72 protein-coding genes, 14 pseudogenes and 2 riboswitches are annotated in these 86,723 nt (G+C 60.4%); of the genes and pseudogenes, 54 read left to right on the top strand and 32 right to left on the bottom strand.

What is annotated here, in order from left to right; all coding sequences use genetic code 11:
- A pseudogene (locus NKI63_RS23640) lies at positions 1–83 on the top strand (IS5/IS1182 family transposase); the annotation flags it as partial.
- A 132-nt stretch (positions 84–215) separates the two neighbouring features.
- On the opposite strand, the gene NKI63_RS23635 reads toward NKI63_RS23640, so the two are convergent.
- The 6 genes from NKI63_RS23635 to panB form a co-directional block, all read right to left on the bottom strand.
- Positions 216–527 (bottom strand): DUF2285 domain-containing protein, encoded by a 312-nt coding sequence (locus NKI63_RS23635; RefSeq protein ID WP_352549694.1) that lies wholly within the window; start codon positions 525–527, stop codon positions 216–218.
- A 157-nt stretch (positions 528–684) separates the two neighbouring features.
- Positions 685–1,059: a transcriptional regulator domain-containing protein gene (locus NKI63_RS23630; RefSeq protein ID WP_352508062.1), complete on the bottom strand. Its 375-nt coding sequence runs from the start codon at positions 1,057–1,059 to the stop codon at positions 685–687.
- On the bottom strand, positions 1,056–1,706 hold the full coding sequence (locus tag NKI63_RS23625; protein WP_352458529.1) for an acyl-homoserine-lactone synthase: 651 nt from the start codon (positions 1,704–1,706) through the stop codon (positions 1,056–1,058). Before NKI63_RS23625 ends, NKI63_RS23630 begins: the two co-directional genes overlap by 4 nt.
- Positions 1,707–1,800: 94 nt before the next feature.
- A complete protein-coding gene (locus tag NKI63_RS23620) occupies positions 1,801–2,526 on the bottom strand; it encodes a LuxR family transcriptional regulator (RefSeq protein WP_352453544.1) in 726 nt (241 codons plus the stop codon).
- 94 nt (positions 2,527–2,620) lie between these two features.
- Positions 2,621–3,481, bottom strand: a complete 861-nt coding sequence (panC, locus tag NKI63_RS23615; RefSeq protein WP_352823545.1) for a pantoate--beta-alanine ligase — start codon at positions 3,479–3,481, stop codon at positions 2,621–2,623.
- Positions 3,478–4,338 (bottom strand): 3-methyl-2-oxobutanoate hydroxymethyltransferase, encoded by an 861-nt coding sequence (panB, locus tag NKI63_RS23610; RefSeq protein WP_352823542.1) that lies wholly within the window; start codon positions 4,336–4,338, stop codon positions 3,478–3,480. The genes panC and panB overlap by 4 nt, the downstream gene beginning before the upstream one ends.
- A 173-nt stretch (positions 4,339–4,511) precedes the next feature.
- Between panB and NKI63_RS23605 the strand changes: the two genes are divergently transcribed.
- From NKI63_RS23605 to NKI63_RS23555, 11 genes and pseudogenes are all read left to right on the top strand, one after another.
- Complete coding sequence (locus tag NKI63_RS23605) at positions 4,512–5,480, top strand: NUDIX hydrolase (RefSeq protein ID WP_023722073.1); 969 nt, start codon at positions 4,512–4,514, stop codon at positions 5,478–5,480.
- A gap of 66 nt (positions 5,481–5,546) precedes the next feature.
- A complete protein-coding gene (nadA, locus tag NKI63_RS23600; RefSeq protein ID WP_352823541.1) occupies positions 5,547–6,521 on the top strand; it encodes a quinolinate synthase NadA in 975 nt (324 codons plus the stop codon).
- Entirely contained in the window at positions 6,518–8,059 is a 1,542-nt protein-coding gene (locus tag NKI63_RS23595; RefSeq protein WP_352823539.1) for an L-aspartate oxidase, read from the top strand. Before nadA ends, NKI63_RS23595 begins: the two co-directional genes overlap by 4 nt.
- Positions 8,059–8,913 (top strand): carboxylating nicotinate-nucleotide diphosphorylase, encoded by an 855-nt coding sequence (nadC, locus tag NKI63_RS23590; protein ID WP_352484146.1) that lies wholly within the window; start codon positions 8,059–8,061, stop codon positions 8,911–8,913. Before NKI63_RS23595 ends, nadC begins: the two co-directional genes overlap by 1 nt.
- Before the next feature lie 94 nt (positions 8,914–9,007).
- Positions 9,008–10,006, top strand: coding sequence for a biotin synthase BioB (bioB, locus tag NKI63_RS23585; RefSeq protein WP_352823559.1), 999 nt, complete (start codon positions 9,008–9,010; stop codon positions 10,004–10,006).
- Positions 10,003–11,142 carry an 8-amino-7-oxononanoate synthase gene (locus NKI63_RS23580; protein ID WP_352823536.1) on the top strand — a complete coding sequence of 380 codons (1,140 nt, stop codon included), beginning with the start codon at positions 10,003–10,005 and terminating at the stop codon, positions 11,140–11,142. The genes bioB and NKI63_RS23580 overlap by 4 nt, the downstream gene beginning before the upstream one ends.
- 11 nt (positions 11,143–11,153) lie before the next feature.
- Positions 11,154–11,789, top strand: a complete 636-nt coding sequence (gene bioD, locus NKI63_RS23575; protein WP_352823533.1) for a dethiobiotin synthase — start codon at positions 11,154–11,156, stop codon at positions 11,787–11,789.
- Positions 11,789–13,054: an adenosylmethionine--8-amino-7-oxononanoate transaminase gene (locus NKI63_RS23570; RefSeq protein ID WP_352823531.1), complete on the top strand. Its 1,266-nt coding sequence runs from the start codon at positions 11,789–11,791 to the stop codon at positions 13,052–13,054. The genes bioD and NKI63_RS23570 overlap by 1 nt, the downstream gene beginning before the upstream one ends.
- The gene (bioZ, locus tag NKI63_RS23565; RefSeq protein WP_352823530.1) at positions 13,051–14,034 is read left to right on the top strand and encodes a 3-oxopimeloyl-[acyl-carrier-protein] synthase BioZ; all 984 of its coding nucleotides are present in this window, start codon (positions 13,051–13,053) and stop codon (positions 14,032–14,034) included. The genes NKI63_RS23570 and bioZ overlap by 4 nt, the downstream gene beginning before the upstream one ends.
- Before the next feature lie 59 nt (positions 14,035–14,093).
- Positions 14,094–14,401: pseudogene (locus tag NKI63_RS23560) on the top strand (aspartate 1-decarboxylase); the annotation flags it as partial.
- A 45-nt stretch (positions 14,402–14,446) separates the two neighbouring features.
- Complete coding sequence (locus NKI63_RS23555; protein ID WP_352750776.1) at positions 14,447–14,638, top strand: NrtR DNA-binding winged helix domain-containing protein; 192 nt, start codon at positions 14,447–14,449, stop codon at positions 14,636–14,638.
- Between the two features lie 803 nt (positions 14,639–15,441).
- Here the strand turns inward: NKI63_RS23555 and NKI63_RS23550 are convergent.
- Together NKI63_RS23550 and NKI63_RS23545 are read right to left on the bottom strand one after the other, a co-directional pair.
- Positions 15,442–16,045, bottom strand: a pseudogene (locus NKI63_RS23550) (S46 family peptidase).
- A 4-nt stretch (positions 16,046–16,049) separates the two neighbouring features.
- Positions 16,050–16,412, bottom strand: a complete 363-nt coding sequence (locus NKI63_RS23545) for a S46 family peptidase (RefSeq protein WP_352823529.1) — start codon at positions 16,410–16,412, stop codon at positions 16,050–16,052.
- Positions 16,413–16,838: 426 nt separating this feature from the next.
- Between NKI63_RS23545 and groES the strand changes: the two genes are divergently transcribed.
- From groES to NKI63_RS23525, 4 genes and pseudogenes are all read left to right on the top strand, one after another.
- The gene (gene groES / locus NKI63_RS23540) at positions 16,839–17,135 is read left to right on the top strand and encodes a co-chaperone GroES (protein WP_352823527.1); all 297 of its coding nucleotides are present in this window, start codon (positions 16,839–16,841) and stop codon (positions 17,133–17,135) included.
- Between the two features lie 65 nt (positions 17,136–17,200).
- Complete coding sequence (gene groL, locus NKI63_RS23535) at positions 17,201–18,856, top strand: chaperonin GroEL (protein WP_352823524.1); 1,656 nt, start codon at positions 17,201–17,203, stop codon at positions 18,854–18,856.
- A 185-nt stretch (positions 18,857–19,041) separates the two neighbouring features.
- Positions 19,042–19,197 carry a hypothetical protein gene (locus NKI63_RS23530; RefSeq protein ID WP_352469028.1) on the top strand — a complete coding sequence of 52 codons (156 nt, stop codon included), beginning with the start codon at positions 19,042–19,044 and terminating at the stop codon, positions 19,195–19,197.
- Between the two features lie 1,093 nt (positions 19,198–20,290).
- Positions 20,291–21,371, top strand: a pseudogene (locus tag NKI63_RS23525) (HPP family protein).
- A 116-nt stretch (positions 21,372–21,487) separates the two neighbouring features.
- Here the strand turns inward: NKI63_RS23525 and NKI63_RS23520 are convergent.
- Positions 21,488–22,087: a cold-shock protein gene (locus NKI63_RS23520; RefSeq protein ID WP_352750365.1), complete on the bottom strand. Its 600-nt coding sequence runs from the start codon at positions 22,085–22,087 to the stop codon at positions 21,488–21,490.
- 279 nt (positions 22,088–22,366) lie between these two features.
- A pseudogene (locus tag NKI63_RS23515) lies at positions 22,367–22,583 on the bottom strand (3-methyl-2-oxobutanoate hydroxymethyltransferase); the annotation flags it as partial.
- 147 nt (positions 22,584–22,730) lie between these two features.
- On the opposite strand from NKI63_RS23515, the gene NKI63_RS23510 reads away from it, so the two are divergent.
- Positions 22,731–23,693 (top strand): NUDIX hydrolase, encoded by a 963-nt coding sequence (locus NKI63_RS23510; RefSeq protein ID WP_352750366.1) that lies wholly within the window; start codon positions 22,731–22,733, stop codon positions 23,691–23,693.
- Between the two features lie 72 nt (positions 23,694–23,765).
- Here NKI63_RS23510 and NKI63_RS23505 read toward each other — a convergent pair.
- Positions 23,766–24,065, bottom strand: a pseudogene (locus NKI63_RS23505) (transposase); the annotation flags it as partial.
- A 119-nt stretch (positions 24,066–24,184) separates the two neighbouring features.
- Here NKI63_RS23505 and NKI63_RS23500 point away from each other — a divergent pair.
- Positions 24,185–24,469, top strand: coding sequence for a hypothetical protein (locus tag NKI63_RS23500; protein ID WP_352452632.1), 285 nt, complete (start codon positions 24,185–24,187; stop codon positions 24,467–24,469).
- A gap of 166 nt (positions 24,470–24,635) precedes the next feature.
- On the opposite strand, the gene NKI63_RS23495 is transcribed toward NKI63_RS23500, so the two are convergent.
- Positions 24,636–25,322: an isopentenyl transferase family protein gene (locus NKI63_RS23495; RefSeq protein ID WP_352823519.1), complete on the bottom strand. Its 687-nt coding sequence runs from the start codon at positions 25,320–25,322 to the stop codon at positions 24,636–24,638.
- A gap of 733 nt (positions 25,323–26,055) precedes the next feature.
- Between NKI63_RS23495 and NKI63_RS23490 the strand changes: the two are divergent.
- Positions 26,056–26,396 (top strand): annotated as a pseudogene (locus NKI63_RS23490) (PIN domain-containing protein); the annotation flags it as partial.
- 227 nt (positions 26,397–26,623) lie between these two features.
- Here the strand turns inward: NKI63_RS23490 and hemN are convergent.
- Positions 26,624–27,964: an oxygen-independent coproporphyrinogen III oxidase gene (gene hemN, locus NKI63_RS23485; protein ID WP_352750368.1), complete on the bottom strand. Its 1,341-nt coding sequence runs from the start codon at positions 27,962–27,964 to the stop codon at positions 26,624–26,626.
- Between the two features lie 1,046 nt (positions 27,965–29,010).
- On the opposite strand from hemN, the gene NKI63_RS23480 reads away from it, so the two are divergent.
- From NKI63_RS23480 to NKI63_RS23440, 9 genes are all read left to right on the top strand, one after another.
- Positions 29,011–30,168: a porin gene (locus NKI63_RS23480; protein ID WP_352750369.1), complete on the top strand. Its 1,158-nt coding sequence runs from the start codon at positions 29,011–29,013 to the stop codon at positions 30,166–30,168.
- 547 nt (positions 30,169–30,715) lie between these two features.
- A riboswitch (TPP riboswitch) is annotated at positions 30,716–30,832 on the top strand.
- A 104-nt stretch (positions 30,833–30,936) separates the two neighbouring features.
- Complete coding sequence (gene thiC, locus NKI63_RS23475; protein ID WP_352823514.1) at positions 30,937–32,769, top strand: phosphomethylpyrimidine synthase ThiC; 1,833 nt, start codon at positions 30,937–30,939, stop codon at positions 32,767–32,769.
- Positions 32,766–33,767: a glycine oxidase ThiO gene (gene thiO, locus NKI63_RS23470; RefSeq protein WP_352823511.1), complete on the top strand. Its 1,002-nt coding sequence runs from the start codon at positions 32,766–32,768 to the stop codon at positions 33,765–33,767. Before thiC ends, thiO begins: the two co-directional genes overlap by 4 nt.
- Positions 33,736–33,933 (top strand): sulfur carrier protein ThiS, encoded by a 198-nt coding sequence (gene thiS / locus NKI63_RS23465; protein WP_031253541.1) that lies wholly within the window; start codon positions 33,736–33,738, stop codon positions 33,931–33,933. The genes thiO and thiS overlap by 32 nt, the downstream gene beginning before the upstream one ends.
- Positions 33,934–33,936: 3 nt before the next feature.
- Positions 33,937–34,710: a thiazole synthase gene (locus NKI63_RS23460; RefSeq protein WP_352823507.1), complete on the top strand. Its 774-nt coding sequence runs from the start codon at positions 33,937–33,939 to the stop codon at positions 34,708–34,710.
- A complete protein-coding gene (locus NKI63_RS23455; RefSeq protein WP_352515936.1) occupies positions 34,707–35,312 on the top strand; it encodes a thiamine phosphate synthase in 606 nt (201 codons plus the stop codon). Before NKI63_RS23460 ends, NKI63_RS23455 begins: the two co-directional genes overlap by 4 nt.
- The gene (locus NKI63_RS23450) at positions 35,303–36,061 is read left to right on the top strand and encodes a hydroxymethylpyrimidine/phosphomethylpyrimidine kinase (RefSeq protein ID WP_352823504.1); all 759 of its coding nucleotides are present in this window, start codon (positions 35,303–35,305) and stop codon (positions 36,059–36,061) included. Before NKI63_RS23455 ends, NKI63_RS23450 begins: the two co-directional genes overlap by 10 nt.
- Before the next feature lie 626 nt (positions 36,062–36,687).
- Positions 36,688–36,951 (top strand): hypothetical protein, encoded by a 264-nt coding sequence (locus NKI63_RS23445; RefSeq protein WP_352750382.1) that lies wholly within the window; start codon positions 36,688–36,690, stop codon positions 36,949–36,951.
- A 79-nt stretch (positions 36,952–37,030) separates the two neighbouring features.
- Complete coding sequence (locus tag NKI63_RS23440) at positions 37,031–37,156, top strand: sterol desaturase family protein (RefSeq protein ID WP_352515991.1); 126 nt, start codon at positions 37,031–37,033, stop codon at positions 37,154–37,156.
- Positions 37,157–37,224: 68 nt separating this feature from the next.
- On the opposite strand, the gene NKI63_RS23435 is transcribed toward NKI63_RS23440, so the two are convergent.
- A complete protein-coding gene (locus NKI63_RS23435) occupies positions 37,225–37,527 on the bottom strand; it encodes a hypothetical protein (protein ID WP_352750373.1) in 303 nt (100 codons plus the stop codon).
- Positions 37,528–37,577: 50 nt separating this feature from the next.
- On the opposite strand from NKI63_RS23435, the gene NKI63_RS23430 reads away from it, so the two are divergent.
- The 7 genes and pseudogenes from NKI63_RS23430 (at position 37,578) to NKI63_RS23400 (ending at position 46,338) form a co-directional block, all read left to right on the top strand.
- Positions 37,578–37,997 (top strand): hypothetical protein, encoded by a 420-nt coding sequence (locus NKI63_RS23430; protein ID WP_352823501.1) that lies wholly within the window; start codon positions 37,578–37,580, stop codon positions 37,995–37,997.
- A 251-nt stretch (positions 37,998–38,248) separates the two neighbouring features.
- Entirely contained in the window at positions 38,249–39,781 is a 1,533-nt protein-coding gene (locus tag NKI63_RS23425; RefSeq protein WP_352823498.1) for a Fic family protein, read from the top strand.
- A gap of 15 nt (positions 39,782–39,796) precedes the next feature.
- Positions 39,797–40,696, top strand: a complete 900-nt coding sequence (locus tag NKI63_RS23420) for a hypothetical protein (RefSeq protein WP_352823495.1) — start codon at positions 39,797–39,799, stop codon at positions 40,694–40,696.
- A gap of 233 nt (positions 40,697–40,929) precedes the next feature.
- Positions 40,930–41,754: a hypothetical protein gene (locus NKI63_RS23415; RefSeq protein ID WP_352750376.1), complete on the top strand. Its 825-nt coding sequence runs from the start codon at positions 40,930–40,932 to the stop codon at positions 41,752–41,754.
- Between the two features lie 916 nt (positions 41,755–42,670).
- Positions 42,671–44,009, top strand: a pseudogene (gene glyA / locus NKI63_RS23410) (serine hydroxymethyltransferase).
- A 54-nt stretch (positions 44,010–44,063) separates the two neighbouring features.
- Positions 44,064–45,239: a methionine adenosyltransferase gene (metK, locus tag NKI63_RS23405; protein ID WP_352750377.1), complete on the top strand. Its 1,176-nt coding sequence runs from the start codon at positions 44,064–44,066 to the stop codon at positions 45,237–45,239.
- 106 nt (positions 45,240–45,345) lie between these two features.
- Positions 45,346–46,338, top strand: coding sequence for an adenosine kinase (locus NKI63_RS23400; RefSeq protein WP_352823491.1), 993 nt, complete (start codon positions 45,346–45,348; stop codon positions 46,336–46,338).
- A gap of 32 nt (positions 46,339–46,370) precedes the next feature.
- Here NKI63_RS23400 and NKI63_RS23395 read toward each other — a convergent pair whose 3' ends face one another.
- A complete protein-coding gene (locus NKI63_RS23395; protein ID WP_352750379.1) occupies positions 46,371–47,048 on the bottom strand; it encodes a transposase in 678 nt (225 codons plus the stop codon).
- Positions 47,049–47,338: 290 nt separating this feature from the next.
- Here NKI63_RS23395 and NKI63_RS23390 point away from each other — a divergent pair, with 290 nt between their 5' ends.
- Positions 47,339–48,967 carry an MFS transporter gene (locus tag NKI63_RS23390; RefSeq protein WP_352750380.1) on the top strand — a complete coding sequence of 543 codons (1,629 nt, stop codon included), beginning with the start codon at positions 47,339–47,341 and terminating at the stop codon, positions 48,965–48,967.
- Between the two features lie 496 nt (positions 48,968–49,463).
- Positions 49,464–49,664, top strand: a riboswitch (cobalamin riboswitch).
- Positions 49,665–49,759: 95 nt separating this feature from the next.
- Positions 49,760–52,105 carry a 5-methyltetrahydropteroyltriglutamate--homocysteine S-methyltransferase gene (metE, locus tag NKI63_RS23385; RefSeq protein ID WP_352823488.1) on the top strand — a complete coding sequence of 782 codons (2,346 nt, stop codon included), beginning with the start codon at positions 49,760–49,762 and terminating at the stop codon, positions 52,103–52,105.
- A gap of 350 nt (positions 52,106–52,455) precedes the next feature.
- Here metE and NKI63_RS23380 read toward each other — a convergent pair whose 3' ends face one another.
- Together NKI63_RS23380 and NKI63_RS23375 are read right to left on the bottom strand one after the other, a co-directional pair.
- Positions 52,456–53,358, bottom strand: a complete 903-nt coding sequence (locus NKI63_RS23380) for a dihydrodipicolinate synthase family protein (RefSeq protein ID WP_352823485.1) — start codon at positions 53,356–53,358, stop codon at positions 52,456–52,458.
- Between the two features lie 52 nt (positions 53,359–53,410).
- Entirely contained in the window at positions 53,411–54,643 is a 1,233-nt protein-coding gene (locus NKI63_RS23375; protein WP_352823482.1) for a trans-sulfuration enzyme family protein, read from the bottom strand.
- A gap of 74 nt (positions 54,644–54,717) precedes the next feature.
- On the opposite strand from NKI63_RS23375, the gene pdxR reads away from it, so the two are divergent.
- The 3 genes from pdxR (at position 54,718) to NKI63_RS23360 (ending at position 58,152) form a co-directional block, all read left to right on the top strand.
- The gene (pdxR, locus tag NKI63_RS23370; RefSeq protein WP_352823556.1) at positions 54,718–56,223 is read left to right on the top strand and encodes a MocR-like pyridoxine biosynthesis transcription factor PdxR; all 1,506 of its coding nucleotides are present in this window, start codon (positions 54,718–54,720) and stop codon (positions 56,221–56,223) included.
- A 458-nt stretch (positions 56,224–56,681) separates the two neighbouring features.
- A complete protein-coding gene (locus NKI63_RS23365; RefSeq protein WP_352823479.1) occupies positions 56,682–57,389 on the top strand; it encodes a B3/B4 domain-containing protein in 708 nt (235 codons plus the stop codon).
- A 241-nt stretch (positions 57,390–57,630) separates the two neighbouring features.
- Complete coding sequence (locus tag NKI63_RS23360) at positions 57,631–58,152, top strand: helix-turn-helix domain-containing protein (protein ID WP_352468280.1); 522 nt, start codon at positions 57,631–57,633, stop codon at positions 58,150–58,152.
- A 277-nt stretch (positions 58,153–58,429) separates the two neighbouring features.
- Here the strand turns inward: NKI63_RS23360 and NKI63_RS23355 are convergent, their stop codons facing one another.
- Together NKI63_RS23355 and NKI63_RS23350 are read right to left on the bottom strand one after the other, a co-directional pair.
- A complete protein-coding gene (locus NKI63_RS23355; protein WP_352823554.1) occupies positions 58,430–59,485 on the bottom strand; it encodes a cytochrome-c peroxidase in 1,056 nt (351 codons plus the stop codon).
- Positions 59,486–60,293: 808 nt separating this feature from the next.
- A complete protein-coding gene (locus NKI63_RS23350; RefSeq protein ID WP_352823477.1) occupies positions 60,294–60,596 on the bottom strand; it encodes a DUF982 domain-containing protein in 303 nt (100 codons plus the stop codon).
- Positions 60,597–61,155: 559 nt separating this feature from the next.
- Between NKI63_RS23350 and NKI63_RS23345 the strand changes: the two genes are divergently transcribed.
- Entirely contained in the window at positions 61,156–61,626 is a 471-nt protein-coding gene (locus NKI63_RS23345; protein WP_352823474.1) for a Ros/MucR family transcriptional regulator, read from the top strand.
- Between the two features lie 227 nt (positions 61,627–61,853).
- Here NKI63_RS23345 and NKI63_RS23340 read toward each other — a convergent pair whose 3' ends face one another.
- A complete protein-coding gene (locus NKI63_RS23340; protein ID WP_023679670.1) occupies positions 61,854–62,066 on the bottom strand; it encodes a cold-shock protein in 213 nt (70 codons plus the stop codon).
- Positions 62,067–62,297: 231 nt separating this feature from the next.
- Between NKI63_RS23340 and NKI63_RS23335 the strand changes: the two genes are divergently transcribed.
- From NKI63_RS23335 to NKI63_RS23325, 3 genes and pseudogenes are all read left to right on the top strand, one after another.
- On the top strand, positions 62,298–62,693 hold the full coding sequence (locus NKI63_RS23335) for a hypothetical protein (RefSeq protein WP_352823471.1): 396 nt from the start codon (positions 62,298–62,300) through the stop codon (positions 62,691–62,693).
- A 1,406-nt stretch (positions 62,694–64,099) separates the two neighbouring features.
- Positions 64,100–65,446: a M16 family metallopeptidase gene (locus NKI63_RS23330; RefSeq protein ID WP_352823551.1), complete on the top strand. Its 1,347-nt coding sequence runs from the start codon at positions 64,100–64,102 to the stop codon at positions 65,444–65,446.
- Between the two features lie 550 nt (positions 65,447–65,996).
- Positions 65,997–67,455, top strand: a pseudogene (locus NKI63_RS23325) (NAD-dependent succinate-semialdehyde dehydrogenase).
- Between the two features lie 369 nt (positions 67,456–67,824).
- Here NKI63_RS23325 and NKI63_RS23320 read toward each other — a convergent pair.
- From NKI63_RS23320 to NKI63_RS23300, 5 genes are all read right to left on the bottom strand, one after another.
- Positions 67,825–67,995, bottom strand: a complete 171-nt coding sequence (locus tag NKI63_RS23320; RefSeq protein WP_352823468.1) for a hypothetical protein — start codon at positions 67,993–67,995, stop codon at positions 67,825–67,827.
- 16 nt (positions 67,996–68,011) lie between these two features.
- On the bottom strand, positions 68,012–70,015 hold the full coding sequence (locus NKI63_RS23315) for a class I tRNA ligase family protein (protein WP_352823465.1): 2,004 nt from the start codon (positions 70,013–70,015) through the stop codon (positions 68,012–68,014).
- Between the two features lie 337 nt (positions 70,016–70,352).
- Entirely contained in the window at positions 70,353–71,132 is a 780-nt protein-coding gene (locus NKI63_RS23310) for a phytanoyl-CoA dioxygenase family protein (RefSeq protein ID WP_352823462.1), read from the bottom strand.
- A gap of 497 nt (positions 71,133–71,629) precedes the next feature.
- Entirely contained in the window at positions 71,630–72,892 is a 1,263-nt protein-coding gene (locus NKI63_RS23305; protein ID WP_352823459.1) for a lysine N(6)-hydroxylase/L-ornithine N(5)-oxygenase family protein, read from the bottom strand.
- A 1,332-nt stretch (positions 72,893–74,224) separates the two neighbouring features.
- Entirely contained in the window at positions 74,225–74,494 is a 270-nt protein-coding gene (locus NKI63_RS23300) for a hypothetical protein (protein WP_352823456.1), read from the bottom strand.
- Positions 74,495–74,505: 11 nt separating this feature from the next.
- On the opposite strand from NKI63_RS23300, the pseudogene NKI63_RS23295 reads away from it, so the two are divergent.
- Both NKI63_RS23295 and NKI63_RS23290 read left to right on the top strand, forming a co-directional pair.
- Positions 74,506–75,764: pseudogene (locus tag NKI63_RS23295) on the top strand (prolyl oligopeptidase family serine peptidase).
- 149 nt (positions 75,765–75,913) lie between these two features.
- A complete protein-coding gene (locus NKI63_RS23290; protein WP_352823548.1) occupies positions 75,914–76,594 on the top strand; it encodes an OmpW/AlkL family protein in 681 nt (226 codons plus the stop codon).
- 359 nt (positions 76,595–76,953) lie between these two features.
- Here the strand turns inward: NKI63_RS23290 and NKI63_RS30770 are convergent, their stop codons facing one another.
- On the bottom strand, positions 76,954–77,016 hold the full coding sequence (locus NKI63_RS30770) for a hypothetical protein (protein ID WP_502900499.1): 63 nt from the start codon (positions 77,014–77,016) through the stop codon (positions 76,954–76,956).
- Between the two features lie 217 nt (positions 77,017–77,233).
- Here NKI63_RS30770 and NKI63_RS23280 point away from each other — a divergent pair.
- The 5 genes and pseudogenes from NKI63_RS23280 to NKI63_RS23260 all read left to right on the top strand — a co-directional run bounded on the left by NKI63_RS23280 (position 77,234) and on the right by NKI63_RS23260 (position 81,198).
- A pseudogene (locus NKI63_RS23280) lies at positions 77,234–77,497 on the top strand (hypothetical protein).
- A gap of 187 nt (positions 77,498–77,684) precedes the next feature.
- Positions 77,685–78,635, top strand: coding sequence for an IS481 family transposase (locus NKI63_RS23275; RefSeq protein WP_352823453.1), 951 nt, complete (start codon positions 77,685–77,687; stop codon positions 78,633–78,635).
- Positions 78,636–79,224: 589 nt separating this feature from the next.
- The gene (locus NKI63_RS23270; protein WP_352823562.1) at positions 79,225–79,455 is read left to right on the top strand and encodes a hypothetical protein; all 231 of its coding nucleotides are present in this window, start codon (positions 79,225–79,227) and stop codon (positions 79,453–79,455) included.
- Between the two features lie 135 nt (positions 79,456–79,590).
- Positions 79,591–80,577 (top strand): phosphoribosyltransferase-like anti-phage protein, encoded by a 987-nt coding sequence (locus NKI63_RS23265; RefSeq protein WP_352823450.1) that lies wholly within the window; start codon positions 79,591–79,593, stop codon positions 80,575–80,577.
- Between the two features lie 3 nt (positions 80,578–80,580).
- The gene (locus tag NKI63_RS23260) at positions 80,581–81,198 is read left to right on the top strand and encodes an NADAR family anti-phage protein (protein ID WP_352823449.1); all 618 of its coding nucleotides are present in this window, start codon (positions 80,581–80,583) and stop codon (positions 81,196–81,198) included.
- Between the two features lie 634 nt (positions 81,199–81,832).
- Here NKI63_RS23260 and NKI63_RS23255 read toward each other — a convergent pair.
- Positions 81,833–82,034 (bottom strand): annotated as a pseudogene (locus NKI63_RS23255) (helix-turn-helix domain-containing protein); the annotation flags it as partial.
- 148 nt (positions 82,035–82,182) lie between these two features.
- Between NKI63_RS23255 and NKI63_RS23250 the strand changes: the two are divergent.
- Complete coding sequence (locus NKI63_RS23250; protein WP_352823446.1) at positions 82,183–82,434, top strand: hypothetical protein; 252 nt, start codon at positions 82,183–82,185, stop codon at positions 82,432–82,434.
- A gap of 25 nt (positions 82,435–82,459) precedes the next feature.
- Here NKI63_RS23250 and NKI63_RS23245 read toward each other — a convergent pair whose 3' ends face one another.
- Positions 82,460–82,669 carry a DNA -binding domain-containing protein gene (locus tag NKI63_RS23245; RefSeq protein WP_352823438.1) on the bottom strand — a complete coding sequence of 70 codons (210 nt, stop codon included), beginning with the start codon at positions 82,667–82,669 and terminating at the stop codon, positions 82,460–82,462.
- Positions 82,670–82,770: 101 nt separating this feature from the next.
- The gene (locus NKI63_RS23240) at positions 82,771–83,022 is read right to left on the bottom strand and encodes a helix-turn-helix domain-containing protein (RefSeq protein ID WP_352823444.1); all 252 of its coding nucleotides are present in this window, start codon (positions 83,020–83,022) and stop codon (positions 82,771–82,773) included.
- A 117-nt stretch (positions 83,023–83,139) separates the two neighbouring features.
- Between NKI63_RS23240 and NKI63_RS23235 the strand changes: the two genes are divergently transcribed.
- Entirely contained in the window at positions 83,140–83,421 is a 282-nt protein-coding gene (locus NKI63_RS23235) for a hypothetical protein (RefSeq protein ID WP_352823441.1), read from the top strand.
- A 25-nt stretch (positions 83,422–83,446) separates the two neighbouring features.
- Here NKI63_RS23235 and NKI63_RS23230 read toward each other — a convergent pair whose 3' ends face one another.
- Both NKI63_RS23230 and NKI63_RS23225 read right to left on the bottom strand, forming a co-directional pair.
- Complete coding sequence (locus NKI63_RS23230) at positions 83,447–83,656, bottom strand: DNA -binding domain-containing protein (RefSeq protein ID WP_352823438.1); 210 nt, start codon at positions 83,654–83,656, stop codon at positions 83,447–83,449.
- 568 nt (positions 83,657–84,224) lie between these two features.
- Positions 84,225–84,428: pseudogene (locus NKI63_RS23225) on the bottom strand (transposase); the annotation flags it as partial.
- 265 nt (positions 84,429–84,693) lie between these two features.
- Here NKI63_RS23225 and NKI63_RS23220 point away from each other — a divergent pair.
- Positions 84,694–85,911, top strand: a complete 1,218-nt coding sequence (locus tag NKI63_RS23220) for an IS110 family RNA-guided transposase (protein ID WP_352503708.1) — start codon at positions 84,694–84,696, stop codon at positions 85,909–85,911.
- Positions 85,912–86,409: 498 nt separating this feature from the next.
- On the opposite strand, the pseudogene NKI63_RS23215 reads toward NKI63_RS23220, so the two are convergent.
- Positions 86,410–86,723 (bottom strand): annotated as a pseudogene (locus NKI63_RS23215) (transposase); the annotation flags it as partial.

The raw sequence follows: 86,723 nt of genomic DNA, 5'->3' as shown, positions 1-86,723 counted from the left end.
ACGACAAACTGGCAGCCAACTTCCTCGCCATGATCCAACTCGCCTCAATGCGACTGTGGCTTCGCGCTTATGAGTCTACGGCCTACTCAAACCCGATTCCCGCAGCGGAAGAACTAGGCGCGTGTCACGTTTTGTACAAGGCACAATAGCAGTGAGAAATGGAGATTGATGCCTGCCCGTTTTCGGATAAGACAATCACCGAGCTGTCACCCGAATTACATCAGGAACTGTCTATAGCCACCGCCCATCAGGTAGCGGCCACGTTGGATGGCGCGACGCACCTGATCGCGAAGATGGCTACCTGGATGAGACCAATCTTCTTCGACACGGCGTCTCCCGAACAGGGCAATGGCGATCTCCTGATGAGATGCTCCCGCAAGCGAGCCATCCAAAGCCTGGAGCACGATACGCAGACGCGCTCCGCGGGGTTCCGGCGGAAAGCAAGCAGCTGCCAGGCGGCCGCAACCACTGATGTCGTTCAGGAACTGAAGGGCAGCGACATGGAACTTCAGGTGCTGCGGCTGCACGATCGCGTCGACATATAGCCGCAACGGGCGGAGAACGGATGCACCGGAAAGGGCGATCTGCAGACTCCGGCAGTCCTCCCTCAGCAGCACGTGCTGCACGCCGGCAGGTGTCAGCAGGATGTCCTTGCAGCATGAGAGCGACGAAAGATCAAGCGGTTCAAAATCGTGGTCGAGCCCAACCAGCTCCGCGGCCGCTCGTAGAATACGGGCGCAGTCGCGCGGATCCCAAAAGACCCTTGCCGACGTAGCGTCCGACTGTGGCGCGTCCGCGAAAAAGGAGGCTCCATTGTCTTAGGAAAGATGATCCTGTCGTCAACTCGATTATGTTCATGTCGGCCTGGGCTCCGACAATGCAGGCGGACGGTGCCATTTTGGCGTGGTCGCGCTGGAATTGTGGATTGCGCCGAAGAAACTCCCAGGCCCAGGCAGTGCGTGGCAATCGTCTGGCGTAGTGGTAAGCTTCGTGACGACGCCAGTCCGGCCAGCATACAAGACCGACCGTCGCTTCCTTGGGCAGACCAGCATCCTTCACGGCTCAGGTGTCCACAATGCCGACGGGCCTAGAACCGGTTGCCACAGTACCGGTCCGCTCAGACGTCCCCTGCTGCGGATGCGCAAAAGGCTCGCGCGGGAAATCTCGAGAAACCCGGCCACCGCCTCCGTTTTGCCGACGGACTTGGGTTGTCCGATGCGCGACAATGGCCACGTCGCGAGGCGAAGGATCCGTTCCATGCGCGTGTCCGTCACCGTTACTATCCGGGTCAGATCCTTGGCCAAGCCGAACTCGATCATGCCCGCGAAGAGCTCGTAGGTTGCCTGGGCCAGTCCGCCCGCTGCCTTGGGCGCCGACGGAGGAAGATCGAGCGCGAAACGACTGCTCTCCCATATGTCGGAGGTCGAGGGCACGACGTCAGCACCCAGCAGCACCGGGAACGTGTCGCGCAACATTGTGGGTCCGGTGCTGGGCAAAAGACGCACGCAACCGCGAATTCGCCAGTCGGATCCCTTGAGGAGCAGATAGACAGGCTTCAGACCATCAAACGGGTCTGTTTCCATCTGGTCTTCGGTATCAACTTCCCAATCGAGCCTTTCCTTGAACACCCGAAACCTCAGCCCGTGCATCTCTTTGAGCTCGCTTGCGAACTCGTCGTAAAGGTCTGGTGTTATCAGCTGCATCATGGTCGCCTCCGTGCGGGAATGTGTTCCCGCCATCGAAGGGCAAAGCCGGCAGCGATGCAGCCTGTAGAGGTTTACAGCTATCGTGGCCGACGAATCAGGATCTCGCCTGGCCGGAGGCAGCCAGTCGTGCAACGGCCTGGTTGATCGTTCGAACGCCAAGCTTTGCCTTGGCGTTTTCCAGATGAAAGGTCACGGTGCGCTTTGAGACGCCGAGAAGCTGGCTGATAACCCAAGCCGACTTGCCGCGCGCCGCCCATTTCAGGCACTCGAACTCCCGCGGGGTGAGCGTTACACCATCCACCACGCGATCGTCGGCGAGCCTGCGCCGGACATGGATATGAAAGTTGATGGCCACCAGCTGCAATGCTTTTTCGTAACGTGTCAGTGACCGCAACAGAGGCGGGCGGGACTCGTCGGAAGCAAAGGTCAGGGCAGCAAACCGGCCGCAATGATCATGCATGGACATCGTCAGGCCGCCGCGGATGCCAAACTCAGCCGCACTCTCCAGAATTTGTTGCTGCGAATTCGGCAGACAGTGCCGAGCGCGATCCACACCCCAATCAAAAGTATCCCAGCCTTGCAGCCCGCGCAGGATGACCGGATCAAGACTGTGGTACCGCTGTTGCAGATAACGTGATGTCCAGGATGAAGGATAGTTTGAGATCAATTGCGGGGCGTCGCCGGGGGCCGACGGGTAAGTGAAATAGGCGAATAGCGGAAAATCGAAGCCGGCTGCGGCGGATGCCATTGCCTCACGGAGATCGGCAGCATCAACACTTGCAGACAGTTGCTCAACGAAGTTCTCAAACACGCGATGCATTTGCGCTTTGCGTAACCTCCGTGATCGCTCGATGCCAGGCAGAGACCTTGTTTTAAACGATCCCGGACGGATACAGCGCGTGCCGAGAACCCCGTTAATCTGTTGAAACCCGTGATATTCTGACGTTGTCTATGAGCCGTGTGCCGCCGAGCCAGGCCGCGACAAGCAAGCGTGCAGGTCGGTCAAGGCTTGTCATGGGTCGCAGATCTGCCTCGTCGCGAAGTTCCAGGTATTCGACCTCGCGATAGCCCGCAGCCAGAATTGCTGCGCGCGCTTCGGCAAGCGTTGGCAGGACGGGCGAGCCGCGGGCAAGCCGCTCAGCCGTCTCGAGCAAGACCGATGATAGCTCGGGGGCAACAGCACGCTCTGCTGGCGAGAGCCGGACATTGCGCGATGATAGTGCAAGACCGTCGGCTTCGCGGACTGTCGGACAAGGAACAATGGTGATTGGAATATCCAGGTCCCGGGCCATACGCCTGACTAGCTGAAGCTGCTGAAAGTCCTTTTCGCCAAAGAAGCCGAAGTCAGCGCTGGTCTGCAGGAAGAGCTTGGCGACGACGGTCGCCACGCCATCAAAATGTCCCGGCCGGAAGGCACCGCACAGGCCCTCGCTGACACCGGACACCGAAACGGTCGTGGCGAAGGCCGCCGGATACATTTCCTCTGCATCCGGCGCATAAAGCAGGTGCGCGCCAAGCGGTGCCAGCTTGGCGGCATCCTCGTCCTCGGTGCTCGGATACGCGGCGAGATCGGCCTGGCTGTTGAATTGCTTCGGGTTGACGAAGAGCGTCACGATCACCCGGTCGGCCTTCTCGAGTGCCGCGCGCACCAGGCTGAGATGGCCCTCATGCAGGACGCCCATCGTTGGCACCACGGCAATCCTCACGCTCTCGCGGCGCCATGCGGCGACAATTTCGCGAAGCTGGGCAACGCTCCTGACAATCGGCACGCTCACGCTGCTTCTCCGCTCTTGGTGGCGTCCGCGTCGGCGGGCTTGCGCGCATCGGCAAACACGTGCTCGGCGGCCGGAAACTGGCGCTCCTTCACTTCCCGCGCATAGGCCGCGATCGCAGCCGCAGCGGCCTCCCCCATTTCAGCATAGCGCTTGACGAATTTGGGCCGGAAGTCGCCGAAGAGGCCCAGCATGTCGTCGACGACGAGAATCTGGCCGTCACAGGCTGCCGAGGCACCGATGCCAATGGTCGGGGTCGCCACCTCCCCGGTGATCCGGCGGGCGAGCGCCTCGGGAACCTTCTCCAGCACGACCGCAAAGGCGCCCGCTTCGCTCACCGCAAGCGCGTCGCGCCTGATGCGCTCGGCATCCCCGCCTCTGCCCTGCACGCGGTAGCCACCGATGGTGTTGATCGCCTGCGGCGTCAAGCCGACATGGGCCATGACCGGCACGCCGCGCGCGGCGAGGAAGCCGATCGTCTCTGCCATCGTTTCGCCGCCTTCGAGCTTGACGGCCGCGCAGCCGGTCTCGGCCATGACGCGCGCGGCATTGCGGAAAGCCTGCTCGGGGCTTTCCTCGAAGGAACCGAACGGCAGGTCGACGACCATCAGCGCCTGCTCGAGGCCACGGCGCACGGCCTGGCCGTGAATGATCATCATCTCCAGCGTCACACCGAGCGTCGAGGGCAGGCCGTGGAGAACCATGCCGACGCTGTCGCCGACCAGCACCACATCGCAATGGGGATCGACAAGCCGGGCGACTGGGGTCGTGTAGGCGGTAAGACAGACGAGCGGCGTCCCACCTTTGCGCGAACGAATATCCGGCGGTGTGACCGCCTTGGTGTCACCAAACGCACTCAATGGACCCTCCTTCCCCAACGTTACCAACCGCGGGTGTCGCGTTTGCCACATTTTTGTGCAAGTGCGAAGAGCTAAAAATGGCCGTGCAGCTGTGCGGTGTTGACGTGCGGACAGGCGCGCTTACACTTAAATCGATTCAGGCGCCCCCGAGCTGGCCAACCACTTTCGCGAACATGGACGATCAGGCAAAAGGACCCAGGAAAGACAGAGCCGCCGTCAAGGCCGACGAAGTCAAAGTGGACCTGATCGCCTTTGTCGTCGCCGTAAACGACAGTGAACCCTGTGTCCTCACCATCGGCCAGGCGGACACCCTGCCCTCCGGACCATTTGCGCTTGAGCACCGATCGCTGCAATCCGGTTTGAGGGGGTGGGTCGAGCAGCAGACCGGCCATCCGCTGGGGTATATTGAGCAACTCTACACCTTTGCGGATCGGGATCGCATCGGCGCCGAGCGCCAGCAGCGCGTCATCTCCATCAGCTATCTCGCATTGACCCGCAAGGAACAGGCAGCTGGCTCGCCCAAGTGCGGCTGGCAGAGCTGGTATGAATATTTTCCATGGGAGGACCACCGCTCCGGCACGCCTCCGGTCGTGCTGGACGTTCTGCGACCGCGCCTGATTGAATGGGCAGACGGCGTCAGCGACGCGGCCACGCGACGTGAACGCTGGCAGCGGGCGACGATAGCCTTCGGCTTCGACGACCGCCTTTGGAACGAGGAACTCACGCTTCAACGCTATGAGTTAGTCTACGAAGCAGGCCTGGTCCAAGAGGCCGGAAGCGGACGGGACGCGACGCTGCCTCCGCTGGTGCCCAGCAAGTCTATGGTCGCCGATCATCGCCGCATCGTGGCGACCGGCATTGCGCGGCTGCGCTCCAAGATCAAATACCGGCCGGTCGTCTTTGAGCTGATGCCGCCGGTCTTCACGCTTTTGCAGCTGCAGCGAACCGTGGAGGCGCTTGCCGGCAGGCTCGTGCGTAAGCCGAACTTTCGCCGGCTGATCGAGCAGCAGGAGCTGGTCGAAGAGACCGGAGAGGCAACCGCGGAGACCGGCGGCCGGCCAGCGAAGCTTTACCGGTTCCGCCACGCCGTTCTCGACGAGAGGGTCATCGCCGGGACAAAATTGCCGCTGGCGCGGGGTTGACATCGCTTATACTCACAGCAAGTATATGCTGGTTATTTTCAACTAGAGTATAAGCTGGAGGGGTCGATGAGCGCCATGCTGCCTGCGACCGCGTTTCTCTACGAGCGCGTCCGACGAGTGATCCCGCCGATCGAATGGCCGGCTTTCGTCGAGGATATCGAGGCGATCCTTGCACTGAAGCGCGAGCGCAACGCCATCATCCTGGCGCACAACTATCAGACCCCCGAGATCTTCCATTGCGTGGCCGACATCGTCGGCGACAGCTTGGCACTGGCCCGCACGGCTGCGACGATCGAGGCGCAAGTCATCGTGCTGGCCGGCGTACATTTCATGGCCGAAACGGCCAAGCTGCTCAATCCGCAAAAGACGGTGCTCATTCCGGACCTGCGGGCAGGCTGTTCGTTGGCGGAATCGATCACGGCAGAAGACGTGCGCTTGATGCGCCAGCGTTATCCCGGCGTGCCGATCATCACTTATGTCAACACGTCGGCCGAAGTGAAAGCCGAGTCGGATATCTGCTGTACATCCGGCAACGCCAAGGCGGTCGTCCAATCCCTTGGCGTTCCCCAGGTGATCATGTTGCCGGACGAATATCTGGCCCAGAATATCGCCGCCCAGACCGATGTGCAGATCATCGCCTGGAAAGGGCATTGCGAGGTGCATGAGCGCTTTACACCGGCCGACATCCGCGAGTTGCGCGAAAGCCATCCCGGCGTGATCGTGCTCGCGCATCCCGAATGCCCGCCCGACGTCGTGGCTGAAGCAGATTTTTCCGGCTCGACCGCTGCCATGTCCGACTATGTCGAAAGGCAAAGGCCGGCACGTGTCATGCTGATGACCGAGTGCTCGATGAGCGACAACGTCGCGTTAGCGCACCCAGAGGTCGAGTTCATCCGGCCCTGCAATTTGTGCCCTCACATGAAGCGGATCACGCTTGCCAACATCCGCATGGCGCTCGAGCAGAACCACCATATCGTAACCATCGAACCCGGGATCGCCGGGCGCGCGCGGCTTGCGGTCGAACGGATGCTGGCAATTTGAGCGCCGATGTCCGCAGCTTCTTCGGGCGGCCCATCATCATCGGCGGCGGCATCGCCGGACTGATGACCGCGCTTCAACTGGCGCCGGAGCCGGTGCTGCTTCTGTCCAGGACGCTGCTGGGAGCTGACAATTCGAGCACGTGGGCACAGGGTGGTCTGGCTGCAAGTTTCGGCGAAGACGACGATCCGGCACTGCACCTGGCCGATACGCTTGCCGCCGGGGATGGTCTCTGCGACAGAGACGTGGCGAGCCGCATCCTCCAAGCCGCGCCCAAGGCGATAGAGGGGCTTGCGGGCTTTGGGGTTCCCTTCGACCGTACGCCGAAAGGATCACTGTGCCTCGGATTGGAGGCCGCACACAGCCGACGTCGCATCGTTCATGCGCATGGTGACGGCACCGGGCGTGAGATCATGCGTGCCCTGATCGCGGCTGTGCGTTCCACTCCCTCGATTGTTGTCGTGGAGGGCGTGGAAGCGCGCCGGCTGGCGGTGCGAGAGAATGCGATCCGAGGCGTCTGGGCGAGCGGTTCGATAGGACCTGTCTTCTTCGGCTCACGGCGGGTCGTCCTCGCCACCGGTGGGATCGGGGGACTGTTTCTCGACACCACGAATCCTTCGGGCAGTTGTGGACAGGGCCTGGCGCTTGCGGCCCGCGCTGGAGCTGTCCTTGCCGACCTCGAGTTCATCCAGTTCCACCCGACCGCGCTTGACGGCCCGGAACGCCCTATGGTGCTGCTCAGCGAGGCCGTCCGCGGCGAAGGTGCTGCCCTGATCGACGAAACCGGCCAAGCTTTTCTCCAGAGCGTGCCAGGGGCGGAACTCGCGCCTCGTGATGTCTTGGCGCGCGCCGTCTGGAACCATCTTGCCAACGGCCACCGTGTTTTTCTCGACGCGCGGCAACGGCCTGGCCCGGAATTTGCTCGACAGTTCCCGACAATCGCATCAGCCTGTCGTGGAGCGGGCATCAATCCCGCGCGCGATCTCATCCCCATTCGTCCGGCCCAACACTATCACATGGGTGGCGTTGCCGTGGACGGCTCCGGTAGGACGTCCGTCAAGGGGCTGTGGGCCTGCGGCGAAGTCGCTTCGACAGGACTGCATGGCGCCAACAGGCTCGCCAGCAATTCCTTGACCGAGGCCGTCGTGTGCGCGCGCTGGGTCGCTGAAAGTGTCGCCGGAACGCCTGCTCGCAGAACAAGGCCTGCGGTTGCCGACGTTTACCCATCGCCCGCTCCGATACCCGTGCGTGTTTTCCTGTCGCGTGCACTGGGCATCGTCCGGGATGGTGAAGGTCTGAAAGCAGCCGCACGTGCCTTATTGCCGCTCGCCGAAAGCCTGGACGCGGCCTCGGATGCGGCGGCTGTCGGGCTAATGATCGCGGTTGCCGCCTTGTTGCGCCAAGAAAGCCGCGGCGCTCATTACCGGACAGATTTTCCTCATCATGCGACTGTCGCCCGACGGTCCGAAATCACCCTCGAAGCCGCCTTGGCCGCTGCGCGGGAACTCGGAAACTCGCCAAGCCTCGAAGGGGCAAAGTGATGACGCTCTCACCGCTTCCCACGGTCATGCTTGAGCCGCTTGTAAGGGCAGCTCTTCTTGAAGACCTTGGCAGAGCCGGCGACTTGACCACGGAGGCCATCGTGCCGAAGGCACACCAAGCGGGAACCGTGCTGGCGGCGCGCCAGTCCGGAGTTGTCGCCGGCCTCGATCTGGCGATGCTCGCTTTCCGCTTGATTGATCCTGATGTCGAAATCTCGGTGGAGCGGGCAGACGGCTGCAATGTCATGGATGGAGAGGTCATTGCAACGGTGAGTGGTCCGGCCCGGGCCATTCTCACAGCCGAACGGACGGCGCTCAATTTTCTCTGTCATCTGAGCGGCATCGCTACAGCAACGGCATCGATCGTCGCTGCGGTTCGTGGATATGGCGCGAAGATCGTCTGCACGCGCAAGACGACGCCCGGATTGCGGGCAGTCGAAAAATATGCCGTGCGCGCGGGTGGCGGATCCAATCACCGCTTCGGCCTCGACGACGCAATTCTGATCAAGGACAACCACATCGCCATCGCAGGCGGCGTTCGCCCGGCGCTCGAGCGAGCACGAAGACGGGCCGGTCATCTCGTCAAGATCGAAGTCGAGGTCGATACGCTGGCCCAGTTGGAGGAGGTACTTGGCTTCGCTCCCGATGCGGTTCTGCTCGACAACATGTCCCTCGCCGATCTTCGCCGCGCCGTCGCAATCGTTGGCGGCCGTGCTATCACCGAGGCTTCTGGCGGGATCGCATCCGATACAGCGCGAGCGATTGCCGCGACCGGCGTTGATCTGATTTCAGTCGGCCGACTGACCCACAGCGCGCCGATCCTGGATATCGGCCTCGACTATTGGGGCCCATGATTGCCTGAGGGACGAACAGGATCGAGTCAACTGTCCTTCCGATCGTCATCAATCAGACAGCAAAGCAAGGCAGAACCGGAGGAACAGCATGGACATGCAAACAGCCAGTCCAACGCAGACATCGCCACAGGCTCAATCCCCTGACCCTGGAGCGTGGACCCTGGAGAAGGCTCGGGCACTTCACGATGCCCCCTTCAACAATCTCCTCTTCCTCGCGCAAACCGTGCACCGCCAGAATTTCGATCCAAACAAGGTCCAGCTCAGCCGGCTGCTCAGCATCAAGACGGGCGGATGCCCGGAGGATTGCGGCTATTGCAGCCAGTCGGCGCATCACGAGACCGGCCTGAAGGCGTCGAAGCTGATGGAGGTCCGGCACGTCGTCGCCGAAGCGAAGAAAGCGCGTGACGCCGGCGCCACCCGCTATTGCATGGGCGCGGCCTGGCGAAACCCCAAGGCGCGCGACATGGATGCGGTGGTGGCGATGGTCGAAGGCGTCAAGGCGCTGGGCATGGAGACCTGCATGACGCTCGGCATGCTCGATCTTGAGCAAGCCGCTCGACTGAAGCAGGCTGGTCTCGACTTTTACAACCACAACATCGATACGTCGGAACGCTACTATAGCGAGATCATCAGCACGCGCAGCTTTGCCGAGCGGCTCGAGACGCTCGAGCACGTTCGCCAATCCGGCATCAAGGTCTGCTGCGGCGGCATTGTCGGCATGGGCGAGGAGCCGGTGGACCGGATCGGCATGCTGGTGACGCTGGCCAACCTGCCGGAACATCCGCAAAGCGTTCCGATCAACATGCTGATCCCGATCCCCGGCACCCCGCTTGCCGACGCCAAGCCCATCGAGCCGATCGAATTCGTGCGCGTGATCGCGCTGGCGCGCATCATGATGCCCAAATCGCATATCCGTCTCTCCGCCGGCCGTACGGCCATGACCGACGAGATGCAGGCGCTGTGCTTTTTTGCCGGCGCCAACTCGATCTTCGTCGGCGACACGCTGCTGACGGCGGACAATCCCGGTGAGGACAAGGATACCCTGCTGTTCCGGCGCCTTGGCATCGAGCCGATGGAACTCGAGGCGCAATGAACGGGGCACCGCTTGCCCCCTATGAGGCGACCTTGCAGGGACTGGCGCGCAAGGACCGGCTGCGGACGCTGAAGCCGCGCGCCGGGCTCGACTTCTCGTCGAACGACTATCTCGGGCTTGCCGCCTCCAAAAGACTTGGCGAAGCGGTTGCGGCGGCGATTGCGCGTGGCACGCCGGTTGGCGCCACCGGGTCGCGGCTGTTGCGCGGCAATGCGCCGGAACACGAGCAGCTCGAGGCAGACGCGGCGGCATTCTTTGGAGCCGACCGCGCGCTGTTCTTCGGCAGCGGCTACATCGCCAACTTCGCTCTGCTGACGGCGCTGCCGCAGAAGGGCGACCTTTTGATCCTCGATGAGCTCGCCCATGCCAGCATGCATGAGGGGGCACAGGCCGGACGTGCCGAGTTCAAGCTGGCCGCGCACAACGACGTCGATGCTGTCGAGGACGCGATCAAGCGTTGGCGCGCCGAAGGCGGCATGGGATGCGTCTGGATCGCGGTGGAAAGCCTTTACAGCATGGATGGCGATTGCGCGCCTTTGGAGAGCCTGGCCGCGCTTGCCGATCGGCACGACGCATTCATCGTCATTGACGAGGCGCATGCGACCGGCGTCTGGGGACCGGACGGCCGGGGGCTGGCCGCCGCTTTCGAGGGCCGCGACAACATCGTCGCGCTCCACACCTGCGGCAAGGCGCTCGGCGCATCTGGTGGGCTCGTGACCGGGCCGAGGACACTGTGCCAGTATCTGATCAACCGTTGCCGGCCATTCATCTACGCCACCGCGCCATCGCCGCTGATGGCGGTCGCGGCGCGCGAAGCGCTCGCAATGCTCGCCGACGAGCCTATGCGGCGTTTTCAGCTGCATGAACGCGTCGCCCTCGCAGGCCGCCAATTGGTCGATCGCTGCGGCGTGATACCAAGTGGCTCTCAGATCCAGCCCTTGGTGATCGGCGATCTCAGGCGCACCATGGCAGTGGCGGCGCGCCTGCAGGCCTGCGGCTTCGACATACGCGGCATTCGTCCGCCGACCGTGCCCGAGGGCACGTCGCGGCTGCGCATCTCACTGACGCTCAATATCGGCGAAGCCGACATTTCCGCCATGGTCGAGGCGCTCGTCGAGGTGTTGGCTCAGACATGATCGGAGGCGACATGACCAAGCGCATCGTCATCACCGGAACAGACACCGGAATTGGCAAGACGGTGTTTTCGGCCGGGCTTGCCGGCCTGCTTGACGGTTTCTACTGGAAGCCGGTGCAATCGGGCATCGACGGCGAGACCGACAGCGAGGCGGTTGCACGGCTTGCCGGGCTGCCGTCGGGGCGCGTGCTGCCGGAAGCCTACCGCTTGAAGAGCCCGCTTTCGCCGCATCGTTCGGCCGAAATCGACGACGTTTCGATCGAGGCTGCCGATCTTTCGTTTCCGGTCCTGCCGACACCGCTCGTCATCGAAGGCGCCGGCGGGCTGATGGTGCCGCTGAACCGCCGGACAAGGTTCATCGACATATTCGAGCAATGGCAGTTGCCGGTCATTCTGTGCGCCCGCACCGCGCTCGGAACAATCAATCACACCCTGCTGTCGATCGAGGCCCTGCGGGCGCGCGCTATCCCGCTGGCTGGCATCGCCTTCATCGGCGACGAGATGACCGATACGCAACGGACGATCGTGGAATTCGGCGACGTGCCGCAACTCGGCAGGCTGCCGCACCTCGATCCGCTGACGGACAAAACGCTGAGACAAGCGATGATTGCCGGCTTCGACCTCGCTTTGATTGCCGGAGGCGGATGATGCCGCAATCCCGTGTGTGGCATCCCTTCACCCAGCACGCGCTCGAGCCGGCGATCCCTGAAATCGTCCTGACTGAAGGCGCGTATCTCCACAAAGCCAATGGCGCGCGCGTTCTGGACGCCATTTCCTCCTGGTGGGTCGTCACGCATGGCCACCGCCATCCCCGCATTATAAAGGCAATCGAGACGACCGCCTCGAGCCTCGACCAGATCATCTTCGCAGGTTTCACGCACGAGCCTGCCGAATGCTTGGCCGAGGCGCTCATCGGCCTCGCTCCTCCCGGCCTCGACCGGGTGTTCTATTCCGACAGCGGCTCCACCTCCGTCGAAGTCGCGCTGAAGATGGCGCTCGGCTATTTCCGCAACATCGGCGCGCCGCGCTCGCGCATCGTCGTCATGGAGCACAGCTATCATGGCGACACGATCGGCACGATGAGCGTCGGTGCCCGTGGCGTGTTCAACGCCGCCTACGAGCCTTTGCTGTTCGAGGTCGACACTATCCCCTTCCCGGCCGCCGGGCGCGAGCAGGAAACGCTGGATCGGTTCGAGGCTGTCTCCCGCGACCGGCGCGCGGCCGCGCTGATCGTCGAGCCGCTCGTGCTTGGCGCCGGCGGCATGCTGATGTATCCGGCCTGGGTTCTTGCCGAATTGAAGAAGATCGCCGAGGCCTCCGGCACGCTGCTGATCGCCGACGAGGTGATGACCGGCTGGGGACGCACCGGAACGATGTTCGCCTGCGAGCAGGCATCCATCTCACCGGACATATTGTGCACGTCGAAGGGCTTGACCGGCGGAGCCATCCCGCTGGCCGCCACGCTTGCCACTGACGCCATCTTCCAGGCTCACTATTCGGCGGATCGCAAGAAGACGTTTTTCCATTCGAGTTCCTACACAGCCAATCCGATTGCCTGCGCGGCAGCACTCGCCAATGTCGAGATCTGGCGTGACGAGCCGGTGGTCGAGCGGATCGCGGCCTTGAGCAAGAGACAGGCCGCCGGGTTTCGACGCTTTCGCGACAATGCCAACTTCACCGACAGCCGCGCGATCGGCACGATCCTGGCTCTCGACCTGCGCGCCGGCTCTGCCGGCTATCTGGCCGAGATCGGACCTAAGCTGCGGGCCTTTTTCCTCGAGCGCGGCCTGCTCGTGCGCCCGCTCGGCAATGTCCTCTACCTTCTGCCGCCCTATTGCATCACCGGCGAGGAACTGGACGGGCTCTATGACGCCATCGAGGAGGCCGGCGAACGCTTCGGTTCGAAGCCATGACCAGGTCGTCGCGCATTCTCGGGTTTGGCCATCATGCGCCTGGGCGCAAAGTGGAGAATGCCGAGATCGAGAACAATCTCGGGCTCGAACCTGGCTGGATCGAGCGGCGTACTGGAATCCGGTCGCGCTTCTGGGCAACGGACGAAGACACGCTGTCTGGCCTTGCTGCGCAGGCCGGCGCCATGGCGCTGGCCAGCGCCGGCATTGCGCGCCACGACATCGGTCTGCTGCTGCTTGCCACCTCGACGCCCGATCACCTCCTGCCGCCCAGCGCGCCCCTGGTCGCACATCGGCTGGGGCTCGGCCGCGCCGGCGCTGTCGATCTGACCGGCGCCTGCGCCGGCTTCATCTATGCGCTGATGTTTGCGGACGGATTTACCCGGCTGCACGGCAAAGCGAGCCTTGTTATCGCCGCCAATATCCTCAGCCGCCGCATCAATCCCTCTGAGCGCGCCAGCGCCGTGCTGTTTGCCGATGCCGCCGGCGCCGTCGTGATCGGTCCGTGCGAGGATACTGGTCGGGGGATTCTCGGTGCCTCCGTTGATTCGGACGGCTCGCGATACGGCCTGATCCAGATTCCCGCAGGAGGAAGCAACATCCCGTTCCACGGTGACCTCGACCTCGCGCAAACCCGAATGACGATGACCGACGGCCGCGAAGTGTTCGCAAAGGCCGTCGAGATGATGACCGATTGCTCGATAAGCGCGCTAGCCGCTGCCGGAGTGCGACCACAGGATGTCGACCGGTTCGTGCCGCATCAGGCCAATGCTCGCATTTTCGATGCTGTCGGGAGTAACCTCGGCATAGCGGATCAAGCAATTGTCAAGACGATTGCCGAATACGGCAACTCTTCGGCCGCGACGATCCCGCTCTCACTGTCGCTCGCCAATCAAGCGGAGCCGTTTCGGCCGGGCAAGAAAATACTCCTGGCGGCGGCAGGTGCGGGACTCAGCGGCGGGGCGCTCGTCGTCGGGATTTAGCCCAGCGAAGCTGCTCAACATCAGGACTGACTTTGTGAGATGAATAGGACAAGGGCACCATGCGAAAAATAGTCGCCGGCAAGCTGCACGGCATCCACGTCACCGAAGCAAACCTCAACTACCACGGTTCGATAACGCTCGACCCTGACCACTGCGAAGAAGCCGGGATCCTGCCAATGGATTCATGGGAGACATGGAGCAAGACTTCCGGCGGGAATCTCGATCTATGTCATCCTCGGCGAGCGCGGCTCTCGATGCTGCATCCTCAACGGCGCGGCCGCCCGGACCTGCCAGCCCACTCCATCCATCTGGACGAAGCGCGCATTCCTCTCTGAAGCCGCGGATCGTTACATTCGTCATCAACAATGTCGTCGGCTTTCTGACCGATGGCAATGCGCTGACGCGGACGCCGTTGACGATTAGATCGGCAGGGGCGCTTCAGCAGAACTTTCGCCGGTTGATGGAGCAGCAGGAACTGGTGGCGGAGACCGGCGAAAGTGCATTTGATACCGGCGGTCGGCCGGCGAAGCTTTATCGCTTCCGCCACCATGTCCTCGACGAAACGGAGGTCGCCCGGACAAAATTGCCGCTGGCGCGGGCTTGACATCCTTTATACTCAACGTAGAAATATCCCTTATAATCAATTCGATTATAACGAGAAATTCATTCGCACCGTCCGAACCCGCGGTCTCGCTCGGGAAGCCCGTATGAGTGGATCGAAGTGATCTTGGAAATGAAACGCCCGAGGACGGGCTTTCAACCTTTGTCGTGAAGGAGGTGCCGCGCGCCTGGGCCAATGCCTTGCGGCAACGGTGAAGGATGTGTACCGCCAGTAAACGCGTGCGTCAAAGTCGATATCGAATGTACAGTTCGTCTAAACGTGCGATACGTTCGATTTGTGCAAGTAACACTTGGAAAAGTGTTTGCATAAAAGAAACGTCTAATTAAATAAAGCAGGCAAGCTAAACTTAAACTTGCACGAATGAGCGTGGGGCGCCCTGTTCCAGGGCGCCTTTTTTAAGGATTATCATTAGACTCTCTCCCGGGGGAATTGTGGGTGAAGAAACAACGCATCGTCCTGGTGGCAGCTGTTTTGGCGTCTGCCTTTGGCTTTTTTTTGCTGATCCTGATCCTGCAGATGGTCAGTTTTTTGGTTGACTAGGCACGCGCAAGCGGGATGGATCGCGCAGAGACACGCGGAAGTTTTTTTCGCCAGTGAAACCCCGACGACCTGATGGGGAGTCGCGCCAGCAGGGTGGGAGCCACGTCCAGTGCCAACGACCATGCGAGATGCCGATTGTTGGCGCGTCTGTCAGTTCGCGCGGCCATATTCATTCTGGTGCCGATCTGTTGCCTTTTCTGCTTTTCCCATGCGTTTTAGGCCGAGCCAATTTGTGAAGCGGGCGGTCAATGGATCTGCGCCTCGCGATTGCCTGCCGTTGCCTGATTGATCTGGGCAGGATAATCCGAGAGCGAACGCTGCAACCGCGGTTCGAATTGCGCGAAGTTGAACCGGACTTCATCCACGGTCAGGAACTGGTGGGTTGCGCCGGGAAAGCCGGCGACCATCACAAGGTGGCCTTCCTTGACGCCTTCACAGGCTATGGGTAGCCAACTCTTCGGCCGGTAAGGCACATTGTCGCGCGCATATGGCCGGGAGGAACCATCAGGAGCGACATAGGCGCGATAATAGCCGAATTGGCCCGTGTGGCGCAGCCACATCCAGTTGTCCGTTTGGCCGCCGAAGTTGCCGATGCCGAGCGCGGGCGCATAGACGAGGCGCACGTCCTCAATTTCGAGCTTCTGGAGGAGATAGTAGGAGACGCCGCCATACGTCGCAACGGCGATTGGGCTGTCCTTCACATGCGGCGATCAGGGCCTTTTTGTTCGTGGCGAGCCGCTCATAGCGGGCAAACCCGTTCAGCTTGTCCGAGACGCTCTTGAGCATTTCGGCGGTCACATCCCGCATGTCCTCGATCACATAGATGCGGCTGCCTGGCGCCGCGGGCAATTCTTCACCCAGGGCTCTTCGCCAGAAAGCCGTCTGTGAGATAGTCCTGGCCCTCCTTGCTGTGGTATTGGATGGATTCTAACACGCAATGATGATTGGTTGCGACCAGCCCTTGTGGACTGACGAACGAGGCGGAGCATCCGCCCAGTGATACGATCGCGTTGAGCGGGTCAGCGTCTAGACGGCCCAGCTGGGCGGGATCGATCTGGAGCCCATCCGCGCGCATGGCCGCGCACACTTCCGCAGTCTGGCCCGGCATCCACATACCTTCGTGCGCCGATGTAGCCGTGACCGTCCAGAGCAAGGCGATGGCAGTTGCTTTGGCCAAACATTTCAAATTCGAGTTCGTGCTGACTGTCGCTCTCATCTTGCCTCCTGTTCTCCGCAGATTGGATTGGTGACTATCGGGATGGCCGGAGTCCTGGCGCCCGCGCGGCGGCCACACCGTAAAGACCGAGTGGACGGTTAACGCAGGAATCCTGATGGCGCTCACCTCTCATTATATCGGTCGCGCGCAACGTTTGCGGATCATTCGCTGCACCAATCGTGCCAAATGAATAAAGCCTTCAGTTGCAAATGGTGAGCCGCCCCATCCATGTCCGATCTCCGACGTCGTTCACGTAAAAGGCTCGGTGCTTCCACGCTCGTTTGCTCTTCGCCCGTCCCTCTTCCGTCTTGACTAGCAGGAGCCTACGGCCTATCTCACTGCCGCGTTAGCACTCGCTTCTGGTGAGTGCTAAACACGCTCCGGCAACGGAGAACCGTTCAACATCCGCACCAGGGAAATCCAAAAATGGCAAAGTCGAATTTCCGGCCGCTGCATGACCGCGTGGTCGTTCGTCGGGTCGAATCCGAATCCAAGACCGCGGGCGGGATCATCATCCCCGATACGGCTAAGGAAAAGCCGCAGGAAGGCGAGATCATCGCCGTCGGTTCCGGCGCCCGTGACGAGGTCGGCAAGCTCGTCCCGCTGGACGTCAAGGCCGGCGACCGCATCCTGTTCGGCAAGTGGTCGGGCACCGAAGTCAAGCTCAACGGCGAAGACCTTCTGATCATGAAGGAAGCGGACATCATGGGCGTCATCGGCTGACACGCCGCCGCCTTTCATCCGCACCATCCAATCTGAATTTCGGGCGAAATGCCCAGGAGTAAAAAATGGCTGCCAAAGACGTAAAATTCTCCCGCGACGCTCGTGAGCGCATGCTGCGCGGCGTCAACATCCTCGCCGACGCGGTGAAGGTCACGCTCGGCCCCAAGGGCCGCAACGTCGTCATCGACAAGTCGTTCGGCGCACCGCGCATCACCAAGGACGGCGTCACCGTCGCCAAGGAAATCGAGCTTGAGGACAAGTTCGAAAACATGGGCGCGCAGATGGTCCGCGAAGTTGCTTCGAAGACCAACGACATCGCCGGCGACGGCACCACCACCGCGACCGTTCTGGCACAGTCGATCGTCCAGGAAGGCCACAAGTCGGTTGCCGCCGGCATGAACCCGATGGACCTCAAGCGCGGCATCGACCTCGCCGTCGCCGACGTCGTCGCGACGCTGATCAAGAACGCCAAGAAGATCAAGACCTCGGAAGAGGTTGCCCAGGTCGGCACCATCGCCGGCAATGGCGACGTGTCGGTCGGCTCGATGATCGCGGAAGCGATGCAGAAGGTCGGCAATGAGGGCGTCATCACCGTCGAGGAAGCAAAGACCGCCGAGACCGAGCTTGAAGTCGTTGAAGGCATGCAGTTCGACCGCGGCTATCTCTCGCCCTACTTCGTCACCAACGCCGAGAAGATGGTTGCGGATCTGGAAGACGCCTACATTCTTCTCCACGAGAAGAAGCTCTCCAACCTGCAGGCCATGCTGCCGATCCTCGAGGCCGTCGTGCAGACCTCGAAGCCGCTGGTCATCATCTCGGAAGATGTCGAAGGCGAGGCCCTGGCCACGCTGGTCGTCAACAAGCTGCGCGGTGGCCTGAAAATCGCCGCCGTCAAGGCGCCGGGCTTCGGTGATCGCCGCAAGGCCATGCTGGAAGACATCGCCATCCTCACCGGTGGCCAGGTCATTTCCGAAGACCTCGGCATCAAGCTCGAGAATGTCGGCCTGAACATGCTCGGCCGCGCCAAGAAGGTGTCGATCTCCAAGGAGAACACCACCATCGTCGACGGCGCCGGCAAGAAGGAAGAAATCCAGGGCCGCGTCGCCCAGATCAAGCAGCAGATCGAGGAGACCACCTCGGACTACGACAAGGAGAAGCTGCAGGAACGTCTCGCCAAGCTGGCGGGCGGCGTTGCCGTCATCCGCGTCGGCGGTGCGACCGAAGTGGAAGTCAAGGAAAAGAAGGACCGCGTCGATGACGCCCTCAACGCGACCCGCGCGGCCGTCGAAGAAGGCATCGTTCCCGGCGGCGGCGTCGCCCTGCTGCGCGCTTCGCTGGCCATCACCGTCACCGGCGCTAACTCCGACCAGACCGCGGGCATCGCAATCGTGCGTCGCGCGCTGCAGGCTCCGGCCCGCCAGATCGCGGCCAACGCCGGTGCGGAAGCATCGATCGTTGCCGGCAAGATCCTTGAGAACAAGGGCGCGACGTTCGGCTACAACGCCCAGACCGGCGAATATGGCGACATGATCGCCATGGGTATCGTCGATCCGGTCAAGGTTGTGCGCACGGCTCTGCAGGACGCGGCCTCGGTCGCCGGCCTGCTGGTCACCACCGAAGCTATGATCGCCGAGGCTCCGAAGAAGGAGTCGGCTGGCGGCGGCATGCCTGGCGGCATGGGCGGCGGTGGCATGGGCGGCATGGGCGGTATGGATTTCTAATCCAGCCCCCTATCAACCTACAGCGGAAAGGGCGGCAGCAATGCCGCCCTTTTTTGTGTGCCGAGCATGATCGACAGCTTGGAGGTGCAAGTCCTCTACCCAGCTGATGGCGGCGAAGCGCAACGGCGTCGTCGTGAGACGGGTCTGGCCGTGTCCTTTCGTTCAGCCGCTGGTCGAAACTCACGATGATCGTGCTGCCTTCCGCCGTGCCGTGGATCTTTACAGGGCTGCGAGAAGGCCTTGCCAACGGCTGGCAGACCCTGGTTGCGGTAGAACTCATCGCATCGTTCGAAGGGCTCCGATTACCTGATGGCCTATGGTCGTCAGCTCTTTCAATTTGAACTCGTTCTTTCGGCCATGATCGTGGTCGGCCTGACCGGATTGGTGATCCACGGCCTGCTCACGCTTGCCTAAAACCATCTGCAACGCTGGCGTCCGGAGACCCCACGATCAGCCTGATCACGATTGCAGGTCGGGATAGGCTGTCGCACGGCGCTTCCATCGCACCGCCGGACTTCCGCTTCATCGGCCGACATCTGCGGCCGCTTGCGGTGTCGATGGCGCTGCTCGCGATTTGGGAGTTGCTCGCCCATGCCGGCGCTGCTGACCCACGTTTTCTACCGCGGCTGTGAGAGGTGGCGGCCCGCGGCATGGCAGAGTTCAGCCGAGGTGGCCTCGGCTCCAATCTTCTGGCGAGCCTGGAACGTGACCTGATCGGTTTCGTGTGTGGCAGTGTGGCGGAATCGCGCTTGGTCCGGCGATCGGATTTTCCCGCCTTATCGAACGCCTGAGAGGCTCGTGGTCGCGGTTGTGTTACCGCTATTACGTGACCTGATCACGTTGACGATGCCAGCACCTTCATTGGCCACTTTCTGGACCATGTACGTCACATCAGGCTCCCCCGCCCGATCGACACGAGCCGGCTCTGTAACCACGCCGCCGTCATATAGCGGTTCCACGACGGCACTGGCGGCAGTCGTCTTCTCAGCGGCTACTGGTGGACGTTTCAGCAGCCAACGAATCCGATGGTGGCGAGGACAGGCAGACCAAGCACCGCGTAGAAGCCGTACTCCGCTGGAGTTCGCCTCGGAAGTGGAGCGACAAGGGCCTGATTTGTCTTGCCATGCCGACATTGTCAGCACGCTTTTCGAAGCCTCTGAATTCCTTAGTGTCCATCCCAGCTCGACCTCCGACCATCCCCATTTCCGGCTGCCCGCGGCACGGCAGCCCTTGGCCTCTAGCTGCGCTCGAGCGGATCAGCGTGCCGTCCGCCTCCTCTGGCTGATCAAAATGTCTGCACCCATTTGGCAATGGCCGCTTCGCGCAAAAGTTTTCCCCCGTGAGCCGACTTTCCGAATTGGCTTAACTTCCAAATCTGTGGCTTTGCCTGCATTGCGGAGCGCGGAGTTCCGACCACTCGCCCAAGGGTATGCCATGGCGTTTCGTCTCTTTGTTCCGATCCTTGCCGGTGCAACGCTGCGCGAGCGGCTGCTCGCCTGCATCGGGGCCATGATCGGCATCGCATTGACTGGCGTGATCAGTGCGCTGGCGAACGGGTCTGGCCCACATGTCGCACTGCTGGTTGCTCCAATGGGAGCATCGGCCGTGCTGCTCTTTGCCGTGCCTTCAAGCCCGCTGGCGCAACCTTGGTCGATTATCGGTGGCAATACGATTTCGGCGCTGGTCGGGGTGATCGTGGCGCATTTCGTGCATGAACCCGTCCTTGCTACCGGCATTGCGGTGGCGCTGGCGATCGCCGCCATGTCGTTCACGCGCTGCCTGCATCCGCCGGGTGGCGCCGCCGCCTTAACTGCGGTGTTCGGCGGACCGGCCGTCTTCAGCTCGGGCTTGCTGTTTCCCTTCGTTCCGGTAGCGCTGAACTCGATCGTGCTGGTCGCACTCGGCTACGGCATCCATAAACTGTCGCGGCGCAACTATCCGCATGTGGCGGCTCCCGCCCTTAAAAGCGCGCATGGAACCATCGATCCGCCGGCGGGAGCGGGTCGGCTTCCAGCCCGAGGATATCGATGCCGCGCTCGGCGCGCTGGAGGAAACCTTCGATATCGACCGCAACGATCTTGAGCGTCTGCTACGGCAGGTCGAGTTGCAGGCGATGGTGCGCTCCCACCGGACCCTGCTGTGCGAGGACATCATGTCGCGCGATGTGATTTCGGTCGATGAACATGCGCCTGCCGACCAGGCGCGTCACTTGCTGCTCGATCACAACATCCGGACGCTGCCGGTGACCGACGCCGAGGGCGGGCTGGTCGGTGTAGTTGGCCTGCGCGAGCTGACGAAGGCGACCGACGCGGTGAGGGCTGTGATGTCGAAGGCTGGCACCGCCTCTCCCGATACGCCGGCCATGAGCCTGCTGCCGGTGCTCACCGACGGCCGCAGCCATGCCGTGGTCATCGTCGATGCCGAGCGACGCATTATTGGGCTGATCACCCAGACCGACCTGTTGGCAGCGGCAGCGCGCGTGCACATGGCGGACACAACGCTGGCAGCGGCATAAAATAGGGATCCGGACTTGCTCAATCCGGGAACCCGATGGGGCGCCAATAGGATACCAGTATGGCGGCCGCCCGACGCTCTCCGGCATCTCCTTCGAGGCGAGCAATGCATCGCCGTCTAGGCAAGGCGAATGCTCCGGACTTCCCAGCCTTTCTTGCCTTGCCCGCCTTCGACAAACACCTTCTGTCCCGCCACCAGCACGCTGAGCCCTGAGCGCGTCAGGGCGCTGGCATGAACGAAGACGTCCTTCTCACCGTTGTCAGGAGCAATGAAGCCGAAGCCCTTTTCGGGTTTGTACCACTTGACCGTGCCCCCGCTCTCCAGCTGCGCACCGGTTTCAACGAAGGTCCCTCCAGCGACGCGCGTATGTGACGGAGTTTTCGCGCGGTGATCGCCGATCTCCAGCACCTGCGCGACTTGATGACCTTTTGGACTTTTTTCGACCGTGATCTTGAGAGGCGTTCCCGCGGCAACATCCCGGCTTCCGGCCGCCTCTAACACTCGCACGTGCAGATAGGCCTCCGTGCCGTCCGACAGTTTGACGAAGCCAAAACCCTTGCTGACTGTGAACCACAATACCTCCGCATCGACAGGATCTGCCGTCACGGGCGGCGGGCGCTGAAAATAGCTTGGCTCGGAAGTCCGTTCCGAAAAGGAAACGGGGTCATCGTCATAGCGATGCCGGCGTGGCTCGCGATGGTCTCGATATTTGCCCATGATCATCTCGACTGGCATGGATGGCGCACTGCGCTACCGTCAAGATAATCTCAATCGGGCGACGCGTTTATGTCAAAAAGGCCGTGAAGGCCGCAGCTGTGCCCGGCCTATCGGCCGAACCCTTTGAAACTAGATTCATTTCCCCTGAAACAATAGTGCCGGCGAGTCGATTTACTGACTCGCATAGGTTGTGTTGGAGTGCGAGTGCGATGATGCTGGCGCGGGCGCACTGGAAGGGCTTTATCAGGCATTGCGGAAAGCCTGCTCCGGGTTTCTTCAAAAGGAACCGAACGGCGGGTCGACGACCATTTGCGCCGGCTCCAGGCCACGGCGCAGGTCTGACCGTGCATGATCATCATCTCCAGCGTCACGCCCAGCGTCGACGCCAAGCCGTGGAGAACTATGCCGCGCTGTCGCCGACGAGAACAACGTCGCAATGTCGATCGACGAGCTTTGAATCGGCGCACTCAATGGGCCTCCTTCCCCAAGCACGGATGTCGCGTTGGCACTTTTTATGCAGCTGCGAAGAGCTAAAATCGCCACGACGGGTGGTGTTGACGCGCCGACAATTATCAGACAAAAACGGAATTCAATCGGTTCAGCCGCCTACGCGGCAGGGCTCTGCTCAACGACGTCGGGGACCATGGACGATCGCGCAAAAGGGATTAGGAAAGGCGGAGCTGGAGGCAAGGCCAACGAGGTCAATGCGGACTTGATCGCCGTTGTGGTCGCCATGGACAGCAGCGCCCCCTGCGTTCTGACCATCCCGCAGGCAAACGCCCTGCCCTCCGGCCCGTTCGAGCTTGCTCACCGTTCGCTGCAGTCGGGCCTCAGGGGATGGGTGGAACAACAGACCGGCCAGCCGCTCGGCTATATCGAACAGCTCTACACCTTCGCCGATCGCGACAGGGTTGGCGCTGACGACCGCGTGGTCTCTATCAGCTATCTGGCGCTCACCCACCAAGACGAAGCTGGCGACCCGGCCGGGCGACACTGGGGAAGCTGGTACGACTATTTCCCGTGGGAGGATCACCGCTCCGGCACACCGGCGGTCGTGTTGGACGAATTGCGGCCGCGCCTGATGGAATGGGCGGATGGCACTGACGACGGTACGACACGCCTCGACCGACGACGGCGGGCGGCGATCGCCTTCGGCTTTGACGACCGCCATTGGAACGAGGAACTTGCGCTTCAACGTTATGAGCTGCTCTACGAAGCCGCCCTGGTGGAGGAAGCAATACGCGCCGGACATTCCGCTGCGCCCACCTCGGTGTCGGGCAGATCGATGATCGCCGATCATCGTCGCATCCTGGCGACCGGCATTGCGCGGCTGCGCTCCAAGATCAAATACCGGCCGGTCGTATTCGAACTGATGCCGCCGGTCTTCACGCTTTTGCAGCTGCAGCGCACCGTGGAGGCGCTTGCCGGCAGGCTCGTACGTAAGCCGAACTTTCGCCGGCTAATCGAGCAGCAGGAGCTGGTCGAGGAAACCGGTGAGACAACCGCGGAAACCGGCGGCCGGCCGGCGCAACTTTATCGCTTCCGTCACGCCGTTCTCGACGAGAGGGTGATAGCCGGAACAAAATTGCCGCTGTCGCGGGCTTGACCCGCCTTGCGCCAGCAGCCCTGACGATGTCGCGGACGGCTTGGCCCTTGTGAGAACCGGATTGTCGAGAATGACGATGTCGCCCGGCTTCAGTGTTTTGTTGAGTTCGGTTTCGACATAGACGCGAAAGGCCTGCGTAGTGATGGGTCCGTCAATGACCCAAGGCGCCTCCACCCGATCCTGCCGCAGCGCGGTGATGAAGGTCATCGTCTTCCAATGGCCATATGGTGCGTGGGCCATCAGCCGCTTGCCGCGCACACCCCAGCCGCGCAACGGCGCCATGTTGGTCTTGACCCATGTTTCATCCAGGGAGACCAGGCGCGTAGGGTCAATGCGGGTCTGATAGCGTATCCATTGCGCACGCCCGCGCATCAGCTTTGGCTTGAGCTGCTCGGCCGGCAGAACGGTTTTCTTGAAGCTCTTGCCCTCGCGGTGCAGGAAGCGACCGACGCTCGCAGGAGACCACGTTCAGCCAGTGCCGCCGTCAATTGATGAAGCGTCATGTTGGCATCTCGCTCAACCTCGCCCAGGACGAAAGCACGGTGCTCCCCGTCGATCAGATAGGGCCGATGACCACCCATCTTGCCGGGTGCCGCACTGCCACGGCGACGCTTGCGGCCTCGGGCGTTTCCTGGGCGAAGGCGGTGGCGATGAAAGCCGAGACGACGCCACAGACTGGGCTGGCGGATAGTAGTTCGCGAGTCAGCCACGGTAGCGGTCGCTACGAAGCGCGCAGCACTTTGTCATCGGTACATTCCGTCCCATGCCTGAAATGAGCAGTGCAGCCATGTCGCCTCCTCCGCAGTCACCGTGGCGAAAGCAATCCTTCCGCTGCCACACGGACCTAATGTCGCCTGGCACTAGCTTGCTTCAGCAAACCACTTAGCGCAATTCTCAGGAGCTACCGTGCCCGCATCGCAGGCGAGGTCCGGGGAGGCTTGCTCACTCAGTTTGCCATTCTGGAAAGTCGCGTTCTTGCCAACGCGCATATCCGAGATATTCTCTCGCAATCGCCTCTACAAGATCTTGTTGGAGCTCTTTGCGAAGGCACGGCATTTCGCTGATTGCCAAGCTGTGCTCTCTCGCAAAATGAATGGCGCAACGATATCCGTCAACGTCTTCCAAAGTGGGACGGACTGCATCTTCCTTCCACTGATCCGCAAGTTCCTGCAGCAATGAAGGTTGTCCTTCTCTTGTGACAAACATGTCTGTGACCCGACGCTTGGCTCTCTCCAGAAAGGCGTCCGAGTTGCCGAGCCGCAACCGCCTTACATGCCACCGAAAAGCGCCATCCCAATGCTGACTTCGCGCCATTAAATTGAGAAGGGAGATCGAACCGCCTTCGAGGATGAGCCCCGGCTGGGAACTACGCTCATCCACTTGCATTATCAGCTTACGATGGGCGGTCTCGGCGTCGATGATGCCCGCGGTTAGCGGGCGCGAATCCAAGTAGATCCGCTGGGTAGATTGCAGTTCGGAATCCGAGGGACGCCCGCTGCCGGTGGCGATTTGAGGACAGCATTGTACACGATCCAGCGCAATGACCGGCCATCCGGTCTCTCGTGCAATTTGGATTGCCGCGTCTGTTTTGCCGCTGCAGGTCGGCCCGTAAATCAAATAGATTAGCATGTGTATGCCGCTTAGTTTATCGGAACTAACCGCCCCCCAAGCACAAGATACTCGGTAGGCTTTCACCGGACTTGTCGCAAACATTTTGACAAGCGGCGATTATGCCCTGAAACGACGCCATTTTCGAACTTTGTGAAGTCCGAAAGGGCGCAAGCAGCCCGTTCTGGTCGTTCAGTCCAGTCACCAACGCCTCTGTTTGACGTTTGACGACGGTCCACTTTGCACATCTCATGCCGACTGTGACGCAACGCGGCACCGCAGGATGGTGACCTCGTTGTCTCCGGCAAAAGATCCTTGCGTGTCTTGGGTTAATCGAGGCGGCGGCGCACGGGCGCCTTATTGTCTCGGAACATGGCCAGGAAGGCGGCTGATCAACAAAAGTGGAAGACGGTGTCCCGACGACCTCACCGATTTGTGAGGCGACCGAGGATCTGCCCGACATCGTCGATCTCGTCCTCGAGGTGGGCCGTGTGCCGGCCGCGCCGCCAAAGCCTCCTCCCCTGCCGGTCCGGCTGGAAGCCTCGTCGAAACGGCACAGGAGTACACCAAAGCCGCCAGCGCGCAAACACACAGACCGCCGGCGCCAAGGATTGGCGCTTTTTGCGTGGCGTCCGCTCCGATCTTCCGGAAGGGGAGCTGGCTGCTGTTTTCTGGGCACTCGCTGCGCATCGCCGCTGCGCAACGCCGAACTGTACATCGAGCGGCTACGCGATGAACCGCATGGTCTGCCATTATGAGGCTCTTGCTCGACACTAATGGCCTCTCCGAGGTGACGAGGCCGAGCCCTGACGCGCGCGTGCTGGAATGGATGACGGGCTCGATGAAGACCGCTCATTTATCAGCGTTGTGTCGATCGCCGAGATCCGGCGCGGCGCTGCCCTCATGGACAAAGGTCGGAAACGTGACGCACTGGCCGGATGGCTCGCCCGGGACCTGCCGCAGCGCTTCGAGCCGAGAGTCCTGCCCGTGGACGAACTGGTTGCCCTGGCCTGGGGCGACCTGACGGGCCTCGCGAAGCGGCGTGGCCGCGGTCTGTCATCGATGGACGGGCTGATTGCAGCCACCGCGATTTCCTGACCCATCACATGGCGGGGATATTCATGCGCTGACGGCGAAACACCCAGATGCCCCGCACCTACCACGATCAATATGGAGACGCCTCGGTGGCAGCCACGAGGTCGATGTCATTGAAGATGAGATGAAATAGGCGGATCAGCTCTGCTTTTCGCATCCTTGACGCGCGCTTCATGACAGGCCTCGGCCAAGGGCGTCGAGTTTAGCTTCCGGTTGGATGCTTGCCCTCACCTGTGGCTATGCTTACGGCCATCCCGATCGAGAAAAGCATCGAACGCGGCAGCGACAGCGCGAATTACAAAGCGATGCTCCCGCCGTACGCGGACAAAACCGTTTTCGAAGTCCACTATCCCGTCCTCGGCCAGCATCACCAAGCGCTCAGCTGAATCGAGAAGACGGATCGGATCAGATCCGTGGGCGGCACAGATTGCCTGCACATCGGCCTCGAGATCGCACATTAGTCGCTCGATAATTGCGGCTCGCACGCGGTCGTCGTCGGTGAGGCGATAGCCCTTTGACGTCGCCAGACGGCCAGCTGCGATGTGCTGGATGTAGGAATCCCGTGTAACTTCGTTTTGGACGTACCCCTCGCCGACGCGGCCGATAGCCGACGCGCCGAAACCGATCAGGGTTCTGCAGGTGGTGGCCGAGTAGCCCAGCGAGTTACGCCGCAGGCGACCCGTTTTCTGTGCCAGCGCGAGCTCGTCGTCCGGCAAGGCGAAATGGTCGAGCCCGATCTCGCGGTAGCCGGCGGCAATCAGCGTCGCGGCCACGGCCGCATACTGTTCGGCGCGGGCAGCGCTGCCCGGAAGAACTGCCTCCTCGATGAGGCGCTGATTCTTTATAAGCGACGGGATGTGCGCATAGCCGAACACCGCAAGCCGGTCGGGGCGCATTGCGACCGCCGCCCTCGCGGTCTCGACGCAGGACTGCACCGTTTGATGCGGGAGACCGAAGATGAGGTCGAAGTTGATGCGGCTTACTCCATGCCGGCGCAGCATTTCCACGGCAGCCGACGTCTGCGCCTCACTCTGAACCCGGTTGATTGCTTTTTGAACAATGGGATCGAAGCTCTGCACGCCGAGACTCACACGGTTCACGCCGGCTGCTCCTAAGGCCTCGGCCATCTCGGCCGTGAACGTGCGCGGATCAATCTCGACGGCAACCGTAGCTGTTTTCGTGAGAGCGAAGCGGCGTCGCAGGAACTCCATCAGAGCCAGGAACTCGGCTGGTCCTATGAGAGACGGCGTTCCGCCGCCGAAATGCATGTCGCTCACGGGCAGCGTCTGCGGCGCTCGCTCCGAGACCAAACGGATCTCGTCACGCAGGGCCGCCAGATAGTTGAGGATCGGCGCATCATGGCGGGTGATGGTGGTGGGGAAGCCACAATACCAGCAAGCTGATCGGCAGAACGGAACGTGGAAATAGAGCGACACCGGATCGTCCGCCGGCAGGTTCCTGAGCCATTCCTCATAAGCCTCGGCGCCGACCGCCCCAGAGAACTCCGACACAGTCGGATAGATAGTGTACCAAGGCAGGCCGGCCTCGCGATATTTTGTGGTCTGCAACAGTTACCGTCCCATGCTGATAACCACCAACCTTACCGCTGCGCTCGCCTGTGTCTTTGCGCTATGTCAGTCCGTTCCGCTTTGGGCTCGAAAGTTGTATTTCTCAGCCATAGCGGCCGTTCAGTCTTGGCTGGACGGTCAGCGACTGGCCATGGCTGTTCCCGCCGCGACCCTCACGCGCACCGTTTGGTTCCACCATCCCTTCCCTTCAGCCTGCGCCTGGTCGAGTAGATTCTGCTGAGCGCGGCTGCCGCATCCAACGAGATAACACGGCGTTCGGATCAGACTTTGCTCGCCAGCTAGCGCAGCCCCATAGTGATCTCTGGCATCTCGATGAGCTCGTTGTGTGAATTGCTGGCAAGAAGCATTAGCTGTGGCGCGCCGTCTATCAGGACGAGAGGCTGCTCGACGCGACCGTCAGGTCGGCCGCAATGCCAGGCCGGCGCGCCTACTGACTCCGTGGTGGAGGCAAGGCTGGGCGTTCAGCGCGTGATTACCGATCATCGCGCTCGCCAAAATGACGGAGTCGTACCGAGCGGTGCCGCCGCATGACGTCTCAACGTCGGGGCTCACAGCAAACAAAGCTGTCGCCATTGAACGAAACTGTCGCGAAGCGAACACACGAACCGTAGCCGAAACGTTTGCCGTTCGTGCTTGGGTTGATCCGCAAGGCAAAAAGGAAGGAAGAGCGAACCAAGGTCCGCCGGCACACTTGAGCTTCAAGCCGCAGCTGCGTCGTCAGGATGGCACGTCATTTGCAGTAGAAGCCTTTGTGACGGCCCGCCCACAACTAGCGGAGATGACGGGGATGATTTGTACAGAAATGTTGGATGGAGTCGTTTCGGCGATTATTATATTTGTAATAACAATCGCATATTTGTAACAATAACACCCAAATCATATGCTCAATTTCTGATGAATATCTGGCGTGACTAGCGCATCAAAACTGCTCAAATTCAACTCAATGCGCATCGTTATCGACTGTTTCCTTAGCAAGACTTCATCACTGACGTCCATTCCTTTTACTCTTTGAACGGAGATCAACAATGAACATTAGGAGCCTCCTCCTCGGCTCAACTGCGGCACTGATTGCCGTTTCCGACGCTCGCGCCGTGACCGCCGTTGCCGAGCCTGACCCGACTGAGTACGTTAAAATCTGCGACGTCTACGGCTCGGGCTACGTCTACATTTCAGGCACTGAGACCTGCGTGCGCATCGGCGGCTATGTCCGTTACGACGTCGGCTTGGGCCATGTCGGATTGGTTGATCACGCAAGAACCTCGGATGTGAGGACTGGTGAGGATCAGGGCACATGGCAAAACAACACGCGCTTCACATTGAAAACTTGGACCGGCCAGGAGACCGAACTCGGCACGTTGAAGACCTACACCGAAACCCGCATGAACTTCGGCAACCGCGGCGCTTCGGTTTCGGACAGTTCTCGGCCCTATGCCTTCAACGGAGACAGCACTTTGACTTTCGCCTGGATTCAGCTTGGTGGCCTCCGAGTTGGTAAGGACTGGTCGGCCTTCGACATGTTTATTGGCGGCGCCGGTGACGTACTCAACCAGACGCCGGTTCCGTACGGCCCTTTCGATACCAATGTGGTTCAGTACTACTTCGACGTCGGGAACGGCTTTTCGGCCGTGGTTTCGCTCGAAGAAGGCTCGGGCGTGGTCGGCACAATCGACAGCTACGCTCCGCACGTAGTCGGCGGCTTGAAATACACACATGGCTGGGGCGCGATCACCGGCGTTGCCGCTTACGATAGCAACTACGAATCGGTGGCCGCCAAGGTCCGTGTCGACATCAATGTCACCAACAAACTGTTGCTGTTCGGAATGTTCGGCTACGGTTCCAGGGGCAAGCTCAACGACGACTCCACGAACGCGATCGACGCTCATGGTCGCGGCTTCTATAAGATTTGGGGCGGGAACTGGGCTTTCTGGGCTGGCGCCGCTTACGAGCTCAACGAGACAACTTCGTTCAAGCTTCAGCTCTCCGGTGATCAGCTCAAGAACCATGGTGTCGCTGCAAACGTCGCCTATGCGTTTCTTCCAGATTTCACAGTTACGGCGGAACTCGACTATGGCCGATACGGTAACTTCGCCGTCGGCAAGCTGGACGCTTCCAACGTGAATTGGACCAACGCCAACAAGAAGAGCAGTGTCGGCGGAATCCTGCGTTTCGAACGCTCATTCTAACGGATGAAAGGGTTGAGCTCCGAGATCCGGTTGAGCGGACCAATCCCGCAACACTCCAAGAGAACGTCGCATGGAAGCTATACGAGATTGGAGCCTCGATCTCGGGGCCGGACGATGTTTCATATCAGATCTGGTCCGGATGATCGCGCAGGCGATATTCATCGCTCGATTATGTGTTTTGATCTGCAGCTCTTTCATTTCCTCATCCCTTCCGCCCGCTTGACGGACCCTGCCATCCAGCAGTACCCGGCCAGGTTTTCCAAACTCGAAGGCCCAGTCGGGTCAGGACGTGTTCAACTTGTTGAGCGATTGTGGGGTGCGGCCCGACGCACTTGAAAATCGCAAATGGATCGCCTCCGTTCAGCCATCCCCGCGGAAATTCGGGCGCGAGAGAACAAGCTCCAGAGCATAAGCGAGGCTGATCGAGGAACAGACGATTCTCAGGCGACGCTCCATCCGATCTTGCGCCTGGCCGAGACGATCGCCCGACGATCCTCGCCGCGGCCAGAACGCGCTTGACAAACCGGAGCCGTCCCGTCCAACCTCACGCATTCACCAGGGGAGTCCCGGCAAGGGGCTGAGATACTGCTGGCATTCGCGGCGCAGTGACCCGTTGAACCTGATCCAGTTCATACTGGCGTAGGGACGGTGCAAGCGCTTTGCGGGAGTTTACGCCCGAGGTCCTGTTTCGGCAGGTCGACAGAAGCGTCTTTTCATCCTCCCGGCATAGAACTGGGTCTCCAATGCAACGAGCAAAGGAGCCTCAAGATGAATGCCCTCACCCCCGCCGTCTCGACGGGACCGCTGCCCGCCTCACGCAAAATCCACAAGCCCGGTGCCATCCACCCGCAGCTCAGGGTGCCGATGCGCGAAATCTCCGTCCATCCGACGGCCAGCGAACCGCCCGTCACCGTCTACGATCCGTCCGGCCCCTATACAGACCCGTCTGTCGAAACCAGCATCGAAAATGGCCTTGCACGGCTTCGCCACGAATGGATTACGGCGCGCGGCGATGTCGAGGCCTATGACGGCCGCCATGTCCGGCCGGAGGACAACGGATTCGCGACGGGCGAACGCCTGACGCCGGAATTTCCCATTCGCCACCGACCGCTCAGAGCCAAAGCAGGCAAGGCGGTGACGCAGCTTGCCTATGCGCGCGCCGGCATCATCACACCCGAAATGGAGTTCGCCGCCATCCGCGAGAACCTTGGTCGCGAGATCCTGCACGGCAAGCTTGAGCGGGACGGCGAGGCTTTCGGCGCGACACTGCCCGATTTCGTCACGCCGGATTTCGTGCGTGATGAGGTGGCGCGCGGACGCGCAATCATTCCCGCCAACATTAACCACCCAGAGAGCGAGCCGATGATCATCGGCCGCAATTTCCTGGTCAAGATCAATGCCAATATCGGCAACTCCGCTGTCACCTCCTCGATGGCCGAAGAGGTCGAAAAAATGGTCTGGGCGATCCGCTGGGGCGCCGATACGGTGATGGACCTATCGACCGGCCGCAACATCCACAACATCCGCGAATGGATCGTGCGCAATGCGCCGGTGCCGATCGGCACGGTGCCGCTCTATCAGGCGCTTGAGAAGGTCGGCGGCATCGCCGAGGATCTTACCTGGGAGGTCTACCGCGACACGCTGGTCGAGCAGGCCGAACAGGGTGTCGACTATTTCACCATCCATGCCGGCGTGCGGCTGCACTACATCCCGCTGACCGTCGACCGGGTCACTGGCATCGTCTCGCGCGGCGGCTCGATCATGGCCAAATGGTGCCTGCACCATCACCGGGAAAGCTTCCTTTACGAGCATTTCGCCGAAATCTGCGACATCTGCCGTGCCTATGATGTGTCCTTCTCGCTCGGTGACGGCCTTCGTCCCGGCTCGATTGCCGATGCCAACGACGCCGCGCAATTCGCCGAGCTGGAAACGCTCGGCGAGCTGACCAAGATCGCCTGGGCGAAAGATTGCCAGGTGATGATCGAGGGGCCTGGCCACGTGCCGATGCACAAGATCAAGCAGAACATGGACAAGCAGCTCGCGGTCTGCGGCGAAGCGCCGTTCTATACGCTTGGACCGCTCACCACCGACATCGCGCCGGGCTACGATCACATCACCTCCGGCATCGGTGCTGCCATGATCGGCTGGTTCGGCACCGCCATGCTCTGCTACGTCACGCCGAAGGAACATCTCGGGCTTCCCGATCGCAACGACGTCAAGACCGGCGTGATCACCTACAAGATCGCGGCGCATGCCGCCGACCTGGCGAAGGGTCACCCGGCGGCGAAGATCCGCGACGACGCGCTGTCGCGGGCCAGATTCGAGTTCCGCTGGGAGGACCAGTTCAACCTGTCGCTCGACCCCGAAACAGCGCGGTCCTTCCACGATCAGACCTTGCCCAAGGAGGCGCACAAGCTGGCGCATTTCTGCTCGATGTGCGGACCGAAATTCTGTTCCATGCGCATTTCCCACGACATTCGTGCCGAGGCGCAGAAGGAGGGCATGGCGGCGATGGCGGCGAAATACCGCGAGCGCGATCTCTACGTGCCGGCGGACGAGACCGGCGCACCGCTCATACCTCAGCCACGTGAGCGATCATGAGGGTCTTGGTCAAAGGGGCCGGCGTCGCCGGCCTCACCGCCGCCTTCGAGTTCGCCGCACGCGGCGCGGCGGTTACCGTTGCCGAGATAAGGCCTGCCCTTGGGGGCAATGCGTCGTGGTTCGCCGGCGGCATGCTGGCGCCATGGTGCGAGCGTGAAAGCGCCGGGCAACCGGTGCTGGATCTCGGGCGCGGTGCCGCCGACTGGTGGGATGCCGCAACGCCCGGCCAGGTGACGCGGGCCGGAACGCTGGTCGTGGCCGCGCCGCGCGATGCGGGCGAGCTCGACCGGTTCGCCAGCCGCACGACGGGCTATCGGCGCGTCGAGGAAGATGAAATTGCCTTGCTGGAGCCCGACTTAGCCGGCCGCTTCCGCCGCGGATTGCTCTTCCCCGCTGAGGGCCATCTTGATCCGCGCCAGGCGATGGCAGCACTTCATGATAAGCTCGCGGCCACGGGGGTCGAGTTCCGCTTCGGCGCCGACGCCCAGCATGTTTTTGGTTTCGATCGTCAGATCGACTGTACAGGAATGGCGGCGCAAAATGACTGGCTGCGCGGCGTTCGCGGCGAAATGCTCACCCTGCGTATCCCTGATTTCTCGCTGTCGCGCCCCGTCAGGCTGCTGCATCCGCGCTTTCCACTCTATGCAGTGCCGCGCACCGACCACCGTTTCATGATTGGTGCGACGATGATTGAAAGCCAGTCCGTCGGACCGGTTACGGCGCGTTCGATGATGGAACTGCTGGGTACCGCCTATGCCCTCCACCCGGCCTTTGGCGAGGCCGGGATCGTTGAAACCGGTGTCGGCGTCCGCCCAGCCTTTCCCGACAATTTGCCGCGCGTCGAAATCAAGGGTGAAATCATCGCGATCAACGGGCTCTATCGTCACGGTTTTCTCCTGGCTCCCGCCATGGCGCGCCAGGCTGCCGATCTGGTTTTCACTCAAGACAGAACCAAGGAGCTTGCTCATGAAACTGATGGTCAACGGCGAAGCGCATGAGGTTGCCGCCACAACGCTGGAGGCGCTGCTTGCCGCGCTTGACTATGAGGGCGATTGGCTGGCGACGGCCGTCAACAATGACCTCGTGCACAAAGCCAACCGGGCGGAATTCCAGTTGAACGACGGCGACCGGATTGAAATCCTCTCGCCCATGCAGGGCGGCTAGGCCATGATCGAGCTTTATGGAGCCGAGCTTCCGTCGCGCCTGCTTCTTGGCACGGCTCAATATCCTTCGCCGGCCATCCTTGCCTATGCAGTCAGGGCTTCGGGCACGGCGGTGGTGACCGTCTCGTTGCGCCGTGAAATGGCAGGCGGCAGGGCTGGCGAAAAATTCTGGTCGTTGATCCGCTCGCTTGGTGTCAGAATCCTGCCCAACACTGCTGGCTGCCACTCCGTCAAGGAAGCGGTCACGACCGCACAAATGGCGCGCGAAGTCTTCGGCACGCCCTGGATCAAGCTCGAAGTGATCGGCAATCACGACACGCTGCAGCCGGACGTGTTCGGTCTGCTCGAAGCCGCCCGCATCCTGTGCGAGGACGGTTTTGCGGTGTTCCCGTATACAACCGACGACCTTGTCGTCGCCGAGCGGCTGCTTGCGGCGGGCTGCAAGGTCTTGATGCCCTGGTGCGCACCGATCGGTTCCGCCCTCGGGCCGGTCAACATCATGGCGCTGCGCTCGATGCGCGGACATTTCCCTGATGTCCCGCTGATCGTGGATGCTGGTCTCGGACGGCCATCGCACGCGGCAACCGTCATGGAGCTCGGCTTTGACGCCGTACTCCTGAACACCGCAGTTGCCAAGGCGGCCGATCCGGTCGGCATGGCGCGCGCTTTCAGCAAGGCGGTCGACGCCGGTCGCGAAGCCTATGGTTCGGGACTGCTCGAGCCGCGCGGCGTCGCCGTGCCATCGACGCCGACAATCGGCAGGGCGGTTTTTTCATGAAGCTCGATCCCTTCTACCTGATCGTCGACAGTGCCGCCTGGATCGAACGGCTGGTGCCGCTCGGCGTTAGGCTGGTCCAGCTCCGCATCAAGAACATGGACGAGAACGAGTTGCGCGCGGAAATCCGCCGCGCGAACGGCGTCTGCGCGGTCCATGGTTGCCAACTGATCGTCAACGACTATTGGCGCACGGCAATCGAGGAAGGCTGCGACTTCGTTCATCTCGGCCAGGAGGATTTGGCTGCGGCCGACCTGCTGGCCATTAAGTACGGCGGATTGAAGCTCGGACTTTCGACCCACGATCACACCGAACTGGAAACGGCGCTGGCGGCCGAGCCGGACTATGTGGCGCTGGGTCCTATTTATCCGACGAGCCTCAAGAAGATGAAATGGCCGCCGCAAGGGCTTGAACGGCTCAGCGAGTGGAAACGACGGGTCGCGCCGATCCCGCTGGTCGCCATCGGTGGCCTCAACCCCGACCGGCTCGACGGCGTATTCGAGGCTGGGGCAGACAGTGCCGCGGTGGTCACCGACGTCACGCTGCATCCTGACCCTGAAGCGCGCACCAGAGAGTGGATAAAAGAGACCGCCCGATGGCGCTGAGGCAGGAATCGCATGTACTTGTCGTCGGCGGATCGGACTCCAGTGGGGGTGCCGGAATCGCGCGCGATATCGAGACGCTCTCCTCCATGGGCGTGCGCAGCTGCCTTGCCGTCACTGCGGTGACGGTGCAAACACACGACATCGTCACGGACATCCTTCATCTGCAACCCGGTCTGGTGGCCGATCAGATGCGTGCAGCGCTGCAGGCCAACAAGCTGGCGGCCGTCAAAATCGGCATGCTCGCAACGGCTGAGATCGTCGCTGCGGTTGCCGCTGTGCTGCGCGAAAATCCGCGCATACCGGCAGTCCTCGATCCGGTGCTGGCTTCCACGTCGGGCCGAGCGCTTCTTGAAGCAAGCGCCATCCCCATCATGAAGCAGCATCTGATGCCACTTTGCCGTATCGTCACACCCAATCTCATCGAACTGGCGCTTCTTGCCGGCTCAGAGCTAGCGGTGGATGAGGTCGGCGCGCTTCAACAAGGACAACAACTGCTCGCCGCCGGGGTTCAGGCCCTGCTGATCAAAGGCGGCCACGGCTCAGGACCTCGCTCAACGGATGTTCTCGTTCGACCTAACCAAGAACCCGTGCGCCTTGACACTCGTCGGCTGGCAAGAACGATGCGCGGCACCGGCTGTGCCCTGGCCAGCGCGATAGCCGCGTATCTGGCGATCGGGGCCTCGATTGAGGAAGCGGTGCGCCAGGCCAAGCTTCTGGTGTTCGAAAAGATTTGGAAACACCCCATATGAGAATCAGGCTCGCGATAGGCGGCCCCATTTTATCGCCGACGATTTCAGCCAACGGAGGGTCATGTTCGCTGGCCGGTGCTTATGACAAAAGCATCTGATCCTGACCGCTTTTGTGGCTCTGGTTTCGTCGATGGGTGAATGATCTTCGGTTCAGCAGACGATTAGCAGCGGGAGCCAGGCACCGCCAATCGCGTGGAATCTAGGATCATATTGCGCGAGCAAGAATCCCGTTGGCGGCGATTATCACCAAGGGGATCTTGGCGTCGGCGACTGTGCACACCTGACTAAATCTAGTTTGCGGCGATCATAGCCGCAAAACAGTCAAAAAATAAGAGCGAGTAAATTTTAGTAGACAGCTCATAACTCGAAGCAACGTTATCGTAGCCGCCGGCGCGCACACTGGTGCATAGTTGGTCGCCTCGCGCAACCCACCTCGTCTGCTGGACTCCTCCACCATTTGGGACCCGGATGGGTCATCCAAACAACTAATTTTATCAATCTACCAGGATGCCCGCATAGCGGTGCCGGCAGAATGCTCACCGTTTGGATCGTACTTCGGTTAGCCTTGTCAACGCGAGCCCATTTGCTGGGCGAGACAAGGGCCGCGCGAAGGAAGGAGCAAACAAATGCAGATTCTCGACGTTAATCAGATGGTCCAGTACTACCTAACATCGCTTGAGCTGGTTGTGATCTTCGCTACCGTTTGCGCGGCGCTGGAGCTAACCTTTCCGGCTTCTCGATACAGTTTTGCCTCAAATGTTCGCGGCGTGCGGAATTGGATATTGGCTCGGATGGGGTACATTTATCTGGCATCTCTACGCTGCGAGCTTGGGCTGGTTAGGAATAAAGCCGCTCGTAACGATCAATTTCGGTGCGTTTCTTCACTCTGACAACGCAGTCATTAACACTGGATTCGCCGTCATTTCAGGGGTCTTAGTCGCGATTGCCGGCGACTTCTTTTACTACTGGATGCACCGCGCTCAGCATGCTGTTCCATTCCTCTGGCGCATGCACGCTACTCACCACTCGATCCGCGAATTGACGGCATGGACAGCGCTTGTATCACCCACTCAAGCTGATCCATTTCGAATCTAGCGTAGTGCCCGCTGTTGCCATGACACTGATTACCTTTCAGGGACATCTTTCACACTCTAGCACCCGCATCAATCTTGGGCCGCTTCGATACGCTGGCGGCGTTCCTCGGGCGCGTCACCGGCATCACACTGATCCGGGATAAGCTGCACCGTTACCGGGACCGGCAACGGCTGGAGGCGTTTGTTGCGCGCAAGACAGAGCTCGTGCAGGCGAAGCGCGGGGCGGCGCATATCCAGCGGGAGCGGCACCGGCTGCAGGCCGTAGACGGCGAGCGCACGCTGAAGGCGCTGGCGGCGGTCGAGAAACGCGAGCTGCAATCGCTGGAAGTGAAGCGCGGGCGCGAGCAGCGGATCAAAGACCGGGCGGGGCATGTGCATATGCCGGCGCTGACGCTGGAGCTGAAGCCGAGGGGCGCGGCGCGTTGGTGCGCAAGGCGCAGAATCGCTACAAGGATACGCTGCGTGTGCCGGAAGAGCGGCAGGCGCGGGTTGACCAGGCGGCCAGCCCTTCCATCGACCTGCAACAGGCGATGCAGGATGCGCTGGCGGCGCAGTCGCCGTTGTCGAAAGCGGTGGACGTGCGTGACGGTTCGCGCGCGCAGCCGATGACGGGAAGAGCGGGGACAGACAGGGCAGTGGTGATGAGGGCGCGATTGCCGAGAAGCCGATCTCGCGGGCGTCGCGGCGTAGTGAGCGCGGGCGCGGCCGTGATGATCGTGGCGGGAGGGAGAGGTAAGGAGCGTCTTTTCTTTGAGAATTCGCGTTTACGGGTACCCACGATGCACAACGGGCGAGTTTTGGGCGCGTCCTCCTTCGAAGCGCTTCGGAGATCCAGGCTCTAGGCTCGCCCCGAGCCCCTGCGTAGCCTGCGGGGGAGCTGGGTCTCGGCCCATCCGGGTAACAATCCTTCGCGCAGACGAGCTATGGACACGATCAAAGGGGTGATTTCACTGGGTTATTCCCGATTATCGCATAAAAAACTTGTTATCGCACAACATAAAAAACTTGCAACTCCACAGCATCATTGACTTGTCGCCTATCAGCACTATATACTTGTAATCGCACAGCTCTAAAAACTTGCAAAGGCACGGCCATGGCCAAGCCCCATGAAAAACTCGCTGAATCACTGGCCGTCCTCAAAGAGCTGCAGGAGGGTGGGCGGCGCATATTCAAGTCCGATGAGCTGACCCGCGTCCACCGGGAGCGGCTGCTGCAGAACGGGTTCCTGCGCGATGTTATCAAAGGCTGGCTCATGTCGACCGGCCCGCAGGCACAGCAGCAAGACACCACCTCCTGGTACGCGAGCTTCTGGGAGTTCTGCTCCCTTTACTGCAATGACCGGTTCGGCAAGGACTGGTTCCTGTCACCGGAGCAGTCGCTGCTTCTGCACGCGGAAGCGCCCACTATTCCGCCTCAGGTGGTGGTGAATACCCCCAAAGGCACGAATAACAAAATCGACCTGCTGTTCGGCACTTCGATCTATGACCTCAAGGTCAAGGAGATGCCGGCCGAACTGACAGAGAAAAACGGCCAGCGCGTGTTCACTGTCGAGGCCGCCCTTACCCGGGTGCCGGAAGCGTTCTTCCAGCGCGCCCCTATCGAGATGCAGATCGCCATGGCGTCGGTGCGCGACGTATCAACCGTTCTGGCCCTGTTGCTTGATGGCGGCCATTCCGCCGTGGCGGGACGGCTTGCGGGGGCCTTCCGTCGCGTAGGACGCGACTCCTTTGCCGATGAAATCGTGGCCGCCTTCAAAGCCGCCGGCTATGACGTGCGCGAATCCGATCCGTTCGCGGGACAAATTGGAGTGACAACCATTGCGGCGGGCGTACCGCCGTTGGTCGCCCGCCTGCGCGCGATCTGGCAATCGCAGCGCGAAGCCATCATCGAGATATTCCCGAAGGCACCCGGACTGCCGTCCGACAAAGACGCCTATATGAAGTTCGTCGAGGATATCTACGAAAGCGACGCCTACCATTCGCTGTCGATAGAAGGGTACAGCGTCACCCCGGAACTCATCGACCGGGTGCGCGAGGGGAGCTGGAATCCGGAGATTGATGAAGAGGACCGCAAGAACCGGGATGCGCTTGCCGCGCGTGGCTACTACCTCGCATTCCAGAAGGTCAAAGACTCTGTTGCCGCGATCATCAACGGCAAGCCAGCCGGCGCGTTGACGCGGGACACTCACCGGGAGTGGTACCGGGAGCTGTTCGCGCCGTCAGTGACCGCCGGCATCCTCAAAGCCAGCGCGCTTGCGGGATATCGCAATCACCCTGTGTACCTGCGCGGCTCGCAGCACGTGCCGCCGCGTACCGAAGCGGTGGCCGATGGTATGAATGAGCTGTTCGACCTGCTGGAGGCGGAGAAGGAGGCCTCCGTGCGTGCCGTGCTGGGGCATTGGCTTGTGGGCTATGTGCACCCCTATCCGGACGGCAACGGACGAATGGCGCGGTTCCTCATGAACGCGATGCTGGCTTCAGGCGGTTACCCCTGGACAGTCGTCAGAGTCGATGACCGGAAGGCCTACCTCGCAGGGCTGGAGGAGGCGAGCGGCAATATGAATGTGAAAACGTTCGCCGCCTTTCTCGCCGAACGGGTGAAGTGGTCTATGGAGAAGGCGGCGTGAGGTCGGTGGTGTGCCATGTTTAACTTGCTTGTCTCGGGCCACGGCGAGTGGTGGGAAACGCCGCCGTTCACGTCAACCATTGACCGGTTCAAGGAATATAGCGGCGCCGAGGCCGAGGCTATCGACCTCGCGCGCCCTGAAACATTGCGCCGGCTGGAGGAAATCCCGGCGCTGTTGATGTACGAAGTCGGGGCGGGAGGCCCGCACGCGCGCGTGGTCCGGCACGGCCGCATACGCAATATCGTTCGGCGCGGACACGAACTGGCCTTCACCTTCGAGCCCGATCCGGAACATGCCTTTCTCGACCGGTCAGCGGTGTTGAGAATTGCGGACCGGCTGGGCATTCAACAGTTCGAACAGCACCGTACGCACTGGGCTATCAAGGATGGTGACATTCCGGCCGAGCTGATTGCCACCGGCACCGCTGAACGGGCGCAGCGCACCGTTGCCGTGGTTGCGGCAGAATATGTAGAAGCGCGCCGCGAGGGACGAAGGAGAGAAGCTGCCGAACTGGCCGAAGAACTGGAGGATTTTCCTCCCTCGCTGGAGAAAGCACTGTCGCTCGTGCCGGCGCGTATCCTTCAGCAGCCGACACCCGAATTATACCCGATCCTTGGGATAGAGCCCCGCACGCCCGAAGGCCGCAACGCCGTCGTGGCCGTCGTCGCAAGGGATCACAATGGGCAGGACTTGCCTGCCGACTGGTCTTACTCGCTGGCGTGGTTCCTGGACCTTTACGGCAGCGCGACGGAAGCGGGGCGCCTTGACGGCGCGCTGGCCCAATGCGCAATGCATATGATCGCGCTCGGCACTGGCGAGGGAGAAGCCGCCGCCCGGTTGAAGATATCGGCTACGCACTCTGGCGCTGTTCGCGAAGCCCGAAACTTATCGGCGATCTGCGCCGGGAATCGCTGAGATAGCGCAGGAGGTTTTGTCGCTTACCAAAATCAACTGGAACTCGACCCAAATCAACCAGAAGCTTCCCATTCCCATTCTAGCAGCCAGGGAGTGGGTGAGCTTTTGAAATATCTATCCGAGGAATCGATAAGCTCAGACTATCGCAAGTATACATAGTTTTTTCTGTTATATGGTCTGCTCGGCTGCAGGCAAAGAGTCCCGGATAAACTTCAGCACGAAAGCAGAATTGAATGAAGGTGGGCTACACGGAGTTCTCATTTGGGTATGCCTTCACCGAAAACCTTATCCGGTCATCGTCAGCCGCACCTGTAGGCGCGCCGGTCTTTCCAAACCTCATACAGGAGGGGCATTCTGGCTTTGACATCCGCATCAATTTCCCAGGGGTTCCGCTGTTTTTCCAGTACAAGCTTCCGGAGCTGATGAAGCGAGGAACTGCCTTTGAGATTGCGAGCGGACATTGTCCCGGTTTGTCGATACCATTTTTTCGGATTGCCATGATGCGCAGGGATGTGTCGCGTCAGCATGAACTGCTTCTTCGGCTTGAGGCGCGCTATCCGTCAAACGTCTTCTATGCGGCTCCTTGTATTGCAAACATCAGCGATTTCGACCGCTCTTATAATGGAGCAACCGTAGCACGGCAGTCCATTTTCGTCTCACCAGGGGATATTGGGCCCTTGCCAGACGACAAAGCGCACAGCCTTGCCTATAAACCTGGACTGGCAACTGGATATTTTTGCTCGAAACCCAAGCCCACCAAAGTTCAAACATTTGATGATCTCGCTGCGCTCTTTAAGGAGCAGTTCGCCGAGAAGCGTTTTGCGGAAGTCGGCGAGGCGGCGCGTGAGATGCGCGAAAACGTACTTGAGCTTGCTTCGCCGTCAATGCGGCAAGCCGAACAGCTCATTGCTGAACGGGTCGGCGCGAGACGCATTCAGATTCTAGACGGCGCAGCCAGACCGCCCGAGGAAGAGCGCGCAGTCACTGACATTCTCGTAGCGCGGGAAATTGCGCGTGTCGATCTTGGCGTCGACCTGCTGGTGGCCCAACCACGCTAACGACATCATACCTCGCTGATTAGCCCTCCTTTTGTCTAGGCCACAGTTATGAGACTACGAACTACTTGGCCAGGAAGAAGATCGGATTGAAAGCGAACCTTCCTTGTCATCTTTGCATCACGGTCAGTCTGCACGAGATTGACCGCTGCAAGCCGGGAGCAAGACCGGGCTGCGCAAACGTTGCAACAGATCCTTCAAGGAAATTCATAGACTCTTAGCAACTCCGGTTCGCTGTGAATGGTAGGCTTATTGCAACGTTTGAGTCAGTGGGGTCCGAACCGTGGCTTATTCTCCGACCCGCCGAACTGCGTGCAATTTCGGCTAAAGGCAATGGCAAGAAGAGCGCCCATCTTGTTTGTTCGACACAGCCATATCGGCTCAAAACAGTATCTTCACGGCCACCGAGATTGTCCGGTCGGTGGACAAGCAACCATATTATTTGGTTCGAAAGCTGCAACATCTGTGGAGAACGCGAAATGACAAATTCAGTAGGACGAGTGCCCAGGCTTTCCAAGTGGCTTGGTCGTGACCAATGCTGACACTGGTCAGTCGCCTACGGACGGCAGCGCATTTAGATCGCCTTCGAATTCTAGGCCTTTGCGCGCACGCGGACCTAACTGTCTGCCAGCTAGCGGAGATTCTGGGTCTGCGTCGTGAGCACGTTGTGCGACACGTTCGGCTGCTGGCCAGAGCCGACTTTCTTTACTGCAACGAACAACGTCCGTGGTGCTCGTACAATCTCAAAACAGGAGGTAAGGACGGCGGGCTGGTTCAATTGTTGGTTGATCTCCTGCCCCACGGCGATGGCTATCACAAACGAGACCTTCAACGGCTCGAAGCGGTACGAGACACGCGGCCGAAGGGGACCGCATGCTTGACCGTGAAATAGGTCATCCAATTGGAGCGCGAAGCTACCATGGACAACTCCGCCGACGGCGCGATCGCACAGCCCGACACCTACGGGCAGTCTTCCTTGGCGGCGGTTGATTGCCGCGTTCACGAACTGCTTCTAAGACAGGAGCGGCAGGAGCGGACGACCCTTAAGCTCATCGCCTCAGAGAACTTTGCGTCCTCGGCCGTGCTGGAAGCGAACGGCTCGATTTTCACGAACAAGTACGCCGAGGGGTACCCCGGTGCGCGATACTACGCTGGAAATGAGGTCGTTGATGAGCTTGAGAATCTAGCCATTGAGCGCTTGAAAACACTATTTGGCAGCGAGCATGCCAACGTCCAGCCTTATTCCGGCTCGCCGGCCAACCAGGCTGTCTATCGTGCGCTTTTGAGCCCCGGTGACAAAGTCATGGGCTTGCCCCTTCCGGAAGGGGGCCATCTGACTCATGGTTGGGCCATCAACTTTTCCGGAACTGACTATCAACGCGTCCCCTATGGACTAGATGAAAAGACACAGCAGATTGACTATGACCGCTTGCGCGAGACAGCCAAGCGGGAACGGCCGCGGCTCATTTGGGTCGGCGGAACTGCTTACCCGCGTGTCTTTGACTACGCGGCAATGGCAGAAATCGCCCTGGAAGCGAGCTCCTATCTCGTAGCCGACATTGCGCACATCAGCGGCCTGATTGCCGCGGGAGCGCACCCGAATCCCGTGCGCCATTGCGACGTGGTCAGCAGCACCTCCCACAAATCGATCCGCGGTCCCCGCGGTGGCTTCATTTTGTCAAGGAATGAAGATCGCTATCAAGCGCTGTATCATTCGAAGGGCAAATACAATCTCGCCAGACGAATAGATCGCGCTGTCTTCCCTCAACTGCAAGGCGGCCCCCATATGAATGTTATCGCTGCGCTAGCAGTTGCCTTGCACGAAGCCGCGAACCCGTCCTTCCGAAGCTACGGCCAACAGACCGTCAAGAATGCCAAGGCTCTTGCACAGGCACTGATCGAGCGAGGTTATGACCTGGTTACCGGGGGGACGGACAATCACATGCTGATCCTTGATCTGCGCGATCGACCACTATCGGGCAAGGCCTATGCCGAGCGGCTAGCAAAGGCAGGCATCATCACAAACTTTAACATGGTGCCTGGCGACCCGCGGGATCCGGCGGTCACAAGCGGAATTCGCCTGGGGGCGCCAGCAGTGACGTCAATGGGCATGCGCGATGTGGAAACCGTGCAAATTGCTCGCTTCATTGACTCCGTCCTCTGGCGAGCCAGACGACGAAGATCTCCATGCCTCCCTGCGAAGAGACGTTGCCGACTCGTGCGCTGCGTTCGAGGTCCCGGGCATCCCCGACAGGTAAGGTGGGCTAAGCAAAATGCCCCATACAACTCCAACACCCGAAGTGAGGCATTTCATGGCTAGGCAGTTCGTGTTCTCTTCCGAATCGGTTGGCGCGGGACACCCGGATAAGTTGGCCGACAACATCTCGGATGCCATCCTCGATGCCATCCTCCGCACCGATCCCAAGGCGCGCGTCGCCTGTGAAGCGTTGGTAAAATCAGGGATAGTCGTTCTGGCTGGCGAGATTACCAGCGATGCGCGGGTGGATTATAGCCAAGTTGCGCGCGATACAATTCTCGATATTGGATACGACGATGAGGCCGTCGGCTTTGACGGCCGGCGTTGCTCCGTCGTTCATGCACTCACCGAGCAATCGCCCGACATTAGCCAGGGCGTTGACGAGGGACGAGGGCAGGACCTCCAGCAGGGAGCGGGAGATCAGGGCCTCATGTTCGGCTACGCATGCCGCGAAACCGATACTCTAATGCCTTTGCCGATCCAGCTCGCTCATCGCTTGACGAAACGACAGGCAGATGTCCGGAAAGCACGACAGCTTGGCTGGTTGCGTCCTGACATGAAATCCCAAGTCTCAGTGCGCTATGACGGGTTGCGCCCGGTCGCCCTTGATACCATCGTCGTATCGACCCAACATGACGAGCAGGTCTCGCAAGAGACGGTCCGCGAGGGCGTCATTGAGGAAATCATAAAGCCTGTCCTGCCGACCCACCTGGAGACGGAAGGCATAAGAATTCTGGTCAACCCGACGGGGAGGTTCGTAGTCGGCGGGCCGCGCGGCGACTGCGGTCTCACTGGACGCAAGATCATCGTCGATTCCTATGGTGGGATGGGTCGTCACGGCGGCGGCGCCTTTTCGGGCAAGGACCCGTCCAAGGTTGACCGCTCAGCTGCCTATGCGGCCCGGTATGTCGCAAAGAATATCGTCGCTAGCGGACTTGCGGACGTCTGCGAGGTGCAGCTTGCTTACGCAATCGGCGTGGCCAGTCCGGTTTCTGTCATGGTCAACACGTTCGGGACAGCGAGGGTTGAGGAAAGAAGGATCGAGCGCCTCATTCTTGAGTTGTTCGATCTCAGACCGAAGGGCATTATCAAGATGCTTGATCTCTTACGCCCTATATACCGCAAGACCGCGACCTATGGCCATTTCGGCCGTGAAGAGCCTGACTTCACCTGGGAGAAGACAGACAGGGCCGACGAATTGCGTCGCGAGGCAGGACTTGCCGCCCCGTGAGGGCTGGCGCCGAACGGATTGGCAAGCGAGAAAGCCCATTCCCACTGGCCAGACCCGCGCCCGGCCGGGGTGGCAAGAAGCCGGCAGAGTTTTGGCGGAGACATTGATGCCGGATTATGACGTGCTTTGCATCGGAAATGCCATCGTCGACATCATCGCCCAGTGCGACGAGGCGTTCCTGGAGACCAACGGCATCATCAAGGGCGCGATGAATTTGATCGACACCAGGCGCGCCGAACTGCTCTACAGCCGCATGGGCCCGGCCATTGAAGCCTCGGGCGGCAGCGCCGGCAACACGGCGGCGGGCGTTGCCAGCTTCGGCGGCCGCGCCGCCTTCTTCGGCAAGGTCTCGAACGACGCGCTCGGCGAAATCTACGCGCATGACATCCATGCCCAGGGCGTCGCCTTCGACACCAGGCCGCTCAGCGGCGAGCCACCGACGGCGCGCTCGATGATCTTCGTCACGCCGGACGGCGAGCGCTCGATGAACACCTATCTCGGCGCCTGCGTCGAGCTCGGCCCGGAGGACGTCGAGGCCGACAAGGCGTCGGGCGCCGCGGTCACCTATTTCGAGGGCTATCTATGGGACCCGCCGCGCGCCAAGGAAGCGATCAGGCAGACGGCGAAGCTCGCCCATGCCGCCGGGCGCGAAGTGTCGATGACATTGTCGGACTCGTTCTGCGTCGACCGCTACCGCGACGAGTTCCTCGATCTCATGCGCTCCGGCACCGTCGACATCGTCTTTGCCAACAGCCCCGAGATCAAGTCGCTCTACCAGACCGCGTCCTTCGACGAGGCGCTGGCGCAGATCCGCAAGGATTGCAAGATCGCCGCCGTCACCCGCTCGGAAAAGGGCTCGGTGATCGTGCGCGGCGACGAGACCGTGACCATCAATGCGACCAGGATCCGCGAGCTGGTCGACACCACCGGCGCCGGCGACCTCTACGCCGCCGGCTTCCTCTACGGCTACACGCAAGGCCGCAGCCTCAAGGATTGCGGCGATCTCGGCTCGCTGGCGGCCGGACTGGTCATCCAGCAGATCGGCCCAAGGCCACGGCAGAATCTGCGCCGAGAGGCGGACCAGGCGGGATTACTGTAGATGGCGAGCCAAGAACCAGCTGCCCACCCTCCTTAATCCAGCCCGAGCCTTTTCTTCAGTTCCGCATTCTCCTTGCGGAGACGATCGGCAAGCAGGCTCTTTAGCCGCTTGTTTTCTTCCTCGAGCGCGACGAGATCCTTCAGCCCGTCACTGTCCGCCGCCGGCGCCGAGGCCTTCTTCCAAAGATAATATGTCTGTTCCGAGATGCCGGCTTGCTTCACCGCGCTCTTGAGAGTAGCGCCGCCGCCGATCGAGGTCTCGATCTGCGCCAGCTTCTGGGCACGATCCTTCGCGGAGTAGCTCTTTCGGCCTGTTCGCGCTGACGGCGGTGCTTCAGTGGTCGCGGATATCGGCTTGGCGCCCTCCTTGCGGGCAGGCGCGCTCGCCTCAGCTTCTGGCTTCCTCGACCGCCGCGCTCTCGTCTTCGGTTTTGGCGTTTCCGCTTTGTCTGCCGGTGCGCTAGGAACTACTGCTGACTCGGTTTCCAGGGGATTGGCCATGAAATGCTCCACTCGCGGTTTTTGCAAAGGTTCAGCATCAAGGGCCACTACAGTAGAGTCAACAAGCTGACGATTTAACGGCTCGACTTCCTTTGTTGTCTCGGCCATCGCCGCGGCGATGTCGAAATTGCCCCAGATGGAACGTGCGGATTTTTGATAATTGCGCTTTTGTTTGACTTCCACGGTGAATGGTCGCGTCTGCCGCCTCATAGTTCCTTCCTGAATAGGAGAATGAAGTCGCCGCTCGAATTTTTGGCGCTTCCTGCTTAGCGCGGAGCATTATCGTATAGCCGCTCAACGGGCAAGTGATGCCGGTCTTCGATGGCTGACCCATCTGGGGAGATTTGAGCGGCTTCGCGCGTCCTGCGCATGCCTGTAAGGCCGCCAAGTTTTCTGGGTTAGCAGGCGCGCCACTGTGGCAGCTTGGCTTGTACGGCGAGGCCATGGTTGAGTGAGGCGAACCAAATCCAGCCCCGCGCTCGATCCCGAAGCTTCCCACAATGGCGAAGAGAACATCTTCACTCGTTCCTTTTCAGCACAAGACCTTCCGTTCGCTATGGTCGGCTGCACTCGTTTCGAACCTTGGCACCCTGGTGGAAGGTGTGGCGGCGGCTTGGCTGATGACCAGCATCGCCACCTCCCATGGAATGGTGGCGCTCGTCCAGTCATCGACCACCCTCCCCTACATGATCTTCTCCCTCGCGGCGGGAGCGCTCGCGGACAACTTTGACCGTCGCCGGATCATGTTGACTGCGCAACTGCTGATGGTCTGCGTATCCGCCTTCCTGGCGTTCCTGACCTATGCGGGGGAAATGACACCCTGGATCCTTCTGGGTCTCACCTTCCTGATCGGCTGTGGTTGGGCATTGCACGATCCCTCTTGGCAAGCCTCGATGGGGGATATCCTGCCTCGCGAACACCTGCCTAGCGCGGTTGCGCTCAACGGCATGAGCTACAATCTCATGCGCAGCATCGGGCCGGCGATTGGCGGCATAATCGTGGCCACAGCCGGTGCGGCCTTCGCGTTCCTCTTTAACGTCTTTTGCTACTTCGCTCTGATCGCTGCGCTGTTGCGGTGGAAAGCCGTACGGGCACGACAAGCGCTGCCGCGGGAGGCTTTCGGCAGTGCGATGGCGGCGGGCTTCCGTTACGTGCTCTTGTCGCCGAACCTTCTCAAGGTGATGTGCCGGAGTTTCATTTTCGGCCTCACCGCCGTTGTCATTTTGGCTCTCCTGCCGTTGGTTGCTCGCGAACAGGTCAAAGGGACCGCGGTCACCTACGGCGTGATGCTTGGCTTCTTCGGCTTGGGAGCGATTTGCGGCGCGCTCCTCATCGGGCGGGTCCGAGAAGTTCTCTCCAACGAATGGGTCATTCGCGGTGCGTTCTTTATATTGGCGATCAGCTGCTTCTTTCTGGCATGGAGCGAGCACGTTTGGCTGAGCTGTCTGCTCCTCATGCCAGCCGGTGCGGCCTGGATTCAATCATTCTCGCTGTTTAACGTCACAGTGCAGCTTTCGGCGCCGCGGTGGGTGGTTGGACGCGCCCTGTCTCTCTATCAGACGGCCACATACGGCGGCATGGCGGCGGGAAGCTGGCTTTGGGGCGAACTGGCGGATGTCCAAGGTGTTTCGGGAGCCTTCCTCGTCGCCAGCGTGGTTCTTGTGATTGGTGGACTGATGGGGATCGTTCTGCGTCAGCCGGATTTCGAAACGCTCAATCTGGATCCGACCAACAAGTTCAGCGAACCGACGCTGCAACTTGACCTGCGGCCACGAAGCGGTCCGATCATGGTGATGGTCGATTATCGTATCGATCAGAGAGATGTCCCAGAATTTCTCAGTGTGATGACATCGTGGCGAAAAGCCCGGCTGCGAGATGGCGCCAGACAATGGGCGTTGCTGCGTGACCTGGAAAAGCCAGAACTATGGACCGAGTGCTATCATGTGCCAACCTGGGTCGAGTATGTTCGCCACAACAACAGGCAGACCCAGGATGACGGCGAAATCGTTGCGCGCCTGGAAGCGCTGCACCGTGGCGATTGCCCGCCCAAGACGCATCACAAGATCGAACGCCAAACCGTGCGCGTGCACGACGATTTGCCGCTCAGGCCTCATTTGGACAGGACTTGAGCTGGCCCGGTGGTTTGAGCCGGGTTACCTTGAGCCGGTGGCTGCGAACGAGCAGAACGTTGGCCTCGACCCTTCGCAACACGCCGCTATACCGGGCCTCCGGTGCTCCCCTCGAAATCGTTGTGTCGTGCCACCGAGGGCATCACGGCCAACACCTTCCACATGGGCAACAGCCTCGCCATGGAGTCGAATGTGGTCGCGAGCAGATCACCAAAGAAGCGGTCGGAACCTCGGAGCCGAAGTTCGATGCCGAGGTGGCGTTCGCATGATGCGGGAAGCAGCACCACGGCGCTTGCCGGTATGTTTGCCGCCGGCAGCCGACGAACTCCTATCCTCCTGGCGAAGAGCGATGTGCGTCATTGCTTTGATTTACCGGCCGCTCAAGGCTCCCACAGTTTTCGCTTTCGAGGCGACCTATGGGAACATGCCAACGGAAATTTAACATAACGACATAAACATTTCTTTATGCGGCGTTGACAAAGAAGCGAACTGTTGTAATTGTCTCCCGAGTCGTGGTTCTCCGTACGGCGCTGCCGCAGCGGAGCTAAGAGGGAAGCCGGTGCGATGCCGGCGCTGCCCCCGCAACTGTTAGCGGCGAGCCAACCCCACTCATGTCACTGAGGCGAATAGCCTTGGGAAGACGGGTAGAGGCTATGACCCCGCGAGCCAGGAGACCTGCCACGGCGAATTACGTCCACGGGCGGGGTGTCTCGGTGGCCGCTGCAGCCTGGCGTTCGTGCCGGCCCGCTAGCGCCTTCCTTGTCACCGACGCCCCAACCATCGGGGTATGGCATGACTGTCTCTCAGCAAATTCCTGTAGCAACGCTCGGCGTGCCGCGCTTCGGTCGTCGGCGAGAACTGAAATTCGCGCTTGAAAGTTACTGGTCCGGAAAATCTTCCGCCGCCGACCTTCTCACGACGGCGAAGGCGCTCCGTGCCGCTAGCTGGGAGGAGCAGCACGATCGCGGCGTGTCGAAAATCCCGTCGAACGACTTCTCGCTCTACGACCATGTGCTCGACACCGCAGCCATGGTCGGCGCCGTTCCATCCCGTTACGGCTGGAATAGCGGCGAGGTCCCACTTGACATCTACTTCGCAATGGCGCGCGGCAACCAGGGTCAGACGGAGGATTGTGGACACGCTGGTCACCAGCACGCGGCTCATGGGCCTGATGTAACCGCGATGGAAATGACCAAGTGGTTTGACACCAATTATCACTACATTGTGCCGGAACTCGACGATGATCAGACGTTCGCCCTCTCGTCGACGAAACCGGTCGACTTCTTCCTCGAGGCTAAAGCTCTCGGCATTCACACACGCCCAGTCATCCTTGGACCGATCACCTTCCTCAAGCTGGCGAAATCGCCTGCCGAAGGATTCGATCCCATCGCGCTCCTGCCGCGGCTGCTGCCCGTCTACGAGCAACTCGTGCAGAGGCTGAAGCTGTCGGGAGCCGACTGGGTGCAGATCGATGAGCCAGCGCTTGTCCTCGATCTGAACCCGAACGAACGAGCTGCGTTCGAATTCGCCTATAGCCAGCTGTCGAAAGCCGCGCCCGAGTTGAAAATCATGCTGGCTACGTATTTCGGGCCGCTGGGAGACAATCTCGAAACCGCGGTTTCTCTGCCCCTGGCCGGGCTGCATATTGATCTCGTGCGCGCTCCCGAGCAACTGGAAACCGTGGGTCGGCTCGCACCGAAGGATCTGGTGCTCTCGCTTGGCTTGATCGATGGCCGCAACGTCTGGCGTGCGAACCTGCCCGCCATTCTCGACCGCATCAAACCGATCGTCGCCGGCTGGCCCTTGGACCGCGTCGAGATCGCGCCTTCTTGCTCGATGCTGCACGTGCCGATCGACCTGCGCATGGAGACCGAACTCGACGCGGACATCAGGTCGTGGCTCGCCTTCGCGGCCCAGAAGACCGACGAGTTGGTGTTGCTGGCCCGGGCCCTGACTCAAGGCAGGGATGCGGTGGCAGGCGCGTTGAAAGCGTCTGCCGAGGCTGCCGCCACTCGCGTGACATCCACGAAGATCCATGACCCGCTTGTTGAGGGACGGATCGCCAGCATTGACGACAGCATGAAGCGACGAGAGAGCGCTTTTGCCGAGCGCTCCAGAGTCCAGGCCGGCACGCTCGGGCTGCCGCCGTTCCCGACGACGACCATCGGGTCCTTCCCGCAGACGCCGCAGGTACGCAGGGCGCGGGCCGCTCATGCGAAGGGCCAGCTGAGCTATGTCGACTATGAGACCTTCCTGAAGAAGGAGATCGAGGCTGCAATTCGCTGGCAGGAAGAGATCGGGCTGGACGTGCTGGTGCACGGTGAGTTCGAACGAAACGACATGGTACAGCATTTCGGCGAGCAGCTGTCCGGCTTCGCCTTCACCCAGCATGCCTGGGTGCAGAGCTATGGGTCGCGTTACGTGCGCCCCCCCATCATCTTCGGCGACGTATCGAGGCCCAATCCGATGACGCTGCCCTGGTGGCAATTCGCCCAGTCGCTTACGGAATACCCTGTGAAGGGAATGCTCACAGGCCCAGTGACCATTCTCAACTGGTCTTTTGTTCGCGACGACGTACCCCGCTCCGAGGCATGCCGCCAGATCGCGCTTGCCATCCGCGACGAAGTGACGGATCTCGAATGGTCCGGCGCAAGGATGATCCAGATCGATGAGGCCGCGTTTCGCGAAGGATTGCCACTGCGCCAGTCTGACTGGAAAAACTATCTCGACTGGGCTGTCGAATGCTTCCGGATCGCTTCAACGGCTGTAAAGGACGCGACTCAAATCCATACCCACATGTGCTATTCGGAGTTCAACGAGATCATCGACGCGATCGCCGAAATGGATGCGGATGTAATTTCGATTGAGACGTCGCGCTCGAAAATGGAACTGCTGGACGCCTTCACGAGCTCCAAATATCCGAACGAAATCGGGCCCGGAGTCTACGACATTCACTCACCACGTGTCCCGGAAGTCGGGGAGATTTCGGATCTCGTCATGCTTGCCCGCGAGCGACTGTCGGATTCCCAACTGTGGGTAAACCCGGACTGTGGCCTCAAAACACGCAAATGGGAGGAGGTCCGCCCTGCCCTCATGAACATGGTCGATGCAGCACGTGCGCTCCGGGAGAAAGTGTAGGCCGGAGGGTTTCCTGGTTGCTCACCATGTGGTGAGTCACCGGCTGCCGCATGTCGGCCGTGAATGTGCCAAAACGCGATCACATCCTTTGAAATAAGTCACTCGAGCGAGAATGTGCACTTTCCTTCGGCACGTGTACTAGTCGCGCAGGAGTAAAGGGTACCGTTTTCTCCCTGTGACGTGTCGAGTTCGAAGGGGATGTGATCGGCGTCGAGACCGCTCCAGCCATGGTTATCAGAACGCCGAGTGCGTTGTTCTCGATCAGTTCGTAAAGGACTTCTCGGCTCGGTTCATCGAAATGAGCGGGTAAGTACATGACAGTTCCTTTCACTGTCCGCCGGGTTCGCTGTTCACCGGCTGGTATCCGATGGCAAGCGTTCCAACGCGACGGCGATCTGGCGCTTCGCTGCTGAGGGCAGAGGCAGGATGGGACGCGGGGGGTCGGCACGGCAAATGTCGAGCAATTCGGCAAGTGCATAGACGACGCGAAGGCTCGAGAACTCCTTGAAGAGGCTCCAGAGCGGCGCAAGCGTGGCATCGATCCGTCGCGCTTCGGCCGCATCGCCCTGTTGCGCCGCCGTGACGATCTTCACGCAGACCTCGGGCAGGATGCCGGCGAGGACGCTGTACCATGTGTCGGCGCCGGCGATCATGGCCTCTGCAGCGTTCCAGTCGCCGCTGTAGCCGATCGAGAACCCTTCCGGCACAGTGCGCCTCTGGTCGGCCAGATGGCTCTTGATCGCATCGCCCTTGTCTGTCGGATTCTTGATAGCGACAATGCCACCCACCTTTGCCAGGCGGCTGACGAGTGGTGGGGTGAAATGGAAATGCGTCGTTCCTGGATTGTCGTAGACGACGATCGGCAGGCCGCTCTCGCACGCCACCGTCGAGAAATGTTCGAACACCTCGTCCTCAGTGAGCGGGGTGTAGGAGGCGGCCGCAAGCAGCCCCGCGGCAGCTCCAAGGGCCTTGGCGTCCTGCGCGAACCTCACTGCTTCATCGGTGCGCAACGCGCCCACACCCACCACGACCGGCGTTCGCCCGGCGATTTCGTCCAAGGTCTCGGCGAGCGTCCGTCGCCGTTCCTCGCGCGACAGATACATGTAGGTGCCGGTGCTGCCGAGAAGACCGATGGAGTCGACCTGAGCGGCGCCAAGCCGAGCAATCAGCCTGCGCAGAGCAACGGTATCGACACGGCCGTCACGATCGGTCGGCGTAATGGGAAACGCGGAAAGACCGCTCAGGAATGCCATGGCAAGGCTCCAGGTTTGTGCGTGAGCGCAGGACTGGCCGGACGGCAGGTCATCACAAGGCGTCCAGAGCCCGCCGCAGGTCGGCGATTAGGTCATCGGTGTCTTCAAGACCCACCGAGAGACGCATGAGGTCCTCGCCGACTCCATCGGCCAGATGCGCATCCTTGCGGATCGGCTGACGAGCACGGGTCAGGCTTGCCGGATGATAGATGAGGCTGTCGGCATCGCCGAGGCTGACAGCCCGGGTGATCAGGTTGAGCCGGTCCATCATCCGCCGCGCGCCCTCGAACCCAGCGTGGAGGCCAAAGGCCAACATGCCCGACCCTTGGGACATCTGCTTTCGCGCCGTCACCTGATCAGGGTGCGAGTCGAGGAAGGGATAACTCACCCATGCCACCGCCGGGTGCGCCTCGAGCGCCTGAGCCACCGCAAGGGCCGTGGCGCTGTGCCGTTCCATGCGCAGCGTGAGCGTCTTCAGACCGCGCAGGATCAGGAAGGCTGACATGGGCGAGAGCGCTGCGCCGGTGATGTAGCGCAGGCCCGTTTCGTGCAGCGTGCGGAGCGTTTGCGCGTCGCCGAGAATCGCCCCGCCAAGGGCATCGCCGTGCCCATTGATGTATTTGGTCAGCGAGTGGAGCACGAGGTCTGCCCCATGTTCGAGCGGCCGCTGGAGCGCGGGGGAGGCGAAGGTGCTGTCGACTGCAACCTTTACACCGCGCGCGTGGGCGCGCTCGGCAATGGCAGCGAGATCAAGGATGCGGCTCAGCGGATTCACCGGCGTCTCGAAGAAAACAAGCCGGGTCCGCTCGGTAATCGCGGCATCGAGATTTTGAGGATCGGACAGGTCGACCGCGACGACCTTGATGCCGAAGCGGGGAACCGCCTGTTCGACCATGGCAAGCGTGTTCGCATAAAGCGTCCTGTGGACGATGAGTTCATCCCCTTGGGACAGGAGCGACAGGATCAGCGTCCCGAAAGCCGCCATCCCCGAGGCAACGACCAGACCTGCCTCGGCTCCTTCCAGATTGGCAAGCCGTTGTTCGAGGATCTCCGTCGTCGGATTGTATTCGCGCGCATAGAGCCTTCCGCCAAGCGCGGCGGCGGCCTCGTTCGCTGCCACGCTTTCGAATCCATAGGTCGAGGTCAAGAAGACTGGCGGCTGAACGGCATTGGAAAAGCCGGCCGGATCGTAGCCATGATGGATCGCCCGAGTGGCGAATCCGGGACCGGTGTCGTTGAGCGACCGCGTGAGAGCATCGGTTTCCGATTGATAGGAGCGGGTCATTCGGCCTCTGAGATCTTTCTTGGGTTTCCGAAAGATTGACGGCAAACTGGCCAATGTGAAATATCCAGTTGGCGATGAATGAAATGGTCCAGTCTTCAAGTGCCGGTTCTGCAGGTCGCACGCACGCGATGGGTGCACGCCAGATCTACGAGGCTCTTCGCGAGCAGATCCTCGGAAGTGTCTACGAAACCGGTAGTCAGCTGCCGTCCTCCCGCGGCCTGGCAAATGACCTTGGGGTTTCGCGAACGACGGTGACGGTCGCCTATGACCAACTGACCGCGGAAGGTTTTATCGAAGTCCGTCAAGGCGCACGACCTCGCGTTGCATCCTCGCTGATCGGTCCTGAGACGAGCCGCACTGTCGCGAAACGAGTCGGCCCGGTTCATCTGTCCGCCTATGGCGAACGACTGCGCGTCACGCCGCCCTGGCCGGATTATCTGCCGACTGGGCTGAAGGTCGATTTCCGCTATGGTGACCTGGCGCCGTCGGATTTCCCTGCATTGATCTGGAAACGCGCGATGAACGAGGCGATGGCGCAGCGCCCGTTGCGTCTTGCCTATGACGATCCTCGCGGCTCGCGCCGGCTGCGCCAGGCGCTCCAGGGCTATCTCTGGCGCGCCCGTACCCTGAGCTGCGACCTCGAGCAGATCATCATCGTCAACGGTTCGCAGCAGGGCCTAGATCTGTGCGCTCGCCTGCTTCTCGATCCCGCCGACCGCTTCGTCATCGAGGACCCGTGCTATAGGATGGCGCGTCAGGTCTTTGCCAGTACGGGTGCCTCGCCCGTCCCGGTCACCGTCGACGAGGACGGGATGAAGACGGAGTTGCTGGCGGGGATTGGTGCACGACTGGCCTATGTCACGCCATCGCATCAGTTTCCGCTGGGCGGCGTCATGCCGATCACGCGCCGCCACCAGCTTCTGGAATGGGCGCGGCACAACAATGCCTACGTGATCGAGGACGACTACGACAGCGAATATCGCTACGACATCAATCCGGTCCCTCCGCTGCACAGTCTCGAGGACCACGGGGCTGTCATCTACCTCGGCACGATCTCCAAAACGCTCTCGCCGATGCTGCGTATCGGCTACCTCGTCGTCCCGCCGGAATTGCAGGAGGTCTTCGCAACCGCCAAACAATTCGCGGACCGGCATTCGCCGGTGGCTGAACAGGAGGCTCTGGCCTCTTTGATCGAGAGTGGCGGCTACGAAAGCCATGTGCGGCGCGTGCGCAGGCTGAACGGCGAGCGTCGGGGGACGTTGCTGGGCGCCTTGCGGCGCAGCTTCGGAGATCGCATCGCTGTCCAGGGAGCAGAGGCCGGTCTGCACGTCGTCGTTTGGTTCGACGAACTGCCGCGATCGCGGGAAACGACCCTGGTCGAAGCCGCCCGAGGCGCGGGCCTGGGGCTACACCTGATCTCGCCCCTTTACGAGCGGCAGTCGGACGAAGGCCACATCGATCGCATGGGGCTTGTCATGGGCTATGCCGCCTTGAGCATTCGGCAGATCGAGAAGGGCGTTGAGATCCTGCGAGCGGTTGTCAAGCAGGTGCAAGACGCGTTGCCGGGACACGGTGGCTAAAACGGCGGGACGTGGCGTGCTGGCGAGGAAACCGACCCTTGGGCTGAACCGCATTTCGTTTGCAAGCCAACTGGACTGGGAAAACGCCATGCAACTGGTGCTGTTGATCAGGCCAGTTTGGCGGCAGATTTTCGTGCGAGACGAATTTCCGAGAGCGATGCATGACCCGGCAAGGAAAGCTGCTTCACATCCATATCGCGCCCGCTGCCTCCAAATGAAATGGAGGATCTGGCGGAGGCGTAGCTTGTTGCCGGCCGAGGCGGGCTCGAGCACCCGCAAGAGATAATCGACGATCTCTACCAGGCCTTGTCCACGGCCGAATGATGGAATTATCCAGCGCATGGTGCGGTATGCACCATGCCGATGCCAGAAGATCTGGACGCTCGACAAGCACCTTTCTTCAAACATTTCCCGAACGACCCCCAGCGCAAAGCCTCCCCATGAGAAAAGAGCATCCCATGTCTTTCACGCCATTGGTTGCCCCCGAGATCAAGGCCCGCTACCCGGATTTTCATCTGATCAGCATTGTGGTGCGGCACGCTGAAATCGACGTGCCGGATGCACAGGCGTTGAACGACACGATTGCGGCGGCGGAACAGGCCGCGCTTCGCGATGACGCCCAAAGGAACGCGCATCTTGCGGCGTGGGCCGTTGCCTACGAGGCTTTCGGCACAAAAGCCAATCGAACGCCGTGCTCGGCCGCTGCGCTTCTCAAGCGGATGCGGAAAGATGGCTCTCTCCCGCGGATATCCCCACTGGTTGATGCCTACAATGCCGTCAGCGTGTTGTACGGCGTTCCGATTGGCGGGGAGGATCTCGATCTTTACCAGGGGGTCCCGAGACTTCTAGTTGCGAAGGGAGCGGAGCCATTCGACACGATCCAGCAAGGTGAAATGGTAACCGAGCATCCTGAACCGGGCGAAGTCATCTGGTGTGATGATGCCGGTGTCACGTGCCGCCGCTGGAACTGGCGGCAGGGGCGGCGCACCATGGTCACGGCCGATACCCGCGCCATGTGGCTCGTGCTGGAAGCCCTCGGCCCAATGTCAGCTAAACAGATGACGGCCACCGGAGAGCATCTGATGGGACTTATCCAAGCGTTGTGCCCGGGTGCGCGAATCGAAACAGCGCGGATCGACGAATCCACTACATCTCGTGTCCCTTAGGGCATGGCCCCACCGAGAAACACCCCACTCAGCCCTGTCCGGATCTGGCGCTCCTTGCTCGCTCCGCTGGCCTACACAGTTGATTGCGAACGACCCAGAACGGCTCTCGAAAACGAGCGTCGAACGAAATCAGATCACTGCTTGTTCTCCCTTAGCGTTGTTTGGCGTACTTTTATCGCGATGCCTTCAGTGGGGATGGTCCAATTGCGCAAGCTCGGTCGAGTGATCGCGGAGAAGCTTCATGTCGACTAAATCGAAATTCATGGAGCGGTACGGACAACGGGTGCGAACCCGGGACGTCGTCCCGGTGTCGTCAGGCTCTCCCGTCCGACTGAGCCTCAGTTTTCTTCACGGCGCGAATACTCCTGAGGCCGCCCGGATTCTCGTTAAGAGACAGCTGCCGCTCAGGACGGCCCACGCGATACTCACGGAGATGGTCGATCACGGCAAGGCGTTCGTGACGGTTCCTTGCGTCGACGACCTATTGGCACTGAAGAATGAACTGTCGTCCGCAGGCGTGATCGCGAAGGTTCATGCGCCGCGGCCGATAAGTGTTCGCGAAGTCCGGGATCGCACGAAGCTCTCTCAGGAGGCATTCTCCGTGAGGTATGGCCTCGATCTGGCAACGCTTCGAAACTGGGAGCAAGGTCGCTCGAAACCGGATGCAGCGGCGAATACTCTCCTTTGGACCATCGCCCGGAATCCGGAAGCAGTCGAAGAATCGCTGGACATGGAGGACGGAGTGGCTGCCCCTTCGCCCTAAGGGGGCCGATCACTTCGGCGCGCGGCAATTCGGCCGCCAGCGCGATGGCCGGCCGCCGCGCGGTATCGACAGCGCGCGAGCCTCATGCGTCAGACGCCTTCCTTGGCATGTCGCACGCCAGATCCCAAACATAATTCCATCGCAACGAGCTGGTGACGGAAGCAGTGTCTGCACTTTGGAAACGAGCCATTTGCGTTCTCATGGACGTCGCGACTCGTCTCGTCCAGTAAAAGTCGCAATCATTGTCAATTGCGATGTTCCGCAGTCAGCTGGCCGTTTATTTTCCTAAGATCTGCGTTATAGGCCGGGGTGTTGTCGCCGTTTCGGCGGGTAAGATGGGATAGGCGACCTCGGGTGCCTTTCCGGTCAGCGAGTTGAGGAAGGCAACAAGCAGGTCGACTTCTTCGTCCGCCAGTACCACGCCAAGCTGGGTGGTTCCCATGATGGCAACGGCCTGTTTCAGATCCCAAACCTTGCCCGAATGAAAGTATGGCGCGGTGAGTGCAACGTTGCGCAGCGGCGCCACGCGGAAAACATAGGAATCGTCGGCTGCATTGGTGACCGCAAATCGGCCCTTGTCTTTTTCCGGCAGGACCTCGGCGCTGGGCTGTTCCACGAGGCCGAATGGGTAATAGGCTTCCCCACCAACGTTGATGCCGGCATGGCAGGACGAGCAGCCTTTGTCCATGAAAAGCGCCAAGCCCTGTTTCTGTTCGGAAGTCATGGCAAGCTCATCACCATTCAGGAAGCTGTCGAAGGGGGCCGGCGTGACCAGTGTCGCCTCGAAGGCTTCGATTGCCTTGGCGAAGTTGTCGAAGGTGACCCGATCGGCTTCAGCCGGAAAAGCTGCATCGAACCACTCGACATATTGCGGCATGGACTTGAGCGTGGTGATGACTTGGCCCGGTGTATTGGCCATTTCGATGCCGGCTTGGACCGGTCCCTTCGCCTGATCCTTCAGGTCTGCGGCACGACCATCCCAGAACTGGGCGATGTTGAAGACAGCGTTCAGTACAGTCGGCGCGTTGCGCTGTCCCTTCTGCCAACCATGGCCGATCGAGGTTTCATGATTGTCGTCGCCGCCGGTGGCCAAGTTGTGGCACGAGTTGCACGACAAGACGCCTGACGCCGAGACGCGTGGATCGAAGAACAGTGCCTTGCCGAGAGCGATCTTCTCCGGGGTGATCGGGTTATTGGCGACTGCCCGCGTGGTGGGTGGCAAAGCCTTGAAAGTGGCCAGTGCCGTTTCTCTGAGGTCTGCGGGGATCGAATCCGCAGCAAAAGCGGTGGCTGTCAGCAAGGGGACAGCCATCGTACTGAATAGGATTTTCATAAATGATCTCGCTGCGTCGTGCACGCAGCCACTCTGGGATATGCGGCTCATGCACGCCCTGCGCTAGATCAGTTGCGGGAGAGGACCGGGTGGTCTGACACCTGTTTTCGCGGCAGAGCTTGGACCGTCCCGGAATTGAACGCTCTTCTCGATTGGATTTCAGGGAGGCGGAGGATCGCTGCTCGGCAAGCGGCGGCGCCGGAGCCCGGAGCCGTGCTTCGGTTCTCTCTGCGCCTTCAACTATGAAGAAATCGGGGCCACCGTGTCCGATTCGGTTTGGGGCCGGTTATCTGTTCCGCAGCAGGTCCTGCTCGACTTCCGCCTGCCTTCGCCAGATCGACGTGGGCCCAAATCGATCCGCGATAGTGTCTTGTAGCACCTTTGCGGGACGATCTTATTTCGACTGTAGAGGGCCGTTTCGGGTGAGCAAAATTACACGAATTTCAAAGGGCGCCCGAGTAGCTGTTTTGATTGCTTGTGAGGCCTATAGCCTCCATCGAGCGAATATTGGCAGACGACGGAGCACAATTTTGGCTTCGTTTATCAGCTTCAATGGGCCAACTGCTTTGCTATAATTACAGGGCAATTTACCGTCATGAATTCGAGAGAACCAAGTCCCACGCAGTGATTTTCACACCGGAAGCGTTGCAGTCCTGTCGCGAGAAGCTGGTTTACAACAAGATGATTAACATCGCCATAGCGCGCAAAATATTGTTTGTTCGCTATAGTACGCTCCAGATGCCGGCGAAATCTCGATACAATAACCTCGTCGGCGTTCCCGCTCCGGCTTCAGATACGACTGCGACGCCTATACTTGCGCTTTTCCACTGCCCGACATGCAGGCAGCGAGCCATTGCATCGCGGAGGTTGCATCTTCCAATATGGCGACCTGTTCCCCAAAGCGGAAAAAAGTCTTGCGCGCTGCGCTCGCAGGTATTCGTCCGTTGTATGCATCAAAGCACGCCGTGAGAGCGGCTTCGTAGATCCGGTCTCTGCCATCTTCTGGCCATTCGTTGAGAAAATCGATAGCATCCGCAGGACTGGCAATCTCTTGCACGATGTGCGCTGCACGCCTTACGAAAAGTGGGCTGCTGAAAGTCTCTGAGCTCATTCGTTCCTCCCGACCTGCTGAATCGGTAGTTTGAGTGAACAGGCGCCTTCTCTACACTCGCCCACCATTGCGGAATGTGTTGTCACAGCGATAGCGGTTCAATAGCAAAGCAGCGGCCTGATGTCCTCGGTTTACCAGCGGGCCAATCCCTAACATCCTGCTGCGAGAGCGGCTCACCGGATGATGAATCTACATCGTTTCGACCATTGCGAATCAACGCTTGATAGTTCCTCCACGCGCCATCAGGAAGCGGCCACTGCTCTGCCACCGATTTCACAGCCAAAGAGAGGATGCGAAACAGAAATAGCCCGCTTCGTTTCGAGATTACTGGTCATTTCGGCGCAAAGCTTACGGCCGAGACGCGCCTGAAAATGCGCAAGCACCGCGGCAGCTCGCCAACAACGGACGGATCAACGGTCACGACGGCGGGATACCGCGCCGTAGATCTCGCTGGACGAACATCGCAACAATCCTGTCGAGACCTTTGTTGCTTTCAGCGGCGACCGCCACTATGAAGCGACGCTTCGCCGACTGTGTTTCACGCCGCCTGGAGAGTTTCATGACAGAAGAAGCCGAAAAAAACATCGACACCCTCATCGAGCTCACGGCCGATGTCGTCTCAGCCTATGTCTCCAACAATCCGATCCCGGTGGGGGATCTCCCTGCCCTCATCGGCCAAGTGCACGCGGCTCTGAAAGGGACGGCCGGAGGTGTCTCTGCACAAGAGCCGGTTGCCCTTACGCCTGCAGTCCCGATCAGGAAGTCGGTGACACCGGACTACATCATCTCCCTTGAGGACGGGAAGAAATTCAAATCGCTAAAGCGCCATCTGTCGACCCACTATGGGCTGACGCCGGATGGATATCGGGCCAAATGGGGCCTGCCGGCGGATTATCCCATGGTCGCGCCGAACTACGCCGCGGCGCGCTCGTCATTGGCCAAGACGATGGGGCTCGGCCGCAAACCGAAAGAGCCGGAAGCGCCGGAGCCGGCGCCGACGAAGCGAACCCGCAAGAAGGTCGCGGCTTGATTTCGGCAATCGCAGATTCGTTCTGGAGCGTTGCAGACATCGGCTTAATCTGCGCGTCATATAAAAAGGCGGGCCAACCCCGCCTTCCTTTCAAACAACTTTGTTTCATGAGGAATTCGCGACGCCTGCAGCAATCTGCTGCCCTCAGTTTTTGCTCGCTCCTATCGAGCGGCCGTGAGGACCTCCGGACCTACGCGCCCACTCTTGCCAGGACGCAGGAGAAAATTTCAACCAGCTTTGCTGAGGCTGCCAGCGGAGGATTTGCCAGTGCGGCGGTCCTGCTCGATCTCATAGTTGATCTTCTGGCCGTCAGCGAGGGTCGAGAGGCCCGCGCGTTCGACAGCGGAAATGTGGACGAAAACATCCGGACCGCCATTGTCGGGCTGGATAAATCCAAACCCCTTGGTGCTGTTGAACCACTTTACCGTTCCAGTCGGCATATACGTGTTCCTTTTTAACAATTGCAACGCGGGCAGGCCATTAGGGCCAGCCCGATTCATAGCCGAAACTTAGGCGCAGCAGAACGAAAAATTTCAAGGCCCGGCTTGATTGGTCGGCGGCAACTGGCGCACTCCATCGCGACCGCCTACAGCCAGCAGGCTCTGGCATGGCCCAAAGCACCCGATCTTCGAGCGCTCCCGCCACGTGCTACGGCTGGTCCTTGGAGACGGATGGCTGACGTCGACCCAACTACATCGCGCACTAAGCGCCCTCGCCGCGTGATGCCTTATTCGTCGGGCCACCAGGCCAACGGCTGGGTGGTTCACGGGCCCACCTTCGTGCATAACCCCTTGGCAAGCGCTTTGAGGAGTTTCGCATTGGATTGTTTCAAGACGATCGAGGGTCTAATCGATGCGGCCAGCGCGGATGCGATCGATAAGGCGCGCGTTTTGCTGGATCAGTTCAAGGGTAAGTCAGAAACAATCGCCCAAGCGATCGACGACTTCCTGCTTGATTTGATGACCTTTCTATTTGTGGTAGAAGCTACCCACGAGCGGTTCCACAATCCGGCGCGGCGGTTGGCGCGCATCAGAATGAGCAGGATCAGGCTATTGTTGACTGGATAGCCTTAAGCTCAGAGGCCGCCCCGATTAGAGAGGCCTTTGCAGCAGGCGCCAGGCCATCTTGCCGCATGAGGCCGGCGGAAGATGCGGACTGCTGAAAATAGACGGTAAGCTGCGATGCCTACCTGCCGCAAGGGCATCGCCGTTCAAACACGCGAACCCGCTATGCGGATCAGTCTGATCGGCCCTATGCCGCGCGCTACATAGGCCGATCCGCACAGCAAAGCGATGACGGCCGAAGACTATTTTGATGTCATCGGATTTCAAGATGGCCACAATCTCAAAAGCCCATTTGACGAACCTGCGATGTTGACGGACCTTACCTGTAATCAGCCTCCGACAACGGGTCTGTTTGAAATCAATGACGGTGGCTTGTAGGCGGCCGGCAAAACTTTTTCGTGACGTTGCTATATTTGCACGTCTCAGTTTGGGATCGCAGATGACTCTGACAAAGTCCCGTTCTCTTGGAGTCCTGACGCTCGAACGAGTGCTGGCCTCGAGCGACACGCCGTCGCTAGGACCGCCCGGTTCGCTGGTGAATCCGTCAACATTTGGCTTTCGGATCATCTGGGAAACTGTGTCCGGCGCTTGGGCGGAATCTGTTTTCTCCTCAAGTTCGACCAAGGCCCCACGCAAACGATCCCTGTTCCGCAGCAACTCATCACGCGCAACGACTTCGGGCAAGCTCATCCGCCAAAAGCGCTCAACGCATCCTTCTTTCTCGCCTGATGTCCTACGATCTTCGTTTCCAGCGCCTCGCGAATATTCCCTAACTGTTGCAGATCCTTGATGAGATCCGTCTTCGCGCGCGAAAAGGCTCCACGCGCTCGAACCCGCCACGCTCCTGTCTCCTCTGCCGTTCAGCCTCGACCCTGGCGTGCCTGTCGAGGACAGCCTTCCGCTGGGGCGACCAACAGCTAAATTCTCACTCACTCAGTGCAGCGGCTATTCGAAGCGCATCCTATGCCGCTCCCCCGGCAGCGGGCCCAATCGTCTTCCGAACGTGGAGATATCGTCCCAAGCCGCGCGCGCGTCGCGTTCGGCCCTGTCCGATGACCGACGATGTCGAATACGCAACATAGCAGCGCCCGATTTATCGCATGCCTCGAACGGTTTTCTGATCTGGCGCAGTTCATGCCTAGTCATCCGCAAACGCGTCACGCACCAAGGAGAAGTCGCCCCCCATGATCAAATCACCAAGAAATACCGCCGCAGGTCTCCTGGGTTCATCCAAAGACGAGGCTCGAGTAAGGCCTAGCACCATGAAGCCGGTTGCTCATCTGGCTCGGCGCTGCCCGCCGATCCTCCCACGGGGGGAGACGAGGACGCAGCGCCTTCATCAAAATGAGGAACAAATCACTTTGCCTCGAACCTTGCCTTTCGACCAGCCAGCACAACCGGAGCCATCGATCAAACTTCGGTCCCCCTGGCTGCGCAAGGCATTCATTGCCACCGCGCTGGCCCTGGTGACGACCGCTCCGGCTCCGGCCGCCACCGACGACTGCAAAGTGACGGATTTCCTGCTCGACAACGGCATGGAAGTGGTCGTCATCCCCGATCACCGCGCGCCGATCGTCACTCATATGGTCTGGTACAAGATCGGCAGCGCCGACGAGCCACCGGGCAAATCCGGCATTGCCCATTTCCTCGAGCGTCTGATGTTCAAGGCGACGACCAACCACGCCGCCGGCGAGTTCGACCGAGCCGTCTCAGCCATCGGCGGCTACAATAACGCCTTCACCGCCTATGACTACACCACCTTCCTCGAGACGGTGGCGCCCTCGGCGTTGGGTGAGATGATGGGCTTCGAGGCCGATCGCATGTTCAACCTCATCCTCAACGAGGATGATATCAAGACCGAGCGCGACGTGATCCTGGAGGAGCGCCGTTGGCGCAGAGAGACGAACCCGCAGGCTCTGCTGGACGAGGAGGTCAACGCGACGTTGCGGCAGAACCAGCCCTACCGCATTCCGGTCATCGGCTGGATGCAGGAGATGGAGAAGCTGAACGGCACCGACGCATTCACCATCTACAACAAATACTACCGACCGAACAATGCCGTGCTGGTGGTGGCCGGCGACGTAGAGCCTGAGACGGTGAAGGCGCTGGCCGAGAAGACCTATGGCAAGGTTGTGCGCGGGCCGGACCTGCCCCCGCGCAACCGCCCGGTCGAGCCGGAGCAGAACACCAGGCGCACAGTGACGCTGACCGATGCGCGCGTTTCGGTGCCGAGCTTTTCCACTCAATGGGTGGTGCCGTCCTATCATACGGCAGAGCCCGGCGAGGCCGAGGCGCTCGACCTGCTGGCCGAGATCCTCGGCGGCGGCAACCGCAGCCGGCTCTATCAGGAGCTTGTCGTCAAGCAAGGCATAGCCTCGGCGGCCGGCGCCTTCTTCCAGGGCACCATGCTAGACGACACCAATTTCACCATCTCCGGCTCGCCGCGCGGCGATGCAAAGCTCGTCGATCTCGAAGCGGCGGCCGTTGCCGAAGTCGCCCGGATCGCCAAGGATGGCGTCACCAGCGACGAGCTGGACAAGGCCAAAGACCGCTATATCCGCTCGGTGATTTGTGCGCACGACGAGCTGGACCAAATCGCCAACATTTATGGCAAAACGCTCACCACCGGTGGCAATGTGAAGGACGTGCTCGAGAGGCCGGACCGCGTCCGCAAGGTCACGACCGAAGAGGTCAAGGCGGTCGCCGCGCGTTATCTGGTGCTCGACCATTCGACCACAGGCTATCTCTTGCCGTAGCAACAGGCGGGGAATTGATCATGAGCTGCATCCCCATGCGCATGCGCCGCCCGGTCTTCCCTTCACCCCTTGTGGAGAAGGGAAGACCTGGCGCGCCTTCGCCACCCTGTTCCTCTCCATCCTCTTTTTCATCTTGCGGGCGCTCGCCCGGTAAACGGGATCTGTTTAAAGCCGCGAGGAGCGGTTTTCGCGGGCCTTGTCAGGCATTTGCCGGTTCAGGCGTCATTATTGGGGTGCGCTCCTCTCAGGCCAGCCTCTCTTCGAGTCGATAGAGTCGCCGATTCGTGGCCAGCAGATTGTAGGCGCAGGCCACCAGCATCCACTCCGCGCGGCTGGCGAAGCCGATGTCCGTTGTTCAATCGTTCGACTTAGAACCGCGAGGCATCTTCTAGCGTATTCAGGTATTCTCCCTTTCCAGTTGGGTACCGTGGTCTACCAGCTGTCTGGCCGAGGCCCTATAAGGAACCCGGACGTCGCGGAGTACACACCGCACCTGCCATATATACCTGCTGCGTTGAGGAGGAATCCGGTATTGCCCCTGTGCCTGCCGATGATCCGTCACCTGAGATCCCCTGACCTGTTTGGACCCATTGATCGCCTGCCGGCACTTGGCACGCGGACTAGCGAGCGGACATTCGAGGTCCTCAACCCGTCGACTGGCGAAGTGCTGGCAGAACTGCCCGACATGGGTGTCGAGGAGACATGCGCTGCGATCGACAAGGCCTATGTCGCGCAGCCTGGATGGGCAGGGCTGACCGCACGTGAGCGCAGCGACGTTCTATGGCGATGGCATCAGTTGATCATCGACCACGCCGACGATCTCGCCGCGATTCTCACCGCGGAGATGGGCAAGCCGCCTTGCCGAAGCCAAGTCGGAGATATGGCATGCTGCGGCCTATCTGCAATGGTACGCCGAGGAGGCCAATCGCGTCTATGGCGAGACGATCTCCGCACCATCGATGGACCGCCGAATGCTGGTAATCAAGCAGCCCATCGGAGTTGTTGGCACGATAACGCCATGGAATTTCCCGGCCTCGATGGTGGCGCGCAAAATCTCGCCAGCCTTGGCGGCGGGCTGCACGATCGTCCTCAAGCCCGCTGAACAGACGCCGCTCGTAGCGGGAGCAATGTTCGCCCTCGCCCATCAGGCTGGCTTTCCCGAAGGCGTCGTCAAGCTGATCTATCCGTCCGAAGGTGATGCGGTCGGCCGCGAACTTTGTACAAATCCCAAGGTCCGCAAGATCAGCTTCACCGGGTCGACTGAGATCGGGCGCCTTCTCATGCGCCAGTGCTCGGACCAGATCAAAAAAGTCAGCCTTGAGCTCGGCGGCAATGCACCTTTCATCGTCTTCGATGATGCCGATATCGATGCCGCGGTTGACGGTGCGATCCAGGCGAAGTTCCGCAATGCCGGCCAGACCTGCGTTTCGGCGAACCGCCTTTACGTCCAGTCGGGCGTTCACGACGAGTTCGTCGAGAAATTCGTGCAACGGGCTCGCCAACTTCAAGTTGATGACGGTTTCGCTCCCGGAGTGGACATCGGACCGCTCATCGACAAACAGGCTTTGGCCAAGATCGAATCCCATATTGCCGATGCAGTCGCCAAAGGCGGCGCAATTCGATGCGGGGGCAAACGCATCGGCACGAATGGCACGTTTTTCCAACCGACAGTCCTGACCGGTGTCTCCAGCGATATGACCGTCGCGCAAGAAGAGACATTCGGGCCGCTGGCACCGATTATTCGCTTCAAAGATGCGGATCAGGTCGTGCGTGAGGCCAACGACACGATCTACGGCCTCGCGGCCTACTTTTATGCCTCCAACCTGAAGCGTGTCTGGCATGTGGCCGAGGCCTTGGAATATGGAATGGTCGGGGTAAATACCGGCCGGATGTCTTCAGAAGCGGCGCCGTTCGGTGGGATAAAACAGTCCGGCATCGGGCGGGAGGGATCCCGCCATGGCCTCGAGGACTACCTAGAAATGAAGTATCTCTGCATGGGCGGAATCTGAATTTTCGGCTTGCAGGGTTCACAGACCGGGTAACCTAGCGAGCGATTTCCAAATATGTGAATTGTAGGATCGCTCCTCGATTGGGAACTGAGGGGCGGCTCCGTACCCGAGCAAACACGCAATCCTGAAGGAGCACCCTGGCTGGACTTATCTCTCGACGAGACAAGCGTCTGCATTGTCGGCGAAGACGGCGTGCATGTGACGGAGGATACGCTTGCCAGCGATTTGGCGGCCCTCGCCGACTTCAGGCGACGGGCTGTCGTTGCGCGGGTCTGGTTGGAAGCTTGTGCACCATCGCGATCGTGAACGCCGGTTTGTGCGCAATATCCGGTTTCTGGGCAGAATTTTGAACCTGCTACCTTTCGATTGTCAGTAGCTCAGTTGTTCTTCGGCCGACTGCCGCGCCGGTACAGGCTCGGACAGAATCGAAGATACCATCAGGCAGGCATTCGCATTCGACATTTCCGGTGATCGGCGCACGATCCAGGGCGCGCCAGGTTGACCAAGCGCCTCGATCTGGTCGAGATTGGGATAGCTCACTGGTGGACCTTTGGGCTCATAGTGCTTCCTCCTCATCGAGATGAGGATTGCCGGATTTGGCGTAGAACACCAACACGGGTCCGAGATCAAAGCGCGTCCCGGGCGCAAGGCGCTGGACGGACCGGGGCCATGTTTCGTCTGAGACGCCATCGATGCCTCGCGCCAGCGTTCTGGCGAATCGGGGCATCAGCGGAGCGAGTGTCGGTGCCAGGATCGCAGCGGCCGTCGTCTGAAGGGCTAGCGAAGTCCGATTGCGGGCGGGATAGAAACGTCGCGCCGCCGCATAGTCTTGCGCCCGACGGTAGATCACGCAATCGCGCACGAAATCGCAGACCTGAGCGGCCGCGCGCCTGACCGAGAAGCCTTCGTCCGAATAGGCGCGCTCCATCGCCGCGCGATAGATCTCTATCCGAGCAAAGAAGGCGCGGTCGACCGGGCTCCAGTCGCCTGCATCGGGTACACGGCCGGCAAAATCCTGCTTGGTTTCCTGGTTCAACGCATCAAGCCAGTTCAGCCAAACCCCTTGGAACACCTCGTTCTCGGTGCGGCGCAGCGCGTCCAGCGTGAAATCCGTCCGCTCACCTTCCGGGCGTGTCAGGCCCAAATGGAGGCGCACGACGTCGACTGTCTTTGGGCTCAGAACCTCCTTGCCCCAGACCGCATGGCGGCAGCTGGTTGAGAACTTTTTGCCGTCGAGCAGGTAGAACTCGTTGACGTGATAGTGGATGCGTGGCGTCCAGTGGGAGAAGACCTCGGCGTAAAGAGCGGGGTAGAGTAGCGCGTGGTAGAACGAATTGTCGAAGCCGAAGAAATGGACAATCTGCCAGTCGTTGCCGGGCATCTCCGCCTTCCAGTCGCGACCCAGCAAGCGGCCGAGCGCCTGGATGTTGTAAAGAAAACCGAAGGCCATTTCGGGCCAGACCCAGATCACTTGCCCCGGGAACCCTTCGGCCGGCAGGCCCCAGTCCGAGGGGTGGGTAATGGGCACTGAAAAGTTGCCGCGTCGGCGTAGGCGCGCAAAGAGATCCAAGATCCGTAGCGGGACGCCCGACGCCCTTAGATGCCGGTCGATATTGTCGTAGCATCGGTCCAAGGCAAGTTCCGGGCGGCGGACGGAGCCGACCAGCGGCGCCTCGGCAGACTGCCGTGACCGGGCTGCACCCAAGTCGTGGCAAAGGTTTGGGGCGCCGCATTCCTCGCAGATATTGCCACCGGCGGAGCCGCCGCAATCGGGGCAGAGGCCGCTAACATCCGGCTCGTAAAGATAGTGGCCTGTCACAGCATCGAAAAGCGCAGGGCTCTGGCGCAGATCTACCGCCGTGCTGCTCAGAAGACTGCGGAAACACGCGGCTTGAAACTCGCCGTAACCGTCATCGCCCATTGTGGGTTGGAAGCTGTGGACGTCACAATCGAGAAGTGCAAGCGTGGCGCGAATCTCGTCGGCGTAGTAGCGCGCCACGTTTGCAGGCGTCGATTGATCGGCATCGGCGCGTATCGTGACGTAGCTCTGGTTGTCATCGCTTCCAGTGAGGTGATATGCTTCGACTCCTTTCATGCGCAGGAAACGAGTATAGACGTCGGCGCCGAAATAGGGGCCAGAAAGATGCCCCAGATGCAGATCGCCATTTGGCGTTGGCGGCGTGGAGAAGACGAAGATCGGCCCGCGTGGAGCCGTGATCTTTGCAGCGGCATCAAGGGCGGCCTCGCCGTCTCGCCAGTAGACATCGACGAAATCTAGGTCTTCGTTTCCGTCGTTGCGCAGCACATGCGCTTCAAAAGGGTGGAACAGAACGACATCGCCCGCCTCGACCGGGATTTCCCCAAGGTCGGTCCTGACCTTGCCCGATCCTGACAGGATCACGAAGGCCTCGAGTTCGTCGTGCCGATGGGGCTCGGATGTAGCGCCCGGTGCCACCCTACCGAACGAAAAACCCGTGCCGACGCTTCCCGTTCCAAGCGTGGCCATGTCGATACCGAACGCCCGCGACAGCTCCGTTCGAGAAAACGTGTATTTGCGCATGACAACGTACCTAAGCTGTTGAAGCCGTGGGATCTTCGGCTGCCAACGCAACAGCCTCTTGTGCAAGTTGCGCAGAGAAGCGGCAACCCAACCGGTTGGCGGCCTCGGCCAGAATAATGCGGCTCTGGGCCGCCAGGCGGGCGACGAGGGGGCGCCAGTCGGGCTGTAGGCGTCATAGAAGACTGCCCTGCGACCACCCCCACAATCCACGTGCCGAAGCGTCGTAACGGGCTTCGGTCGATGCTCCGCGAGCCCGCAAATCAGAACGCCATACTCTCCGCGCATTTTTGAGCGGTCGATCAGTTTGGTGTGCATGCCTCCGCCTGGCTGCGTGAGCTCAATCGCGATAGAAAATGCCATTTGGGGGCTTGAGTTTGTCGAGATCGGCCACTTTGCCCTCGGGCGGGTTCAGGGCGCGCTTAAGCACGTTATATTCAGCGCGGGTCGGTCCACCGGTTGAAGCACGCTGGAACACCAAGTAGAGTGTCCGCCGCGAACGGTTGCTTTTGTTCGGTCGTGAGTAGTGCGGTGCGTAATCGTCGAAGATGAAGATGTCGCCAGCCTTCCATACTACGGGTTCCCAGGAGAACATTTCGGCAACTTGAGGATCGATCACCCCACCGGCATCCATGGGAAACACCCCCTTCTTGTGGTTGCCGGGGCTGAAGAAAAGCCCGCCGTTTTCCGGGTCGGAGTCGTCGATGCCTATGGCAACCACCGCATGGACCATCCGGTCGGGGAGTTTGTGTGGAATGTGATAAATGTCCTGATGCGGGAGATAGCCGCCGCTGTCGGGGTAGTGGAAAATCAGCAACTCCTTGAGTCTGCGCGAATCTTCGCCAAGCAAATCCTCGACCGCAGACTCTATGCGCTGATCTTCTAAGAGCAAACGACGCAATGGATCATGGAAGTCGAGAAAATTCTCGATCTTGGAGATGATCTTTCGATTGTCCGTCGTCTTCTCGAACCACATGAGCCATTTATCATCGCTGACATCCCAGCGTGACATATCTTCGACAAAAATAGAGATATCTTCCTGAGCCGCTGGAGCGAAGAACCTTTCGAGCCTGACGTATCCGTCTTTCTGCCACTTTTCTCTTTGTGCATCAGTCAACATGCGAAAAGCCTCCTGTTGGAAAGACTGGTTGGTCGGACATCCCAATTAGGGCAGTCGGGCGCTGGTCAAGTTGCGGGTCCACGGAGACGGACTCACGTCATGTGGGACGGCGATGCTAAGTGCGTTCCGCTCCGGCGGATATTGTCCGCAGAAGCTCGGCGCGAGACTGCCTATGTCAGGCTCAGCCGGGTCCAGGGGTTCCGTAAACTGGGCCGGATCAATCGCTTCACCCAGTCCAGCCACGACACGCATCGCTAAAGGCCGGCACCATCCGCAGACCGCCGACCCAGCCATGGCCGCCAAGACCACGGCGCTCTGCGACCTGGTACGGTCTTGACAACCGTAGGGGAAATGCACGCCCCCAGAATAATGCGATGCGCCGCTTGGTCCAAGGGCTTGTTCGGTCACGGTGATATCGGAGAAGCCTCCGGCGTTCGCCGCAGCGGAGGCGGACATCATTCCTAGGATGCCACCGCCGATGATCAAAAGTGTACGAGTCATATCCCGCTGCCCATTTCTTCGGCTGCGGGGTCGGGCCAGCTCTCGATCGAGGTATGGCTGATGAAGCCAGGATGCTCGGGGCTCGCGCATGGCGCGCGCCCAAGAAGGCTATCGAGGATGCGGCGCGCGCGCCAGGCCAGCAAGCTTAGGTTCGGATCGGCCAGGCCGCGCTGCCCGAGGCTCGCGTTTTGTACGAAGATGCGTTTGTCACACGGTCCGTCCCAGCTCACCGAAAAATCCTCGCGAATAGCTAATTCATTGTTGATCTGCTCCAACCGGTCCATGATCGGTTCCAACAAGCTTGGCACCGCGTTCTCGTAACCGGTGGCCAGGATGACGATGTCAGCCGTGACTTCTTCGACCTCGTCCATGCCATGCTGCAGGGTCAGCCTGTGACCCGGTCCGGCGTTGATGCAGTGCGAGACGGTGCAGCCCGGCCGCAGTGTGATGTCGCATCGGTTTGGCTCGAAAAATGCGTGGCGGTACAGCGCCTGATAGATCGCGCGCAACGTGCTTTCCGAAATGCCGTCCGAAGCAAGCACGAAACGCCGCAGGAGCAGCTTACGCTGCGACTCGCTCATCGCCGCGAAACGATCCGAAAAGCAGGGCATGAACAACTCGTTTGTGAACGGGCTGTCGTCGAGAGGCAGGTAGTTCTCACGCTGCGAGACCCAAGTGATCGAGGCAGGCCGCCGTTCTTTCGGCAGGCCGACAAGGTGCAACATCACCTCGGCTCCCGACTGGCCTCCGCCAACCACGCAGACATGCTTTCTCCGCACCTCAGGATGGATGTGCAGTAAAACAGATGAGTGGAACAGGTTGCGTCCAGTCCAGCCCTGAAACTGAGGCGGAATTTGCGCCTGCTTGCCAATGCCGACCACGACGTTTCTGGCGCCGAGAACTGCCTTATCCGTCCGCACCCGAAACTCGCCGTCAAAGCGGATTTCGCGCACCGTCTCGCCGCCACGCACAAGTGGGTTCCTGTGGAAGGCCCAGTTAAGGTATTGCTCGAACTCAACTCTGAGCACGGCTTCGAACTGTGCGTTCAGGAAGTGATACAGACGCCCGTTCTCGTGCAGGAAGTTTACGAAAGTGTAGGCTGATCTCGGATTCACCAGCGTGACCAGATCCTTGAAGTGGCTGACCTGGAGCTCCGAGGAATCGAACGCGATGCCCGGATGCCAGCGGAAGTCGATCTGCCGATCCAGGAACAGTGCCCCTTGCCCAACTTGATCGTGTATCTGACACGCAAGGCTCAAATTAGACGGCCCAGCACCGACCCCAACGCAAGATAACTCCACTTGCTTTCCTCCTATAGAGTCTTCCCACTAGGTGGCTTGTTCTCGGCGAATATCGGCCATAACCATTGGGCCCCTCGCGGACGTTTTCGGAGCCCCGGTCCCGACCGGGTTTGCGAGAATTTGTCCAGCGCGTTCGCGTCGTCGAATGTAGACCCGAGCATTCCAGCGCGGTGACAATCGAGGGGTCAGGCCGGCGACGTGGGGCAACGACGTATGTCCTTTCCGCCCGTCTGGATGCCCGCGTCGCGGTCACGCGAGACGCTTTCCAGGCCCATTAAGGTGTTTGAGGCCGGCGCAATCGCCCGCCTCGACCATGAGGCGCCGGCCTTTCGGCGGCTTGATGGCAGGCGAGAGCGCGGTTTTTCTGCGGCGACGGCATTTTCGGTGCGCATGATCATGGACGACGTCTCGCTGATGCGTTCGCAGAATCCCGTGCATGGGCCGTGCCAAGAAGGAAAACATTATTAAACAATGAATTGGCGGATTTGCGATCCTGTCGGAAATCCGACATTGAGGGGACGCCTACCGACGGCGCCCGATTTGCACGTCGATGTCGCCTTTTCCGAATAGCTAATCGGGCACCTTCTGCACCAGAATACTTCTCTCATGGAGACCAGCACGAAGTCTTCATGAACCGACAGTGCAGAACCTGGTGTGTCTGCCGGACAGATCGCGATATGCCTTCTCCCATCGAGGTCGACAGTTGCAAGAGCTGCCAGATCCTTCGCCCTATCGTGCCGTTGCACTGGCTCGGTACCGACATCCTCGGAGGCCGCGATCATGAAGGGTGACGCAATCTCATGTCCGCCGCGAGGCCCCTCTCATGGGAAAGCAATTCTCTATGTTGGTGTCGGATCGATGCTCTTGATGAGATGGTTGCGGATGGCCGCATGCCCAGACCTGAGCGCATCAATGATTGTGCGATCTGGGACCTTCACCAACTGGATTATCGAATCTCTGGAAAGATAGCCGGAAGACAATTGCGTTATGACCACTCTGCCGGTTCCAAAAGCACGTGGGCCATTCGGTCCCTGCGACTCAATCAAGGCGGAGGGATGAGGCCGCAAAGCAGTTTTTGCGCGCCCACCGGTGGGCCAGGATGGAGCCATCGTAAAGGCAGTTATTCGATGATCGCCGCCGCGGAGTCCTCAGGCTGTGCCGCGCCCGACACCGGCGACGTAGTGGTCGTCGATCGCCCCGTCGCCGATCTCAATCCGAAGCTTGGCCAGTTTCGCGGTGAGCTTCACTGCTTATTCCGCAGTGCCCACCGAGCTGGCACACGAGGTTCTATCAGGCGGTCACGGCTGCATTCGTTGTCGGATCTTCGACGACGTCGGACATGAGACACAGCGCCATCAGGGTGATCGCGTTGTTATGAAATGATTTTCTCATTTGGCACGACACCTGCAACGCAGTCCGCAAAACGCGCTGCGGCACGGACAGAGGAGAAATCATCCCATGATCATGCGCGCCGAACATGCGGTCGCCGCCGCGAAAACAAAGCTCTCCCGAGCCTAAGGAGAACCTTGAAATTGTTTTCCAGTCGACATCATTCTTCACGTTATCCTGAGATGACCGCATTCGATTTCCGCCCAACGCTGAATGCTCCCGACGATGATCCCTATCTTTGGCTCGAAGATGTAGAAGGCGAACGGGCACTTGACTGGGCCGCCAGCCAGTCTGCCAGGACCCTGGAGTACTTCGGTGGAACGCAGTTCGAGCGGGACCATGACGCCCTGACAGCGATTTTCGATCGCCCTGACCGGATCCCCTTGAGCAGGCGCCGCGGCCAGTACCTCTACAACTTCTGGCAAGATGCCCGAAATCCGCGCGGACTGTGGCGCCGGACCACCCTTGCCGCCTACATGAAAGTTGATCCCCAGTGGGAGCTACTGCTCGATCTGGACGCCCTCGCCGCTAGCGACGGAGAGGACTGGATCTGGCGCGGCGCGTCCCTTGAGCCGGAGAGACGGGAAAGAGCCGTTCTGCGCCTGTCGCGCGGCGGCAGCGACGCGGTCGTGCATCGCGAATTCGATCTGGGATCTTTTAGCTTTGTCGCCGATGGTTTCAACCTCGCGGAGGCCAAGGGCGAGGTTAATTGGCTCGACCCTGACACGCTTCTGCTTTCTAGTGCGCTTGGTGATGGCATAGCCACCCGCTCCGGCTACGCGCGCACCGTGCGGCTGTGGAAGCGTGGCGCGGATCCGCTCACCGCGCCGGCAATATTCGAAACCGGTTCCGACTCCATGGCCGTGTCCGACCATTTGGACCGCACCGCTGAGAGCGAGCGCCTCCGGTTCATCGAGCGGTCGACCTTCTTTGAGACGATCGGCCGAATCGGCGACAGGAGCGGGCCGAAGATGCGGATCGACCTTCCCCGGGACGCTTGGTGGAGCAGCTTCGGCGACTGGTTGGCGGTAAAGCCGCGCAAGCCATGGACAGTGGGAGGGATGACGGGCGACGAATATGGCGATCCCGACAAGCCGGAGGAATGGATTTTCCTAAAGGAAATCTCCGCTTATCACGCCGCGACGCCGGGACAGCCCTATCCGCCGATCCTGCTTGCCACCACGAGCGGGACGACCGCGTCCACCCGGGCCACGCGCGTAAGATGGCCGCAAAGCTGCAGGCCCTTGGCTATCCCGCTTACTTCTACGAACCCGGCGCGGGCGGGCACGGCTACGGCAAGAACAATCGGGAGCGGGCCGCATTCATTGCCTTGGGCACCAATTTCCTTCGCAGCGCGATCGGCTGGCAAGCCGATAGCGTTCGACAGGCGGCCGGGATCCCGCAAGAGCAAAGTTTCAATAAAGTGAGCACAGGTCGATGATTGCGAGCACGGCGCAAATAATTTGAGCACAGTCTCACGCAAAATGAATCATGAGCGCTCCGCCAACCTCAAGCAATTTCAACAGGTTTTTCATAGTGCAATCCATCATTTCTGAAGAGCAAGGAGAGAATATCATGGCGAGAAACCAAATGCGCGCCGCGCGGGTAGTAACAGCGGCTGTTGTCCTCATGGTGATGGAACAGCAGGCCGTCGCGGCGGACCTTGCGCAAGCGGCGAGCGTCCCTCAGGCAGGAGCCTCGGTCACGGAAGCGCCAAGCCCTTGGCAGATCCGCCTGCGTGCGTTGCGGGTCGTCACTGAGGAGTCGGGCTACGTCAATGCAGTGCCCGGCTCCGATCTTTCTTATTCAAACACGGTCACGCCGGAACTCGATATCTCCTATTTCTTCACGGACAACATCGCCACGGAGCTCATACTCGGCACCACCTACGCCAACATCGACGGCCAAGGAACGATCGGCGCGCTGGGCAAGATCGGCAAGGTTTGGCTGCTGCCGCCTACGCTCACATTGCAGTATCATTTTACTAACTTCGGCGCTTTCAAGCCCTATGTCGGCGCCGGCGTGAACTACACGATATTCTATAACCAGGATGTCGGCAGCGCCGACGCTCTCAAGGTTAAGAACACGTTCGGCACCGCGCTGCAGATCGGGTTCGACTACATGGTGGATCAGCACTGGGGCGTCAACTTCGACGTGAAGAAGCTTTTCCTCAAACCAGACTTCGACGTCACGGTCGACGGCGCGAAGCTGACGGGAAAGGCGGAGCTCGATCCCTGGTTGATAGGCGCAGGTGTCACCTACCGCTTCTAACAACGAAAGGTGAAGGCGGCTGCTGATAGCCGATCGGAAATGAAGGGCGCCTCGTGCGCCCTTTCTACGGTCGGCCCTACAGAAGGGAATCGACCAGGATCATTCGAGGAGCGGCCTTGCTGGGCCGGGAAACGGTCATTCGCTACACCGCCGATGCCGCGGCGCGGTCGCGCTGACGGACACGAATCTCGGAAGGTAGGTGAGCCGTCGTGCAGGTGGTGGTGATTGAGCGCCCCCTCGGAGGGGCGCAAAGCCGAATGACCGAGATCGCCCACCCTGAACCAGTTGGCGTCGGGTGCCAGGCCTGTTTGTTGGGCCGAACCAGATCCGTGTGGCTGACGCCGAGAGCCGATGCCAGTTCATAGATCGTGATACGTCGGATTTCTTCGGCCTTTCTCCAAGCCGCTGATGTACTGCTGGATGAACCCAGAAATCTCGGCAAGCTGCTCCTACGTCTCACGCTTCCTTTGCTGATTCTCTGTACGTTCCTTCCGACCAACTTGCGTATCTCCATGCACGACAAGCCATCGGATTGGGCAGCTTGAGTTTATCAACTATAATTTGTAATCCACATTGAGCATCCGAATCCGCTGGCGGAGGAGGGCTTCGGAGGCCATTTTCCGGAGATAGAATCCAGCGATGTTACAGCCTAAATTAAACATGCCGATTGCCGACGAAGTCCCTTGGTCGGATGGCCTCGACCTATGACAAGGAGCATTTCACGACCTATACGAGGCTCCTGGACGCATCCGGTGACGACGCCAGCGAAGAGGAAATGGCGCATCAGATCCTCGGCATCGATCCGGCACGCGAACGGGAGCGCGCACGCAAGGCTCTTCGCAGTCACCTCGACCGTGCGAACTCATGTTGACAACCGGCTACAAGGAATTGTTCGGCAGCTGACGAATTGCGCGGAACAATCCGCATGGCGGCGGTGAATGGCGCGGCGGATGCGGCCGCCAGATGGTCGCGAGGGCATTCCAGTCGGCCGGTCCCCGTGCGAAGCCCCGCAAGCGAACCGTCGAGAGCCTAGGTGTTTGATCTCAGGCTTTAATGGCGCACCATTGTCGTCCGAATCAAAGGACGCGCTATGGGACAGATTCTACACGGCCGCGCCACGACGACAGAGGCGGTCCGTCGAGCAATACAGCATAGTCAAGAGAGCCTGAGGGCACTGGCCAAGCGCTATGGCATCGATCAGAAGACGGTTGCGAAGTGGCGGAAGCGGCCGTCGACCGCCGATCTTCCGACCGGCCCGAAGGAGCCGAGGTCGACAGTGCTGTCCCTCGAAGAGGAAGCGGCCATCGTCGCCTTTCGCAAGCACACGCTGCTGGCGCTGGATGATTGTCTGTATGCGCTTCAGCCGACGATCCCGCATCTGACGCGCTCGTCATTGCATCGTTGCCTTCAGCGTCATGGCATTTCGAGGCTGCCGCAGCTGGATGCTGACAAGCCGGCCAAGAACAAGTTCAAAGCCTATCCGATCGGCTATTTCCACATCGACATCGCCGAGGTGCAGACCGCCGAGGGCAAGCTGCGTCTCTTCGTTGCCATCGATCGAACGTCCAAGTTCGCTTATGTGCAATTGCACGAGACGGCGGGCAAAATGGCGATGGCCCAGTTCCTTCGGGATCTGATCGCGGCCGTGCCCTATGCCATCCATACCATTCTGACCGACAACGGCATCCAGTTCACCAACCGGAGCTGCGATCGGCACGCCTTCGAGCACATCTTCGACGGCGTCTGCGACGAACATGGCATCGAGCACAGGCTCACAAAGATCAACCATCCCTGGACCAATGGCCAGGTCGAGCGGATGAACCGAACCATCAAGGACGCGACCGTCAAGCGCTTCCACTATGACGATCACGATCAACTGCGCCGGCACCTCGCTGACTTCGTCTTAGCCTACAATTTCGCGCGCCGCCTCAAGACCCTCAAGGGTCTCACACCCTATGAGTTCATCTGCAAAATTTGGGCAAAAGAGCCCGAACGGTTCCGACTCGATCCCACCCACCAAACGCCGGGACTAAACACCTAGGGACTAAGCGGTGACGGCGACCACGGCTACCAGCTAAAACAGGGATTTGGCGGGCGTCCGTGTGCATTGAGACTGTCCCACTGGGCCAGATTGGGTCGATTTGGAGTCGGACGGGTCGCCTAAGAGACGTGCTAGTCGGCACGCGGCACACGAGATGGCGGTCGTCGCCCGCCAGCAGGACCGCTGCACGGCAGGGCAGCGCCGCCAAGTCGAATGGCGATCCTGATGATGAAGACACAGGTACTGTAACAACTGCAAGACGCATGATCACGGGATCGACCCTCTAATACCGGTTTTGCAGATACTGAGTGGCCCCGCGAGATCGATAGTTCGAGATCAGTCGGGGTTTGCTGGAAAGTGGTGATGATAAGGGGATAGGCAAAGATGAGACGCTCAAGTTCTGCGGCCGCACCAGCCATGGCTGTTCGGAAATCCGCCTTGGAGTGAACGTTGCATTAAAATTTTGGACTTGGCTCAAATCTGGACCTGCGGACCCCAGGCGCCCACAATTCCTGAAACTTCCGATGCCCGCGGCCTGTTTGACGTTGCGGCGATCAAGGCGGCGGCTGGTTGCCTTGGAGACCTGGGCATGGATGCGATCTATGAGTTCGAGGTGCAGGACCTGTCGTGGTCGACGGAAACTCCATTCACCATTCCAGGCCTCTCGAGTGGCGTAAGCGCAGGGCGGCCGACAGCATCGCACGCAACATCGGCGTTTGAAAATGAGCGCGACTACGCCGAGACGGAAACACAACCGCCGTCTCGTCTGGGCGCAACTGTGCTCGTCGCCAACCGATCGAAAAGGCGCTCTGTCATCTAAAAGCCAGATGACGCCGATATAAACATCACATTTGACCAAAGCCGTCCGCGCGACCGATGGTCGGATCCGCCCTTTCTATGCAACTTCGCTGCGAGTTGCAGATGGGGAAACTGATCCGGTGCGAGGGAGGTTGGGGTGACGACGCGCAAAGAATTGCTTGAGAGAGTAGTCGAACAGATTGCGGACTATCGTGAGGGCGAGATTGCATCGATGGGCACCGCCCATGTAGATAAATGGGTTCGTCAATTTGCCGGAGCGTCCCAAGAGCCAATCCTTGCAGAGCTTGGACATGTGTTTAGCAAAACCTATTTCACCCGCAAGACTGTCGCTGATTTCCTCTCTGAGATCGTAGTCAGTAAAGAACTTACCGGCGGCGATCCCAAAGAATTCTGGAAAAACGTTAAGGTATTGCAGCTTCAAACGGCGGGAAACAGCCAAAGAGATATGTTGTCGATATTCGACAAGGCGCTACAGAATACCTTCGGATCGAAGATTGCGGACTGCGGCGGTAACGCGCCAGATACCTTTTTGTATATCGATGATGTCTTGTTCTCTGGTGGGCGGATTAGGCATGATGTCGTCAAATGGATCAAGGAGGCCGCTCCCCAGCAAGCCAAGCTCGCTATTGTGACCATTGCAAATCATCTACTTGGCGAGTGGCGAACAGGTAAGGACATTGCTGAGGCGGCTAAGGAGGCAGGCAAAAGTATCAACGTGACATGGTGGCGCGTATTCCAGATCGAGGATCGGAAGGCCTATATGACCAATTCCGACGTGCTGCGACCTACAATGACTCCTGCCGATCCCGCGACGGCGGCCTATGTGCAGGGCCTAAATCTGGAACCGGTTTTTCGAAGGCCCGGTCAAGTTGGAGTTTTGGGATTCTTCTCCTCCGAAAACGGCCGGGCGCTGCTTGAACAGCAGTTTCTGGTGTCCGGCGTTGGAGTGCGCGCCACGTGCCCCTACCTAAACGTCTATATGCGCCCCCTCGGAAACAGTATGATGGGAACGACGGGATTCGGGTCAATGATAGTTACCTATCGCAATTGCCCTAACAACGCCCCTTTGGTGTTATGGGCGGGCAATCCATGGTATCCTTTGTTCCCGAGGAAAACGAACTAGCTCATGGCCCAAGCCGAATTTCGAAGCTATCAACGCGATCAAGTCATCAGCTTCCGCAAGACGACTGAGGATTTCGGCGGCCTATCGAACATGGCGCCGGGATTTCCGATCACAATGCTGGGTCAGCTGATACGCACATCCGAAGCCCTCTATCAAGCGTGTCGGTTCCCTCACAGGCCCGACATCCAGCGGATAGTCATCGACGAAACCAGTCCGATGACAGCCAAGATGAAATCCAAGCCATATCGTAAGGATTCCCGGCCGGATTGGGAGGATATCCGGGTTCAGGTGATGCGCTGGTGTCTCCGGGTGAAGCTGGCGCAGAACTGGGAGACCTTCTCGACGCTTCTGCTGGCGACGGGCGACCGACCAATAGTTGAGGATTCGCGCAAAGACGACTATTGGGGCGCAAAGGCAGTAGAAGACGATCATCTAGCGGGCCGCAATGTCCTGGGCAGACTTTTGATGGAGCTACGCGAGGTCTTGCGCAGCGACCCGGATCGGATCACCGAGGTGCTGCCGCTCGACATCCCGCATTTCGTGCTCCTAGGTCGGCAAATTCCTACCTTAAAGCGCATGGCCCTCAAGGCGCATAGTGGGCGGATCCAGCCGTTACTATAGACAAGATCACTCAATCGACAGCTGAAGAATCTAGCAAAAAGCCTACACAGGGGGTGTTACTATAGCCCTCTTATACATTACGCATCTGAGTTTGTTTGGCGCTGAGCGGCGGACGGCTGGCGTCGCGGCCTCTTTTTCACCGCGGCTGTGTCTGGTTGTGAAAGCGCTGGGGGTTGGAAGCTGTCTGGTTTGACGCGAGCTGCTGCCCCGGCGGTCATGGTCCAGCCGGCTGATGATGTTTCCACGCATCGTTTCGTCCTCCGCTCTTCAATGGCGCGCCTTTTGGTGAGACGCGACCGGAAGACCCGCCGTCGAAGGCGGACCGCATCCGAAGGACCGGAACGAAGAGGAGGACCCGAAGCGACAGCGAAGGCTTCCGGGATCGAGAAGAGGGAGTTCCGCCTACCCCGCGCCGTCGGGAAACTGCGCGGGTCTGATGACCCGCGACCGGCAGCAACCGACAGGCTGCCCGCGCCAGGGGGCGAAGCCGATTGGCCGAGACTGCCTGAGCTTGCCGAAAAAAGCCGGCTTGGTTCACGACCACCCGGTGCGCGTCGTCAGGCCCGCGAGCGCCGTCAAGAGCTGGCTGGATTTTCCGCTTCCGCCGAAGCCGATCGCGAATGGTAACCCTTGCGGGTTTTATTAGCTCGCACGGGTCAACGCTGAATGCCTCCGCAAGTCGTCCCAGCACGCTGACGCTTGCGGAGACGCGGGCACGCTTGATCGAGCCCACAGCGCATGCTGAGATCCGCGCGTGCAGCCAAGTCTTCCTGCGTCAGATCCTGTTCATGGCGCAAGCGACGCATGTTGATCGCCATGACCTCTTTGAGATCCACGGGCGAGACAGGCGCTGAAAAAGAATTATCGTTCAAGGAATGATCGTCCTATTCCTTATAGTTGACCCGTTGGTGAGGTGGCTCAAGCCAGGACCCCATCCGGCCGACCGCCACCCTCTGCTCGAAATCAAACGGTCAAAGCGCGCACATGAAGCCAGACATCATGGACGAAGTCCCCTGGTCGGACAGCATCACGAGCTACGACAGGCAGCATCGCAGCGTTTACCTGCGCATCCTCGACGCCTGCGCCTACAATGCCAGCGTAGAGGAAATGGCCGATCGCATTCTCGGCATCGACCCGATCCTTGAACCGGTCCGCGCCCGCAAGGCTGTTCGCAGCCATATAGATCGCGCGAATTGGATAGTGACGACCGGCAGCAAGCACCTGTTCGGCGGCTGAAATAAACGCGGATTGCCACGCCTTTTCAGACGAGGAAGTCCAGGTACCCGCCATTCATCAGTGCGCGGCCACGAGAAACGGCGCGCCGCATGCGATCGCGCAGGTGATCGCGAGGATCGTTCCAGTCGGAGTGGACGCGCCGTTGACCGATCAGCGCCTCAGCGATTTCGCGATGTGAGGCTCCGGCGAGCGATCCGTCAAGCGCGCGAGAATAAAGGTTATTCGGGCGCCGCATCTTTCAGTAGCCGAAAGGCCTCCCCGCGTCAGGGGCGAAGCCGAATGGCCGAAACCGCCTGAGCCCGCCGAAGAAAAGCTGGCTCGGTTCCGTCAGCGCCGTTAGGCGCGCGGGCGCCCGCTAGGACCGGAGCTCGACAGAATCTCACAGGGTTCAGTGTCAAGAGCCACGGTTACCTCCAGAAACTCGATGACATCGAGACGCCGCTCTCCGCCTTCGTACTTGGCCACGAAGGATTGCGGACGACCAAGCTTCTCAGCCACCTGCGCCTGGGTTAGGCCTTTGACCTTGCGCAGCGAAACCAGCTGGGCCGGAAACCGCCGCTGGCGGGGCGATCGAAGGGATTTTGGCATGCGGGGGAACCGGTCAGGTAAAGACCGGCTCAGCGACTAATCCCGGTTTCCGGATTATCCCATTTTGGGATATACTGCGTTGGATCCAGCGCTCAACAGGCGAGGTTGGCAGCAGGCATGAATGGTTCAACGGGAACAGATAAGACTCGATGCTCGACTCTGTGCGACGAAGTCCCCTGGTCGGACAGCATCACGAGCTACGACAGGCAGCATCGCAGCGTTTACCTGCGCATCCTCGACGCCTGCGCCTACAATGCCAGCGTAGAGGAAATGGCCGATCGCATTCTCGGCATCGACCCGATCCTTGAACCGGTCCGCGCCCGCAAGGCTGTTCGCAGCCATATAGATCGCGCGAATTGGATAGTGACGACCGGCAGCAAGCACCTGTTCGGCGGCTGAAATAAACGCGGATTGCCACGCCTTTTCAGACGAGGAAGTCCAGGTACCCGCCATTCATCAGTGCGCGGCCACGAGAAACGGCGCGCCGCATGCGATCGCGCAGGTGATCGCGAGGATCGTTCCAGTCGGAGTGGACGCGCCGTTGACCGATCAGCGCCTCAGCGATTTCGCGATGTGAGGCTCCGGCGAGCGATCCGTCAAGCGCGCGAGAATAAAGGTTATTCGGGCGCCGCATCTTTCGGGCGGAAACATGGGGGCGGGCAGTTCGCTCTGAGCACAAAGAATATTAAGGCATTCGAGCTCACAAGCGATGCTTTAAATGTGTTGCGGGCCAAATCGCCTCAGCACGCAGGCAAACGGGCCGCAGGATATCCGCACCCGAAACGGCGAGCTGGAGTCTATGCGCCCGTTGGGAAAAAGGAGGTGCTGGCTCTCGTCGGGCCTCAGCAGGACTGTCGCACGACATGACAATGCCGTCAGGTCGAACGGCGATGCGGTTGGCGATGCGGACGGCTGTTGCGCAACGAAGGCAATACACGGGCGCACCGGCGCCGACACTAGACCACGACCGCACCGCGACTGTAGGACTCAGCCAAAACACCCAGCGCGAGAGATCGCCGGCCGAAGCGTATACGTCGATAAGGGCTCCGCGAGACAGTGTATGGGCCTGCTGGAGCGCAGCGAGCAGGTCACTCTGGAGTTGTGTGCGTCAAGTTCTGCAAAATGGCGTGGCATTGCGGTGACGTCGGCGTGTCCGCCGCGCAGCCCCCGTGTTTAGCGGAGCGGCGGACACATGACGGTGCTCAGGCGGCCAGGGCCCTCAGGCTCTCCTTCTTGTGCTCGCGCAGATGATCCATGTTGAGGTAGCGGGTCGCCTCGAGCCAGTTCTCGTGGATCTCCACCGCCAATGCCCGAACCAGCCGCAGACAGCTCCGCGGGTTGGGGAAGATGCGAACGACCAGGGTGCGCCGCTTGATCTCCTGGTTCAGCCGCTCCAGCATGTTCGTAACCGGTATGATCATGACGGTGCCATCCGATCCCCGCTGGAGATGAGCGATTTTCGGCGTATGGTGCGACCATCCGGGACAGGGGCACCGGGAGCACGCCAAGTGCGGGCAGGCCGATGTATTCGATGAGCTGCGAGCTCGCGTTAGTAGCTGGCCGCCCCTGCGACCTGCCCGGTTGCGCCGAGAGCGCGGATCCGTAGGTGTCGCGTCGCCCGCCGGCTCCCGACTGTTTGAGGAGAGGGAGCCGATGAGACGTGTGATTGGAATGGACATCCACCGCACCTTTGCGGAGGTGGTGGTTTGGGAAGACGGCCGGCTGCGCCATCACGGACGGGTCGACATGACCCGCTCGGGACTGGAAGGGTTCGGCCGCAGTTTGCGACGGACGGATGAGGTTGTCGTCGAGGCCACGGGCAACGCCATGGCGGTGGTGCGGGTTCTGTCGCCCTATGTCGGCCGGGTGATTGTCGCCAACCCGATGCAGGTGAAGGCGATCGCCCATGCCAGGATTAAGACCGACAAGATCGATGCCGGCGTTCTGGCGCAGCTCCATGCCAGCGGCTTTCTGCCGGAGGTCTGGGTACCTGACGAGCGGACCGAGCGGCTTCGCCGCCTCGTCGCGCGGCGCAACCAGGTAGTTCGGCATCGCACGCGCGTGAAGAACGAGGTGCATGGCATCCTGCAGGCGCACCTAGTGCCGAAGTGCCCGCATGCCGATCTGTTCAACAATCGCGGTCGCGCCTGGCTCGAGCGGCAGGTGCTTCCCGACGACGAGCGGGCCGCTATCGCCCGCCACATCCGCGAGATCGATCGCCTGGCCGAGGATCTGGCTGACCTCGATCGCGACATCGCCCGGGAAGCGGTTGATGATGCGCAAGTCCGGCGGCTTCAGACGATCACCGGCGTCAATGTCATCGTCGCGAGCGGTATCATCGCCGCGGTCGGCGAGATCCGGCGGTTCCGCGAGCCGCAGAAGCTGGTGAGCTACTTCGGCCTCAATCCGCGTGTGCGCCAATCCGGTCTTGGCTTGGCGCAATATGGCCGGATCAGCAAACATGGGCGTTCCCATGCCCGCGCCATGCTGGTCGAGGCCGCCTGGGCGGCGGCGAAGGCGCCCGGACCGCTCAGGGCCTTCTTCCTACGCATCCGTAACAAGCGTGGTCATCAGGTCGCAGCTGTGGCGGTCGCCCGCAAGCTCGCCGTGCTGATCTGGCATCTGCTGACAAAGGAGCAGGACTACTTCTGGGCTCGCCCGGCGCTGGTGGCGGCAAAGCAGAGGCAGCTCGCTCTCAAGGCCGGCGCGCCGGGCGAGCGCGGTGTCGGTCGCCGCGGTTCGGCTTACGCCTACAACGTGAAGGAGTTGCGAAACAGCGAGAAAGCCGCGGCCGAGAATGCCGAACGTGCCTACGAGCTAATGGTTCGGCATTGGCGGTCACGAGGGCCGAAGCGGCGCACGGACGCCACAAACGAGGAACGACTATAACGGCTGCGTGGCGGCACTCTCATCCTCTCGCACCACTCTTTGCCACGTGGTCGTCCGTGCCGGACAAATATAGCACAAGGAAATGTGGCGGCACGACCGACGCCCTCGGTCCGCTCCAGAATGGCGCCGTGCTCGACGCAGTCAAGGCGTGGCCTGGAAACCTCGCAGCCGGCCGTGGCGCCATCGCACCGGCCAGCCTTGACTGCGTCTCGACACGCTCGCGTGGGAAATCCTGTGGGCCGGGACGAAGAAACAGGCTCACCTGAGCCGAACAAAGAAACGCAACAGGAATCGAAAAAGTCGAAATCAGGGTTGTCGATGTCATCCGTCAAGGCGTGGCCTGGAAACCTCGCAGCCGGCCGCGGCGCCATCGCACCGGCCAGCCTTGACTGCGTCTCGACACGCTCGCATGGGAAATCCTGTGGGCCGGGACGAAGAAACAGGCTCACCTGAGCCGAACAAAGAAACGCGACAGGAATCGAAAAAGTCGAAATCAGGCTTGTCGATGTCATCCGTCGACTTCATGTGCTTGTGGTGAGCTAGCGGCAGCCGATAGAAGCTCAGCGTCTCCTCGATGTTATCTTCCACCCAGTTGACCAGCTTCGGGTATTTGGCCTGCCATTTGGCGATCCACTGCGCCAGGTCGCGTTTGACCTCGGCAAGGTCGCGCCGGTCGTAGAACCATCTGAGCTCCATCAGGCAATCGTCGTCGACCTTGCGCGGCACATAGTCGAGCGCGTTTCTGAGGAAGTGCACGTAGCAGCGCTGCCAGACCGCTTCGGGCAGCACTTCGCGGATTGCCGCCCTGAGCC

This window comes from Mesorhizobium sp. M0410 (assembly GCF_040321435.1).
GTDB lineage: Bacteria > Pseudomonadota > Alphaproteobacteria > Rhizobiales > Rhizobiaceae > Mesorhizobium.
The sequence above is the reverse complement of the archived record's forward strand: the minus strand, read 5'-3'. Positions and strand labels throughout refer to the sequence as shown.

Bases quoted from the DNA above. Each gene is read 5' to 3' on its own strand.
- NKI63_RS23625 (WP_352458529.1), bottom strand. From the start codon at position 1,706: ATGATGCAGCTGATAACACCAGACCTTTACGACGAGTTCGCAAGCGAG.
- NKI63_RS23620 (WP_352453544.1), bottom strand. From the start codon at position 2,526: ATGCATCGCGTGTTTGAGAACTTCGTTGAGCAACTGTCTGCAAGTGTT.
- NKI63_RS23605 (WP_023722073.1), top strand. From the start codon at position 4,512: ATGGACGATCAGGCAAAAGGACCCAGGAAAGACAGAGCCGCCGTCAAG.
- nadA (WP_352823541.1), top strand. From the start codon at position 5,547: ATGAGCGCCATGCTGCCTGCGACCGCGTTTCTCTACGAGCGCGTCCGA.
- nadC (WP_352484146.1), top strand. From the start codon at position 8,059: ATGACGCTCTCACCGCTTCCCACGGTCATGCTTGAGCCGCTTGTAAGG.
- bioB (WP_352823559.1), top strand. From the start codon at position 9,008: ATGCAAACAGCCAGTCCAACGCAGACATCGCCACAGGCTCAATCCCCT.
- NKI63_RS23580 (WP_352823536.1), top strand. From the start codon at position 10,003: ATGAACGGGGCACCGCTTGCCCCCTATGAGGCGACCTTGCAGGGACTG.
- bioD (WP_352823533.1), top strand. From the start codon at position 11,154: ATGACCAAGCGCATCGTCATCACCGGAACAGACACCGGAATTGGCAAG.
- NKI63_RS23570 (WP_352823531.1), top strand. From the start codon at position 11,789: ATGCCGCAATCCCGTGTGTGGCATCCCTTCACCCAGCACGCGCTCGAG.
- bioZ (WP_352823530.1), top strand. From the start codon at position 13,051: ATGACCAGGTCGTCGCGCATTCTCGGGTTTGGCCATCATGCGCCTGGG.
- NKI63_RS23545 (WP_352823529.1), bottom strand. From the start codon at position 16,412: ATGAGAGCGACAGTCAGCACGAACTCGAATTTGAAATGTTTGGCCAAA.
- groES (WP_352823527.1), top strand. From the start codon at position 16,839: ATGGCAAAGTCGAATTTCCGGCCGCTGCATGACCGCGTGGTCGTTCGT.
- groL (WP_352823524.1), top strand. From the start codon at position 17,201: ATGGCTGCCAAAGACGTAAAATTCTCCCGCGACGCTCGTGAGCGCATG.
- NKI63_RS23530 (WP_352469028.1), top strand. From the start codon at position 19,042: ATGATCGTGCTGCCTTCCGCCGTGCCGTGGATCTTTACAGGGCTGCGA.
- NKI63_RS23520 (WP_352750365.1), bottom strand. From the start codon at position 22,087: ATGGGCAAATATCGAGACCATCGCGAGCCACGCCGGCATCGCTATGAC.
- NKI63_RS23510 (WP_352750366.1), top strand. From the start codon at position 22,731: ATGGACGATCGCGCAAAAGGGATTAGGAAAGGCGGAGCTGGAGGCAAG.
- NKI63_RS23500 (WP_352452632.1), top strand. From the start codon at position 24,185: ATGAAGCGTCATGTTGGCATCTCGCTCAACCTCGCCCAGGACGAAAGC.
- NKI63_RS23495 (WP_352823519.1), bottom strand. From the start codon at position 25,322: ATGCTAATCTATTTGATTTACGGGCCGACCTGCAGCGGCAAAACAGAC.
- NKI63_RS23480 (WP_352750369.1), top strand. From the start codon at position 29,011: ATGAACATTAGGAGCCTCCTCCTCGGCTCAACTGCGGCACTGATTGCC.
- thiC (WP_352823514.1), top strand. From the start codon at position 30,937: ATGAATGCCCTCACCCCCGCCGTCTCGACGGGACCGCTGCCCGCCTCA.
- thiO (WP_352823511.1), top strand. From the start codon at position 32,766: ATGAGGGTCTTGGTCAAAGGGGCCGGCGTCGCCGGCCTCACCGCCGCC.
- thiS (WP_031253541.1), top strand. From the start codon at position 33,736: ATGAAACTGATGGTCAACGGCGAAGCGCATGAGGTTGCCGCCACAACG.
- NKI63_RS23460 (WP_352823507.1), top strand. From the start codon at position 33,937: ATGATCGAGCTTTATGGAGCCGAGCTTCCGTCGCGCCTGCTTCTTGGC.
- NKI63_RS23455 (WP_352515936.1), top strand. From the start codon at position 34,707: ATGAAGCTCGATCCCTTCTACCTGATCGTCGACAGTGCCGCCTGGATC.
- NKI63_RS23450 (WP_352823504.1), top strand. From the start codon at position 35,303: ATGGCGCTGAGGCAGGAATCGCATGTACTTGTCGTCGGCGGATCGGAC.
- NKI63_RS23445 (WP_352750382.1), top strand. From the start codon at position 36,688: ATGCAGATTCTCGACGTTAATCAGATGGTCCAGTACTACCTAACATCG.
- NKI63_RS23440 (WP_352515991.1), top strand. From the start codon at position 37,031: ATGCACCGCGCTCAGCATGCTGTTCCATTCCTCTGGCGCATGCACGCT.
- NKI63_RS23435 (WP_352750373.1), bottom strand. From the start codon at position 37,527: ATGCCCCGCCCGGTCTTTGATCCGCTGCTCGCGCCCGCGCTTCACTTC.
- NKI63_RS23425 (WP_352823498.1), top strand. From the start codon at position 38,249: ATGGCCAAGCCCCATGAAAAACTCGCTGAATCACTGGCCGTCCTCAAA.
- NKI63_RS23420 (WP_352823495.1), top strand. From the start codon at position 39,797: ATGTTTAACTTGCTTGTCTCGGGCCACGGCGAGTGGTGGGAAACGCCG.
- NKI63_RS23415 (WP_352750376.1), top strand. From the start codon at position 40,930: ATGAAGGTGGGCTACACGGAGTTCTCATTTGGGTATGCCTTCACCGAA.
- metK (WP_352750377.1), top strand. From the start codon at position 44,064: ATGGCTAGGCAGTTCGTGTTCTCTTCCGAATCGGTTGGCGCGGGACAC.
- NKI63_RS23400 (WP_352823491.1), top strand. From the start codon at position 45,346: ATGCCGGATTATGACGTGCTTTGCATCGGAAATGCCATCGTCGACATC.
- NKI63_RS23395 (WP_352750379.1), bottom strand. From the start codon at position 47,048: ATGAGGCGGCAGACGCGACCATTCACCGTGGAAGTCAAACAAAAGCGC.
- NKI63_RS23390 (WP_352750380.1), top strand. From the start codon at position 47,339: ATGGCGAAGAGAACATCTTCACTCGTTCCTTTTCAGCACAAGACCTTC.
- metE (WP_352823488.1), top strand. From the start codon at position 49,760: ATGACTGTCTCTCAGCAAATTCCTGTAGCAACGCTCGGCGTGCCGCGC.
- NKI63_RS23380 (WP_352823485.1), bottom strand. From the start codon at position 53,358: ATGGCATTCCTGAGCGGTCTTTCCGCGTTTCCCATTACGCCGACCGAT.
- NKI63_RS23375 (WP_352823482.1), bottom strand. From the start codon at position 54,643: ATGACCCGCTCCTATCAATCGGAAACCGATGCTCTCACGCGGTCGCTC.
- pdxR (WP_352823556.1), top strand. From the start codon at position 54,718: ATGAATGAAATGGTCCAGTCTTCAAGTGCCGGTTCTGCAGGTCGCACG.
- NKI63_RS23365 (WP_352823479.1), top strand. From the start codon at position 56,682: ATGTCTTTCACGCCATTGGTTGCCCCCGAGATCAAGGCCCGCTACCCG.
- NKI63_RS23360 (WP_352468280.1), top strand. From the start codon at position 57,631: ATGTCGACTAAATCGAAATTCATGGAGCGGTACGGACAACGGGTGCGA.
- NKI63_RS23355 (WP_352823554.1), bottom strand. From the start codon at position 59,485: ATGAAAATCCTATTCAGTACGATGGCTGTCCCCTTGCTGACAGCCACC.
- NKI63_RS23350 (WP_352823477.1), bottom strand. From the start codon at position 60,596: ATGAGCTCAGAGACTTTCAGCAGCCCACTTTTCGTAAGGCGTGCAGCG.
- NKI63_RS23345 (WP_352823474.1), top strand. From the start codon at position 61,156: ATGACAGAAGAAGCCGAAAAAAACATCGACACCCTCATCGAGCTCACG.
- NKI63_RS23340 (WP_023679670.1), bottom strand. From the start codon at position 62,066: ATGCCGACTGGAACGGTAAAGTGGTTCAACAGCACCAAGGGGTTTGGA.
- NKI63_RS23335 (WP_352823471.1), top strand. From the start codon at position 62,298: ATGGCTGACGTCGACCCAACTACATCGCGCACTAAGCGCCCTCGCCGC.
- NKI63_RS23315 (WP_352823465.1), bottom strand. From the start codon at position 70,015: ATGCGCAAATACACGTTTTCTCGAACGGAGCTGTCGCGGGCGTTCGGT.
- NKI63_RS23310 (WP_352823462.1), bottom strand. From the start codon at position 71,132: ATGTTGACTGATGCACAAAGAGAAAAGTGGCAGAAAGACGGATACGTC.
- NKI63_RS23290 (WP_352823548.1), top strand. From the start codon at position 75,914: ATGCGCGCCGCGCGGGTAGTAACAGCGGCTGTTGTCCTCATGGTGATG.
- NKI63_RS23275 (WP_352823453.1), top strand. From the start codon at position 77,685: ATGGGACAGATTCTACACGGCCGCGCCACGACGACAGAGGCGGTCCGT.
- NKI63_RS23270 (WP_352823562.1), top strand. From the start codon at position 79,225: ATGGATGCGATCTATGAGTTCGAGGTGCAGGACCTGTCGTGGTCGACG.
- NKI63_RS23260 (WP_352823449.1), top strand. From the start codon at position 80,581: ATGGCCCAAGCCGAATTTCGAAGCTATCAACGCGATCAAGTCATCAGC.
- NKI63_RS23250 (WP_352823446.1), top strand. From the start codon at position 82,183: ATGAAGCCAGACATCATGGACGAAGTCCCCTGGTCGGACAGCATCACG.
- NKI63_RS23245 (WP_352823438.1), bottom strand. From the start codon at position 82,669: ATGCGGCGCCCGAATAACCTTTATTCTCGCGCGCTTGACGGATCGCTC.
- NKI63_RS23240 (WP_352823444.1), bottom strand. From the start codon at position 83,022: ATGCCAAAATCCCTTCGATCGCCCCGCCAGCGGCGGTTTCCGGCCCAG.
- NKI63_RS23235 (WP_352823441.1), top strand. From the start codon at position 83,140: ATGAATGGTTCAACGGGAACAGATAAGACTCGATGCTCGACTCTGTGC.
- NKI63_RS23230 (WP_352823438.1), bottom strand. From the start codon at position 83,656: ATGCGGCGCCCGAATAACCTTTATTCTCGCGCGCTTGACGGATCGCTC.
- NKI63_RS23220 (WP_352503708.1), top strand. From the start codon at position 84,694: ATGGACATCCACCGCACCTTTGCGGAGGTGGTGGTTTGGGAAGACGGC.